The organism is Pectobacterium aroidearum (assembly GCF_041228105.1).
Lineage (GTDB): Bacteria > Pseudomonadota > Gammaproteobacteria > Enterobacterales > Enterobacteriaceae > Pectobacterium > Pectobacterium aroidearum.
The window spans coordinates 2,708,384-2,823,726 of sequence record NZ_CP166097.1 but is presented as its reverse complement, the minus strand read 5'-3'; the positions used below and the strand labels follow the sequence as shown (position 1 = coordinate 2,823,726).

The 115,343-nt window shown below is 51.1% G+C and carries 102 protein-coding genes, 1 tRNA gene, 1 other RNA gene, 1 pseudogene, 1 riboswitch and 1 other annotated feature (2 of these 107 running past the window's edge); of the genes and pseudogenes, 49 read left to right on the top strand and 56 right to left on the bottom strand.

Annotated elements, in window-relative coordinates; translation table 11 throughout:
• From AB8809_RS12965 to AB8809_RS12930, 8 genes and pseudogenes are all read left to right on the top strand, one after another.
• On the top strand, positions 1–10,741 hold the 3' portion of the coding sequence (locus AB8809_RS12965) for a hemagglutinin repeat-containing protein (RefSeq protein ID WP_369986518.1). Its footprint begins 4,388 nt before the window's first position; only the last 10,741 of its 15,129 coding nucleotides appear in the window; the start codon falls outside the window, past its left edge; its stop codon occupies positions 10,739–10,741.
• A 2-nt stretch (positions 10,742–10,743) separates the two neighbouring features.
• A complete protein-coding gene (locus AB8809_RS12960) occupies positions 10,744–11,034 on the top strand; it encodes a barstar family protein (protein WP_349856733.1) in 291 nt (96 codons plus the stop codon).
• 142 nt (positions 11,035–11,176) lie between these two features.
• Positions 11,177–12,721 (top strand): annotated as a pseudogene (locus AB8809_RS12955) (VENN motif pre-toxin domain-containing protein); the annotation flags it as partial.
• 89 nt (positions 12,722–12,810) lie between these two features.
• Positions 12,811–13,332, top strand: coding sequence for a DUF2247 family protein (locus AB8809_RS12950; protein ID WP_349856731.1), 522 nt, complete (start codon positions 12,811–12,813; stop codon positions 13,330–13,332).
• Between the two features lie 251 nt (positions 13,333–13,583).
• Positions 13,584–14,072: a hypothetical protein gene (locus AB8809_RS12945; protein WP_349856730.1), complete on the top strand. Its 489-nt coding sequence runs from the start codon at positions 13,584–13,586 to the stop codon at positions 14,070–14,072.
• On the top strand, positions 14,024–14,233 hold the full coding sequence (locus AB8809_RS12940; protein WP_349856736.1) for a hypothetical protein: 210 nt from the start codon (positions 14,024–14,026) through the stop codon (positions 14,231–14,233). The genes AB8809_RS12945 and AB8809_RS12940 overlap by 49 nt, the downstream gene beginning before the upstream one ends.
• Positions 14,234–14,242: 9 nt before the next feature.
• On the top strand, positions 14,243–14,605 hold the full coding sequence (locus AB8809_RS12935; protein ID WP_349856729.1) for a hypothetical protein: 363 nt from the start codon (positions 14,243–14,245) through the stop codon (positions 14,603–14,605).
• A 189-nt stretch (positions 14,606–14,794) separates the two neighbouring features.
• The gene (locus AB8809_RS12930; protein ID WP_039511310.1) at positions 14,795–15,085 is read left to right on the top strand and encodes a hypothetical protein; all 291 of its coding nucleotides are present in this window, start codon (positions 14,795–14,797) and stop codon (positions 15,083–15,085) included.
• Positions 15,086–15,137: 52 nt separating this feature from the next.
• Here AB8809_RS12930 and AB8809_RS12925 read toward each other — a convergent pair whose 3' ends face one another.
• Positions 15,138–15,362, bottom strand: a complete 225-nt coding sequence (locus tag AB8809_RS12925; RefSeq protein ID WP_349856728.1) for a SymE family type I addiction module toxin — start codon at positions 15,360–15,362, stop codon at positions 15,138–15,140.
• A 240-nt stretch (positions 15,363–15,602) separates the two neighbouring features.
• On the opposite strand from AB8809_RS12925, the gene AB8809_RS12920 reads away from it, so the two are divergent.
• Both AB8809_RS12920 and AB8809_RS12915 read left to right on the top strand, forming a co-directional pair.
• Positions 15,603–15,860 carry a hypothetical protein gene (locus tag AB8809_RS12920; RefSeq protein ID WP_349856727.1) on the top strand — a complete coding sequence of 86 codons (258 nt, stop codon included), beginning with the start codon at positions 15,603–15,605 and terminating at the stop codon, positions 15,858–15,860.
• A 190-nt stretch (positions 15,861–16,050) separates the two neighbouring features.
• Complete coding sequence (locus AB8809_RS12915) at positions 16,051–16,326, top strand: hypothetical protein (protein WP_349856726.1); 276 nt, start codon at positions 16,051–16,053, stop codon at positions 16,324–16,326.
• A gap of 84 nt (positions 16,327–16,410) precedes the next feature.
• Here AB8809_RS12915 and sdaA read toward each other — a convergent pair whose 3' ends face one another.
• The 3 genes from sdaA to pabB all read right to left on the bottom strand — a co-directional run bounded on the left by sdaA (position 16,411) and on the right by pabB (position 20,203).
• Entirely contained in the window at positions 16,411–17,775 is a 1,365-nt protein-coding gene (sdaA, locus tag AB8809_RS12910) for an L-serine ammonia-lyase (RefSeq protein ID WP_180776868.1), read from the bottom strand.
• A 395-nt stretch (positions 17,776–18,170) separates the two neighbouring features.
• Positions 18,171–18,764 carry a CoA pyrophosphatase gene (locus tag AB8809_RS12905; RefSeq protein WP_349856725.1) on the bottom strand — a complete coding sequence of 198 codons (594 nt, stop codon included), beginning with the start codon at positions 18,762–18,764 and terminating at the stop codon, positions 18,171–18,173.
• Positions 18,761–20,203 (bottom strand): aminodeoxychorismate synthase component 1, encoded by a 1,443-nt coding sequence (pabB, locus tag AB8809_RS12900; protein WP_349856724.1) that lies wholly within the window; start codon positions 20,201–20,203, stop codon positions 18,761–18,763. The genes AB8809_RS12905 and pabB overlap by 4 nt, the downstream gene beginning before the upstream one ends.
• 130 nt (positions 20,204–20,333) lie before the next feature.
• Between pabB and AB8809_RS12895 the strand changes: the two genes are divergently transcribed.
• Entirely contained in the window at positions 20,334–20,573 is a 240-nt protein-coding gene (locus AB8809_RS12895) for a YoaH family protein (RefSeq protein WP_015840167.1), read from the top strand.
• A gap of 41 nt (positions 20,574–20,614) precedes the next feature.
• On the opposite strand, the gene AB8809_RS12890 is transcribed toward AB8809_RS12895, so the two are convergent.
• A complete protein-coding gene (locus AB8809_RS12890; RefSeq protein WP_015840168.1) occupies positions 20,615–20,959 on the bottom strand; it encodes a RidA family protein in 345 nt (114 codons plus the stop codon).
• Between the two features lie 192 nt (positions 20,960–21,151).
• Between AB8809_RS12890 and AB8809_RS12885 the strand changes: the two genes are divergently transcribed.
• The 5 genes from AB8809_RS12885 to rnd all read left to right on the top strand — a co-directional run bounded on the left by AB8809_RS12885 (position 21,152) and on the right by rnd (position 28,066).
• Complete coding sequence (locus tag AB8809_RS12885; RefSeq protein ID WP_349856723.1) at positions 21,152–23,089, top strand: ATP-dependent DNA helicase; 1,938 nt, start codon at positions 21,152–21,154, stop codon at positions 23,087–23,089.
• Between the two features lie 115 nt (positions 23,090–23,204).
• Positions 23,205–23,906 (top strand): tRNA (adenosine(37)-N6)-threonylcarbamoyltransferase complex dimerization subunit type 1 TsaB, encoded by a 702-nt coding sequence (tsaB, locus tag AB8809_RS12880; protein ID WP_349856722.1) that lies wholly within the window; start codon positions 23,205–23,207, stop codon positions 23,904–23,906.
• 98 nt (positions 23,907–24,004) lie between these two features.
• Positions 24,005–24,649, top strand: a complete 645-nt coding sequence (locus tag AB8809_RS12875) for a Slp family lipoprotein (RefSeq protein ID WP_225181018.1) — start codon at positions 24,005–24,007, stop codon at positions 24,647–24,649.
• Positions 24,650–25,045: 396 nt separating this feature from the next.
• Positions 25,046–26,731 carry a long-chain-fatty-acid--CoA ligase FadD gene (fadD, locus tag AB8809_RS12870; RefSeq protein WP_155116470.1) on the top strand — a complete coding sequence of 562 codons (1,686 nt, stop codon included), beginning with the start codon at positions 25,046–25,048 and terminating at the stop codon, positions 26,729–26,731.
• Between the two features lie 210 nt (positions 26,732–26,941).
• Entirely contained in the window at positions 26,942–28,066 is a 1,125-nt protein-coding gene (gene rnd, locus AB8809_RS12865; RefSeq protein ID WP_180776862.1) for a ribonuclease D, read from the top strand.
• A 220-nt stretch (positions 28,067–28,286) separates the two neighbouring features.
• Here the strand turns inward: rnd and minE are convergent, their stop codons facing one another.
• From minE to minC, 3 genes are read right to left on the bottom strand one after another with little or no spacing between them, the layout of a single operon-like run.
• A complete protein-coding gene (minE, locus tag AB8809_RS12860) occupies positions 28,287–28,556 on the bottom strand; it encodes a cell division topological specificity factor MinE (RefSeq protein WP_015840174.1) in 270 nt (89 codons plus the stop codon).
• A 3-nt stretch (positions 28,557–28,559) separates the two neighbouring features.
• The gene (gene minD, locus AB8809_RS12855; RefSeq protein ID WP_015840175.1) at positions 28,560–29,372 is read right to left on the bottom strand and encodes a septum site-determining protein MinD; all 813 of its coding nucleotides are present in this window, start codon (positions 29,370–29,372) and stop codon (positions 28,560–28,562) included.
• Between the two features lie 20 nt (positions 29,373–29,392).
• On the bottom strand, positions 29,393–30,079 hold the full coding sequence (minC, locus tag AB8809_RS12850) for a septum site-determining protein MinC (RefSeq protein WP_010275486.1): 687 nt from the start codon (positions 30,077–30,079) through the stop codon (positions 29,393–29,395).
• A gap of 136 nt (positions 30,080–30,215) precedes the next feature.
• Between minC and AB8809_RS12845 the strand changes: the two genes are divergently transcribed.
• The 3 genes from AB8809_RS12845 (at position 30,216) to AB8809_RS12835 (ending at position 32,286) form a co-directional block, all read left to right on the top strand.
• A complete protein-coding gene (locus tag AB8809_RS12845; protein WP_015840176.1) occupies positions 30,216–30,473 on the top strand; it encodes a YcgL domain-containing protein in 258 nt (85 codons plus the stop codon).
• 593 nt (positions 30,474–31,066) lie between these two features.
• Positions 31,067–31,723, top strand: a complete 657-nt coding sequence (locus tag AB8809_RS12840; protein ID WP_180741087.1) for a fumarylacetoacetate hydrolase family protein — start codon at positions 31,067–31,069, stop codon at positions 31,721–31,723.
• A gap of 116 nt (positions 31,724–31,839) precedes the next feature.
• Positions 31,840–32,286, top strand: a complete 447-nt coding sequence (locus AB8809_RS12835; RefSeq protein WP_015840178.1) for a YcgN family cysteine cluster protein — start codon at positions 31,840–31,842, stop codon at positions 32,284–32,286.
• A gap of 85 nt (positions 32,287–32,371) precedes the next feature.
• Here AB8809_RS12835 and AB8809_RS12830 read toward each other — a convergent pair whose 3' ends face one another.
• Complete coding sequence (locus AB8809_RS12830; RefSeq protein ID WP_320702267.1) at positions 32,372–32,782, bottom strand: hypothetical protein; 411 nt, start codon at positions 32,780–32,782, stop codon at positions 32,372–32,374.
• 230 nt (positions 32,783–33,012) lie between these two features.
• On the opposite strand from AB8809_RS12830, the gene AB8809_RS12825 reads away from it, so the two are divergent.
• On the top strand, positions 33,013–33,210 hold the full coding sequence (locus AB8809_RS12825) for a DNA polymerase III subunit theta (protein ID WP_010275471.1): 198 nt from the start codon (positions 33,013–33,015) through the stop codon (positions 33,208–33,210).
• A 91-nt stretch (positions 33,211–33,301) separates the two neighbouring features.
• Here AB8809_RS12825 and dsbB read toward each other — a convergent pair whose 3' ends face one another.
• Positions 33,302–33,832: a disulfide bond formation protein DsbB gene (gene dsbB, locus AB8809_RS12820; protein WP_015840180.1), complete on the bottom strand. Its 531-nt coding sequence runs from the start codon at positions 33,830–33,832 to the stop codon at positions 33,302–33,304.
• 195 nt (positions 33,833–34,027) lie between these two features.
• Positions 34,028–35,608: a sodium/proton antiporter NhaB gene (gene nhaB, locus AB8809_RS12815; RefSeq protein ID WP_349856721.1), complete on the bottom strand. Its 1,581-nt coding sequence runs from the start codon at positions 35,606–35,608 to the stop codon at positions 34,028–34,030.
• Between the two features lie 230 nt (positions 35,609–35,838).
• Here nhaB and fadR point away from each other — a divergent pair, with 230 nt between their 5' ends.
• A complete protein-coding gene (gene fadR / locus AB8809_RS12810; RefSeq protein ID WP_015840182.1) occupies positions 35,839–36,558 on the top strand; it encodes a fatty acid metabolism transcriptional regulator FadR in 720 nt (239 codons plus the stop codon).
• Between the two features lie 101 nt (positions 36,559–36,659).
• Here the strand turns inward: fadR and AB8809_RS12805 are convergent, their stop codons facing one another.
• The 8 genes from AB8809_RS12805 to AB8809_RS12770 form a co-directional block, all read right to left on the bottom strand.
• Positions 36,660–38,201, bottom strand: coding sequence for a SpoVR family protein (locus tag AB8809_RS12805; RefSeq protein ID WP_181828480.1), 1,542 nt, complete (start codon positions 38,199–38,201; stop codon positions 36,660–36,662).
• Positions 38,202–38,441: 240 nt separating this feature from the next.
• Positions 38,442–39,341 carry a tagatose-bisphosphate aldolase gene (locus AB8809_RS12800; RefSeq protein WP_194431788.1) on the bottom strand — a complete coding sequence of 300 codons (900 nt, stop codon included), beginning with the start codon at positions 39,339–39,341 and terminating at the stop codon, positions 38,442–38,444.
• 36 nt (positions 39,342–39,377) lie between these two features.
• Positions 39,378–39,911, bottom strand: coding sequence for an AAA family ATPase (locus tag AB8809_RS12795; RefSeq protein WP_349856720.1), 534 nt, complete (start codon positions 39,909–39,911; stop codon positions 39,378–39,380).
• Positions 39,908–40,345, bottom strand: a complete 438-nt coding sequence (locus tag AB8809_RS12790) for a PTS sugar transporter subunit IIA (protein ID WP_349856719.1) — start codon at positions 40,343–40,345, stop codon at positions 39,908–39,910. Before AB8809_RS12790 ends, AB8809_RS12795 begins: the two co-directional genes overlap by 4 nt.
• Positions 40,346–40,351: 6 nt before the next feature.
• Complete coding sequence (locus AB8809_RS12785; protein WP_349856718.1) at positions 40,352–40,630, bottom strand: hypothetical protein; 279 nt, start codon at positions 40,628–40,630, stop codon at positions 40,352–40,354.
• Between the two features lie 60 nt (positions 40,631–40,690).
• The gene (locus tag AB8809_RS12780; protein ID WP_180776855.1) at positions 40,691–42,028 is read right to left on the bottom strand and encodes a PTS sugar transporter subunit IIC; all 1,338 of its coding nucleotides are present in this window, start codon (positions 42,026–42,028) and stop codon (positions 40,691–40,693) included.
• A gap of 13 nt (positions 42,029–42,041) precedes the next feature.
• Positions 42,042–42,335 carry a PTS sugar transporter subunit IIB gene (locus AB8809_RS12775; protein ID WP_015840189.1) on the bottom strand — a complete coding sequence of 98 codons (294 nt, stop codon included), beginning with the start codon at positions 42,333–42,335 and terminating at the stop codon, positions 42,042–42,044.
• A gap of 10 nt (positions 42,336–42,345) precedes the next feature.
• Entirely contained in the window at positions 42,346–43,326 is a 981-nt protein-coding gene (locus tag AB8809_RS12770; protein ID WP_349856717.1) for a 6-phosphofructokinase, read from the bottom strand.
• Between the two features lie 485 nt (positions 43,327–43,811).
• Here AB8809_RS12770 and AB8809_RS12765 point away from each other — a divergent pair, with 485 nt between their 5' ends.
• The gene (locus AB8809_RS12765; RefSeq protein ID WP_349856716.1) at positions 43,812–45,065 is read left to right on the top strand and encodes a D-amino acid dehydrogenase; all 1,254 of its coding nucleotides are present in this window, start codon (positions 43,812–43,814) and stop codon (positions 45,063–45,065) included.
• Between the two features lie 69 nt (positions 45,066–45,134).
• On the opposite strand, the gene AB8809_RS12760 is transcribed toward AB8809_RS12765, so the two are convergent.
• The 4 genes from AB8809_RS12760 to yeaG form a co-directional block, all read right to left on the bottom strand.
• On the bottom strand, positions 45,135–46,337 hold the full coding sequence (locus AB8809_RS12760; protein ID WP_349856715.1) for a multidrug effflux MFS transporter: 1,203 nt from the start codon (positions 46,335–46,337) through the stop codon (positions 45,135–45,137).
• A 200-nt stretch (positions 46,338–46,537) separates the two neighbouring features.
• A complete protein-coding gene (locus tag AB8809_RS12755) occupies positions 46,538–46,948 on the bottom strand; it encodes a hemerythrin domain-containing protein (RefSeq protein WP_225181012.1) in 411 nt (136 codons plus the stop codon).
• A gap of 158 nt (positions 46,949–47,106) precedes the next feature.
• Positions 47,107–48,381: a YeaH/YhbH family protein gene (locus tag AB8809_RS12750; RefSeq protein ID WP_015840194.1), complete on the bottom strand. Its 1,275-nt coding sequence runs from the start codon at positions 48,379–48,381 to the stop codon at positions 47,107–47,109.
• A 36-nt stretch (positions 48,382–48,417) separates the two neighbouring features.
• Positions 48,418–50,352, bottom strand: a complete 1,935-nt coding sequence (yeaG, locus tag AB8809_RS12745) for a protein kinase YeaG (protein WP_015840195.1) — start codon at positions 50,350–50,352, stop codon at positions 48,418–48,420.
• 455 nt (positions 50,353–50,807) lie between these two features.
• On the opposite strand from yeaG, the gene AB8809_RS12740 reads away from it, so the two are divergent.
• Positions 50,808–51,557, top strand: coding sequence for a MipA/OmpV family protein (locus AB8809_RS12740; RefSeq protein WP_015840196.1), 750 nt, complete (start codon positions 50,808–50,810; stop codon positions 51,555–51,557).
• A 135-nt stretch (positions 51,558–51,692) separates the two neighbouring features.
• Positions 51,693–52,544, top strand: coding sequence for an aldo/keto reductase (locus AB8809_RS12735; RefSeq protein WP_349856714.1), 852 nt, complete (start codon positions 51,693–51,695; stop codon positions 52,542–52,544).
• A gap of 50 nt (positions 52,545–52,594) precedes the next feature.
• Here AB8809_RS12735 and AB8809_RS12730 read toward each other — a convergent pair whose 3' ends face one another.
• Positions 52,595–53,464, bottom strand: a complete 870-nt coding sequence (locus AB8809_RS12730) for a D-hexose-6-phosphate mutarotase (RefSeq protein WP_349856713.1) — start codon at positions 53,462–53,464, stop codon at positions 52,595–52,597.
• 107 nt (positions 53,465–53,571) lie between these two features.
• Positions 53,572–54,567, bottom strand: a complete 996-nt coding sequence (gene gapA, locus AB8809_RS12725) for a glyceraldehyde-3-phosphate dehydrogenase (protein ID WP_015840199.1) — start codon at positions 54,565–54,567, stop codon at positions 53,572–53,574.
• A gap of 343 nt (positions 54,568–54,910) precedes the next feature.
• On the opposite strand from gapA, the gene msrB reads away from it, so the two are divergent.
• Both msrB and AB8809_RS12715 read left to right on the top strand, forming a co-directional pair.
• Positions 54,911–55,330: a peptide-methionine (R)-S-oxide reductase MsrB gene (gene msrB, locus AB8809_RS12720; RefSeq protein ID WP_015840200.1), complete on the top strand. Its 420-nt coding sequence runs from the start codon at positions 54,911–54,913 to the stop codon at positions 55,328–55,330.
• 146 nt (positions 55,331–55,476) lie between these two features.
• A complete protein-coding gene (locus tag AB8809_RS12715) occupies positions 55,477–55,755 on the top strand; it encodes a YeaC family protein (RefSeq protein WP_015840201.1) in 279 nt (92 codons plus the stop codon).
• A gap of 62 nt (positions 55,756–55,817) precedes the next feature.
• On the opposite strand, the gene pncA is transcribed toward AB8809_RS12715, so the two are convergent.
• The 3 genes from pncA to sppA form a co-directional block, all read right to left on the bottom strand.
• Positions 55,818–56,465 carry a bifunctional nicotinamidase/pyrazinamidase gene (gene pncA / locus AB8809_RS12710; RefSeq protein WP_349856712.1) on the bottom strand — a complete coding sequence of 216 codons (648 nt, stop codon included), beginning with the start codon at positions 56,463–56,465 and terminating at the stop codon, positions 55,818–55,820.
• A 19-nt stretch (positions 56,466–56,484) separates the two neighbouring features.
• On the bottom strand, positions 56,485–57,504 hold the full coding sequence (gene ansA, locus AB8809_RS12705) for an asparaginase (protein ID WP_015840203.1): 1,020 nt from the start codon (positions 57,502–57,504) through the stop codon (positions 56,485–56,487).
• 305 nt (positions 57,505–57,809) lie between these two features.
• On the bottom strand, positions 57,810–59,660 hold the full coding sequence (sppA, locus tag AB8809_RS12700; protein ID WP_205948073.1) for a signal peptide peptidase SppA: 1,851 nt from the start codon (positions 59,658–59,660) through the stop codon (positions 57,810–57,812).
• A 303-nt stretch (positions 59,661–59,963) separates the two neighbouring features.
• Between sppA and AB8809_RS12695 the strand changes: the two genes are divergently transcribed.
• The 3 genes from AB8809_RS12695 (at position 59,964) to AB8809_RS12685 (ending at position 62,828) form a co-directional block, all read left to right on the top strand.
• Entirely contained in the window at positions 59,964–60,515 is a 552-nt protein-coding gene (locus tag AB8809_RS12695; protein ID WP_015840205.1) for an NAD(P)H nitroreductase, read from the top strand.
• A 100-nt stretch (positions 60,516–60,615) separates the two neighbouring features.
• Positions 60,616–62,541 (top strand): DNA topoisomerase III, encoded by a 1,926-nt coding sequence (locus AB8809_RS12690; RefSeq protein ID WP_349856711.1) that lies wholly within the window; start codon positions 60,616–60,618, stop codon positions 62,539–62,541.
• Positions 62,538–62,828, top strand: a complete 291-nt coding sequence (locus AB8809_RS12685; protein ID WP_181828493.1) for a DUF1496 domain-containing protein — start codon at positions 62,538–62,540, stop codon at positions 62,826–62,828. Before AB8809_RS12690 ends, AB8809_RS12685 begins: the two co-directional genes overlap by 4 nt.
• Before the next feature lie 151 nt (positions 62,829–62,979).
• Here AB8809_RS12685 and xthA read toward each other — a convergent pair whose 3' ends face one another.
• Complete coding sequence (xthA, locus tag AB8809_RS12680; protein WP_349856710.1) at positions 62,980–63,786, bottom strand: exodeoxyribonuclease III; 807 nt, start codon at positions 63,784–63,786, stop codon at positions 62,980–62,982.
• 301 nt (positions 63,787–64,087) lie between these two features.
• Positions 64,088–64,183: riboswitch (glycine riboswitch) on the top strand.
• A 21-nt stretch (positions 64,184–64,204) separates the two neighbouring features.
• Between xthA and AB8809_RS12675 the strand changes: the two genes are divergently transcribed.
• Positions 64,205–64,831 carry a trimeric intracellular cation channel family protein gene (locus tag AB8809_RS12675; protein WP_180776844.1) on the top strand — a complete coding sequence of 209 codons (627 nt, stop codon included), beginning with the start codon at positions 64,205–64,207 and terminating at the stop codon, positions 64,829–64,831.
• Between the two features lie 184 nt (positions 64,832–65,015).
• On the opposite strand, the gene AB8809_RS12670 is transcribed toward AB8809_RS12675, so the two are convergent.
• The 4 genes from AB8809_RS12670 to AB8809_RS12655 all read right to left on the bottom strand — a co-directional run bounded on the left by AB8809_RS12670 (position 65,016) and on the right by AB8809_RS12655 (position 66,827).
• Positions 65,016–65,145, bottom strand: a non-coding RNA gene (locus tag AB8809_RS12670) — RtT sRNA.
• Between the two features lie 43 nt (positions 65,146–65,188).
• Positions 65,189–65,273, bottom strand: a tRNA-Tyr gene (locus AB8809_RS12665).
• A 154-nt stretch (positions 65,274–65,427) separates the two neighbouring features.
• The gene (purU, locus tag AB8809_RS12660) at positions 65,428–66,276 is read right to left on the bottom strand and encodes a formyltetrahydrofolate deformylase (RefSeq protein ID WP_015840210.1); all 849 of its coding nucleotides are present in this window, start codon (positions 66,274–66,276) and stop codon (positions 65,428–65,430) included.
• Between the two features lie 83 nt (positions 66,277–66,359).
• Positions 66,360–66,827 carry a YchJ family protein gene (locus AB8809_RS12655; protein ID WP_349856709.1) on the bottom strand — a complete coding sequence of 156 codons (468 nt, stop codon included), beginning with the start codon at positions 66,825–66,827 and terminating at the stop codon, positions 66,360–66,362.
• A 132-nt stretch (positions 66,828–66,959) separates the two neighbouring features.
• Here AB8809_RS12655 and rssA point away from each other — a divergent pair, with 132 nt between their 5' ends.
• The 3 genes from rssA (at position 66,960) to galU (ending at position 70,133) form a co-directional block, all read left to right on the top strand.
• A complete protein-coding gene (rssA, locus tag AB8809_RS12650; RefSeq protein WP_349856708.1) occupies positions 66,960–67,865 on the top strand; it encodes a patatin-like phospholipase RssA in 906 nt (301 codons plus the stop codon).
• 134 nt (positions 67,866–67,999) lie between these two features.
• The gene (rssB, locus tag AB8809_RS12645) at positions 68,000–69,016 is read left to right on the top strand and encodes a two-component system response regulator RssB (RefSeq protein ID WP_015840213.1); all 1,017 of its coding nucleotides are present in this window, start codon (positions 68,000–68,002) and stop codon (positions 69,014–69,016) included.
• 205 nt (positions 69,017–69,221) lie between these two features.
• On the top strand, positions 69,222–70,133 hold the full coding sequence (gene galU / locus AB8809_RS12640) for a UTP--glucose-1-phosphate uridylyltransferase GalU (RefSeq protein ID WP_015840214.1): 912 nt from the start codon (positions 69,222–69,224) through the stop codon (positions 70,131–70,133).
• Positions 70,134–70,280: 147 nt separating this feature from the next.
• Here galU and hns read toward each other — a convergent pair whose 3' ends face one another.
• Positions 70,281–70,688, bottom strand: coding sequence for a histone-like nucleoid-structuring protein H-NS (hns, locus tag AB8809_RS12635; RefSeq protein ID WP_015840215.1), 408 nt, complete (start codon positions 70,686–70,688; stop codon positions 70,281–70,283).
• Between the two features lie 590 nt (positions 70,689–71,278).
• Between hns and AB8809_RS12630 the strand changes: the two genes are divergently transcribed.
• Positions 71,279–71,875 (top strand): thymidine kinase, encoded by a 597-nt coding sequence (locus AB8809_RS12630; RefSeq protein ID WP_039489539.1) that lies wholly within the window; start codon positions 71,279–71,281, stop codon positions 71,873–71,875.
• A gap of 142 nt (positions 71,876–72,017) precedes the next feature.
• On the opposite strand, the gene adhE is transcribed toward AB8809_RS12630, so the two are convergent.
• The gene (gene adhE, locus AB8809_RS12625; RefSeq protein WP_349856707.1) at positions 72,018–74,693 is read right to left on the bottom strand and encodes a bifunctional acetaldehyde-CoA/alcohol dehydrogenase; all 2,676 of its coding nucleotides are present in this window, start codon (positions 74,691–74,693) and stop codon (positions 72,018–72,020) included.
• A gap of 1,083 nt (positions 74,694–75,776) precedes the next feature.
• On the opposite strand from adhE, the gene oppA (AB8809_RS12620) reads away from it, so the two are divergent.
• The 6 genes from oppA (AB8809_RS12620) to oppF all read left to right on the top strand — a co-directional run bounded on the left by oppA (AB8809_RS12620) (position 75,777) and on the right by oppF (position 83,136).
• Positions 75,777–77,375 (top strand): oligopeptide ABC transporter substrate-binding protein OppA, encoded by a 1,599-nt coding sequence (oppA, locus tag AB8809_RS12620; protein ID WP_230856964.1) that lies wholly within the window; start codon positions 75,777–75,779, stop codon positions 77,373–77,375.
• A gap of 190 nt (positions 77,376–77,565) precedes the next feature.
• Positions 77,566–79,203, top strand: a complete 1,638-nt coding sequence (oppA, locus tag AB8809_RS12615; protein ID WP_180776838.1) for an oligopeptide ABC transporter substrate-binding protein OppA — start codon at positions 77,566–77,568, stop codon at positions 79,201–79,203.
• Between the two features lie 54 nt (positions 79,204–79,257).
• A complete protein-coding gene (gene oppB / locus AB8809_RS12610; protein WP_349856706.1) occupies positions 79,258–80,178 on the top strand; it encodes an oligopeptide ABC transporter permease OppB in 921 nt (306 codons plus the stop codon).
• Positions 80,179–80,189: 11 nt separating this feature from the next.
• Positions 80,190–81,098, top strand: coding sequence for an oligopeptide ABC transporter permease OppC (gene oppC / locus AB8809_RS12605; protein ID WP_015840221.1), 909 nt, complete (start codon positions 80,190–80,192; stop codon positions 81,096–81,098).
• Positions 81,099–81,109: 11 nt separating this feature from the next.
• The gene (locus AB8809_RS12600) at positions 81,110–82,105 is read left to right on the top strand and encodes an ABC transporter ATP-binding protein (protein WP_015840222.1); all 996 of its coding nucleotides are present in this window, start codon (positions 81,110–81,112) and stop codon (positions 82,103–82,105) included.
• Positions 82,102–83,136: a murein tripeptide/oligopeptide ABC transporter ATP binding protein OppF gene (oppF, locus tag AB8809_RS12595; protein WP_349856705.1), complete on the top strand. Its 1,035-nt coding sequence runs from the start codon at positions 82,102–82,104 to the stop codon at positions 83,134–83,136. Before AB8809_RS12600 ends, oppF begins: the two co-directional genes overlap by 4 nt.
• Positions 83,137–83,225: 89 nt before the next feature.
• Here the strand turns inward: oppF and AB8809_RS12590 are convergent, their stop codons facing one another.
• On the bottom strand, positions 83,226–83,549 hold the full coding sequence (locus tag AB8809_RS12590; protein WP_015840224.1) for an HI1450 family dsDNA-mimic protein: 324 nt from the start codon (positions 83,547–83,549) through the stop codon (positions 83,226–83,228).
• A gap of 56 nt (positions 83,550–83,605) precedes the next feature.
• Positions 83,606–85,066 carry a cardiolipin synthase gene (cls, locus tag AB8809_RS12585; RefSeq protein WP_256599930.1) on the bottom strand — a complete coding sequence of 487 codons (1,461 nt, stop codon included), beginning with the start codon at positions 85,064–85,066 and terminating at the stop codon, positions 83,606–83,608.
• 194 nt (positions 85,067–85,260) lie between these two features.
• Here cls and AB8809_RS12580 point away from each other — a divergent pair, with 194 nt between their 5' ends.
• Positions 85,261–85,437, top strand: coding sequence for a YciY family protein (locus AB8809_RS12580; RefSeq protein WP_015840226.1), 177 nt, complete (start codon positions 85,261–85,263; stop codon positions 85,435–85,437).
• 86 nt (positions 85,438–85,523) lie between these two features.
• Here AB8809_RS12580 and AB8809_RS12575 read toward each other — a convergent pair whose 3' ends face one another.
• Together AB8809_RS12575 and AB8809_RS12570 are read right to left on the bottom strand one after the other, a co-directional pair.
• Entirely contained in the window at positions 85,524–87,197 is a 1,674-nt protein-coding gene (locus AB8809_RS12575) for a Tar ligand binding domain-containing protein (protein ID WP_349856704.1), read from the bottom strand.
• 397 nt (positions 87,198–87,594) lie between these two features.
• A complete protein-coding gene (locus AB8809_RS12570) occupies positions 87,595–87,891 on the bottom strand; it encodes a YciI family protein (protein ID WP_015840228.1) in 297 nt (98 codons plus the stop codon).
• 249 nt (positions 87,892–88,140) lie between these two features.
• Here AB8809_RS12570 and tonB point away from each other — a divergent pair, with 249 nt between their 5' ends.
• Entirely contained in the window at positions 88,141–88,899 is a 759-nt protein-coding gene (gene tonB / locus AB8809_RS12565; RefSeq protein WP_349856703.1) for a TonB system transport protein TonB, read from the top strand.
• A gap of 129 nt (positions 88,900–89,028) precedes the next feature.
• On the opposite strand, the gene yciA is transcribed toward tonB, so the two are convergent.
• From yciA to AB8809_RS12545, 4 genes are all read right to left on the bottom strand, one after another.
• Positions 89,029–89,451 (bottom strand): acyl-CoA thioester hydrolase YciA, encoded by a 423-nt coding sequence (gene yciA, locus AB8809_RS12560; protein ID WP_010275288.1) that lies wholly within the window; start codon positions 89,449–89,451, stop codon positions 89,029–89,031.
• A 104-nt stretch (positions 89,452–89,555) separates the two neighbouring features.
• The gene (locus tag AB8809_RS12555; RefSeq protein ID WP_180776835.1) at positions 89,556–90,122 is read right to left on the bottom strand and encodes a septation protein A; all 567 of its coding nucleotides are present in this window, start codon (positions 90,120–90,122) and stop codon (positions 89,556–89,558) included.
• A 199-nt stretch (positions 90,123–90,321) separates the two neighbouring features.
• On the bottom strand, positions 90,322–91,074 hold the full coding sequence (locus AB8809_RS12550) for a YciC family protein (protein ID WP_349856702.1): 753 nt from the start codon (positions 91,072–91,074) through the stop codon (positions 90,322–90,324).
• Between the two features lie 58 nt (positions 91,075–91,132).
• Positions 91,133–91,537 carry a YkgJ family cysteine cluster protein gene (locus tag AB8809_RS12545; RefSeq protein ID WP_349856701.1) on the bottom strand — a complete coding sequence of 135 codons (405 nt, stop codon included), beginning with the start codon at positions 91,535–91,537 and terminating at the stop codon, positions 91,133–91,135.
• A 283-nt stretch (positions 91,538–91,820) separates the two neighbouring features.
• Between AB8809_RS12545 and ompW the strand changes: the two genes are divergently transcribed.
• Entirely contained in the window at positions 91,821–92,453 is a 633-nt protein-coding gene (ompW, locus tag AB8809_RS12540) for an outer membrane protein OmpW (protein ID WP_015840234.1), read from the top strand.
• Between the two features lie 126 nt (positions 92,454–92,579).
• Here ompW and AB8809_RS12535 read toward each other — a convergent pair whose 3' ends face one another.
• The 7 genes from AB8809_RS12535 to AB8809_RS12505 all read right to left on the bottom strand — a co-directional run bounded on the left by AB8809_RS12535 (position 92,580) and on the right by AB8809_RS12505 (position 100,306).
• Positions 92,580–93,311 carry an oligogalacturonate-specific porin KdgM family protein gene (locus AB8809_RS12535; RefSeq protein WP_256599934.1) on the bottom strand — a complete coding sequence of 244 codons (732 nt, stop codon included), beginning with the start codon at positions 93,309–93,311 and terminating at the stop codon, positions 92,580–92,582.
• Between the two features lie 384 nt (positions 93,312–93,695).
• On the bottom strand, positions 93,696–94,502 hold the full coding sequence (trpA, locus tag AB8809_RS12530; RefSeq protein ID WP_349856700.1) for a tryptophan synthase subunit alpha: 807 nt from the start codon (positions 94,500–94,502) through the stop codon (positions 93,696–93,698).
• On the bottom strand, positions 94,502–95,695 hold the full coding sequence (gene trpB, locus AB8809_RS12525; RefSeq protein ID WP_349856735.1) for a tryptophan synthase subunit beta: 1,194 nt from the start codon (positions 95,693–95,695) through the stop codon (positions 94,502–94,504). Before trpB ends, trpA begins: the two co-directional genes overlap by 1 nt.
• A gap of 13 nt (positions 95,696–95,708) precedes the next feature.
• Positions 95,709–97,076 (bottom strand): bifunctional indole-3-glycerol-phosphate synthase TrpC/phosphoribosylanthranilate isomerase TrpF, encoded by a 1,368-nt coding sequence (trpCF, locus tag AB8809_RS12520; RefSeq protein WP_349856699.1) that lies wholly within the window; start codon positions 97,074–97,076, stop codon positions 95,709–95,711.
• Positions 97,077–97,083: 7 nt separating this feature from the next.
• Positions 97,084–98,082, bottom strand: coding sequence for an anthranilate phosphoribosyltransferase (trpD, locus tag AB8809_RS12515; protein ID WP_043881760.1), 999 nt, complete (start codon positions 98,080–98,082; stop codon positions 97,084–97,086).
• Positions 98,083–98,165: 83 nt separating this feature from the next.
• A complete protein-coding gene (locus AB8809_RS12510; RefSeq protein WP_015730465.1) occupies positions 98,166–98,744 on the bottom strand; it encodes a gamma-glutamyl-gamma-aminobutyrate hydrolase family protein in 579 nt (192 codons plus the stop codon).
• Positions 98,744–100,306 carry an anthranilate synthase component 1 gene (locus tag AB8809_RS12505; protein ID WP_349856698.1) on the bottom strand — a complete coding sequence of 521 codons (1,563 nt, stop codon included), beginning with the start codon at positions 100,304–100,306 and terminating at the stop codon, positions 98,744–98,746. The genes AB8809_RS12510 and AB8809_RS12505 overlap by 1 nt, the downstream gene beginning before the upstream one ends.
• 31 nt (positions 100,307–100,337) lie before the next feature.
• Positions 100,338–100,442 (bottom strand) — a sequence feature (Trp leader region).
• Between the two features lie 202 nt (positions 100,443–100,644).
• Between AB8809_RS12505 and AB8809_RS12500 the strand changes: the two genes are divergently transcribed.
• Entirely contained in the window at positions 100,645–101,529 is an 885-nt protein-coding gene (locus AB8809_RS12500) for a PHP domain-containing protein (protein ID WP_349856697.1), read from the top strand.
• Positions 101,530–101,560: 31 nt separating this feature from the next.
• Here AB8809_RS12500 and AB8809_RS12495 read toward each other — a convergent pair whose 3' ends face one another.
• A complete protein-coding gene (locus AB8809_RS12495; protein ID WP_349856696.1) occupies positions 101,561–102,319 on the bottom strand; it encodes a hypothetical protein in 759 nt (252 codons plus the stop codon).
• Positions 102,320–102,598: 279 nt separating this feature from the next.
• On the opposite strand from AB8809_RS12495, the gene AB8809_RS12490 reads away from it, so the two are divergent.
• Complete coding sequence (locus AB8809_RS12490) at positions 102,599–103,219, top strand: L-threonylcarbamoyladenylate synthase (protein ID WP_180776829.1); 621 nt, start codon at positions 102,599–102,601, stop codon at positions 103,217–103,219.
• Between the two features lie 164 nt (positions 103,220–103,383).
• A complete protein-coding gene (gene rluB, locus AB8809_RS12485; protein ID WP_015840244.1) occupies positions 103,384–104,268 on the top strand; it encodes a 23S rRNA pseudouridine(2605) synthase RluB in 885 nt (294 codons plus the stop codon).
• Between the two features lie 81 nt (positions 104,269–104,349).
• Here the strand turns inward: rluB and cobO are convergent, their stop codons facing one another.
• Positions 104,350–104,940, bottom strand: coding sequence for a cob(I)yrinic acid a,c-diamide adenosyltransferase (cobO, locus tag AB8809_RS12480; RefSeq protein WP_349856695.1), 591 nt, complete (start codon positions 104,938–104,940; stop codon positions 104,350–104,352).
• Positions 104,941–104,958: 18 nt separating this feature from the next.
• Complete coding sequence (locus AB8809_RS12475) at positions 104,959–105,720, bottom strand: YciK family oxidoreductase (RefSeq protein ID WP_181846740.1); 762 nt, start codon at positions 105,718–105,720, stop codon at positions 104,959–104,961.
• A 357-nt stretch (positions 105,721–106,077) separates the two neighbouring features.
• Here AB8809_RS12475 and sohB point away from each other — a divergent pair, with 357 nt between their 5' ends.
• Entirely contained in the window at positions 106,078–107,124 is a 1,047-nt protein-coding gene (gene sohB / locus AB8809_RS12470; RefSeq protein WP_180776825.1) for a protease SohB, read from the top strand.
• A gap of 55 nt (positions 107,125–107,179) precedes the next feature.
• On the opposite strand, the gene AB8809_RS12465 is transcribed toward sohB, so the two are convergent.
• The gene (locus AB8809_RS12465) at positions 107,180–107,449 is read right to left on the bottom strand and encodes a YciN family protein (protein WP_180776824.1); all 270 of its coding nucleotides are present in this window, start codon (positions 107,447–107,449) and stop codon (positions 107,180–107,182) included.
• A 405-nt stretch (positions 107,450–107,854) separates the two neighbouring features.
• On the opposite strand from AB8809_RS12465, the gene topA reads away from it, so the two are divergent.
• Together topA and cysB are read left to right on the top strand one after the other, a co-directional pair.
• On the top strand, positions 107,855–110,455 hold the full coding sequence (topA, locus tag AB8809_RS12460) for a type I DNA topoisomerase (RefSeq protein ID WP_349856694.1): 2,601 nt from the start codon (positions 107,855–107,857) through the stop codon (positions 110,453–110,455).
• A 380-nt stretch (positions 110,456–110,835) separates the two neighbouring features.
• Positions 110,836–111,810 carry an HTH-type transcriptional regulator CysB gene (cysB, locus tag AB8809_RS12455; protein WP_349856693.1) on the top strand — a complete coding sequence of 325 codons (975 nt, stop codon included), beginning with the start codon at positions 110,836–110,838 and terminating at the stop codon, positions 111,808–111,810.
• Between the two features lie 138 nt (positions 111,811–111,948).
• Here the strand turns inward: cysB and dtpA are convergent, their stop codons facing one another.
• The gene (dtpA, locus tag AB8809_RS12450) at positions 111,949–113,469 is read right to left on the bottom strand and encodes a dipeptide/tripeptide permease DtpA (protein WP_180776822.1); all 1,521 of its coding nucleotides are present in this window, start codon (positions 113,467–113,469) and stop codon (positions 111,949–111,951) included.
• A gap of 619 nt (positions 113,470–114,088) precedes the next feature.
• Positions 114,089–115,343: the 3' portion of an aminotransferase class V-fold PLP-dependent enzyme gene (locus AB8809_RS12445; protein WP_369986517.1), read on the bottom strand. 1,208 nt of this gene lie beyond the right edge of the window; the window shows 1,255 of its 2,463 coding nt (coding positions 1,209–2,463); the start codon falls outside the window, past its right edge — the gene reads right to left on this strand; its stop codon occupies positions 114,089–114,091.

Sequence of the window (115,343 nt, the reverse complement as noted above, 5' to 3'; positions counted from 1 at the left end):
CACGCTGGAGAATCAGGGCACGCTGCTGGGACAGCGGACGGACATCACGGCCGATACCCTGTTTAACGGCGGCGAAATCGCCGGGGTTAATGCACTGCAGCTAACCCTTGCTGAGCGCCTGACCAATCAGGGTGAACTCTACGGGGCGACGCTGGGGCTGTCGGCGACTGACCTGTTCAATCAGGGGGAACTCTCCGGTGACGACCTGCATCTGACGCTGCAGGAGACGGTGCACAACAGCGGTCTGATTAGCGGCAGCCAGCGGGTACAGCTGGAGGCGGATCAGGTCGAGCAGTCAGGCTCACTGGAAAGCCGCCAACTGCAGGTGCAGGCGAACGCTCTGGATAATCAGGGCACGATGCTGGGCGTGGACGAATTGACGCTGGCGATTAACACCACGGCGCGCAACAGCGGAAAGTGGCTGAGTCAGGGCGACAGCACGCTGACCGCCAGACAGCTGGAGAACACAGGCCAGTGGCAGGCGAAGACGCTGACGCTGACAGCGGATGACGTCCAGAATGCCGGGCAACTGCTGGGGCTGTCGTCGCTGACGATGACGGCGAAAAACCGTCTGACCAATACGAAAACCGGCACGCTGCTCACGCAGGGACAGGCAGTGCTGAACGCGGCTGAGGCGAGCAATGACGGCGAATGGCAGGCGGACAGCCTGACGCTGGAGGCGCAAACCCTGAACAACCGCGGGCATATTCAGAGTGATACATCGCTGACGGTGACGCTGGAAAACGGTGATGTAGACAATCAGGGCACACTGTGGAGCAAGCGTGCCGATATTGCCGCCCGCACGCTGACCAATGCGGGTGAGATCACCGGCGTGAACGGACTTCAACTGACGCTGGATGACGCCTTAACCAATCAGGGGGCGCTGAGCAGCTATCAACTGATTGCGCAGGCCGACAGGCTGGACAACCGCGGGAAAATCAACGGCCTTGACCAACTGGGGATCACGGTAAACCAGAACCTCAACAATACCGGCACGCTGTACGGGGCGGCAGTGACGCTGAATGCGAACGACCTGACCAACGACGGCACGCTCACCGGTATCGACAGCCTGTCCCTGGGGCTGAACGGGACGCTGAATAATACCCGTGACATCAGCAGCACGGCGCTGACGCTCAACGCTAATGATGTCGTCAACCACGGCACGATGACGGGCGTGAACGGGTTAACGTTCCTGCTCGGCAATCACCTCGACAATCAGGGAACGCTGAACAGTCAGGCGCTCGCCATTGCTGCCCGCGACGTGACCAACGGCGGACGGCTTAACGGCACGCGTAGCCTGCAACTGACGCTGGACGGCACCCTGACCAACACCGGTGACCTCATCAGCCCGCACATCGGTATCACCGCGCAGAACGTGCTGAACCACGGACAGATGCTGGGCGCGGACGATCTGCAACTGGATCTGTGTAATGCGTTGGAGAATCAAGGGCTTATCAGCGTCAGCAATACATTAGGTGTGATCGCGAAAAACCTCGTTCAGCAGGGCACGCTGGAAGCGCGGGCGCTGACTGTGGACGCGCAGACGCTGGATAACCACGGCAAGATGCTGGGCGTGGATGCACTGACGCTGGCGATTGTGGGGACGGCCCGTAATCAGGGTAAATGGCTGAGTCAGGGCAGCAGCACGCTGACGGCGGGTCAGGTTGACAATCAGGGGCAGTGGCAGGCGGGCGACATCACGCTGCAGGCCACTGACCTGACCAACCGTGGACAGATTTTTGGTCTCAACGCTCTGTCGCTGACGACCACAAATGACCTTGGCAACCAGCAGGGCGGCACACTGCTGTCGCAGGGACTGGCAGTATTAGGCGCCGCGAACGTGACAAACGACGGCGACTGGCAGGCAGACCACCTGAAACTGGACGCGCAGCAGCTGACCAACCGCGGGCGCATTCAGGGGGATAGCGGGTTAACGGTCACGCTGGATAGCAATAATCCGGCCAGCCTGCTCACGAATCAGGGCACGCTGATCTCCGGCGGCGACACACAGCTGAGCGCCAGCCTGCTCGACAATCAGGGCACCGTGTCTGGTGTGGGCAAAATAGACGTGCAGAGTGCGACTATCCGCAATGCGGGCAACGTGATTGCCGACGGGGCGCTGTCGCTCAATGGCGACTATCAGGGCGCAGGCCTGTTGCATACTGCCGACACGCTGACGCTGCGTGGCAATCAGTTGCACAATAGCGGACGCTGGGAAAGCCGGGCGCTGGCGCTAAACGGGGGGACGTTCAGCAACACTGGCACGGTCATCGGTGAGCGCGGTATCACGCTGGAGCTGCGTGATGGCCTGACGGTCGGCAGTGCGGGTCAACTGCTGACCAACGGTACCCTGCAGGTGCAGGCGGGCAATGTCAGTAACGACGGGTTATGGCAGGGCAACACACTGGAACTGTCCGCAAACGGCCTGACAAACGGCGGGTCGCTGCTTGGTCAGGACGGGCTGCGGCTTGATTTACTGGACACCTATCAGGGGAACGCGCAGTCACGTCTGCTGAGCGACGGCGAGGCCGTTATCACGGCTGACCGCCTGAACCAGAGCGGAGAGATAGCCGCAGGCACGCTGAGCCTGACCACCGGTACGCTGGATAACAGCGGGCGCGTGTTGGGCAGCAATGGCCTGACAGTCACCAACCGTGATGAACTGCTTAACCGTGCCGGAGGCGAGCTGCTGACCAACGGCGCAGGCCGCCTCGACAGCGGCACGCTGAGTAATGCCGGTACGCTGCAGGCGAATGACCTGCAACTGCGGGCTGATGAAATCGATAATCAGGGCCGCATTCAGGGCACTGACGCGCTGCGTCTGCTCGATGTACTGCGCTATGTCGGCGATAAAAGCAGCCAGTTGCTCAGCAACGGCGTCGCTACACTGCATGCCACACGGGTGGACAACGCCGGTTTATGGCAGGCGGGTACGCTGACGCTGAACGGCGACATGTTCAGCAATAGCGGCACGGTGGCGGGGCTGAACGGTCTGTCGCTCAACGGTGACACACTCAACAATCAGGGAGAGTTGTTCTCGCAGGGCGCAGTAACAGTAACCGGCAAAACGCTGGAAAACGGCGGCACGCTGACGGGCGTCGGCGGCTTTACGCTGAATCTCACCGGCCGTGTCGATAACCTGGCGACGGGACGACTGCTCAGCGGCGGTACCGGCGAAGTGACCACTGGCGTGCTGCGTAATCAGGGGCTGTGGCAGTCGGACGCGTTACAACTGACCGCCCGTGACCTTGAACAGCAGGGCAATCTGCTGGGCGTACAGCGCGGGACGCTGCAGTTGAGCGGCGCTTATCAGGGCGCACAGGGCAGCCAGCTGGTCAGCGGCGGTGACCTGAGCCTGACGGCGCATGACATCACCAACCGCGGGCAGATACAGGGCAGCACCCTGACGCTGGGTGCCGATGCACTCACTAACCACGGTACGTTGCGTGGCAATAGCGCGCTTGACGCGACGGTCTCCCGTCAGTTTACCAATGCCTCGCAGTCACGTCTGAGCAGCGACGGCACGCTGAACGTGCAGGCGGCGACGCTGGCCAATCAGGGTGACATCAAAGCCGCGACTACCACACTGACGGGGAATACCGTGACCAACGGCGGCACGGTGCAGGGCACCACGGCATTGCAACTGGACGCGACAGACCGCATCGTCAACCAGCAGGGCGGGCAATTGTTGTCCGATGGCACTACCACGCTGAACGCGGCGGCGGTGGACAACCTCGGCTGGCTGCAGGGGCGCGGGCTGGCGGTGAACACCGCGCAGCTAACCCAGCAGGGCAGCCTGATGGCACAGGATAAACTGACGTTATCCATTCCGCGGTGGGTGAATAACGGGCTGGTGCAGGCCGGTGAACTGGAGATTATCGCCGACGAACTCGACAACCATGGCACGCTGCTGGGCCTGACACAGCTGGCGCTGCAGACGCAGCGGCTGATTAACCGTCAGGGGGCGAAGCTCTACAGCGCGCAGGACCTGCGCCTGAAAACCCAAGAGCTGCAACAGGACGGGCAACTGGTGGCGCTGGGCAATCTGAGTGCCGACATTACCGGGCCGCTGACCTTCACCCAAAGCATGGCGGCCGGGAAACAGCTGACGCTGAACGTGGCGGGCGACCTCGACCAGCGCGGCACCCTGCAGGGGCAATCTGTCCAGCTGACCAGCACTGGCACGCTGACCAATCAGGGCAATATTCTGGCAGGCGGCGGCGAATCGCGCCTCAGTGCCAAAGATATCGTACAGCTGGAGGCGGGCAGCGTGCAGGCAGGCGGTAATCTGACGCTGGTGAGTGAGAACACGCTGAATAACAAAGGCCTGATTGGCACTACGGGCGACCTGCTGGTGCAGGCCGGCGGCGTGTTGCACAACAGCAGCATGCTTTACGCAGGTGGCAATATGCGTCTGCTGTCGGATTCGCTGACCAACGTGTTCGGCACCATTCTGGCGGGCAATAATCTGTGGGTGCAGCGCGATGCGCAGGGCAATGCCAGCACCTCGCTGCTCAACAGTTCCGGTACCATTGAAACCCAGTCCGGCGATATCACGATTAATACCGGTACGCTGACCAATCAGCGTGAGGGGTTGGTGGTGACGGAAAGTGAATTGACGGATGAGTCGGTGCCTGATTGGGCGGGTAAAACGACGGCAAATATTCCGATCGAATGGCTTAAACCAGAGGATTACGGTGTCTTAGGGGGTAAGGAATGTTCTTCTCATGGAGATAAAGGATATGAAACTTGTAGTACATATGGAGTATATGCTCCGTATAAGAATGCTTATATCCAAAAAATCGGATTAAGCAACAAAAAAATAGAAGTTATTACTAATGGTGGCATTTCGACAATTTCATCAGGAAGAAATATCTTAATGAATTTGGATAATGTCAGTAATGATGCCTCTAATATTTTAGCAAGAAATAACCTTTCATTAAGTGGTTATGAAATAAACAACAAATCCTATAGAGAGGGTACGGTTACTGAGTACCTAACATACCAATATATAAATGCTATTAATGATTATCCAAACAACTTGCCATCTAAAAATGTATCATCAAATATTCTTGATAAAGCAAACAGATTTAGATACATACAATATAAACTGATAGGTATCCCTACCTACGAAAAAACCGTTGGCGAAAGCTATAACGCCTTAATTCAGGCGGGCGGCACCATTACCGCCGATTTCAAACAGGATATCAGCAATACCACGCTGCAGCCGGGCAGCGGCGGGTTTATGCCTGCGTCCACCAAGCCGGTGCTGGATGCCATCACCATGCTGTCACCGTTGCAGCAGCAGACCACGCGCCAACTGGTCAGTCAGGATTCGTCGTTTAATGCCGGGGCGGTCGACGTTACCAAAGCCGGCGGCGGACAGGCGACGCTGGCGGGCAATGCCGCAGGCGTGACCGCGACGGGCAAAGCGGTTGCGCTGACGCCGCAGTCTGGCACCGCACTGCAAGCAGGCGTACAGGCGGACAACATCACGGCGACAATTACGACACCGACTACTACCGGGCCGCTGACGCTGAACACCGGCGATACCGTGGTGTTAACCCCTTCAACCTCCGGCCACGTCAGCAACCCCGATGCGGTCACGCTGTCGTCGACAGGCCCGCGGCCCGATACAGGCAGCAGCCTGACGCCGGTTAGCGTGGACAACACCGCAACGGGCATCACGGTAGCGGGCACGGTGGGCACCCCTGCCACGCTGGCGACACCGGGCCCGGTGGCGGTGGAAACGCTGAAACCAACGGTCAGTGCAGACAGCCTGCCGGGCGGGGCTACGCCTGCTGTGAAGCCACCGCTTTCTGCCGCAGACTTGCTGAGCGCCATCGGCAACGGCCTGCAAAATCTGAGCACCAACCCGCTTGCGGAGTACCCATTGCCGACCGGCAATAACGGGCTGCTGGTTGTCGACCCGAATGCCGACAGCCGCTACCTGATACACACCAACCCGAAACTGGAACAGCTGGGGCAGGTCGACAATGCGCTGTTCAGCGATTTGCAGACGCTGCTGGGGCAGCAGCCGTCAACGGTGGTGCCGGTTGAGACACGCTCGCAGTGGACGCAGACCGACCGGGTGCTGGGCTCGTCCTACCTGCTGGACAAGCTGAATCTGGATGCAGACCACGATTACCGCTTCCTCGGGGATGCGGAGTTTGATACCCGCTACATCAGCCAGGCGGTATTGAAACAGAGCGGCCAGCGTCACCTGAACGGCACGGGCTCCGATTTGGCACAGATGCAAATGCTGCTGGATAACGCGGCGGCGGCGCAGAAAGGCATGAACCTGCAACTGGGTGTCAGCCTGACGCCGGAGCAGGTCGCCAACCTCAGCCAGAGTCTGGTCTGGTGGGAAAATATCGAGGTCAACGGGCAGACCGTACTGGCACCGAAACTGTATCTGGCGCAGGCGGATAAAAATAACCTGCAGGGCAGCGCGATTGTCGCGAACAGGGTCGAGCTGAACGCCGGCGGCAGCGTCACCAACAGCGGGACGCTCAGGGCGGTTGAGGTGCTGGCGATTGCCAGCGGCGACAGGATTGATAACCACGAAGGCGGGCTGATTAAGTCAGACGGCGGCCTGAATCTGGTGGCGCTCAACAACATCACCAACAGCGGCAGCCGGATGGAAGGCAACACGCTGCAGCTTGCCAGCATCAACGGCGATATCATCAACCGCACCGAAAGCCGCACCTTCCAGACCGCGCAGCCGACGGCTTCCCACAGCGGCACCGGCTCGCTGGTCTTCACCGAACTGGGCAAAACCGCTGAAATTGTGGCGGGCAACAGCCTGACGCTCAGCGCGGGCAAGGATATCCGCAACGTGGCGGCCACGCTCAACGCCGGACAGGACATGGCGCTGAACGCCAAAGGCAATGTGGCGATGGAGGCGCTGACGCTGACCAATAACCGTGTCGATATCGGCTGGGGCAGCAGCAACACCGCGCTGAACACGGCGGTACAGGGCAGCACCGTCACGGCGGGCGGTGCACTGAAGGCGGTGGCGGGTCAGGATATTCAGATTGCTGCCAGTGCGCTTTCCGGCGGCACGGCGCTGTCGCTGGCGGCGGGCAACGATATCCGCCTGACGGCACAGGATACGCTGAAAGAGACGCTGTATCAGGGCGGTAGCACGGCGCAGCATCGTACGCAGGAGGTGGCTAATGCTCAGTTGCTGAGCGGTGGCGAGTTGAGTCTGGTAGCCGGACGGGATGTGCTGTCCGAGGCGGCCAGCCTGAACGCCAAAGGCACGGCGACACTGGCGGCCGGGCGTGACCTGAATCTGCTGTCTGAAACCGAAGAAACCTACCGCGGGAACTGGTGGAATCGCCACGCCGACTGGCAGCAAAATATCACCCAGCAGAGCACCGAACTCACGACGGGCCAGGGCCTGAACCTGCAGGCAGGCAGAGACATCAACCTGCAGGCGGCGCAGGGCGTGGCGAGCGGCGCGGTGACGGCGCAGGCGGGCAACAACATCAATCTGCTGTCGGCGACCGAAACGCAGCACACCTTCTTTGAAGAAACTCAGGTCAAGAAGAAGCGGTTTTCGAAGACGGTAACGCATACCCTGCAGGAAACGTTGCAGACGAATGAGAAAGGCAGCCTGCTGTCGGGTGACAGTGTCACACTGGCGGCTAATCAGGATATCAACCTGCAGGGCTCCTCGGTGGTCGGTGACAAACAGGTGACGCTGCTGGCGAACAACGACGTCAACACCGCTGCCAGCGTGGAGAACTACCAGAATTATGAAGAGCACAGCAAGAAAAAGAGCGGGCTGTTCAGCGGCGGCGGTATTGGCTTTACCATCGGCTCAACGTCAACCAGCCAGAAACTGCGCGACCAGGCGGCGACCCAAAGCCAGAGCATCAGCACCCTCGGCAGCACGACCGACTCGGTGACGGTGAAGGCCGGGAACGATGTCAGCATCAGCGGCACCGACATGGTGGCCGGGAAGGATATTCTCCTGCAGGGCAACAATGTCACCCTCGACCCGGGCTACGACACGCGCAAACAGCAGCAGGAGTTTGAGCAGAAAAGCGCAGGGCTGACCGTGGCGCTGTCCGGCGTGGTGGGCTCGGCGCTCAACAGCGCGGTGCAGAGCATTCAGGCGGCGAAAAGTGAAAGCGATGGCCGGCTGGCGCTGCTGCAGGGCATGAAGGCCGGGCTGGCGGGGTATCAGGCCTATCAGGGCAGCCAGTCCGAGCTGAACAACAAGGGGGAGGCGTCTTTTGTCGGCGTCAGCATTTCGCTCGGGGCGCAGAACTCACGCTCCAGCCAGACCAGCGAGCAGAAACAGAGCTTTGGCTCGACGCTGAATGCGGCCGGGGATATTGGTATCGAATCGCGCACCGGGGATATCACGGTCGCGGGCAGCCAGCTTAAGGCGGGTGGCGATGTCCTGATGAACGCAGCGCAGGATATCCACCTGCTTTCCGCCCGCAACAGCGAGGACATCCGCGGCAAGAACAGCAGCAGCGGTGGCAATATCGGCGTCAGCCTGGGGTTGAGCAACGGCAGCGCGGGGCTCAGCATTTTCGCCAACGTCAATGCGGCGAAAGGGCGGGAAACCGGCACGGGCAACACCTGGTCAGAAACCACGGTGGATGCGGGCAACCACGTCACGCTGAAAAGCGAGCGCGACACGCGGCTGACCGGCGCGCAGGTGAGCGGCGGGCGCATCGATGTTGACGCCGGGCGTAACCTGCTGCTGCAAAGTCAGCAGGACAGTGACCGCTATGATTCCAGCCAGGTGAGCGGGTCGGCGGGCGGCAGCTTTACCTGGGGCGGCGGGGGCGGCAGCGGCTATATCAGCCTCAGCAAGGACAGGATGCACAGCAATTATGACAGTGTGCAGCAGCAGACGGGGCTCTTTGCCGGTAAAGACGGATTTGGTATAAAGACCGGAGAACATACCCAGCTTGACGCTGCGGTCATTGCCTCCACCGCCAGCGCCGAGAAAAACCGGCTGGAAACGGGGACGCTGGGCTGGAGCGGGCTCAACAATAAAGCCGAATTCAAGGTGGAGCACAGCGGCGCCGGGTTCAGCGCCAGCCCGTCCCTGAACGGCAGTATGCTGTCGACGCTGGCGATGAACGTGCCGTCGGCGCTGATGGCGCTGGGGAGCAGCGGCAATGCGTCCAGCACCACCTATGCGGCGGTGAGTGACGGCACGCTGCTGCTGCGGGATACGGCGAAGCAGGTGCAGGATATCGCCACGCTGAGCCGTGACGTTGAGCACGCGAACAACGCGCTCAGCCCGATCTTTAACAAAGAGAAAGAGCAGAAACGCCTGAAACAGGCGCAGCTGATAGGTGAAATCGGCGCGCAGGTGATGGATATCGTGCGCACGGAAGGCGAGCTGAAGGCGCAGAAAGCGGCGGAGGCCAAGGGCGATGCTACCGTCGAGCGTCCGAAAGACGGTGATCCGGTCGCGATGTGGGAGGACTATAAAAAGGCGCTGACGGAATCGCCGACCTACAAGGCCGAGATGCAGAAATACGGCACGGGGAGCGACTTCCAGCGTGCGGCACAGGCGGCGACGGCGGCGATCCAGGCCCTGGCGGGCGGGGATATCCAGAAAGCGATAGCCAGCGGTGCGTCGCCGTACCTGGCGCAACTGGTGAAAGACGTCACGCTACCGAAGGATGAGAGCAAAATCACGGCGTCGGATATCGCTACCAATGCGATGGCGCACGCGGTGGTGGGGGCGGTAGTCGCGCAGCTGTCGGGACAGGATGCGGCAGCGGGGGCGATTGGTGCCTCCAGCGGTGAACTGGCCGCCCGTGCGATTATGGCCGCACAATATCCCGGCAAGACGGCGAACGACCTGACGGAAGCGGAAAAGCAGTCGGTCAGCGCGCTCTCGACGCTGGCCGCCGGGCTGGTATCGGGTCTGGCGAGCAACAGCACGGCTTCTGCCGCCAGTGGTGCACAGTCCGGGCGCAATGCGGTTGAGAATAATGCTTTGGGGGCAGATGCCGGGACGGCGTTAGGGTTCTGGTTAGGCAAAAGCGACGAATGTGGTGTTATCTGTAAGGCGGAGATTGCGAAAGGCATTGCTGAGGGTAATCTCGTGGTATCAGCCGGTGTGGCAGGCGTTGCCGGTGGCGCAATGATCGTGGGGGCCACGCCGGAAATCGTGGTGGCGGCAAAAGCGGCATTGGAAGGGTGTAAGGCTGCGCCGACGATTTGTCTGAACAATGCCGGATTGCAGGTAGCGGAAGCTGTCACACCGGGAGGTGTGGGTGCTGCTGGGGCTATCGGGGTTGGCAGGACGGTTGCGGAAGCAACGGTGGCTAAGGCTGAAGCTGTGGCGACTAATGCAGCAAGAAATGCTAACAATGCTGCTAGTTATGCTGGCTTGAAAATGGACTTAAAAACAACTGAAGCAGCCAATGAGATTGTGGACAGTTTACGCAGGACAGGGCAATTGCCTCCGAATTACGTAAATAAGGCGCAGGCTAGGGCTAATGGATGGAAGCCAGGGAAAGCCTTGAATAATACGAATCCTGACAGTCAGTTAGGGGGAGATATCTTTGAAAACTCAAATAACTTATTACCTTCGGCACCGGGTAGGATGTGGCAAGAGGCAGATATAGGATTAAAAAACACTATGTCAAGAAGTAACCAGCCGGGGACAAGATTATTATATTCAAATGATGGTTTGCTTTATATCACAACAGATCACTATGAGACTGCGACCTCAATAGGCAAATGGAAATAAGTATGAGTGAAATAATTTTGGATGGGGTAAGTATAAAAACCGAGCTTGACTTCCATAATGCTATGTCTGACTTATTAGATTTTGGTCCTTATTATGGGCGAAATTTAGATGCTCTCAGGGATCGGTTAAGTAATGATGTAGAAAGGCCCGTAAAAATAGTCTGGGTGAATTCTGATTATTCAAAGAGTTGTCTTGGTGAGTGTTTTAATAAAATTGTTCAAATCTTCGAACAGACGAAACAACAAGATATCCAATTTAATTGGGATGAGAAATTTGACTATATCTTAAAGTAAAAGAATCCCAGCCCTCAGAGGCTGGGATTCTTTTTTCTGTCATTCAGCCGCTGGCCATATCACCAGTTGTCCCTGTTCGGCGGGGATAACGACCAAGTATCCGTCCCAGATCCCCCGACTTTCAGCCGATTCTTGGATAAGTGGCACGCTGCTGCTGCGGGATACGGCGAAGCAGGTGCAGGATATCGCCACGCTGAGCCGTGACGTTGAGCACGCGAACAACGCGCTCAGCCCGATCTTTAACAAAGAGAAAGAGCAGAAACGCCTGAAACAGGCGCAACTGATAGGTGAAACCGGCGCGCAGGTGATGGATATCGTGCGCACGGAAGGCGAGCTGAAGGCACAGAAAGCCGCAGAGGCCAGGGGCGATGCCACCGTCGAGCGTCCGAAAGAGGGCGATCCGACGCAGAAATGGGAGGAGTATAAAAAGGCGCTGACGGAATCACCGACCTACAAGGCCGAGATGCAGAAATACGGTACGGGGAGCGACTTCCAGCGCGCGGCACAGGCGGCGACGGCAGCGATTCAAGCCCTGGCGGGCGGGGATATCCAGAAAGCGATAGCCAGCGGTGCGTCGCCGTACCTGGTGCAACAGGTGAAAGACGTCACGCTACTGAAGGATGAGAGCAAAATCACGGCGTCGGATATCGCGGCCAACGCGATGGCGCACGCGGTGGTGGGGGCGGTGGTTGCGCAACTGTCGGGTCAGGATGCGGCAGCGGGGGCGATTGGTGCCTCCAGCGGTGAACTGGCCGCCCGTGCGATTATGGCCGCACAATACCCCGGCAAGACGGCGAACGCCCTGACGGAAGCGGAAAAGCAGTCGGTCAGCGCGCTCTCGATGCTGGCCGCCGGGCTGGTATCGGGTCTGGCTGGCAACAGCACGGCCACCGCCGCCAGCGGCGCACAGTCGGGGCGCAATGCGGTGGAGAATAACTCGCTGTCCGGAGATGAGGCCCGTCAGTTAGTAAAAGAAAGTGCGGAATGGTGGAAGAAACAGATCCGCGACAAGCTGGGTGAAGGCACTACATCGGCTATCGCGAACAGTATTATCAATGCTGTCGCTGATACTGGTGATGCTGCATTAGGTGGAACAGATTATGTTGCGGATGGTGCGATGGCACTGGCGTCATGTGCTGTCGGAGATGGTTATTGTAATAAGGCTTTAAGCGATCTGGCAGGTAAAAACCAAGCAGTAGCCGACTCGGTGAAAGCGCTGATGAAGAGTGAAACCTGGTCAGCAGTAGCCGACACGATCAAACAGGCGTCTGGCGGCAATCAGGCTGCGCTGGAAGCGACAGGTGGTATATTGGCCAGCATTATGTTGCCGGGTAAGAAAGTGCAGGGTGCTGCTGATATAGGGAAAGCGGAATCAGTTAGTGGAAATATTATTAAGAATGATATTTTAGATAATCCAAGAGTGGGGGCCGGTGAAAAAGGCACTGGTAGTGGAAATAAAATAGACCAACTGCCTAATAAGGTTGTTACTGATATCGATGGAAAAGAGATCTCTATTTATCCGGATAGAATCAAACCAACGGCTACTCAGGAGTTTCCTTCAGTTCCTAAGTCTCATGGGTTTAATGACATTGTAGATAATTATGCGGGTTCTGCTGTTAAAACCCCATTGAGTAACGGCGCAACCCTCTATCAGTTAGAGGGCAGTTTGAATGGTGTGTCGGGGTGATTTGAGTGGATACTGGATCCCAAATTAGGTGGAGTTAGCCACAGAATGTTTGTTTCTGGCGGCACAATTAATGGAGTACCATCAAAGCCATGATAGAAAAAGTATTTTTAATGGCAAACCAAATGAAGTTGGTTGACTGGGGGATGATTCTGCTTGGTGCTGAAGGGATCGCATCAGATAAGTTGTCCGCTTCTGATATTAGTAATTTTGCATGCAATGAACTTGCAAAAAACGATGGTGTTCAAGGCGATTTATTAACAGCAATATCTGAGGTGGCTTTTTGTTCTGAAATTACTGAGGAAATGAAGGGTTATTTAATATTTATATGTAATGAAAAAAATATAGATCTCAAGTTATCCCGCAGGAAATGGAGATATATTTCGCTATGCCTAACGATGCAGGAATTGCCTGATGACTGCGTATATGGTCTTCTGAAACTGAATGAATTTTGGCTGTTTTGGGGAGAGGATGCCGGAACACCAAATATAATACAAGGTGTTGGAAATCATATCTCACCTACAGAATATTACACTGATGAACAATATAAAGTAGCCATTAAGCATCATCAAGAATGGCTAGAGAAAGAAAAACAGGAAGTGTTAAAAGGTTAAAAAAATCCCGGCTCCTAAAAAGCCGGGATTTTCTTGTCTGTCATTCAGCCACAATGTATATCAGTAGTTGTCCTTGTTCAACTGTGATGTAGGGTATTCGTTCCAAATCCAGTGTCCCTTGATGCAGGACATCAGCTACGCTGAGCTGTGACGTTGAGCACGCGAACAACGCGCTCAGCCCGATCTTTAACAAAGAGAAAGAGCAGAAACGCCTGAAACAGGCGCAGCTGATAGGTGAAATCGGCGCGCAGGTGATGGATATCTTGCGCACGGAAGGCGAGCTGAAGGCGCAGAAAGCGGCGGAGGCCAAGGGCGACGCCAAAGTCAAACGTTCGCAAGAGGGCGATTCGGCGCAGGAATGGGAAGTCTATAAAAAGGCGCTGACGGAATCACCGACCTACAAGGCCGAGATGCAGAAATACGGCACGGGGAGCGACTTCCAGCGTGCGGCACAGGCAGCGACGGCGGCGATTCAGGCCCTGGCGGGCGGGGATATCCAGAAAGCGATAGCCAGCGGTGCGTCGCCGTACCTGGCGCAACTGTCGGGTCAGGATGCGGCAGCGGGGGCGATTGGTGCCTCCAGCGGTGAACTGGCCGCCCGTGCGATTATGGCCGCACAATATCCCGGCAAGACGGCGAACGACCTGACGGAAGCGGAAAAGCAGTCGGTCAGCGCGCTCTTTTTGATAATATTGCTCCTAAGACAAATTCAGTTCGTAATATTTACGATCGTGCTTTAGAGAAAGTGAATAGTGGTCAAACTAATAATGTCGTTATCAATTTGGCAGATACGAAAGCAAATGTTAGCGATTTGCAAAAACAATTTCATGATTGGCCTATAAAAGGGCTAGATAAAGGTATTGTTATTGACCAGTCTGGAAAACCAATAAAAATTAAGTAAGGTGCGTAAATGTCAATTGACATAACATGTTACACATCAATAGATATTGGTGAGTTGAAGGAAAGGCTAGATATGACGAGGAAACACACTGGTCATCTCTTTGATGGCCCATATCTTATGTTTGAGCCGCATGTAATTTTAAGCCGCCAACAACTTGAACTGATTGATGACCGTATAGAAAAGTACAATCAGGAAACTAAGTTATTAATTGCTGAGGAGTTTGGCCTAAAAGAACCAAAGTCCTATTTCTTAGTTGCGGTCAATAACAAATCCTTTCCCGATTTGAATACTTCTGAAATAGCAGATGTACTCAGGCGAGAATTAGGGGAAGGGAAGATTGTTGTGCTTCTAAATGGTGAAGATCTAATTTAAATCGTGAGTTATCCCGGCCTTAGCGCCGGGATTTTTACATCAGCCAGTCAGAAGCGCAGTTCAGTCTCAATCACCAGCCGCCCGCGTGATTATGGCCGCACAATATCCCGGCAAAACGGCGAACGACTTGACAGAAGCGGAAATTTAGAAAAGCGTTTCCTGACCAAGTAACAAAGAAAAGGTGAACAGATGTTAACGGAAAATGATATGCAGGATATATCAAGGCTTATAGCATTGTTAAATAAGGTCATTGAGTATGTTGTTGAAAAAGAAGGTCGTGACTCGCTTTGTAAGGGGATCCTTAAATCTTTAAGAATACTTGAAAGTAAGCAACGTAATGGATTTCCAAATTTATATAATTATATCATGGATGATTTTAGAATGATGGTTGATCGAGGGTATTACGGTGAGCAACGGATAGATGAAATAACAAATGAAGTATGTGAAATAATAGACTCAAATGCTTTGTTTTATAAATAGTCAACAATGAGATCCCGGCCCCTAAAAAAGCCGGGATTTTTTTGTCTGCCAGTCAGAAGCGCAGTTCAGTCTCAATAACCAGTTTACCGCGCTCAACGGTGACGATAACGGGCTGTCCGGTGTTAAAATCTAGGTCTTCCAGCCACTTGCCGCACAGCTTAGGCTGTGGGCTGGGCGGTTTTTTACCGCCGTTGGGGGCGTAACCGACGGTGTAATGCCGCTGGGGTTCTTTTACTTCAGTTGCGCGGGGCTCTGACGTAGAATCGCGTTCAGCCATGATGAACTACCTCACTTAGTTGGTTATAGTGAGCGACACTGACAGTGTTCCCGCACTGGCGGGTCGCGTTAAAATTACTGTGAACTCTGTGATTTACGGGTGAAACGGTTGGCATCGTGCATCAGTTTTGGTTGCCAGGAGGAAAGACATCTGGTGGTATTTCTGAGGCTGTAATGGATCTTTCACACAAGCCAAACGCCCAGTTGATTGATTTTATTAAATATAATGGTGATAAGTGAAATGAATGATATGGATAAATACTACACAATGAAACCATTTTCATATCCTGAGAAGGCACCATTGGCAGATGGCGAATTCTCTACCGAGAATTGGTGGAGGGTAAGGAAAATAAGTGATGATCAGTATATTTTTTTCTGTTTGTCAGGAAATCAGGGCGCTAAAGAACAAAAAATGGAAATTACAGAGAGTGAATATAATCAATTAATTAATAGTGATTTAGCAGCAAGTGATATTTGTTCGAAATACAAAATTGGCTAATGTGTAATCAGTTTGATGATAAGAATTCTGAGTGAGGGGCTTATATTCAAGTAAGCTCTAAATGCGTCCAGTACCACCTATGCGGCGGTGAGTGATAGCATCTTGCTATTGCAGAATACAGCGAAGCAGATACAGAATATCGTGCGTACGGGAGTACGGGCGTTGAAGTCATGTATAACGAGCTTTTAAAATGACAAAATCGATTGAAATAAAAGCCGCACTGAATGAGATGGCATTTTTATTAGCAGATTGCGACATGAATGACTGGTCGGAGATGTTGTTGCGACTGCGTGCTTACATGGATGAGGAGCGACAGGATGCGATTTATAGAATTCTTAATTTGTATGGCGGGATGGGATCGTTGAATGATCTCGTTTTATGTAAAAATGGGCAGATGCTGAAAGCAGAAAATGACACCTTTGCTGAATTGAGAACTCACCTTTATACGTTGGCTGTGTCTCGTTAGCACAAAAAGCTCCGCCAATTTGGCGGGGCTTTTTGTGAACTATGGTAAAAGCCGTGACGAGAACGGATTAATCACACTGCATTTTTAATCACACTGTACTTTGATCGCCAGCCCGCCTCGTGAAGTTTCGCGGTATTTGGCGTTCATGTCTTTACCCGTTTCGTACATGGTTTCAATAACCTTATCCAGCGAGACGCGGGGTTCGCTGGTGCGTCGGGTTGCCATGCGAGCGGCGTTAATCGCCTTAACGGAAGCAATCGCGTTACGTTCGATGCACGGAACCTGTACCTGACCAGCAACCGGATCGCAGGTTAAGCCCAGGTTGTGTTCCATACCGATCTCAGCAGCGACGCAAACTTGTTCCGGGCTGGCGCCCATCAGTTCTGCCAGCCCGGCGGCGGCCATCGAGCAGGCCACGCCGACTTCACCCTGACAGCCCACTTCGGCACCGGAGATGGAGGCGTTCATTTTATACAGAATGCCGACCGCGCCTGCCGCGAGGAAATAGCGGATATAAATAGTCGGGCTAACCGGTTCGATAAAGTGGTCGTAATAGGCGAGAACAGCGGGGACGATGCCGCACGCGCCATTTGTTGGCGCGGTAACCACGCGGCCGCCTGCGGCGTTTTCTTCATTCACCGCGAGTGCGAACATATTAACCCAGTCCACCACGTTCATTGGGTCGTTGGACAGCTTGTCGGAAGACACCAGCATACGACGCAGCGCAGAGGCACGACGCGGTACGCGCAGCGGGCCCGGCAGCACGCCTTCGGTGTTCATGCCGCGATCGATACAAGCACGCATCGTCTGCCAGATATCGGCAAAGTACGCGTCAATCTCCTGACGGCTGTGTAGCGCCAGTTCGTTACGCATCACCATTCCAGAAAGCGAAAGGCCGCTCTGTTTACAATGCTCCAGCATCTCTTTGGCAGAATGGAATGTGTAAGGAACGGAGACGTCAGTGGCGGTGTCTTTGCCAAAATGCTCTTCATCGACGATAAAACCACCGCCGATGGAGTAATAGGTTTTGCTATAAACTTCTTTATTGCTGGCAAAGGCGGTGATGGTCATGCCGTTTTCGTGCAATGGCAGATTTTCACTGCGGAAAACCATGCCGCCTTCGCGTGGGAAATCGACTTCATGTTGTCCATTAGCCAGTAGCAGGCGTTCGCGTTGCTCAACATCGCGGATAAAGCCGGGGATGGCGTCAATATCAACCGTATCTGGCATGTTGCCCGCCAGACCCATGATGATGGCGATATCTGTGTGGTGACCTTTACCCGTTAGCGACAGCGAGCCATACACATCGACGGCAATACGCGTTGTCGCGGTCAGTAAATCCTGGTTGATCAATTCATCGACAAATTGCTTACCGGCTTTCATCGGTCCAACCGTATGAGAGCTAGAGGGGCCAATACCGATCTTAAACATGTCGAAAACGCTTATCACGCGAAACTCCTCAAAGACTTAGGGTTGTCTCCACCCTTTATTTTCCGATCGTCTACGTCCGGTTCCTTCACCACAATCAGCTGTTTATGCTGCTAATTATCTGGTTTTTTCGGTTCTGGCGAGACATGACCTGAATTTTAGTGGATATCTACCCAAAGATTAGAATAAAACTCGTCAAATCGCGCTATTGTAGTGTGGAATATGTTGTGTGGCTTTCTTTTTCGCATGAAATAAACTTATGGTACGACACAATTTAACTTATCTCAAATGTGCGCTAAGTCATTGTAAACTATCTCAGTGAATGCTTTTTGAGCAGGAAGTCCGCTTTTAAAATAGGGATATTTAGTGAGGGAAAAGAAGTGGTGAGCCAAAAGCCGCGCTATGCGGCTGTAAGTTTAGGGCCTGTCGGAAATCTGTAAGGCGAGCTGGTGGATGATGGCAGCCGTCAGCCCCCAGACAAACTGTTGCTGATACCAGGAGAGGTAAACCCGGTGGCGCTGCTGTTTGCGCTCGATATCCAGCGGATAATAGCGTGTTAGCGCGAAAGCCTCGTCCAACGGCATTTCAAACAGCTCGGCGACTTCGTCTTCATTGGGATAGAAGCGGGTCTGTGCGGCGATGAGGCCGACAACCGGCGTGACCTGAAAACCGCTGACGCTGTCCAGCGGCGGTAATACACCCAACACCTGAACGTTTTCTGGTGGGATAGCCACTTCTTCCTGTGCTTCACGCAGCGCCGTTTCGATGAGCGAACGATCGGTTTTGTCTGCCGCCCCGCCGGGGAACGCCACTTGGCCTGCATGTTTACGTAAGTCTGCAGAACGTCGGGTCAATAACAGCGTGGGCGTAGGATGGCAAATAATTGGCACCAGAACTGCGGCCTGACGCTGCTGGTGCACAGGCCGCAGCGATGGCGGAAGCTGTAGCTGAAAGCGCGTAATAAAGTCGTTCAGCGCAAAAGCCGTTGGCGGCAAGACGATCTCACTCATTGATTCGGTACCTGAATTGTCTGGGAGCCATCCAATAGGGGAAGAATACGACCCACTTTATCAAACGTTTCCTGATATTCAGCCTGTTCTTTACTGTCAGCAACGATGCCACCGCCCGCCCAGCAGTAAATTCTGCCGCGTTCGGTTAATAACGTCCTGATGGTGATATTGGTGTCCATCGTGCCGCACAGACTGATATAGCCGATGCTACCGCAGTAAGCATTGCGGCGTTGAGGCTCCAGCTCTTCAATGATCTGCATGGCGCGGATTTTGGGCGCACCGGTAATAGAACCCCCGGGAAAACAGGCGCGTAGCAGCGTGGTTGCAGGGCAATCATCCGGTAGCTGTGCCTCGATCGTACTGACCAGATGGTGCACGGCGGGAAAAGGTTCGACAACAAACAGTTCCGGCACGCGGACACTGCCCGGAACCGCAACGCGCCCGATGTCGTTACGCAGAAGATCGACAATCATCAGGTTTTCTGAACGGTCTTTCTCTGAAGCAGCCAGCTGGGCTGCCTGCTGTTTATCCGCTTCCGGGTCTACGAGGCGCGGCAGCGTGCCTTTAATTGGGCGCGTTTGAATGCGCTGATCTTCCAGCCAGAGAAAACGTTCTGGCGATACGCTGATGACGGTATTTTCCGGTAGACGCAGGAAGGCCGAAAAGGGCGCTTTATTGCCTGCGGACAGGCGTAAAAACGCCTGCCATTCATCGCCATGGTAAGCCGCAGAAAAACGCTGCGCCAGATTGACCTGATAACAGTCTCCCGCCAGAAGGTAGTCCTGTATTTTGCGGAATTTTTCGCCGTACGCATCGCGTGACATATTCGGCTGCCAAGTGCCGGTAAGGCTGAAATCGTCTTGCAGATCTCTAACGGGTGGATTGGCTAGCCAGTCGAGCCGCGCCTGAAGGGAATGATGCACGATCAGCGTTAACGTCTGTCGGTGGTGGTCGGCAACCAGCGCCCAATCGTATAAACCGACTGCCATATCCGGCAGGTCGATGTCCCGTTCAGCCTGAGTAGGCAGCGCTTCAATCTGACGACCCAAATCATAGCCGAACAAACCCAGTGCGCCTCCCTGAAAAGGGAAATCAGGATGTGCGTCAGCGGGCAATGCCAGCGTATCAAGCTGCTGTTGTAGCAGAACAAATGGATCGCCCTCTACGGCATTAGTTACGCTGTCACGTGTGATTTCAGTCCTGTTTCCCCGCGTGCACAGCGTGACTCGCGGATCCGCGACCATAATATCGAAGCGATTGTGCGGATGATCGGCAAACCCAGAATGCAGCAACATCGCCCACGGCTGTTGGGAAAAGGGCGCAAAGCGATCGAGCAGCACAGTTGGGTAGTAAGGCAGCGTGTGATAGAGAGCGGTGGAGCCCATCGCGGTGGCCGAATCGCTGATGTTGGTTACGTGGGTCGTATTGGCGGCAGTCATGTTCTTCGTGTTGTGTCTATTATTAGGGTGTCGATTTCACTGAGCACAGCGTACCACAAAGCAGAAATGCTGGTGTATGCCGAAGCGGGCATGCGATGATACGCGCGAATTTATCAACCAGGAAACCACCATGATTGCAGGTATGCCCGCGCTGACGCACAAACAACAGCAAGATGCCGTAGAGCGTATTCAGGAACTGATGTCTGAGGGCATGAGCAGCGGCCAGGCGATAGCACAGGTTGCGGCCGAGATCCGTCAGGAACATCAGGGTGACAACGTTGCGGTGATGTTTGACGAAGATGACGACACCGTTAATGACAGCGACGAAGAACACTATTTTGATGATGGTGAAGAGGAAGACGAGCAGTAACGTCCATCCTCTTCGTTAGGAGATGAAAAAGGGATATACGGTTATATTGCCGCAATCGCTTTTATTTCGACTTTAAATTTCGGATGCATCAATTTAGCCTGTACGGTGCAGCGTACGGGCGCGCTGCCAGCCACGACCCAGGCATCCCACGCGGCGTTCATCGCGGCAAAATCATCTGCATCGGCGAGAAAAATCGTCACGTCCAACAGCTTGCTCTTATCCGTTCCCGCCTGTTGTAGGATGGCATCCAGCGCGCCCAGCGCGTTCTCCGTTTGCGCCTGTGCACCGTCATCCAGATTCTCCGGCACGCTGGTGTAATACAGCGTGTTGTTGTGGATGACGGCGTCTGACCAGCGAGCTTCAGGATTAATACGTGTGATCGCCATGAGATGAATTTTCTCCATTGTGGGGATAAGTAAAATAGAAACATCAAGCAAAACCAGTCGCCAAGCCTAACACAGCGGGGAGCGACACGCTTTCCTGATTTAGGGTGGTAGCGCCGGGTGACTCTTGGCATAATCAGCGCGATATTTTTGCCGTGACCTGAAACGGTTAGTGGCGACAGACAATGTTTTCCTATGAGAAAGAGAGCAGGCGTGACGAACGATCGGGTAATCGATGATTTTGCGAATGACGGCGCGCTGGCGAAAGCGATCACGGGTTTCAAACCGCGTGAACCACAGCGGCAGATGGCGCAGGCGGTAATGCGGGCCATCGACGATAAAGCGGCGCTGGTGGTGGAAGCGGGAACCGGAACCGGTAAAACCTATGCCTACCTTGCGCCCGCCTTGCGCGCCGATAAAAAAGTCATCATCTCGACAGGTTCAAAAGCGCTACAGGATCAGCTCTACAGTCGCGATTTACCGACGATTGCGCAGGCGCTGAAGTACAAAGGTAAACTCGCGCTGCTGAAAGGCCGCTCGAACTATCTCTGTCTGGAACGGCTCGAACAGCAGTCGCTGGGGGGCGGTGATTTACCCGCTGAAACGCTGAGCGAATTGGTCAGGCTGCGCGGCTGGTCATCGGAAACGACGGAAGGCGATGTTACGACCTGCTCAGGCGTCGCGGAAGACAGCGCGATCTGGCCGTTAGTGACCAGCACCAACGATAACTGTCTGGGCAGCGATTGTCCGCACTACAAAGAGTGCTTCGTGGTGAAAGCGCGACGCAAGGCGATGGATGCCGATATCGTGGTGGTTAACCACCATCTTTATCTGGCGGATATGGTGGTAAAGGAGACCGGCTTTGCGGAGCTGATCCCGGAAAGTGACGTCGTGATTTTCGATGAAGCCCACCAGATTCCTGATATTGCCAGCCAATATTTCGGTCAGCAGCTTTCGAGCCGCCAACTGCTGGATCTGGCAAAAGACATCATTATTGCTTACCGCACCGAAGTGCGCGATGCCTCCCAACTGCAAAAAAGTGCCGATCGCCTGACGCAAAGTACGCAGGATTTTCGGCTGGCGCTGGGCGATCCGGGGTTTCGCGGTAATCTGCGAGATGTGCTCGAACAGCCGTCGCTTCAGCGTGCGTTGCTGCTACTGGATGATGCGCTGGAGTTGTGTTACGACGTCGCGAAACTGTCGCTGGGTCGATCTGCGCTGCTGGATGCCGCTTTTGAGCGCGCCACGCTCTATCGCAACCGACTGAAGCGACTGAAAGAAGTACAACAGCCGGGCTATAGCTACTGGTACGAATGCAATTCACGCCATTTCGTGTTGGCACTGACGCCGCTGTCTGTCGCCGATCGTTTTCGCGAACTGATGAAGGACAAGCCTGCCGCCTGGATATTTACCTCCGCGACCTTGTCTGTTAACGATCAACTCTTCCACTTCACCGATAGGCTGGGGTTGGATAACGCGAACACACTCCTGTTGCCCAGTCCGTTTGATTATGCCAATCAGGCGCTGCTCTGCGTTCCCCGTCATTTGCCGGAAACCAACCGCCCCGGTGCGGCGAAAAGGCTGGCGGCGATGCTGCAACCGTTGATTGAAGCAAATCAGGGTCGCTGCTTTATGCTGTGTACCTCGCATCAGATGATGCGGGATTTGGCCGCCGAGTTCCGTGCCATGCTAACGCTGCCGGTGCTGCTACAGGGAGAGACCGGCAAGGCGCAGCTGCTGTCACAGTTTGTATCGGCGGGTAATGCCTTACTGGTGGCGACCAGCAGCTTCTGGGAAGGTGTGGATGTGCGTGGTGATACGCTCTCCTGCGTCATTATCGATAAACTGCCGTTTACCTCGCCGGACGATCCGCTGCTGAAGGCGCGTATCGAAGACTGTCGGCTGCGCGGCGGCGAGCCTTTTGACGATGTGCAGGTTCCCGATGCGGTGATTACGTTGAAACAAGGCGTGGGTCGTCTCATCCGTGACGTTGAGGATCGCGGTGTGATTGTGATTTGCGATAATCGACTGGTGATGCGTCCGTATGGCGCCGTGTTTCTCAACAGCCTGCCGCCAACGCCGCGGACCCGCGACATTCGGCAGGCAATTAATTTCCTGACGCGTAACACATAATTCCTCGCTGGCGATAGTCGTATGCCCTGGCCAATAGGGGGAAGGGCTGCGGCACGGCAGGGGCTTATGCTATGATACGGGTTGTTAAGATTTATTTATCCTGCCTGAGGTTGGCATGTCTACGCGAATTCTAGCGCTTGATACCGCAACGGAAGCCTGTTCCGTCGCACTCTGGAATGAAGGCGAAATTCATTCTCTGTTCGAAATTTGTCCCCGTGAGCACACACAACGCATTCTGCCAATGGTTCAGCAGGTGCTGGCCGATAGCGGCCTGACGCTCAACGATCTTGATGCACTGGCCTTTGGTCAGGGACCGGGAAGTTTTACCGGCGTGCGGATTGGTATCGGTATTGCACAAGGGCTGGCGCTGGGCGCGGATTTACCGATGCTCGGTGTATCGTCACTGGCGACGATGGCGCAGGGCGCTTTCCGCCTGACGCAGGCGACACAAGTGCTGGCGGCCATTGATGCGCGAATGGGCGAAGTGTACTGGGGCCGCTATCAGCGCGATGCCGACGGTATCTGGTTGGGCGAATCCGAGGAAGCTGTATTGAAACCTGAGCTGGTGCAAGCCTTAACGGCTGCGCTGTCAGGCGAATGGGCCACGGTAGGAACCGGGTGGGAAACCTACCCTGAACTGGTAAGCCATTCCTCGCTGGTGTTAGCGAAAGGCGATGTACTGCTGCCGCAGGCGCAGGATATGCTGCCGCTGGCCTGTCAGCTATGGCAGGCAGGAAAGGCAGTCAGCGTCGAGAATGCACAACCGCGTTATCTGCGCAATGAAGTGACCTGGAAAAAACTTCCCGGCCGCGAATAAACAGACTACCTATTTGGTTCGGCGTATAACTTCTATAAACAGCAACTTATTCGATGCTGAGCAGTCTAACTATCAGATATCCGAAGAGGGGTTGTGCCATGTTTGTACCAATGAAGCATGTACAGATAAAAAGTGTGCGAATTAAAAATCTGCATCTGAATCAGAAAAAAGCACGACTCTGTCTGGTTGCGGCGGCAGCGCTGCTGCTTTCAGGCTGTGTCACGATACCGGATGCGATTAAAGGCACGTCGCCAACACCGCAGGACGATCTGGTACGCGTGATGAATGCGCCGCAGATTTATGTCGGTCAGGAGTCACGCTTTGGCGGGCGGGTGGTTAGCATCCGCAATGAAGCGAATAAAACGCGCCTGGAGATTGCCAGCATGCCGTTGGATAGCGGTGCAAAACCGCTGCTGGATATGCCGTCAGAAGGGCGTTTTATTGCCTATGTGAATCGTTTTCTGGAACCTGTTGATTTTAAAGACCAACTGGTCACCGTTGTCGGGCCGATTGTCGGCACCGAACAGGGCGCTATCGGCGATAAGCCTTATCGTTACGTCGTGATCGACGCGCAAGGCTACAAACGCTGGAATGTTGTGCAGCGTCTGATGATGCCACCCGGCGGCTATGGTTATGGTCCGTGGGGATGGCGTGCGGGTTACGGCTATGGTTGGGGCCCTGGATGGGGATTCGACGGCGGCTGGCCTGGTCCGGCACGGATTGAGAATATAGTTACAGAATAAGAATAGGGCTATTTTACTTGTCATTTTGAACCTGGGCAGTGCTCAAACAAACGCAATTGCGTTTGAACGCCACTTGGGCGACCCGCAGGGTGAGCGTAGCGAATAATCCTCACGTACTATGTGTACGCTCCGGTTTTTCCGCGCTGTCCGTGTCCAAACTGACTGCGCCAATAACGCCCTATGGGGTAGATTCTAAAATTATTTCGTTCGGAGTGAAGAGATCAGGCGACGCAGGTTGCCTGATTTTTTTTGAATAAAGAATAAATTAGTGATCGCTCTCGCAACCTTAACATTGTTTGTTAGCTAACTGGTAGGCTGAGTTAAAATAATGTTAATAACAATAAGCCTCTGAGGGCGACGACGATGCCACTAAAAAAATATCTCGGGAGTGACGTCTTGGAAAAAATTTGGTTATCACGCTATCCGGCGGACGTGCCGGCGGAAATCGATCCGGATCGCTATTCGTCGTTGATTGAAATGTTCGAAACTAGCGTGAAGCGTTATGCCGACCGACCTGCCTTCGTCAACATGGGTGAAGTGATGACGTTTCGTAAGCTGGAAGAGCGGAGTCGGGCGTTTGCGGCCTATCTACAAAACCAGCTTAAATTGCAAAAGGGCGATCGTGTCGCGTTGATGATGCCCAACCTGCTGCAATATCCCGTTGCGCTGTTTGGCGTGTTGCGCGCGGGTCTGGTGGTGGTTAACGTTAACCCACTGTATACGCCGCGTGAGCTGGAACATCAGCTAAAAGACAGCGGGGCCAGCACGATAGTCATCGTGTCTAACTTCGCGCATACGCTGGAAAAAGTCGTTCATAACACGGCGGTGAAACACGTCATCCTCACCCGTATGGGAGATCAGCTCTCCACGGCGAAAGGGACGCTGGTCAATTTCGTGGTGAAATACATTAAGCGGCTGGTGCCTAAGTACCATCTGCCGGATGCGATATCGTTCCGTCGTGTTTTGCAGGAAGGACGGCGTCAGCAGTATATTCGCCCCGATATTATCAATACCGATCTGGCATTTCTGCAATATACCGGTGGCACCACGGGCGTCGCTAAAGGCGCGATGCTGACGCACCGCAATATGCTGGCGAATCTTGAACAGTGTAAAGGGGCATACGGCGCTATTCTGCAGGAAGGGAATGAGCTGGTGATCACGGCGTTGCCGCTCTATCACATTTTCGCGCTCACGGTGAACGGCCTTTTGTTCCTTGAATTGGGCGGGAAGAATCTGTTGATCACTAACCCCCGCGATATCCCGGCGGTTGTGAAGGAACTGAAACAATACCCGTTTACGGCTATCACTGGCGTCAATACGTTATTTAACGCGCTGCTTAACAACAAAGAATTCCACGAGCTGGATTTCTCAACGCTGCGTTTAGCGGTCGGCGGTGGGGCATCGGTGCAGCAAGCGGTGGCAGAACGTTGGGAAAAACTAACGGGTAAACATCTGCTTGAAGGATATGGGTTAACGGAAAGTTCACCTCTGGTGGCCGTAAACCCTTACGATCTCAAACATTACAGCGGCAGTATCGGGCTACCGGTGTCATCAACGGACGTCAAAATCATTGACGATGACGGCAACGACGCTGGGCCGGGTGAGTCTGGCGAGCTGTGGGTGCGCGGGCCACAGGTGATGTTAGGGTATTGGCAACAGCCTGCCGCGACGGATGAAGTGTTAAAAGACGGCTGGCTGGCAACGGGTGACATTGTCACCTCTGATGATGAAGGGTTCCTGCGTGTCATCGACCGCAAGAAAGATATGATTCTGGTTTCCGGCTTTAACGTCTATCCGACGGAAATTGAAGATGTTATCAGCCGTCATCCCAAAGTGTCCGAGTCAGCGGTGATTGGGGTGGCGAATGAGGTATCCGGTGAAGCAGTCAAAGCCTTTGTGGTCAGGCGTGATAACTCGTTAACGAAAGAGGAACTCATTACCCACTGTCGCCGAAATCTTACCGGTTATAAAGTGCCGAAAGAGATCGAATTTTGCGATGATTTGCCGAAATCTAACGTGGGGAAAATCCTACGCCGCGAATTGCGCGACGATAAGAAGGTGAAGAAAGACGCTGCCGCCTGACGATTTTCCATGAAAACGACTGCCAGAGAGAGGCAGGACGCGATATGATGTTTTCACGCCGGTTTATCCGGCGTTCTTTTTTGTGGCGAACTTACACCCGTCACCCCATGGGCCGTCGATTGCGACGTTAAAAATGTCCGCCGTAATTTTTTACGGCGATACGGATTTGACCCAGAACCGTAAAGTAAAAACAACCAAGAGAATGACGTTTTGAATTATCAGTTGATCACTTCCGACATCGGGTTACAACAGGTTTGCGCCCAGGCGCGACGTTTTCCGCAGGTGGCATTGGACACGGAGTTCGTCAGAACCCGCACGTATTACCCGCAATTAGGGTTGATTCAATTGTATGACGGCGAACAGCTTTCACTTATTGACCCGCTAACGATTACCGACTGGGCTCCTTTTCAGGCGTTACTGCGTGATGAGCAGGTCACCAAATTCCTGCATGCGGGCAGCGAAGATCTGGAAGTGTTTCTCAATGCGTTTGGAACACTGCCGGTGCCGTTCATTGACACACAGATTCTGGCCGCATTTTTAGGTAAGCCGCTTTCCTATGGCTTCGCTGCGCTGGTGGCGGACTATATGGGCGTGACGCTGGATAAAAGCGAGTCGAGAACGGACTGGCTTGCTCGCCCGTTGAGCGAAAAACAGTGCGATTACGCGGCCGCCGATGTGTTCTACCTGTTGCCAATGGCCGCGCAGTTAGTGGCGGATACGGAAGCCGCAGGGTGGATGAACGCTGCGTTGGACGAATGTCTCCTGCTTTGTCAGCGTAAACAGGATATTTTGGCACCGGCGCTCGCCTATCGCGAATTTGGCAATGCCTGGCAGTTGCGTGGCCGGCATCTGGCTTGCCTACAGCGTCTGGCTGAGTGGCGCTTGCGTAAAGCGCGTGAGCGAGACAGTGCGGTGAATTTTGTCGTACGTGAAGAGAACCTGCTGCAGGTGGCGCGTTGTTTGCCAACTTCGCTGGGTGAACTGAGCTCACTGGGGCTGAGCGGCCCGGAAATTCGCTACCACGGGAAAACGCTGCTGGATTGTGTTGCACAAACGGACGGTATTAGTGACGCGGATTGCCCGCCACCGGTCATTAATTTGATCGACTATCCCGGCTATAAAAAAGCGTTTAAAGATATCAAAGCGCTGGTACAGCGCGTAAGCGAACAGAGTGGATTATCCGCCGAGTTATTGGCATCACGTCGTCAAATTAACCGTCTGCTGAACTGGCACTGGAAATTAAATGGGCAAGATGCGGGAACGCCGGAAATGTTATCTGGCTGGCGCGGTCAGTTATATGGCGATGAACTACGTGACATTGTGCAAGGCTATTAATCACCGGTAAACACGCCTTATCAATACGCCTTATTTGCTGTGATGATGCCATCATGAAAAAAGCAGCAAATAGGGTGACAAAAAGACGACGAAAAAACAAAATAAGAAATAAAAGACTGGCTAAATATACAGTCTATTATGGAATGAAGTGCACGTAATTTGAAGTATGACGGGAATAGCTATCCCCTGCGTAAAAGCAGGGGATATCACAGCAGAAAAATCATTTAGGCGTTTCTTCCGCTTCCGGTAATGTCACATTCAACTCAAGCACGGAAATATCATCTCCTTTTTGCTCAAGTTGAACTGTCACCATCTCAGGATCAATCTGTACATATTTACAGATAACCTCAAGAATATCCCGCTTTAATTGCGGCAGATAATGGGGTTCACTATCTCCCCGGCGTCGCTCCGCGACAATAATTTGCAGCCGTTCCTTGGCGATATTGGCTGTCGTTTTTTTGCGGGACAGAAAGAAGTCCAGTAAAGCCATAATTTATCCCCCAAAAAGTCGTTTAAGGAAACCCTTCTTCTCTTCTTCAATAAAACGGAAAGGACGCTCTTCGCCAAGCAGACGTTCAACGGTGTCCGCGTAAGCTTTGCCAGCATCAGCTTCAGCATCCAGAATGACAGGTTCGCCCTGGTTAGAGGCGCGGAGTACGGACTGGTCTTCAGGGATCACGCCAACCAGCGGAATCCGCAGAATCTCAAGCACGTCTTCCATACTCAGCATGTCGCCACGGCTCACCCGGCCTGGGTTATAGCGTGTCAACAGCAGGTGCTCTTTGATCGGATCTTCAGAACGTTCAGCACGGCGTGATTTCGAGGACAGAATGCCCAAAATACGGTCGGAGTCGCGAACGGAAGAGACTTCTGGGTTGGTGGTGATAATCGCTTCGTCGGCGAAATAGAGCGCCATCAACGCACCCGTTTCAATCCCGGCAGGGGAATCACACACGATAAAATCGAACTCCATGTCGCCCAGATCGTTGAGCACTTTCTCCACGCCTTCATGCGTTAACGCATCTTTATCACGCGTTTGTGAGGCAGGCAGAATGTAGAGGTTGTCCGTTCTCTTATCTTTGATTAACGCCTGATTCAGCGTGGCATCACCCTGAATAACGTTCACGAAGTCATACACCACGCGACGCTCACATCCCATGATCAGGTCGAGGTTACGCAGACCAATGTCAAAATCGATGACAACCGTCTTTTTTCCTTTCTGGGCTAAACCGGTAGCAATGGCCGCGCTTGATGTGGTCTTGCCAACGCCCCCTTTACCCGATGTAACAACAATGATGCGTGCCATAAATGTTTCCTTGGGAGATTCTAGTCTAGAGGTTTTATCGTTAAAACATTGTCCAGCTGGTTCAGGTTGATCCGCGCTGGCTGCCCAAAATACGGTTCAGGAATCTGGTCGCTCAGCCAGTAACGGCCAGCGATAGAGACCAGTTCTGCGGCCAGATGCGTACAGAATATCTGGCTCTGAACATCGCCAGAAACGCCTGCGAGGGCTCGACCGCGCATCATGCCGTAAATATGAATATTGCCGTCTGCAATCACTTCAGCCCCCGCGCTGACGCTACTTGTGACAATCAAGTCACAGTTCCGGGCGTAAATCTGTTGGCCGGAGCGAACGGGGGTATTGATGACTTTCGTTTTCACCGCGGCAGGAACGGCGGCGACGGGTTCGACTACCCGGCGTTGTGCTTTACCTTCGCTCAGAAGGGGAAGTCCCGCCTGCGCAATGGTTTTCTTTAATGCATCGTCGGTGCATCCACTGACGCCAACGACATGCAGACCGGTTGATGAAATGGCCTGCTGTAATTTTATCCAGTCAGTCTCCGCAGTTAATGCGGCAACGTTAATGACAACGGGGGCATTTTTCAGGAAAGCAGGCGCTTGCTCTATTTTTTCCTGTAGTGCCTGGTAAATTACCTCGGGTTGGGAATCATGCAAATGAACAACCGATAAGGTAAAGCTGCTGCCTTTTAACTCTATTGGCGTTTGTGACATCTATCCTGACTCAGTTTCAGCATCTTTTAATCCCTAGAGTAACATTTAAGGCATGATATTCCAGAGCGCTGTAAGCATGTTATAGTCACAATTATATACAGGCAAGATGGCATTCCCATCAAATAGAGTAAAAAAAATGTTTTGTGTGATCTATCGAAGCGCTAAACGCGATCAGACCTATCTTTATGTTGAAAAAAAAGACGATTTCTCGCGCGTGCCGGAAGAATTAATGAAAAGTTTTGGCACGCCGCAGTTAGCCATGGTCTTACCGTTGGATGAGCGTAAAAAACTGGCGAATGCCGATATAGAAAAAGTGAAACTTGCGCTACAGGAACAGGGCTTTTATCTGCAAGTTCCACCTCCGGTTGAGAACTTATTAAACACGCCGGTGTAAGTGTAAAAAAATAATACCAAGGCGTACTTTCAGATAAAACCGCAAACATAATTTGGCGTGGAATATCTTAGCCATTGACATGATATTCCGCGCGATAAATATTCATTTTTCTGGTTTTACTCCGCCATAATTTAATTGTTTCCCTTCTTGATGGGTTATGACGTCTCTCCAGACCACACGAACGCACGCCTTGTTCTCCTGAAATCTGTTGGGTGAACCCCTGTTGCGATGATATAACGATGGTTTTGCACCATCGTGTTCTTATAACACCCTAAATAATTCGGGTTGCAAGAAGACGGCAAAAGAGGGACAAATTCGTCGGGAACGAATTTGACCAGCCAACGGCTGGCCTTCGGTGAGAGACAGGACGTCTCTCATTTCATCCCGATGAGCTTACACAAGTAAGTGATTCGGGTGACTGACAAATCTGCCAGAGGTAGGTTTGAACGCTGCTTGCAGCGGCCCCAATGGGCCGAGTAGCGTAGCCAAAGCACATGCAGCTTGAAGTATGACAGGTATAGCTGTTTTCTTTTTGGGCAGATCTGCACCACGAAGGCAGCGAGTAATCCAACAGACAGGGCAGGAGAATACCCATGTACCAACACAGAGACTGGCAGGGCGCGTTGCTTGATTTCCCGGTAAATAAAGTCGTTTGCGTCGGAAGCAACTACTCAGAACATATCAAGGAAATGGGCAGTGCGACTCCGGCTGAACCCGTGTTATTCATCAAGCCTGAAACCGCACTGTGTGATTTACGTCAGCCCGTTGCCATTCCTAAAAATCTGGGTTCGGTTCACCATGAAGTCGAGCTGGCAGTGCTGATAGGTACACCGTTAAAGCAGGCGAATGAAGAGCGCGTCGCTCGGGCGATTGCGGGTTATGGTGTGGCGCTGGATCTGACGCTGCGTGATTTGCAGTCCGAATTCAAAAAAGCGGGCCAGCCGTGGGAAAAAGCCAAAGCGTTTGACGGTTCCTGCCCGATCTCCGGTTTTATTCCGGTGGCCGAGTTTGGCGATCCGCAGCAAACCGAATTGGGTGTAAAAGTGAATGATGAAGTGCGCCAGCAGGGCAACACGCGTGATATGATTACGCCGATTCTGCCGCTGATTGCCTACATGAGCCGTTTCTTTACGCTGCGCGCGGGCGATATTATTTTGACGGGTACGCCAAAAGGGGTCGGTCCGATCCTGTCTGGCGATATGCTGACGATTACGGTGAATGACCGGACGTTGAGCACGCGTATTATCTAACGCCCCTGGCTGCCCGTGTTGAATGACGGGCAGCAAAATCTCCCCGCCGTGCCTGCCAGAATCACGCATCTTTGTTTACAATATTCACAACGCAACATAAGTTAACTGGAAGAAACATGACTGAACGCCCTTTTTGGCAGCAAAAAACGTTGTCTGAGATGTCTGACGATGAATGGGAATCGCTGTGCGATGGCTGCGGTCAGTGCTGTTTGCATAAACTGATTGATGAGGATACGGAGGAGATCTACTTTACCAACGTCGCCTGTAATCAACTGAATATTAAAAGCTGTCAGTGCCGTAACTATGAGAAACGCTTCGAGTACGAACCCGATTGCATCAAGCTGACGCGAGAAAACCTGCTGACGTTTAACTGGCTACCGGCGACCTGTGCGTATCGTCTGATTCATGAACGTGAAGATTTACCGCAGTGGCATCCGCTGGTCTGCGGCACCAAGACAGCCATGCACCGCGAGCGTATCTCCGTGCGCCATATCGCTGTACGTGAGACTGAAGTGGTGGACTGGCAGGATCACATACTGAACAAACCTGAATGGGCGCGGTGAGGGCGTAAATTAAAGAGATTGTCACCGTGATGTGAAGTAGACGCCACGGTGACGTGCTGCTGTTGTGCTGTATTGAGTCGTAGGCTTACTGTTGTGCGGCGATTTTATCGTTTATGAGTTTTGCTCTGTCTATCGACTGCTGATTCCTGTCAATCTCCTGTTGAACCAACTGGTTTCTTTGTGACTGTTGATAACGAGCTTCGTCAGCTTCAGCTTCTTTTTGTTTGAAAGCAATATACTGATTTTGCAATTCAATTCTTGCATCCAGATCATCCATTTCCCCTTTGTCCACTTTTTTCCCCAACACTTTTGCGTTTAAGACATAGAGCTTCAGCCAAGGTGTTGAAGAGAGAATGGGTTCTTTTTTTATTGAGTAATCCAGACAGGTCGCCATATCGCTGAGGCGCGCGTACCGGCTTTCGCATTCAGATTGGAGCTCGCTTGTTGTTGTACACGACGTTAACATCAGTGGAATAATGGCAAAGAGATATTTCATTACAGACTGCTTCCTTGTGAAAAACCACAGTAATTTTAAGTGATTATATCGAAATGAATGGAGAATTTCCTCTTCGTATTTTTAGGTGACGTCAGTGAACTCGCATCTGCGTTTTGCCTGCCACTTCACATTTTTCTTTTTCCTTGTGCGAATCATGCTGTCACCTCCGGCATAAATCGTGACGTGTTGTATAATTTTAGAGCAGCATAACCAGCAGAGGGGGAGAGCATGTGATTAACTTTGAGAAAATCATTCTTGAGTACAGCGAGCAGTACACCGACTTTGCTGCCTCCACGATTGCTTTCATGGAAAGTCAGGAAAAAAAGATCGACGCAGATGAAATATCACGAAGAATCCCGCAGGAAAAAAGGCCTTTCTTCAACGAGCGATTAGGCCATTATCGCGATATCTACAGACCACAACAGTGAGCGTCGTAGCAAGCCTGTGAGGCGTAGAAACGGTTACCAGAAGCCCGACAACAGTGTCGGGCTTTTCGGTTTATGCTTAACAGATTATGGATTAACGGCTGAAGAGGTCGCGGCGTTTGGGACGGAAAGGCTGAGCGATCAATACCAGCACGGCAACCACCAGATAGGCGACAAAGATGCCAAGCAGCCATTGCGGCATTTCCAGAGAGAGGAATTCCCACTGACGCACTGAGCAATCCCCTGTCGCATTGAAAATGGCCGGGAGCCATTTGTCTAAAGGTAACCAGGATGGGAAGCTGACAAAGAAATCACAGGTGGTAAATGGCGACGGATTTAACAAAATATCCGTGTGTTTCCATGCCAGTCGAACGCCTTCGTAAGAACTGTATATCCATAACGCGATGGCCGGGTAACGCAACGCCGTTGATGGTGCGATGGCACCAACAATACCCGCGGCGAACACGCCCCACAGCGCGCAACGCTGATAAATACACAGCACGCACGGTTTTAATAACATAACATGCTGAAAATAGAGCGCAGTCAATTCCAATGCTAAAGCAGTAAACGCCAGCAGCAGCCACGCACCACGCCCGCGTGAGCAACGATTAAGAAATCGCAACATAAAAATATTCCATGCTAAACATGATTAAAGCAGCAGTGTAAACCGTTCTGGCTTCACTGCCATCATTTCACTGTGCAAAACGTAACGATATGTTTATTTGATGCTTTTTCTGTCATTTTACGGCGGCGAAAATCGTATTGATAACATCATCAAGACGGAAATTGTCGCCACCGTGATTACTATACACGATCGTGATTATGAGTGACTGCCTGATAGGGTCAAATTTGGCAAAGAAATCCAGTGATTATTCATCAAAAAGTCAGTAAACGGCACTAGCGTGAACTCAACGCAAAGCAACCCGACCAGCGTCATCACAATCGTGTAAGGCAGCGCCATAATCACCATACGTCCGTAAGACAGGCGGATAAGCGGAGCCAGCGAAGATGTCAGCAGAAACAGAAACGCCGCTTGCCCATTCGGCGTGGCGACAGAAGGCAGGTTGGTGCCGGTATTGATCGCCACGGCGAGCAACTCGAACTGAGAGAGCGAGATGTGACCGTTCTCAAAGGCGCTGCGCGCTTCGTTGATATAAACCGAACCAACAAAGACGTTATCCGATATCGACGATAGCAGTCCATTGAACAGATAAAATTGCGTCAGTTGCGAACTCTCAGACGATTGCAGGACGTAATGGATAATCGGAGAAAACAGCTGCTGATCGATAATGACGGCAACGATGGCAAAGAAAACCGTCAGCAGCGCGGTAAACGGCATGGCATCCTGAAACGCTTTACCGATGGCATGTTCTTCGGTCACGCCGCAGAATGCCGTGGCCATAATAATCACGGAAAGACCAATCAGTCCGACCTCAGCCAGATGAAACGCCAGCGCGACAATAAGCCAAATACCAATCACCGCCTGTACGAGTAAGCGCACTTTATCCTGCGGCGTGCGTTTTTCTGTCATGTCCCGATCGTAATCCTCAAGCACGCGTCGCACGTTGTCCGGCAGACTTACGCCATAGCCGAAGACTTTAAAACGCTCAACCAGCACGCAGGTTAGAATCCCGCAAATAAACACGGGAACGGTCACGGGTGACATATGCAGGAAGAAGCTGACGAAATCCCAGCCAGCGCTTTTCGCGATGATCAAATTCTGAGGTTCACCAACCATTGTCATCACGCCGCCCAGTGCAGTACCGACGCCAGCATGCATGAGCAGGCTGCGCAGGAATGCCCGGAACTGTTCCAGCGTATGACGATGTTCCTCGCTGCTTAGCGCACTATCATCGCTGATATCCGCTTCGTTCCCACCCTGTTGGGACGCGAAACGGTGGTAAATACCATAAAATCCGATAGCGACGCTGATAACAACGGCGATCACGGTCAGAGCATCAAGGAATGCGGAAAGGAAGGCAGCGGCACCACAGAAGGCGAGTGATAACAGTGCCTTGGAATGAATGCGCAGCAGCAGTTTAGTAAAGACAAAAAGCAGCAGTTGCTTCATGAAATAGATGCCTGCCACCATAAACACCAGCAGCATGAGGACTTCAATATTCCCCGTGACTTCATGCCACACCTGCTGCGGACTGGTCATACCGATGAGCATGGCTTGTAGCGCCAGCAGGCCACCGGGTTGTAGCGGGTAACATTTCAGCGCCATGCCTAGCGTAAAAATAAACTCCACAACTAATAACCAGCCGGCCCAAAATGGGCTGACAAAATAGAACAGCAGCGGATTAACCAGCAAGAAGCAAAAAATAGTCAGTTTGTACCAGTCTGGCGCGTATCCCAGGAAATTTTTTAACAGCGCGCGGTGGAGGGGCATGCCTGTCATAATAGAAGAAGAATCCTTATTTGTTAGAATAGTTTGATGGCTCTTATCATATAGTAAAAACTTTACAAACGGTCAGAAGTCTACCGTTTTGCGCGGCGAGAGGGCGGTTTGTAGTCACAATTTTTCATTGAAATGGTTCGGCGCCTGAGTGCGGCGCTATATCATGATTCTTTCGTCTGGTATTATGATTCGGCTTTTTTCAGCAATCACCGCTACGGATTATCAAACACATGGTTATAAAGGCGCAAAGTCCGGCTGGATTCGCGGAAGAATACATTATCGAAAGTATATGGAATAACCGTTTTCCTCCAGGCTCTATTTTGCCCGCGGAAAGAGAACTTTCCGAACTGATCGGCGTGACCCGTACTACCCTGCGCGAAGTGCTTCAGCGCTTGGCTCGCGATGGTTGGCTAACGATACAGCACGGAAAGCCAACAAAAATTAACAATTTTTGGGAAACTTCCGGGCTCAATATTCTGGAAACGCTGGCACGGCTCGATCACGATAGCGTGCCGCAGCTGATCGATAACCTGCTGGCCGTGCGAACCAACATCGCCGCCATCTTTATTCGGACGGCGTTACGACATAACCCGGAAAAGGTGCGTGACGTGTTGACTCAGGCAAACGCGGTAGACGATAGCGCAGAAGCCTTTGCGCAACTGGATTACAACGTGTTCCGCGGTCTGGCTTTTGCTTCCGGCAATCCGATTTATGGCCTGATCCTGAACGGTTTGAAGGGGTTATATATTCGCGTAGGGCGCTACTATTTTTCCAACCCGGAAGCCCGCAAGCTGGCGGTGAATTTTTACGGTCGGTTGGAAGCATTGCGCAGCGAAGAGCTGTACGATCAGGTAATGGATGTCGTCAGACATTACGGTAAAGAAAGCGGAGCGATCTGGCACAGTATGCAGAGCGCTATCCCACGGGATATCGCGGAAGTTCGCCGCTAAGGTTTATACCGCGTCGCTGCATTGTTAAACGGAACATGTGAAAAGGGGATTCAGGTGACAACCTGAATCCCCTTTGTCTTTGGCTGTGTAGCCATGTTCCGCTATGTGGATGCTGTTCCGTTACGCGGCGGGCAGCGTTCAAGCAGCTCAACGCTTCCATCTGCGTTAGCCTGTTCCAGATAGACGTCAAAGCCCCACAGGCGGTGGACGTGCTTCAACACTTCCTGGCTGCTTTTATCCAGCGGGGCGCGATTATGCGGAACATAGCGCAGCGTTAGCGCCCGATTGCCGCGCAAATCCACATTCCAGACCTGAATATTCGGCTCCAGATGGCTCAGGTTGTACTGTGCGGAAAGCTCCTGCCGGATCAGGCGGTAGCCTTCTTCGTCGTGAATCGCCGCGATTTCCAGATAGTTGTTTCGATCGTCGTCCAGCACCGTAAATAGCCGGAAATCACGCATCAGCTTAGGCGACAGGAACTGGCTGATGAAACTCTCGTCCTTGAAGTTCTGCATCGCAAAATGCAGCGTATCGAGCCAGTCTTTACCGGCAATATCGGGGAACCAGTAACGGTCCTCGTCCGTCGGCGACTGACAAATGCGCTTGATATCCTGAAACATCGCGAAGCCCAGCGCATAGGGGTTGATTCCGCTGTAATACGGGCTGTTATACGGCGGTTGATAGATCACGTTGGTATGGCTGTGCAGGAATTCCATCATGAAGCGCTCAGTGACCCGGCCTTCATCATAGAGATGGTTCAGAATGGTGTAGTGCCAGAACGTAGCCCAGCCCTCATTCATTACCTGCGTCTGCTTCTGCGGATAAAAATACTGACTGACTTTCCGCACGATACGCAGAACCTCACGCTGCCAAGGCTCCAGCAGCGGTGCGTTCTTCTCCATAAAATAGAGCAGGTTTTCCTGCGGCTCTTGCGGAAAGCGTCTCGCTTGCTCCGGTGCGGCACCTTGTTCTCGCCGTGGTAATGTCTTCCAGAGATCGTTAACCTGGCTTTGCAGGTAGGCTTCACGGCTTTTCTGGCGGGACTTTTCCTCTTCAAGCGAAATTTTTTGTGGGCGCTTGTAGCGGTCAACGCCGTAATTCATGAGTGCATGGCAGGAATCTAACAGGCGTTCCACTTCGTCCACGCCATAACGCTCTTCGCATTGCGCGATATATTGCCGGGCAAACAGCAGATAATCGACGATGGAGCTGGCGTCGGTCCAACTGCGGAACAGGTAGTTGCCTTTGAAGAACGAGTTGTGCCCGTAGCAGGCATGCGCCATGACCAGCGCCTGCATCGGCAGTGTGTTCTCTTCCATCAAATACGCGATACAGGGATCGGAGTTGATGACGATCTCATACGCCAGCCCCTGCTGCCCGTGTTTGTAGCGTTGTTCGGTTTCGATAAATTTCTTCCCGAACGACCAGTGGGCATAGTTGATCGGCATTCCTATACTGGAATAGGCGTCCATCATTTGTTCTGAGGTGATGACTTCGATCTGATGAGGATAGGTCGACAGACGATACAACTTGGCCACCCGATCAATTTCATCAAGGTAAACCTGCAATAACTCAAACGTCCAGTCCGGTCCATCACTCAGGCGAAGTGTTTTTTTTACCTGATTATCCGTGGATATAGCCATCAGCGCGCCCCCTAATATAGCAAACCTGTACGTGAGATTCCGTTTACTGCCTTCCGGTTGGCCCAGCCAAAAAAATCATCGTTGTTCATTTAGTTATAGCTGAGCTTTGGAGGCGCGGCAATTGAGGAATCGAACGTATGTGATGGTAAAAGGTTGTCGATAGGGTAGAAAATTCATGCGTATGTACGGGAGGAGAGGGAAGTGCGCTCTCCTGAGAGAGCGCAAAAAATGCAGGCCGGATTAGGAGCGTTGATAGCGTTTTAGGAGTGCCTGAATATCTCTGAGTCGCGAGACGGCGACGGTAGACAGTTTCTCTTTTGAAATTGCACGTTCGAGGGATATACAGTCTTTCCAGAGTGAACGCCCGGCAATGACGCCAGATGCGCCATTTTTCAACGCGCTTTCTACCTGCGGGAGAAACGTTGCGTGATCGACACCCGCAGAGAGGACTGCCCAGGGGATGTTACCGCAGAGCGCGGTAACGTGCGCGCAGGCTTCATCAGATCCAGGATAAGGAATTTTTAAAACCTTTGCGCCTGCCTCGATACAGGCCTGACAGCCTGCTGGGATGAGTTCGGGCAGGAGACGAGTGTAGGTGTCGCGAGATTCATTTTCCAGAGAGTAGGTCAGAAATTCGACAACGAGCAGTAAATCTTCCTGCGCAAAATCCTGTATCACGGTACGGAGTGTTTCAAGGTTACGGGTATTGGCATCCGGTCTATCCGGACGCAGGTAGATCATAATTTTCCCCCCTGTCGCTCCCCATTCACGTACTTTACGCGCCGTGACGCCCTCAACCAGCGTGGAGATCCGATACCCTTCTGGCGTCGTTTCCCAGCCTGACGCATCAAGCCCGATGAGCAGACCGGTATCACGAGGCAAGATGTTTTCATCGATCAGACCGGGTATGGCGCAAATAGGATCAACCAGCACGCATCCGGCCTCTGCCGCCAGATAACGTGTAATGTCATATTTTGTTTTTCCTAATGTTTCATTAGTAATGGCAGCCTGTGCTTCAGGGGTCGATGCTAATAATGTTCGCATTCCGCCACGTTGATCGCAGGCAATAACCATCATTGAGCCCGTTGCATCACAAATTAATTGATATCCCCGGTATTCAGCCGTAGTCATGGTGTTCATCATAATTATCCTCATAAAATTAATATCAATAATCGATTAATCCAGGTTGTTTTTAATCCATTGAATGAGTTCCTGATAATTAATGTCCTTATCCTGATCAACCGTGTAGCACTTACCAATACTCATCGGGTGAGCCTGATGTGCGAGTGCCATTAATTCCGGAAGGTATTCATCACCGGGATGGCCTTTTATTCTTTTATGCACTCTGGCCTGATAACGTTCTGCTACTCGTTCGGGGGAAATTGCATTCCATATTTCAAGCGTGTGGTGGATGTCACACGCAGTGATATATTCTTGTAATCGTGATTTTTCGCGAAAACCAAACCAGGCATCAAGAATAATGGTGCTGTTTTTCGGTGCCTGCTGAACGATATTAAACATGGCTTGATACGCGGCATACCCTAGCTTTCTGTTTAACGTTCTATCAATGGTGTCGCAAAGTTGCACCATGAAAGGCTCTTTTATTTCATCGAGACTCAACAGAGGGAAATGTAATTCATCTGCAATGACTCGAGCTACCGTACTTTTCCCCGATGCTGGTATACCATTTACTAAAATAAGTTTTTTCATAATACCCCGACAATGTCATCGAATGTTATGGCAGTTCGAATACGAGAGATCATGTCGTCTTTTTCCAGTAGATTGACGATAGAGGCAATGCCTTCCGTAATATGTGCATCACTGCTAACGCCACCGAACATAATTAAAATATCCACGGGTTCACTTCCCTGAATAGAGATCGGTGTTTGTAACGTCAGTAAACTGAAACAATTCTCCCGCACCCCGCATTCAGGGCGAGCATGTGGAATCGCGATGCCTTCATCAAAAACATAATAAGGACCATATTTCTTCGTGTTTTTTATCACCGCGATGGGATACTCATCCGTGATAAATTTTGCGTTAATTAATGGTTGTGCGGCACAATATATCGCGTCTTCCCACGTTTTACATACCACGCCAAGTTGAATACAGTTATGTTGTAACAGGAAGTTTTTTATGCTCATAACGCCTCATATACTTTTACGAATGGTGTTTCTGAGTTCATCAATTTTGATAAAAATATCATCAACGCGATGTCGATAATCAGGATGCCCAGAAAATAACTGGATGGCCTGGTTGTATTTAATCATTAACATTTTCTGCGTTTCACTATGGTTCGGATCTTGTATTAAGCGAGATTCCAGCTCTGCTAATTCTTGTTCCATTTCTTTGGCAATGTTGTCATTCACATGACTACGACGATCGGCAGAGAATCCGGAAGATAAAAAACGCCTGAGAAAAGAAAACATCGTGACCCCTTAACCCGTTTACATAACGTTAATGACGACAGACCATCGAAAGGCCATGCGCTATTGCGATAATTTACGATTCGCAATAAAGGCAATGAATGCAACGAATGCGACAAACGCAGCGACAAATAACCAATCTTGTTGGAATGCGTGTCCTAATATCAGACCTGTACTGATGACATCAGAATCACTAAAGGTCACGCCGGTAAACCCGAAGACTTCCAGTAATGGCACCAAAATGGCGGGCAATAGGGTAATGAAAAGACCATGAACGACGCCTCCGATGACGGCGCCACGACGCCCTCCCAGTGCGTTGCCGAAAATACCCGCTGTCCCGCCAGCAAAGAAGTTGGTCAATAACCCCGGCAGAATCATCGCCAACCCAAACATTGGAAAGATCAGCATTCCCAGAACAGAGCCGACGGTGGTAGCAAGAAAGCCGACAATCACGGCGTTGGGCGCATAAGGGAAGAGCACCGGGCAATCCAGCGCGGGTTTGGCGTTGGGTACCAGACGCATCGCGATGCCGCGGAATGCGGGAACTAATTCATTAAGCAGCAGACGTACACCGCTGTAGAGAACAAACACCCCTGCGACAAACTGCATGGACTGCATGAAGGAATACATCAGATAGTTAACGCCGTTGGCGTATTGCGCGATATAGGCCGGTCCAGCCGCCACGGCAGGGATGAGGTACATCGGTACCATAACCACGGCCATTGACAGGTAGGTATCCTGCAAGAATTTGAAGTTATCGGGTAGCGTTAAGTCCTCGGTAGATTTGGAGTTTTTACCGACTAAACGGGCGACGGCAGCTTGCACCAGATACCCGATGGTACAAAAATGCCCGAGCGCTACATCATCAGAATTCGTGATTTTACGTACAATCGGCTGCGCTAGCGCGGGCATCAGCACGGCCATAATGCCGCCAAATATGCCTCCGGTGAGGATCAGTGTTGCGCCGGTTAAACCCGATTTGTAGCCGATCACGGTACCGATTGTTGCCATCCACAGCAGGGCTTGCCCAGTCAGGAAGATATATTTAAAGGGAGTAATGCGCGCAATAAGGATGTTGACCGCAAAGATCACCATGAGCGTCAAGGCAACTTCTGACCCGAGTTCGCGGTTGGCCAGTCCGGCGATAGCGGCAACATCGGTGATGTAGCCTGTCATGCCAAACCCCTGAGTAAAGATGCTATTCAAATACGTCAGGGTGTCGACGATGATGTTAATCCCCGCCATCATGATGAGGAAACCCAGTAGGGTCTTGAACGTTCCTTCTGCAATTTTTCCGACTGATTTTTTCTGTAGAATCAAACCAATCATGGCGATCAGTGCGATTAATATGGATGCCTGGCCTAATAAATCTTTCACAATGAAATTGATAACGGTGTTCATTTTTCACCTCATGTTATTTATGAGCCTGAATATACGCTAAGATTTTTTCTTCTATTTCGTCTTTGTCGGTCAATTTATTAAGAATGATGATTCTTTTTTTCTCATCCTCATTGGCATCACTAGTCAGAATATCCGCAAATATTTTCTGCGTTAAAATGACGTCATAGCGGAAGGCAGAGGCTTCTGAAATCGTGGTGTGATTTATTTCTGCATCAATGCCCAGTTTTTTTAGTACGGATTTTGCACTCATTTCGATAGCGAAACTGGAGCCTAATCCACAGCCGCATACGCAAAGAACTTTCAACATAATAATGGCCTCATATAAGATGATGAGCTTTCGCGAGCTTATAAAGATGACTTTCTACATCGACTAAGCGGCGTTCGGACTCCTCTAAGTCGATGGGAATAGCTTTGTTGTTGTTATTAATAATAATGATTTTATTTGTCAGCCCAGTGTTGATACACCGAACGACTTCCTCTGCTAAAAGGGTGCCCTGAATAATTTCTTCCCCGGTGGGCGCGCCATTTCGTAAACCATATCCCAAAATAGTCTTTCGGATACGGATTCCAATTTTGTGCTCTAGCTTCTTGATAATGGTGTCGATCGCGCCCTGAAAGCCGGGCGTATATTCCTGGGTATAGCCTTCAGAGCATAAAATAATCACGCTGTTCTGTTCTGCAATCTTTTCCCGAATACATTGTGATAACGTATCCATGTCCCAGGGTGACTCTGGAATAAGCGCAATGTCAGCATTGCTTTTTAATGCGGCCTGTAATGTTAATTCCCCACAATAACCGCCCAGCAGTTCAATCATGAATACTCGGCCTTGTAATCCCCGGCCCGTATTGCGTAACTTTTCTACCTCACTCATTACCTGTTCGCAGGCGGTAGAAAAACCAATCGTGTAGCTGTTTCCTGAAATATCATTGTCAATCGTCATTCCTACGCCGTAGCAATGGACACCATAGTGGCTGAGCTTCTTGAGAAATTGGAATGATCCATCACCCCCAGCCATGATGAGCGCATCGAGTTTTTGTTTTTGTATATTTTTAACGATTTTCTCATAATCAGCTTTTCTGCATTTTCCTGCTCTTCTCCCTGACGTCATCAACGGCATTGATGAGATGGAATAATCAACCAGATCGCGGCGAGTAATCGCTTTGCAGCAATTGTCGATAAGGCCATTAATTCCACCATCAAAAATAACGATGTCAGCATCTGTCATTCTGTTCACCTGAAAGATGAAGTTATTTATTCCGCTAACATCGCCGCCACTAATGACTAATCCAATTTTCATCGTTGACCTCTGAAATATGAATAATTATCGTGTGAACACAATGTTATTAAACTGATAAAGCATTTTTTTGATGAATATCTCAAATTTGTATTTAATTACGGGGTTTCGCAGCTTGACAGGGATGAATAGGGATAGGTTTCTGTGATGGTTATCATGATTTTAAAATGTGCGACTGGGCTAACGCATTCATTCATTTGAGTTTTAACATTTCTGTCTTTTTTATCCTTTCTACCGTTTCTTCCTAAAAAACGAATGCCTATTTTGTGAATGATTTCACAGTTATTTCATTACGAATGTCCTGGAGAAGATTGATTGGGGTGAGAAGGAACAATAGATAAATGTTATCGTTGAGACGGGTGACAATTCCTTCCCAAATGCTAGAGTAGTCTCCAGTTTCACCTGTTACCTAGTGTTTTATTCCATTAAATAAACAGTTTTCTAGCAGATTAGACGGTCTTTAGCGGAGAGAAAGGGAGAGCGGTAGCATGCGGGTTGTGATTCTGGGAAGTGGCGTAGTTGGCGTGAGTACCGCCTGGTATCTTGCGCAGGAAGGGCATGATGTCACCGTTATCGATAGACAACCGGAGCCCGCGTTAGAAACCAGCGCCGGGAATGCCGGGCAGATTTCTCCCGGCTATGCTGCGCCCTGGGCGGCGCCGGGAATACCGCTGAAAGCGATAAAATGGATGTTTCAGCGCCATGCGCCTCTGGCTATCCGGCCCGACTTCACGGCCGCGCAGTTGTGCTGGATGTGGCAAATGTTGTTCAATTGCGATGCGCGCCACTATAAGACCAATAAAGCGAGGATGGTGCGTCTGGCGGAGTACAGCCGTGATTGTTTGCAACAGCTGCGGCGAGATACCGGTATTCAGTACGAAGGTCGGCAGGGCGGAACGCTGCAACTGTTCCGTACCGAACAGCAATATGACAATGCAACTCGGGATATCGCCGTGCTGGAAGAGGCTGGTGTGCCATACCAACTGCTGACGTGTCATGAATTGGCCTCTGTTGAACCTGCGCTGGCAAATGTGGCGGAGAAACTGACCGGCGGGCTGCGCTTACCACATGATGAGACTGGGGACTGTCAGCTGTTCACCCGTCAACTGGCGGCGATGGCTGCCGATGCGGGCGTCACCTTCAAACTGGGGCGTCACGTTCGTCAGTTACGGGTAGAAGGCCAAAACGTAACGGGCGTTCAGTGTGATGATGAGATGATCGTGGCGGACGCCTATGTGATGGCCTGCGGTTCCTATTCCACGGGACTACTGCGGCAGTGGTTCGATATTCCGGTTTATCCGCTGAAAGGCTATTCACTGACGATCCCGCTGGCGGATGATGCCTCCGCGCCGGTTTCTACCGTGCTGGATGAAACCTACAAAGTGGCCATCACGCGTTTTGATCGTCGCATCCGCGTTGGAGGAATGGCAGAGGTCGTGGGCTTCAACACCGATCTGAATCCTAAACGACGTGAAACGCTGGAGATGGTCGTGCGCGATCTGTATCCCCATTGCGGCCCGATTGAACAAGCAACATTCTGGACGGGGCTGCGTCCGATGACGCCAGACGGCACGCCGCTGGTGGGGCGTTCTCCGCTGAAAAATCTGTACCTGAATACCGGACATGGCACGTTAGGTTGGACGATGGCCTGCGGGTCAGGAAAGTTACTGGCGGATATTCTGTCGGACAAATCACCGGAGATTGAGGCCGATGATTTGTCCGTGGAAAGATACGTTCGTTAGTATCGCTGTTCTGTTTTTTGAAGTAATGGATGTTTTGAACTCATTAATGTTTTGAACATCACCGAGATTTTACTCAGTGCGGGGCAGTGATGTAATGCTGCCCTTGTGGTGCCGCGTGAGCAGACGGGCGCGTATTGCCAGCAGTGCGGCACAGAGCATCACCAGTGCCAGTGATATTTTTGACGACAGAGGGAGCGCCATCGCAATCAACCCCAGCGCCGCACCCCCTGCCATTTGCACGAATCCTACCATCGCCGACGCAATCCCCGCCTCATTGGAATAAGGCTCCAGCGCATAGCTGGTGGAGGGACCGATCAAAAATGCCAGACCGGCACAGGCCAAGGCGACGGGCAGCATGTAGGTCGGCCAGGTGTTTTGCAGCGCGTCAGGTAAGAGCACGACACCACCAAGCAGCGAAAGGAAACCCGCGCCCATCAGCAGGCTACCCACAGCCAGACAGCGTGGACGGCCGACTTTGCGGATAATGCGGTTTGCAAAAAAGCTGACCAGCATGATCCAAAAGCCGTTTGCGCCGAAGGCAATCGAAAACTCAAGCGGCGTCAGCTGTGCCTGATTCATCAGCACCACAGGGGAAAAGGTGACGTAGGTTAACGCCATCCCCATTGCGCCTGCGTTGACTGACGCGAACCCTAGAAAGTGGCGATCGGATAACAAGCGGGCATATTGGCGCAGCGGTAAGCCGTGCACGGGCAACGTTGAGTCCGGGCGCGTTTCGGGCAGAAAACGGATGACGATTGCCAGAACCAGAATGCTGTAGCCTGCGAGGAACCAGAAGGGGGCACGCCAGCCGAAGGCTTCGGCCAACAGACCGCCTAATAGCGGCGCCAGCGCCGGCACAATATTCAGCGTGCCGTTGAGAAAACCATAGGTTCTGGCGGCATCGTCGCCGTTTAGCTTGTCACGGACGCTGCTGAAAATGGCAACGGCGGTACAGCAGACGGCCATACCCTGAAAAAGGCGTGAGAGAACGAACAGTGTGGCGCTGGTTGCCAGCGCGGCCATGACAGCTCCGATGATATAGATCATCACGCCTGCCAACGCCATCGGGCGACGACCGTACTTGTCGACCAGCGGCCCAGCCAGAAGCTGGCCTAATCCCATGATCAGAATAAACAGGGCGACGGTGGACTGAATCAGCGATTCAGGGCTGTTTAGCGCCACGGCAATGGCAGGAATAAGCGGCAAATAGATGTCGATACCCAGAGGGCCGAGCAGAACCAGAGTCAGTAAAATCAGAACAAATCGTTGCATAACAAAAACAGAAATCTACATTTTATGGGGTCGACAGGGTAATGCGCACGCGGGCGGAAAGAAAGTGTTATCTTTGTGACAATGTCATGTTGCCGTAACGAAAAATGGCTTTGTAAGGCCATGATTAAAGAGGACGTGGGCGGGCGGAGTTACTGTCGTTAGAGCATCTCCACCCGTGAGTCAGGTTGTGCTTAATCCGCTCAGGCCGTTTCGATGCGGGGATAAAAATCGTGGTTCTCCCGCTGCATACGCTCATAGACCTTCCGCAATACGTGATTAGCATCCGCCCGGAAATCCCGGTCGTGGCCAATCAACTGTGAAGCCGTATTCCAGCGACGGGAAAAGGCATCGTAATCGGCGGCAATGGTTTGCATTTCATCCTGATAATGCTGACTCATTTTCGTTAACTGTTCATCACCGCTGCGCTGAAGCGAAGGGTAAAGCACGCGATCTTCTGCGGACAGGTGCAATTTGATAGTGGAACTCATGGCGACGATAGCGCGGGCGATGTCAGCGGCATTTTCCGTTACGCCAGCACGGGATAGTTGGCGCAGGGTATCAATACTTTCGAGTATCTCGGTGTGCTGGTGTTTGAATTTATCAATGTTCATAAGCGATTCTCTATGCAGGTATAATGTCATTTATAATACATGTATTTTAAATGCATGTTTATGGAAAAATGCGCAGAGAAAGAGAATCAGCCAGCTAACTATTGATCATCAATGACTATCATCATCAACAACTAACAGATAACTGGCTGGAGAGGTGGTTAATGGCCTACGGTTTGTTTACGGAAAAGTTCACGGAAGACAGGGTAGATATCATCCTGATCGCGAATATGCTGCATAGCGAAATTATCGAACGTATCGCGCAGCGTTTCATATTCGCGCCAGAGCGTTTGGTGTGAACGTCGGGTGATTTCAATATAGCTGTAGTAGCGCACCATCGGCAGAAGCTGATTCGCCAGAATCTGGTGGCACAGCGGTGAATCGTCAGCCCAGTTATCGCCATCCGATGCCTGTGCCGCATAGATATTCCACTGTGACGGATCGTAGCGCTCACGTACGACCTCCTCCATTAGCTTTAACGCACTGGAGACAATGGTGCCGCCGGTTTCCTGAGAGTAGAAGAACTCTTGTTCATCGACCTCTTTTGCCTGCGTGTGATGGCGAATATAGACAACGTCCACGTTTTTGTAATTTCTGCTGAGGAACAAATACAGCAGAATATAAAAGCGCTTCGCCATGTCTTTTGTCGCCTGATCCATGGAGCCGGATACGTCCATCAAACAAAACATCACGGCCTGGCTCGATGGCTCGGCCCGACGCTCGTAGTTCTTGTAGCGCAGGTCAAACGTATCGATAAACGGCACGCGTGCAATTTTCTGGCGCAGTTCGGTAATTTCCTGCCGCAGCCGTTCCTCTTCCAGCAATTGTGCAGGTTCAGTATGTGCCAACTGTTCCAGCGACTCTTCCAGCTCATGCAGCGTGCGGCGTTTACCCGCTGTCATCGCCATACGGCGTGCCAGCGAGTTCTGCAGCGACCGTACCACGCTGATATTGGCAGGAACGCCGTTAGCGGTGTATCCGGCACGGTGTGTCTTATACTCGTTCATCTGCCGATGCTGGGTTTTCTTCAGGTTCGGTAGCGCCAGATCTTCAAACAGCAGATCCAGATATTCGTCTTTGGATATCTGAAAGACAAACTCATCCTCGCCTTCGCCATCTTTACTGGCGTCCCCCTGACCGGAACCACCGCCGCCACCTCCTTGTGGCCGCTCGATTTTGTCGTTCTGTACGAAATGATCGTTGCCCGGGTGGACGCGGTGGCGGCGTCCTCCACGGCCCTGATGGAACATCGGTTCGTTGATGTCTGCATTGGGGATCGATACTGACTCCCCGCTTTCGATGTCGGTCACCGAACGCTTATTAATGGCCTCGGAAATCGACTGTTTTATTTGCGACTTATAGCGGCGCAAAAAGCGTTGGCGGTTCACCGTGCTTTTGTTTTTGCCGTTTAGCCGTCGATCAATAAAATAGGCCATGTTTCCCCCAAACGCTGTTGCCAGCATCGTGCGTCATTATGATGATTTCCTCACCCGCAGATACCATTCGCACAGCAAACGTACCTGTTTCCGGGTGTAGCCTTTCTCCATCATACGATCGACGAAGTCATCATGTTTTTTCTGTTCATCCGTTGAGGTTTTGGTATTAAACGAAATCACAGGCAGCAGCTCTTCCGTGTTGGAGAACATTTTCTTCTCAATGACCGTGCGCAGTTTTTCGTAACTGGTCCAGTTTGGATTCCGGCCGCTATTATTGGCACGGGCGCGCAGGACAAAGTTGACGATCTCGTTACGGAAGTCTTTAGGATTGCTGATGCCCGCAGGCTTCTCGATCTTTTCCAGCTCAGCGTTCAATGATTCACGGTCAAACAGCTGGCCCGTATCTGGGTCACGGTACTCCTGATCCTGAATCCAGAAATCCGCATAGGTAACATAACGGTCAAAAATATTCTGGCCATATTCGGAATAGGATTCGAGATAGGCGGTCTGGATCTCTTTGCCGATAAACTCCGCATATTTCGGCGTCAGATAGCCTTTCAGGTGCTCCAGATACTTCTCTGCCTGCTCCTGCGGGAATTGTTCGCGCTCGATCTGTTGTTCCAGTACGTAGAACAGGTGTACCGGGTTGGCGGCCACTTCGCTGTGATCGAAGTTAAAGACGCGTGACAAAATCTTGAACGCGAAGCGGGTCGACAGGCCGTTCATCCCTTCATCCACGCCCGCGTAATCGCGGTACTCTTGATAGGATTTCGCCTTCGGATCGGTATCTTTCAGGCTTTCTCCGTCGTAAACCCGCATCTTGGAGTAGATGCTGGAGTTTTCGGGATCTTTCAGGCGCGACAGAATGGAGAAGCGGGCCAGTGTTTCCAGCGTGCCGGGCGCGCAAGGTGCATGCGTCAGTTCGCTGTGATTCAGCAGCTTGTCGTAAATTTTGACCTCTTCGGACACGCGCAGGCAGTACGGCACCTTCACGATGTACACGCGGTCAAGAAACGCTTCATTGTTCTTGTTGTTACGGAATTGCACCCACTCGGATTCGTTGGAGTGCGCCAGAATAATCCCGTTAAACGGCAGGGCGGCAATGCCTTCCGTCCCGTTGTAGTTGCCTTCCTGTGTCGCGGTCAGGAGCGGGTGGAGCACCTTGATCGGCGCTTTGAACATCTCGACGAATTCCATAATGCCCTGGTTCGCGCGGCACAATGCGCCGGAGTAGCCGTAGGCATCGGGATCGTTCTGAGCATAATGCTCCAGCTTGCGGATATCGACTTTGCCGACCAGCGCTGAAATATCCTGATTGTTCTCATCGCCAGGTTCGGTTTTCGCGATCCCGATTTGTGCCAGAATCGATGGCCATACTTTGACGACTTTAAATTTGGAAATGTCTCCACCAAATTCCTGCAGGCGTTTGGCCGCCCACGGTGACATGATGGTGCCGAGATAGCGCCGTGGAATGGCATACTCTTTTTCGAGTATTGCGGCATCTTCCTGCGGATTGAACAGGCAGAGCGGGTGATCATTCACCGGACTGCGCTCGCCGTTGGCGCTGAGGATGTAAATCGGTACACGTTGCATCAGCGCTTTCAAGCGTTCGGCCAGAGAGGATTTCCCGCCGCCGACCGGCCCCAACAGATACAGGATCTGTTTCTTCTCTTCTAATCCCTGCGCGGCATGTTTCAGGTAAGACACAATCTGTTCGATGGCCTCTTCCATACCGTAAAATTCTTCAAAAGCCGGATAGCGAGCAATCACCCGGTTCGAGAATAGGCGCGACATTCGTGATTCTTGGGCGGTATCCACCATTACAGGCTCACCGATAGCCGTTAACAATCGTTCAGCCGCGTTCGCATAAGCATTGCGATCCTGCTGACAGATGGTAAGGAATTCCTGCAGAGTGAACTCTTCGTCCTTGGCAGCGTCGTAGCGCTGGCGGTAGTGATCAAATATGTTCATAGCGATGCCCGTCCTTCGTCGATTAGCACAGATTAAGAGAGCGCGTGGAATATATGCCTATTAATGTATTGCCCTCCGAAAGAAGAAATCTCCTGAGTCCAGCAACCCTTATGCCAACTTGTTGCGTCAGGGCGTCGTGATTTTATTCATGCCTGCTGGTCAAGGAGACGTCACCTTCTGTATTAAAGCGTAGTTTGCATCCGTAAAATTTCCTCTAGTCCACGGACGTATTTTTAAGATATTTCAAGGACTCACTTTCAGGAAAATCCGTGTAACATTATAGAGAATAGGCGCTCGGCCTTAAGGACACTGCCTATTACCGACGTTAGCGCACGTAAAACCTATCGAATATATAGGTTATTCGTTAATGTTATTTTTATATAACCTGAACGCGAACGTGTGTAATTGGCCTATCATGTTTCATGATATTTATCTGTAATAGGAAATAGAAAACTGTGAAAAAACCTCAACTATGTATGCTGGCCGCGCTGATTTCTGGCGCTGTGCTCCTGCCTTCAGCCTATGCCGCAGATGTCTCTCTGGGCCTTGGCGCTGCGGGTTCAACGTCTGTATACCGTGGTGTTGATAATGACGTTTATCCGCTTCCTGTACTGAATTATGAAAGTGAAAATTTTTATTTCCGCGGGCTGGGTGGTGGATACTACCTGTGGAATGACGGCGCAAATCGTCTCTCTTTAACGGCCTACTACCTGCCTTTAGGATTTAAGCCGGGAGATAGCGACGATCTGCGGATGAAACAGTTAGATAAACGTCGCGGTACGCTGATGGCGGGTGCGGCCTACCGTCATATCGCCGATTGGGGCGAAATCCGTACCGTACTGGCAGGCGACACGCTGGATTACAGCAACGGTTTTGCGTGGGATACCGCTTATCTTTACCGCTTCTCAATGGGTGATTTGAGCATCACTCCGGGTATCGGTGCGACCTGGTTCAGTGAAAACATGAACCAGTATTACTACGGCGTCAGCGCACAGGAATCCGCGCGTTCTGGCTTTAACCAGTATAGCCCTGGCGATGGCTGGGCTCCGTATCTTGAACTGAGCGCCGGTTATCAGATTAACCAAAGCTGGAGCGCCTGGGCCGTGGGTCGTTACACACGTTTGTCTGACGAAATGAAGGACAGCCCGATTGTCGATAGTAACCACAGCATCTTAATGAGCGCAGGTGTCAGCTATCGCTTCTGATGCTTTTCGTGAGCATGGTGCATTTGCCGTACAATAATGGGGTGATATCACCCCATTTGCACGTTTATGGTGCACTGAATGTCATGTTAGGTTGAGGGGAAAGCGTTACGTTAACGGCAAGCAAGGGAGGAACGCGTGACAAAAACGGTTCGTTTTCCAGATGACACCCGTGTACCCGCGATCGGTCAGGGAACGTGGTACATGGGTGAAGATGCCCGAATGAAAGAACAGGAAGTGACGGCGCTGCAAGCGGGTATCGACCTCGGATTAACATTGATTGATACAGCCGAAATGTATGCGGACGGCAGAGCCGAGGATGTCGTCGGCGAAGCAATACGCGGCCGTCGTGACAGCGTCTATCTGGTGTCGAAAGTCTACCCGCACAATGCCGGTGGCGAAAAGGCGATACAGGCGTGTGAACGCAGCCTGAAGCGTCTGCAAACGGAGCGTATCGATCTCTATCTGTTGCACTGGCGTGGTGGCATCCCGTTAATTGATACGATCGCTGCAATGGAACGATTGCAGCAGGCGGGTAAAATCGGTCAGTGGGGCGTCTCCAATCTTGACCTTGAGGACATGCAGGAGCTGTGGTCTCTGAACGGCGGACAACGCTGTATGACCAATCAGGTGCTTTACCATTTGGCATCGCGCGGTATTGAGTTTGATTTGCTGCCGTGGTGTCAGCAACAGCAGCTTCCCGTTATGGCATATTGTCCGCTAGCGCAGGCTGGGCGTCTCCGTGACGGATTATTCTCACATCCGGTGGTGAACCGCATTGCGCGCGAACATAGCATAACGCCCGCTCAGCTGTTATTGGCGTGGGCTATCCGTCAACCGGGCGTGATCGCGATTCCTAAAGCAAGTTCTATGAAGCATGTACAGGAAAATGCGAAAGCGCTGGACGTGCAGTTATCTGCGGAAGATATCGCGCAGTTAGATCTGGCTTTCCCAGCACCGACGCGTAAACAGCATCTGGATGTGGTGTAGTTGAGGCGAAAGAGGTATATGGCGAAATCGCCATATACCTCTGGCGGTGGTTATTTTTTGATGCGGATAACCGTTGCCAGACGTGCTGGCGCGTTGGCGGATGCGACAAACGGTTGATTAATTCGCGCAGTTTCCACGCACACGAACGTTTTATATCCCTCATCGGTCATATCGCTAATCGTACGAGAAAGTTCTGCACCCGGGTTCCATGACACGACATCGCTATGGTGTGAATGGTGTACTTCGATACTGCGTTTCAGGACGGCATCATGTACCACGCTGGTGTCCTGTGGCTGGGTGTAAATGCGGTCTGTACGGTCGGTAAAGACCAGATCGCCTTGCTGTGTCGCCAGCTTGCCCTGATCGACCTTATCAATAAATGACTCACCCAGACCAGTAATGCGAATATCACTGATATCGCCGATGTTGAAATAGGTGTGCAGCGCGCTGGTAATGCTGTAATCACCTTGGGCTTCGAGTTCAATGCCACACTCTTTGCCCAGCTTGAAGCGAGCGATGAGCGTGAACGCATGCGGCCAGCTCTTACGTGTCTCTTCATTGTCCCGCAGCGTGAACGTGAGCTGTACGCCGTGCTCATCTTCGCTGTGGGCGGTAAATTCCCACGGCAGCAGGCGGGCGAAACCATGATTAGGATCGGCGAAAGGGCCAAACCAGGGGAAACAAATCGGTACACCGCCGCGAATCGCCACGTGATGAGTAAAAGGCGTATTGTCGCTCAGCCAGAGCACTGGCTCTTCGTTTGTCGGCTGCCAACTGAGTAGGTGCGCCCCTTGCAATGCTATTGCCGCACGCACTTCAGGATGATCAACGACGATGATGGGGAGTTGGTCCAACTGACGCTGGCTGAGGGTGGCGCTAATTTGTTTCGTGACGGGGAGTGAGAAAATTGTGTTATGCATGATAGAGCCTTTTTTTGATTGTTTTTCGTTGTAAAAAGAAATCTGCAATAAACAATAAAAAAGGGCGACATAACGTCGCCCTTTTTTCACCGAATCATCGCTGACACTTATTTAGAAATGTGGGCGATCAGATCCAGAACTTTGTTTGAGTAACCTGTTTCGTTGTCGTACCAGGAAACCAGTTTCACAAAGTTGTCGCTCAGTGCGATACCTGCTTTAGCATCGAATACAGAAGTCAGTTTTTCACCGTTGAAATCGGTAGAAACCACTTCGTCTTCAGTGTAGCCCAGCACGCCTTTCAGCTCGCCTTCAGAAGCAGATTTGATTGCTGCACAGATTTCTTTGTAAGAAGCTGGTTTTTCCAGACGCGCAGTCAGGTCAACAACAGAAACGTTCGGGGTAGGGACGCGGAACGCCATACCAGTCAGTTTGCCGTTCAGCTCAGGGATAACTTTACCTACAGCTTTAGCAGCACCGGTAGAAGATGGGATGATGTTCTGTGCTGCGCCGCGGCCGCCGCGCCAGTCTTTGTGAGACGGGCCGTCAACGGTTTTCTGGGTTGCAGTGGTGGCGTGAACGGTGGTCATCAGTGCTTCAACGATACCGAAGTTGTCGTTGATGACTTTTGCCAGCGGAGCCAGACAGTTAGTGGTGCAAGATGCGTTAGAAACGATGTCCTGGCCTGCGTAAGCTTTGTGGTTTACGCCCATAACGAACATCGGGGTGTCATCTTTAGATGGACCAGTCAGAACAACTTTCTTCGCGCCAGCAGCGATGTGCTTACGTGCAGTGTCGTCAGTCAGGAACAGGCCAGTTGCTTCAGCAACGACGTCAACGTTAACTTCGTTCCACTTCAGATTTGCAGGATCGCGCTCTGCGGTAACACGAATGGTTTTGCCGTTAACAACCAGGTGGCCATCTTTAACTTCAACGGTGCCGTTGAAACGACCATGAGTTGAGTCGTACTTCAGCATATACGCCATGTACTCAGCGTCTAACAGATCGTTGATTGCAACGATTTCGATGTCAGAACGCTCTTGTGCAGCGCGGAAAACAATACGGCCGATACGGCCAAAACCGTTGATACCTACTTTGATAGTCATATATTCCACCAGCTATTGGTTTGTGAATAAAAGGTTGGTTGTAAAATTACAAAAACCTTGCTGAGCGTCAAGCGGAATCGTGTCAATAGTTGCTGTAAGTCAAACCTATGACCAATCTTTGTGCGAAAACCGCTCGAGCCTGTAACTAAGTAACATCTAAGACTGATATGAGGGCGGAATGCATCATATAAAGCCTGTGTTGTCTCAATATGTGACGTGTATCACAATTAAATATTCATGCTAATAACATTCATAATATTAGGCCAGAACAGCCTGTCAGGTTGTTAATTTTTTGTTATAATCAATGATTAATTGAATTGATAACACCCGCTGTGAGACTTCCATGACTAACGACTCTGCTTCGCGTACCCCGTCCGATAACACAGAACTGACAGAGATGCAGCGCTATGTCACCCAGCAACGCGGTACGGAACCTGCGTTTTCAGGCAAACTGCTGCATAACAAGCGCACCGGCGTTTACCATTGCCTGTGCTGCCAGGCGCCGCTGTTTTACTCCGATAGCAAATATGACTCCGGCTGCGGCTGGCCTAGCTTCGATCAACCCGTCTCCTCAGAGGCTGTACGCTATCTGGAAGATGATTCACACAATATGCGCCGCATAGAGATCCGCTGTGGGCAGTGTGATGCGCATCTTGGGCACGTTTTCCCTGATGGCCCGAAAACCACCGGCGAACGCTACTGTGTGAATTCTGCGTCGCTGAGCTTCATTGATGACGTTGATGGCGAGCGCGTTGACGGGTAATCTGTGTGATGAATAGGGCGCGGCAGGCTGATATTACATAGCTTTAAACGATTCAGCTATCAGGTGTTTCTGTAATTACCTGTGCCGCTGTCAATAACAGAACTCAGTAAGCATAACTCTGACCTTTCTCGGAGCAGAAACCGGATATGGAACTCAATGATCTGATCGACGCTATGACGCCAGAAATTTACCAGCGCTTGGTCACGGCGGTAGAACTGGGCAAATGGCCAGATGGCGTCGCGTTGACGGCTGAACAGAAAGAGAACAGCCTGCAAATGGTGATGATGTGGCAGGCTCGCCATAATGAACAGGCTGAGCACATGACGATTGGCACCAATGGCGAAATTGTGATGAAAAGCAAGCAAGAACTGAAGCGCCAGTTTAGCGGTGCTGACGCCATTATTACGTTGAAACCTGAGCATTGAAACCCGACCGTAACGTGTAAGTTGGTAGCCGCTGCCGCGATGTTGGGCGGCAGTGACGATAACTAACGCGCGGAAGGCAGTGAGGCAAGAAACTCTGTCATGTCCGTAAGCGTCGCTCCACGCTGTGCCATCTCCCGTAATGCGGATTCGCTGTCATCGGGCGAAAGATTCAGGCCGCGACAACCGTCCACCAATACTTCGGTGTGATAACCCAGAGCAATTGCATCCCACACGCTGAACTTGACGCAATAATCTGTCGCCAGCCCCAGAATGGTCAAATGGGTGATGTGGTTGGCGTGTAGCCAGTCATCCAATTCGGTTTTTACCCGATGTCCGTTATCGAAAAAAGCGCTATAGCTATCGATCTCCGGCTGAGTCCCTTTTTGTATGATCCATTGAATAGCAGACTGATTAAGTGCAGGATGGAAATCAGCGCCTGTCGTTCCCTGCACGCAATGAATCGGCCACCAGATCTGCGGCCATCCGTTTAGTTCGCCGATTTCTCCGATCTTGGTATTCGCATTCACGGCAAAGCAACCGTGGTTCTCGGGGTGCCAATCTTGAGTGGCGATCACGGTGACGCCCGCGGCTATGCAGGCTTCAATAGCGCGGTTGGCAACCGCAATGACGTGGTCACCTTCGTCAACGGCTAATGCGCCGCCGGGACAAAAATCATTTTGTAAATCAACTAATAGCAATGCTTTTTTCATTACCTACTCCGTGATTGACTCAATCTTTATCGCTCAATTCTCCATGCAGGTTCTGCTGCATTAAATGGCGAATTTCATCGGCGCTTAAATCCTGCTGGCTCAATAAGTAATGCAGTTTGGTTAATGCGGCTTCAACGGTCATATCAAAGCCACTGATCACTCCCGCATGCGCCAGCGCATTGCCTGTCGCATAGCCGCCCATATTCACACGCCCGGAAATGCACTGCGTCAGGTTGACGACCACAATGCCGCGCGCGGAGGCTTCACGTAATTCGTGCAGCAAGCCGGGACTTTGCGGCGCGTTACCAACGCCGTAGGAGCGCAGGATGAGCGCCTTCACTGGCTGACGGAGGAAATTACTGATGACATCGGCAGAAATGCCGGGATAAATCGTAATCACCCCGATAGGCTGTGGCGTAATGTGATGCACTTTCAGCGGCGGGCAGTTGTTGCATTCTACGGTGGGTGCCAACCGACGAATATGGATACCCGCTTCCAGCAGTGGCGGGTAATTAGGGGAAGCGAAAGCATCAAAACCATCCGCATGGGCTTTGGTGGTGCGATTGCCGCGTAGCAGTTTGTTATTGAAGAAGAGGGCGACTTCATTAATCGGATGATTAGCGGCAACGTATAGCGCGTTCAGCAGGTTGGTCTGGCCGTCCGAGCGCAATTCCGCTAATGGAATTTGTGACCCTGTCACGATAACCGGTTTGGCCAGATTTTCCAGCATAAATGAGAGCGCAGAGGCGGTGAACGCCATCGTGTCAGTACCATGCAGAATCACGAAACCGTCGTAATCATCGTAGTGGTCTTGAATATCGTCCGCGATGGATTGCCAGTCTGCTGGCGTCATGTCGGACGAATCGATCAGCGGTTCATATTCATGAATCGTAAACGATGGCATCTCTTCGCGATGGAATTCGGGCATTTTTGCCAACTGCTGCTGTAAATGACCGGATACCGGTACATAGCCATTCGCAGATCGCTGCATGCCGATGGTGCCGCCCGTGTAGGCGACATAAATGGATTTCTTTCGCATGGTGGTGTGAGTAAGGATTAAACCAAGAATTATAGAGGGAAAAATAGCCCGATAATACTATCATAAGCAATGACTATTACCGGGCTATACCCGTCATACTTCAAGCTGCTTGTGCGTTGACAATACTCGGCTCATTTCTGAGCCTCGCCCTGAAGGGCCGCCGCAAGCGGCGTTCAAATCGGCTAAGCCGATTTGTCCTTACTCACCCCAGTCACTTACTGGTGTAAGCTCCTGGGGATTCGTTCGGTTGCCGCCTTCACGCAACTCGAATTATTTAGGGTATATATGTGCGCTTACTGTAAACGCTACCGAACTTCTCCGCAGTTAAGGCAGAATGCGTACCGGTTCTGCGGGTCGTTCAGGTTATTCATGATAGACGGCTGTGCCCGCACGACCTCCGCCAGCTGTGCGACCGGTGCCGGCAACATAGACTGAACGGCAACGGGCAGCAGGGCATAAACGGAAGCGTTCACCTGATTCAGCATGGTGTCGAGCAGGCCGGGTTGTTCGGCATACCAGTTCAATTGATATTGTCCCAGTTTAGCCAACTCAGCGGCTTTCTTCACGGCGTCATCAAAATCACCGATCTGATCGACCAGACCATTTTCTTTCGCATCGCTACCGACCCAAACGTGACCTTGCGCGATCTGATCGATTTGCTCAGGCGTTTTCTTACGTGCCTGTGCCACGATATCGATAAAGTTCTTATAGCCGCGTTCAATACTCAACTGCATCATCTGCGAGAATTCAGGCGGCAGGGATTTGGTAATCGACAGATCGGCCAGTGGGGAGGTGGCAACGCCATCCGTATGGACGCCAAGGCTTTCCAGCGAATTTTCGAACGTGGTAATCACGCCAAAAATGCCGATAGAACCTGTCAGCGTACTGGCGCTGGAGATGATCGCGTTTGCTGGCGTTGAGATCCAGTAGCCACCCGATGCTGCCATACCGCCCATAGATACCACGATCGGTTTGCCCGCCAGACGGAGCGCCATCAGTTCCGAGCGAATCAGCTCCGACGCAGTGACGCTACCACCGGGGCTATTGACGCGCAGTACCAGCGCTTTGACTTTAGGATCGAGGCGTGCGGCACGAATTTGCGCTGCTGTGGTATCGCCACCGACCATTCCCGGTGTTTCCGGCCCGTCAATGATTGCACCATTAGCAAATACAACCGCGATCTGATTGTTGTTTTGCACTGGCGGTTTGACGACGTAATCGTAGATGCTGACGAAGTTAAAATTGTTTTTCTGACTATTCCAACCGAATGCTTTAACCAGCGACTGTTCGGTCATGGAACGTGATGCCACTTCATCAACCAGTTTGTTGTCTAGCGCATAGCGTGCGGTATCGCCCTGAACGGACTGTAAGCCTGCAATGATACCCGCCGCACCAGGGAAAAGCTGCTGAGGCGTAATCTGGCGGTTAGCGGAAACTGTATTTAAATACTGTTGCCACAGCGCGTTGATCCAACGACCATCGGCATCGCGCGCTGCAGGGGACATATCGTCACGCAGATACGGTTCAACGGCTGACTTATAGGTGCCCACACGGAAGATATTGGTGGTCACTTTCAGTTTGTCGAGCATGGATTTGAAGTAGAGATTATTGGTCGCAAAACCGTGCAGATCGACGCTACCTTGTGGCGTCAATGACACCGTATTGGCAAAACTGGCCAAATAATATTGAGACTGGTTGTAGCTGTCGCCGACTGCATAAATGGGTTTACCGCTGTCGCGGAATTCGCGCAGCGCCTTACCAATATATTGTAAGGACGGTTGATCGGCGCCAGTGAAGTCGCTGAGATCCAGCACCATTCCTGTGATGTTATCGTCGCTTTTTGCCTGACGAATACTGTCGACGATATCAAACAGTGAATTTTCCTGACGACGGTTGTTCGATGCGCCGAAGAATTCGCGCCCTAATTGGCGTAGTTTGTTATTGACGGTAGGTTGATCAACGACCACACCCGTCAGATCGACCAGCAGCGCACCCTTCGTGGCTGCTTCCGGCGTTGTTTTTACCTGTGAGTAGATCCCAACGCCAACCAGAATCAGGGCGATAAGGAAAATATTGAGAATAAATTCTCTGATAAAATTAAGCAGACGCCATGTCCACTTAAAAAATCCACTAAAAATTCGCCACAATGTGCGCATGATATCTCCATGAACGGGTAAACAACGTGTGCTCTACGTCCTTCAACTCGCCCTTTGGCAAGTGATGAAGCACAAGGCGTGATAGTATCCTAATGAGCGGACAGTAAAAAGTCAGCATTAAATCGCCGCGGAGGCGCGCCCTGTCGGGGTTATCTTGTAACAAAACTTCTACTTGTGCTAACGTGGCGCGCAACGTTGCCGTACCCCTGTTTTTACCGTAAACATCGTTTTAGCGTAAATAGTGCTTCTACCGTAGAAATAGGGTGTATCGCAGAAATTATATTGCCATACAGGAGATGTGCGATGGATGCTCTTGAATTGCTATTGAATCGTCGTTCGGCCTCGCGCCTGACCGCGCCAGCACCGACGGGTGACGCATTGAATAACATTATCCACGCGGGTATGCGTGCGCCGGATCATGGTGCCATGCAGCCGTGGCGCTTTTTTATGATCGAAAATGACGGTCTGGATCGTTTTAGTACGCTACTGACTCGTGCGGCGCAGCAGGAAGGATTGGATGACGCCGGTATCGATAAGGCACGTCAGGCCCCTTATCGCGCCCCGCTGATTATTACCGTTGTCGCGCATTGTGAAGAGAACCCGAAAGTCCCGCTTTGGGAGCAAATTGTCTCCGCTGGCTGTGCCGTTCAGGCTATGCAAATGGCTGCATTGGCTCAGGGCTTTAACGGTATCTGGCGTAGCGGTGCCTGGACGCACAATGCGTTGGTACGCGAAGCGTTCAACTGTCGTGAACAGGATGAAATTGTCGGTTTCCTCTATCTCGGGACGCCACAGCTCAAAGCCTCGACTACGGTCACGCCGCTTGATACTGACACGTTTGTTCACTACTTCTGATTGCCATCTTTTGAAGAATATCGATTTCCCACCCGTTTTACAGCGTGCTTTCCCGCGAATTACGCGGGAAATGCCTAGCCTGTGTGCGATAGGGTGAATAATGCGACTTTTTATTGCCGAAAAGCCCAGCCTTGCGCGGGCGATTGCAGACGTGTTACCCAAACCGCATCGACGCGGCGATGGCTTTATTGCCTGCGGTCAGAATGATGTCGTGACGTGGTGCGTAGGACACCTGCTAGAGCAGGCGCAGCCGGATGTTTATGATGCGCGCTACGCCCGGTGGTCTCTTGCCGATTTACCTATCATTCCTCAGAAATGGCTGCTGCAACCGCGTCCCTCGGTCAGTAAGCAGCTGAACACCATTAAAAAGCTCCTGAATGATGCCAACGAAGTGATCCACGCTGGAGACCCCGATCGTGAAGGGCAACTGCTGGTGGATGAAGTGTTGGAATATCTTGCTTTGCCGGAAGAAAAACGCCAGCAGGTGCGTCGTTGCCTGATCAACGATCTCAACCCACAAGCGGTAGAGCGCGCGGTTTCTCGTTTGCGTGAGAACCGAGAGTTCATTCCTTTGTGCGTGTCGGCACTGGCGCGTTCCCGTGCGGATTGGCTCTACGGCATAAACATGACCCGTGCCTATACGCTATTAGGACGCAATGCTGGCTATGATGGCGTGTTGTCGGTTGGCCGCGTGCAAACGCCGGTGCTGGGACTGGTGGTGCGGCGGGATGAAGAAATCGAAAATTTCGTTCCCAAAGATTACTTTGAAGTGAAAGCCCATATCGTGACGCCTGCCGATGAGCGCTTTGTCGCACTCTGGCAGCCCAGCGAATCCTGTGAACCTTATCAGGATGAAGAAGGGCGGTTATTGCATCGTTCTCTGGCAGAACATGTCGTCAAACGTATTGAAGGCCAGCCCGCGTTTGTCACCAGCTATAATGATAAACGGGAATCGGAAACCGCGCCGTTACCTTATTCGCTGTCGACACTACAGATCGAAGCGGCGAAGCGTTTCGGGCTGAGTGCTCAACAAGTGCTGGATGTGTGCCAGAAACTCTATGAAACCCATAAGCTGATCACCTATCCGCGTTCTGATTGCCGCTATCTGCCCGAGGAACATTTTGCCGGGCGTCATGCCGTCTTAAACGCGATATCCGTACACCAGCCCGATCTGCTGCCACAGCCGGTTATGGATGTGGATCGACGCAACCGTTGCTGGGACGATGGTAAGGTCGATGCTCACCACGCAATTATTCCTACCGCTCGTAGCGCAAGCGCCTCGCTGACGGAAAATGAGCGTAAAGTGTATGGTTTAGTTGCACGGCAATACATCATGCAATTTTGCCCAGACGCCGTGTTCCGCAAGTGTGTCATTGAACTGGATATTGCGGGGGGTAAATTTATTGCCAAAGCACGGTTCCTGGCCGAAGCCGGGTGGCGCACGCTGCTGGGCGGTAAAGAACGCGACGAAGAAAACGAAGGCATGCCGTTGCCTGTGGTGGCAAAAGGTGATGAGCTACTGTGTGAACGTGGTGAAGTGGTTGAGCGCCAAACGCAGCCGCCGCGACCGTTTACCGATGCGACGTTGCTGTCGGCGATGACGGGGATTGCGCGTTTTGTGCAGGATAAAGAACTGAAGAAAATCCTGCGGGCGACCGATGGATTAGGCACAGAGGCGACGCGAGCAGGTATCATCGAATTATTATTTAAACGGACGTTTCTGTTTAAGAAAGCGCGCTATATTCACGCGAGTGAAGCGGGACGGGCGTTGATTCACTCACTGCCTGCCAGTGCAGCACACCCAGACATGACGGCGCATTGGGAAGCCACGTTGACGCAAATCAGCGAGAAGAAATGCCGCTATCAGGATTTTATGCAGCCGCTGACCCATTCCTTGCAGGAGCTGATTCAGCAGGCCAAACAAAACGGCGCGGTGAGAGCGTTTAAAGGGCTTTCCGCGCCGCCGTCGGGTGCCGCAAAACGGCGCAAGCCTCAGACTAAAAAAGCGAAGGAGCAGGAGCAATGAAATCGTTAGTGTCTTTGTGTTTCGCCAGTGTGATACTGGTGCTGCCCACGCTGGCGCAGGCTAATCGCGGCGGAACGGATATTGTGGTTCCCGTGCCACCGGAAGTGTGGGGCGCGGGTACGACGGTGCGGGAGCAAAATAACAACTGCCTGCGCTGTTGTGTGTATGAGAACCGTAACTATTCTGAAGGTGCGGTGCTAAAGGTTGAAGGCGTGATTCTGCAATGCGTGCGGGACAAACAAACGCTGGGAACCAACAACCTCATATGGCAGGTGGTTAAGCAATAACGGAGCGATAAGAGAGTATTACGCTTAATCTTCCCACTGCTTTTTATCCCCGCTGCGATTTGATGTGCTGCGGGGATCTTGTTTTTACCGCGTACTGTTTGTTACCACGCACTGCCTTTACAACGTACGCTTTCTACAGAGCAACCTGTTTCTATAGCGCAAATTGTGCCCAAATTGGCGCATGGTCAGACGGTTTTTCCATTCCACGAATATCGTAGTCAATACCGGTAGCAACACAGCGGTCGGCCAGGAAGTTGCTGGCGAGAATCAGGTCGATACGCAGGCCGCGGTTGTCATCGAACCCGGCTGAGCGGTAATCAAACCACGAAAAACGATCGTTGCTCTCTGGGTTGGCGGCACGGAAAGTGTCAATCAGTCCCCAGCCTTGCAAACGCGCCATCCATTCACGTTCTTCCGGTAGGAAAGAACATTTACCCGTGCGTAACCAGCGCTTGCGATTCTCTTCACCAATGCCGATATCCAGGTCGGTGGGGCTGATATTGACATCGCCCATCACGATCAGCGGTTGTGTGGCGCTGTGGTGCTGTTCCAGATAGGTTTGCAAATCCTGATAGAAACGCGTCTTCGCGGGGAATTTCACTGGATGGTCACGGCTTTCTCCCTGAGGAAAATACCCGTTAACGATCGTGAAGGTGCCATGTTCAGTGGCGAAATCCGCCATAATGATCCGGCGCTGCGCATCGTCTTCATCCGTTGGGAAACCACGACGCACCGCAATCGGCTGCGTTTTACACAGCAAGGCGACGCCGTAGTGTCCTTTTTGCCCATGATAATAAACGTGGTAGCCGTACTGGCTGATATCCTCTAACGGAAACATGTCATCGTGGACTTTTGTTTCCTGCAACCCGATCACATCTGGCTGGTGTTGTTCGATAATGGCGGCCAACTGATGAGGGCGCGCCCGCAGGCCATTGATATTAAAAGATACAACTTTCATGTTCGCTGCCATTCGCTAAAAAATGTGACCAGATGGTAGCAGAAAATGAGGTATGCCGTCACGGCGAGTCGAGGCTTTAGGATGTCGTTAATGAACGTATTGCCGTTGCTCCAGAGGCGGTTAGTGCAGATGAGAATCGTTGAAAATAAGATTCACTTATATTCAGTTGAACCTAAGCCTTGTCGGCCGTTATACTCCGCACCTCGCAGGAGAGAGGGCACATAGTATAAGTAATACTATAACGCTCCGCCGAAGGCGCAAACTCCCATAATCGCTCAGGCTACCCTAACTGCGAATTTCATTGAAGCCAACTGGAGAGAGGTTGCAATGCAACCCACCGAAGGGGCAAGCAGCACGGCTGCGTAAACTCTCAGGTAAAGCGGACAGAGGGAGTGGCACATTTCACAGGATAACTTGTGTGCTGACTTACATCTATCTGATCGCGATTACGGCAGAGGGGATGTCCGGGGCGCTGGCCGCTGGACGTCGTAATATGGATATTTTTGGCGTAGGCATGATTGCCTTTATCACCGCGCTTGGCGGTGGCACCGTTCGCGATATTCTCCTCGGTAATTATCCCATCGGCTGGACGCAGCATCCCGGCTATATCTACCTCACCATTGGAGCGGGTCTTTTCACAATTATCATTGCACGCTTTATGCACCATTTGCATCGCCTCTTTCTGGTTCTTGATGCGATGGGGCTCATCGCCTTCACCATTATTGGCTGCAATGTGGCGTTGAAGCTGAATTATTCGATGACAGTGGTGGTCATGGCGGGCATCGTAACCGGGATTTTTGGTGGAATATTGCGTGATATTTTCTGCAACCGCACACCAATGGTATTGAAGAAAGAGCTGTACGCCAGTGTCTCGCTTTTAGTCGCACTTTTATATCTGGGGCTCAAGTCGCTTAACATCAACCACGATATTAACCTGCTGGTGTCATTCACTATTGGTTTGGCGGTGCGTCTGGCCGCAATTCGCTGGTCATGGCAACTCCCAGTGTTCTCTTATGTTCCTGGGCGCTGGAAAGGCAAAGCGTAAGGCTATATTTCCCCATCGTCTATGTCGCGCTGATTAGCTGTGCGTATGGCGGTGGGGTAAATAACGTTAAGGATTGCTCAAAACCGTACCGATTTTGTCGAACCTTAGTCGAAGGTTCTCACCTTCCCCTACGGGAATTTGATATTTTGGTGTTGGGATGTAATTCAGAAGTACAGCTTTGAAATGGTGGTGGGGGAAGGATAATTCGGTGCTTCGCACCTCACCCTTCGGGTCAACGCTGCGCGTTGCTCAAAACCGTGCCGGTTTTGTCGAACCTTGGTCGAAGATTCTCACCTTCCCCTAATGGGAATTTGATATTTTGGCGTTGGGATGTAATTCAGAAGTACAGCTTTGAAATGGTGGTGGGGGAAGGATTCGAACCTTCGAAGTCTGTGACGGCAGATTTACAGTCTGCTCCCTTTGGCCGCTCGGGAACCCCACCACTGGCCTTGCTGCAAGAGGCTTTCGCTTCAAGCGGGGCGCATCATATCAAATGCCACGCCCCTGTAAAGCGGTATATATCAAAAATAAATGCGCCTGCCGTTTTTTTATTCCGTTCGGCGCATCCTTATACAAAAAGATGCCCGATCAACCAATTACAGAATAATAGTACGATTGCCGTAGACAAAAACACGCTGCGCCAGCACGCGATACAACGCACGGCTCAGAACATTTTTCTCAACGTCACGGCCTGCGCGCATCATGTCATCTGCTGAGTATGTATGGTCGACGTGAATAACGTCCTGCATAATAATCGGGCCTTCATCCAGATTATCGTTAACGTAGTGTGCCGTCGCGCCAATGATTTTTACACCGCGTTCGTATGCCTGATGGTACGGTCGGGCACCGATAAAGGCGGGTAAGAAAGAATGGTGGATGTTGATCACTTGATTCGGATAGTGCTGAACGAACGCCGGTGTCAGCACTCGCATGTATTTCGCCAGCACGACGTAATCGGGTTTGTATTGATCGATCTGCGCGATCATCTGTTGATCGTGCTCTTCGCGAGTTAACCCTTCATGGCTGACCAGGTGGAAAGGGATATCAAACCGCTCGACCAGCGTCTGCAAGGTATCGTGGTTGCCGATGACGGCCGCGATTTCGACATCCAGGCCGCCATAAGCGCTTTTCATCAACAGATCGCCCAGACAATGGGCTTCTTTTGTCACCAGTACGACGATACGACGACGACCTGCGGCGGTTAATTCGCGAGAAGAGCCTTCAGGAAGTGCGCTATCCAGATCGGCTAACAATGTGGTGTCGTTGAAAATCCCTTCCAACTCGGTCCGCATGAAAAAGCGGCCAGTGCGATGATCGACAAACTCATTGTTTTGCACGATGTTCAGTTCGTGCTTGTAACAAATATTCGTAATTTTTGCGATGAGCCCTTTTGCGTCGGGGCAAATGGTTCGTAATACTTTTCTTTGTATATTTTGGGATTGCATGAGTGCGTGGATCCTGTCCAAAAACTAAAATAACGATTTTGTGGTACCGCAGCGATAAAGCCGCGTGGGCGACTGCCTGTGTTCTATTGTCCGCAGCACTTTTTGTATTTTTTGCCGGAATCGCACGGGCAAGGTTCATTTCTGCCTGTCTGCACATGAACGCCGTCTATATAGTACCAGCGATTATGCTGGCGAAGGAAGCGTGAGCGTTCTCGCATGACTTCTGTTCGCTGGCTGTTCGTTTCTGAGATATAACGTGCGGCGAATTCCACATATCCCTCATCGGGCGTTTTTCCGGGAGACGGTGCCAGTATAGTGAGCCCGAGCCACTGCGAGTTCTGGCAGCTTTCAGCGAGAGACGCGCGCCATTTCTCGGGCTGGAGATCGGGATGCCAGGTGGCGATAAGGTAATCGACATCGTGTTTGACATAGGCGGTATAGCGCGATCGCATCAATACGGCGGGTTCAGCCGCTGTTGCGGCATGCGTGAGGTAGGGTTGACAGCATGCGTTATACTGCAATCCACTGCAACAGGGGCAAGATTCTGACACGATGTCTCCTGAAGAAAATTTAAGATAAAAACTGATAGATAATAAACAGATCCCTATGCAGGATGCCGATATGTTACCTAAGAAACTCTACGTGTAGCAATGTGCGCTAAAATGAAGACGGGTGGTTCGATCATGCAGCGGAAAAAAATTGGAGTCGCCTTGGGATCCGGGGCAGCGAAGGGATGGGCGCATATTGGTGTGTTTAATGCGTTAACAGAAATGGGGATTGCGGTTGATGTTGTAGCCGGTTGTTCTATCGGCGCGCTGGTTGGGGCGGCGTATGCCACCAACAATTTAGCCTCAATGGATCGCTGGGTGAGGGCGTTTGGCTATTGGGACGTGATTCGACTGATGGATCTCTCCTGGCAGCGCGGAAGCTTATTGCGCGGCGATCGTGTCTTCAATAGTGTGAAGCATTTGCTCCCGACAACACAGATTGAAGACTGTGATATCAAATATGGCGTGGTGACGACAAATCTGAGTACAGGGCGTGAGCTCTGGCTGACAGAAGGCGATTTACATCAGGCTATGCGCGCATCTTGCAGCATGCCTGGCCTGCTATCCCCCGTTCGGTTTAACGATTACTGGCTGGTGGATGGCGCGGTAGTTAACCCTGTTCCTGTTTCTCTGGCACGGGCTATGGGCGCTGACATAGTGATTGCGGTTGATCTCCAGCACGATGCCAGTCTGAATCACCAGAATTTGCTGTCGATAAAACCGACAGAGTCGGACATTGATGCGGAAAATGTCCCGCAAGATTGGCGTAGCAGAATTCGTGAACGTTTACTGCGAGGCCGCCGCCAGCCAACAGAAAGTTCGCCAACGGCGATGGAGATCATGAGCACATCGATCCAGATTCTGGAAAATCGGTTGAAGATGACCCGGATGGCAGGTGATCCGCCTGATGTACTGCTGCAACCGTATTGTCCTCAGATCGCGACCTTGGATTTTCATCGCGCACAGGAAGCGATTGAAGCGGGCTATAAGGCAGTAGAAAAGATGCGTGATGAATTGTTGCCGTTCGCAAAAGAAGCGTAACGAAGAACGTCATGGTGTAAAGAGCGCATGTTGTTGAGAGCACATGTCGTTAAAAATGCGTAAGTATGCCGTCTATCTGGCATGTTAGCGCTAAAGCAGGTGTGATTATTCGGGGTTTGAAGTAAGGGGTACTGATGGAACAACCACTAGCGGGTAAGCATATTTTAGTCATTGATGACGAGGCCGTTTTTCGATCTGTGCTCGCTGGTTATCTGACTTCTCTTGGGGCTTCAGTTCAGGAAGCGATTAATGGATTAGATGCGCTAAGTATTCTCGAACACTATCAACCCGATTTAATGATTTGCGACCTGAAGATGCCGACGATGGGAGGCATTGAGTTTCTTGAACGCCTGCGTTTGAAAGATAACGATACGCCGATACTGATTATTTCTGCAACCAGCCAGATGGCGGACATTGCCAAAGTCTTGCGTCTTGGTGTTCAGGATGTGTTGCTGAAACCGATTCGTGATTATGCCCGCTTGCGTGAAGCCGTAATGTCCTGCTTGTATCCTGATATGTTCACTTCACAGCTGAATGAGATGGATCAACTGATGCAGGACATGGATTCCCTCAATCAATCACCTGAAGCAGTCACCAAACTGCTTGCCCAGCTACAGCCTCCCGTGCAACAAACACTCGCTCATTGCCGTGTTAACTACCGCCAATTGACGGCAGCGGAACATCCTGGACTGGTGTTGGATATTGCCGCACTTTCGGAGACGGAGTTGGCGTTCTATTGCCTGGATGTCACTCAGGGTGTCAATAACAATGGTACGCTTGCAGCCTTACTGCTGCGAACGTTGTTCAATGGGCTGCTTCAGGAGCATTTAGCCGATCAGCAACACCGTTTGCCGTATCTGCCGACGCTATTAAAGCAGGTCAATCAGTTGCTGCGTCAGGCGAGTCTGGATGGACGTTTTCCTTTGCTGGTGGGGTATTACCATCGACAGTTAAAACAACTGATACTGATTTCTGCTGGGCTAAACGCGACGCTGAATGTTAACGAACAGCAGATAGCCCTAAATAGCGGTATCCCTTTAGGCACGCTTGAAGGCGCTTATCTCAATCAACTGAATTATCAGTGTGAAGCGTGGCAATGTCAGATATGGGGTGGCGGTGGTCGATTACGGCTTATGTTGACGGCAGAATAGTCCGATAGCGCAGGGCGGTACGGATTTAGGGCCATACCCATCTTTCGGTATTATTTTTTATTCCCTACTATGTAGGGAGTTATCTTATTTTTATTGAGTAGTAATGTTGGGACAAGCGTACTCTTGTTAAAGTCGTTATACTCTTTCGGTTATCTTGATTAGATAAATAAAGTTCATTATTTGAGCGGTATATAAGAGGCTGTTTATGTCTATTGTGAATAAAAAAGTAAAAAAAGCGGTCATACCGGTTGCTGGATTAGGGACGCGTATGCTGCCTGCCACCAAAGCCATTCCTAAAGAAATGTTGCCGTTGGTAGATAAACCGCTGATCCAATATGTTGTTAATGAGTGTATCGCTGCAGGGATTAATGAAATTATTCTGGTTACACACTCTTCTAAGAATTCTATCGAAAACCATTTCGATACCAGTTTTGAGCTGGAAGCCATACTAGAAAAACGCGTTAAACGTCAGCTGTTGGAAGAAGTTCAATCTATCTGTCCTAAACACGTCACCATTATGCAAGTGCGTCAGGGATTAGCTAAAGGGCTGGGCCATGCCGTATTGTGCGCGCACCCATTAGTGGGAGATGAACCCGTCGCAGTTATTCTGCCTGATGTGATTATTGATGAATATGCGTCCGATCTGAAGAAAGATAACCTGAGCGAAATGTTGCAACGTTTTTCTACTACAGGTCACAGCCAGATTATGGTCGAGCCGGTTGAAAATGTAAGCAGCTATGGCGTGGTTGATTGCAAAGGAGTGGAATTAAAAGCAGGGGATAGTGCACCTATGGTGGGCGTGGTTGAAAAACCGAAAGCCTCCGAGGCGCCGTCTAATTTAGCCGTCGTTGGCCGTTATGTACTCTCTGCGGATATTTGGTCCCTGCTGGAGAAAACACCACCGGGCGCTGGCAATGAAATTCAGTTAACCGATGCCATCGCAATGTTGATGGAAAAAGAGACGGTAGAAGCCTATCACCTGAAAGGCGTGAGCCATGACTGTGGTAATAAATTAGGCTATATGCAGGCATTCGTGGAATATGGTTTGCGCCATGACGGTTTAGGTCAGGAATTTGCGCAATGGCTGCAGGAAACGATTGAAGCAGAAGAAAAATAACAGAATGTAATGATTGCTCTCTGTTTACAAAAACAGAGAGCAGCTAAAAACGGCGACATATCTGTTTTCTCTTTGCAAAACGTGTTACCAAAGAAAAACCCCCGATAGTCATCGGGGGTTTTTTTAGTATTCAGTACTTATAAACAATTACAGCAGGAAATCGTCTAAAGATTTACCTTGCTCTTCGATTGCTTTCTTGATTACTGCCGGTGTACGACCCTGGCCAGTCCAGGTTTTAACTTCGCCGTTTTCGTCAGTGTATTGATATTTTGCCGGACGGGCAGCGCGTTTGCTTTTACCTGCAACTTTCACTGAACCTAAAGACTGTAATAATTCGTTAGGGTCAATACCGTCGGCAATCAGCATATCGCGATATTGCTGCAATTTACGCGCACGTTCTTCAACTTCAGCCTGAACCTGGCTATCTTCTTCGCGGCGTTCATTAACCACGACTTCCAGTTTTTCCAGCATTTCTTCCAAAGTATCCAGGGTACATTCTCTTGCCTGGGCACGCAGAGTACGGATGTTGTTAAGAATCTTTAGTGCTTCGCTCATTGTGATAATCTCAAATTAATATTATTGGTGGCGTGTAGTGTGATAATAGAGTGCTATTTTCCTTTCTGCAATAGTCAAATTTGTAAGTTTGTTAAAAAACCTCATTTTTAAAACAGAACTCACATCGTATGTTACATAAATATAAATACTTTCCTGTTATCAAAAAAATACATTTGGTATACCGTTTTTCTCTCTCAAACGACAGAGAATGGCTTATTGATGCCGCGTCGTTGTTATAAGGAATGTTTATATCTTTTATCGTAACAGGCCGCCGCTGGTGGGCATATGGACAAAATATGGTCTGGGAATAGCCCATTGCACAGCGTGAAGACGAGTTGTTACAATAAGTTTTTACGACACGAAGATCATATACTCCAAATAATTCGAGTTTCAGGAAGGTGGCAAGGGAAGGACAAATTCGTCGGGAACGAATTTAACCAGCCAACGGCTGGCGTCCGGTGAGAGACAGGATGCCTCTCATTTAATCCCGATCTGCTTACACAGGTAAGTGATTCGGGTGAGTGAATGTAGCCAACGCACATGCAACTTGAAGTATGACGAGTATATAGCCTGCCTTTTGGAGTAGCTGAGTGGCCCAACTTTATTTTTATTATTCTGCAATGAATGCAGGGAAATCGACGGCGCTATTGCAGTCATCATATAACTACCAGGAGCGCGGGATGCGTACGCTGGTGTTCACTGCTGAAATAGATAATCGGCACGGTGTGGGGGTTGTAAGTTCACGAATCGGCCTTTCTTCTCCGGCATTATTGTTTAATCCGCAGACATCCTTATTTGGATTGCTGGAGAAAGAGCACCGAGCTCAGCCCGTAGATTGTGTATTAATTGATGAATGTCAATTTTTAACCCGCGAGCAGGTGAGTGAGCTTTCCGATGTTGTGGACCAATTAGACATCCCGGTATTGTGCTACGGGTTGCGTACTGATTTTCGCGGTGATTTGTTTTCCGGGAGTCACTATTTATTAGCATGGGCAGATAAGCTGATTGAGTTAAAAACGGTCTGCCATTGTGGCCGTAAAGCTAACTGCGTATTGCGATTAGATGCGCAAGGTAATGCCGTCCACGAAGGGGAGCAGGTTGTTATTGGCGGCAATGAGAGCTATGTTTCCGTGTGTCGTAAACATTATAAAATTGCGCTGGGATTAACCCGTAAGGAAAGTGAGTAAGACGGTTAAATATCCGACTGGCGGACGAGTAATACACGGCGTATTGATGTGCGTGAGTAATAAAAATGCCCAACCGTTTAGGGTTGGGCAGTACAGTGAGATAACGCGCCTTATAGAGAACTAGGCGGTTGCGGTCTGAACCTTAATGTGCAGCTTTCTTACCGGTTTTAGCGGCTTTTGCTACAGGCTCAACCACTTCTGCTTTCGCCTCTTCAGAGAACTTACGACCATAGTAAGTATCCAGCAGAATCTGTTTCAGTTCGGAAATCAGCGGATAGCGTGGGTTAGCCCCGGTACACTGATCGTCGAATGCATCTTCTGACAGCTTATCTACCTTAGCCAGGAAATCGGCTTCCTGTACGCCAGCTTCACGAATCGAGGTGGGGATCCCCAGCTCAGTCTTCATTTCTTCCAGCCAGTTCAGCAATTTCTCGATTTTCTGCGCGGTACGATCGCTTGGTGCGGTCAAGCGCAGGTGGTCGGCTATTTCCGCGTAGCGACGGCGAGCCTGCGGACGGTCATACTGGCTGAACGTCGTTTGCTTGGTCGGGTTATCGTTCGCGTTATAACGAATCACGTTTGAGATCAGCAGGGCGTTAGCCAGGCCGTGCGGGATATGGAATTCAGAGCCCAGCTTATGCGCCATGGAGTGGCAGACACCGAGGAAGGCGTTGGCAAACGCGATACCGGCAATCGTCGCGGCGTTATGCACGCGCTCACGGGCAACCGGGTTTTTCGCCCCGTCGCGGTAACTGTCTGGCAGGTTCTCCTTCAGCAGTTTCAGCGCTTGCAACGCCTGTCCGTCTGAATATTCGTTTGCCAGTACGGAAACATAGGCTTCCAGTGAGTGTGTTACCGCATCGAGTCCACCAAACGCACACAGTGATTTCGGCATGTTCATCACCAGATTGGCATCAACAATCGCCATATCTGGCGTCAGCGCATAGTCCGCTAACGGATATTTCTGTCCGGTTGCATCGTCGGTCACCACGGCAAACGGCGTCACTTCTGAACCCGTACCGGAGGTGGTGGTAATGGCCACCATTTTGGCTTTGACGCCCATTTTCGGGAACTTGTAGATACGTTTACGAATATCCATGAAACGTAGCGCCAGCTCTTCGAAGTGTGTCGTAGGGTGTTCATACATCACCCACATGATTTTCGCCGCATCCATTGGTGAACCACCACCCAGCGCAATGATCACATCCGGTTTGAAGGAGTGCATTTGCTCGGCGCCTTTACGCACGATGCTCAGCGTTGGGTCAGCTTCAACTTCAAAGAACACTTCGGTTTCCAGTCCGTGCTGTTTCAATACAGATGTCACTTGATCGACATAGCCATTATTGAACAGGAAGCGGTCAGTTACGATAAAGGCGCGTTTTGCACCATCGGAGGCCACTTCTTCAAGCGCGATGGGCAGTGAGCCGCGACGGAAATAGATGGATTTAGGAAGTTTATGCCACAACATATTCTCTGCTCGCTTGGCTACCGTTTTCTTGTTGATCAAATGCTTCGGACCGACGTTTTCGGAGATGGAGTTTCCGCCCCATGAGCCACAGCCCAGCGTCAGAGACGGGGCGAGTTTGAAGTTGTAGAGATCGCCGATACCCCCCTGAGACGCAGGTGTGTTAATCAGGATACGCGCGGTTTTCATCATATTGCCGAAGTGATTTACGCGCTCAGGCTGATTGTCCTGATCGGTATACAGGCAGGATGTGTGACCGATACCACCCATTGCGACCAGTTTTTCCGCTTTAATAACGGCGTCGTTGAAGTCTTTCGCACGGTACATCGCCAGCGTCGGAGACAGTTTTTCATGAGCAAATGGTTCGGACTCATCGACCGCGGTGACTTCACCGATCAGCACTTTGGTGTTGGCAGGGACGGTGATGCTCGCCATTTCTGCGATCTTCGGTGCGGGTTGACCCACGATGTCAGCATTCAGTGAACCGTTCTTCAGCAAAATACCCTGTACGGCATGCAGTTCTTTGCCTTTCAGCATGTAGCCGCCGTGGGTAGCAAAACGTTCACGCACGGCGTCATAGACGCTGTCTACGACGATGACTGATTGCTCTGACGCACAAATTACGCCGTTATCGAAAGTTTTCGACATCAGAATAGAAGCAACGGCACGTTTGATATCTGCGGTTTCGTCAACGACAACCGGCGTGTTACCTGCACCTACGCCGATTGCGGGTTTACCGGAACTGTACGCGGCCTTCACCATACCTGGGCCACCGGTAGCCAGAATCAGGTTGATATCAGGATGGTGCATAAGCTGGTTGGACAATTCAACGGAAGGCTGATCGATCCAGCCGATGATATCTTTCGGCGCACCTGCTGCAATCGCAGCTTGCAGAACAATGTCTGCGGCTTTATTGGTCGCATTTTTTGCACGCGGATGCGGAGAGAAGATAATCCCGTTACGGGTCTTCAGGCTGATCAGCGCTTTAAAAATCGCGGTAGAAGTGGGGTTGGTGGTGGGAACAATACCGCAAATCAGGCCAATAGGCTCTGCAATGGTAATCGTACCAAAAGTGTCATCAGTTGAGAGGACGCCGCAGGTTTTTTCATCCTGATAGGCGTTATAAATGTATTCAGAGGCGAAGTGGTTTTTGATGACTTTATCTTCCACGATCCCCATACCGGATTCGGCAACCGCCATTTTTGCTAGCGGAATACGCGCATCCGATGCAGCGAGTGCAGCAGCGCGGAAGATCTTGTCCACTTGTTCCTGAGTGTAAGTGGCAAATTCCTGCTGTGCCTTTCTCACTCTTTCGACCAGTGCGTTAAGTTCAGCAACGTTGGTTACGGCCATAATGCTCTCCTGATAAATGTTAAACTCTTTCAGTCAATTGTTCGCCGAATAGAACAGTATAGATAAACGAGCGGGGGACGTTTCCGTTACCTGGCTATTCTTTTCTGCCTATTTCGCATTAATTGACTCAAAGAGCTTGTCAGTCACCGTTGTGGCGCGATTTCTGCTTTTTAAAATACTGTAACCGCCGATATCGTAAATTTTTGAAATATTGTTTTGAAAACACATCAAAATTAAGAGGATTTACGTGCTTGTTACGGTATGGAATGAGCATACCTATTTGTGGGTGCCTTTTTTGTGATCAATATCTATTTTTATTGATGCTGACACCATTCAGCAGGCTGTAGGTGATAACGAATATCATTAACTAGATAAAATCAACGGTTTCTCTACCTAAAATGGATCGGTAAGGAATAAACGGCCGGCGCTGAGGTGAAGTATTGTCGTGAGAAATGCCAGGGACGATTTGTTTGTGTACTGGGGATGACCTGTTCGTATAAAACGTGTTCGTATAAACAGTGCTTATATCTTAATCGGGTTAGTTATTTTGCATGGAGCCTATAAGCCTAGAGATAGGAGACCATTGTTGGGCAAGATGAGTAATGTAATTGTTAAAATAATAACATTTCTGTCAGGCAATGACGCGGACAGGTAAGCATGCATCATCATTTTTGTTCTGTGAAAATGATGAAACCCACTACGATGTTTTTTTGCGCAAAATCTATAAATTGCTGAATTTTTAAAAAATACGTGCAAATTAAAATAAAAAACATTGTTTATCATAAGGTTAATGATTTCGTTGTTCTGTTGCATTAAAGCCTTTATCCGACCGTCGTAAAGAAAATTAAGCAACATCAATGTAAAAATATTGGCGAATGTGTCCGCTTTTGATAGCTTCGAGTTTCTGCCTGTTATTCGTTATTTACCCATAAATTAATTTTATGATTTATTTGGATAATGGGCATTCTTTTCTGCTCTATGTAACAGCGATTTTTGCGCATAGAGTCCGGTATGGCGTGGTATCAAGACAGGGGCGTTTATAAAGTGAAAATTCGCAAAACAAAACGATGCTTTGTTACCAGTATGATTGCTGCCGCAGTGATGGCGTCATGCGTGAATGTTCAGGCTGCTAATGTACCTGCCGGTGTTGAGCTGGCGAAAGAGCAGGTTCTGGTGAGAAACAATGGCGCCGAGGTGTCATCACTGGATCCGCATAAAATAGAAGGTGTACCGGAATCCAACGTCGCACGCGATTTATATGAAGGGCTGGTGATTTCCGATCCTGACGGACACCCGATTCCTGGCGTGGCTGAGCGATGGGAAAGCAGCGATTTTAAAGTCTGGACATTCCATTTACGTAAAGACGCCAAGTGGTCAAATGGCGAACCGGTTACCGCGCAAGATTTCGTTTATAGCTGGCAGCGTCTGGCCGATCCGAAAACCGTTTCTCCTTATGCCAGCTATTTGCAATATGGTCATCTGCTGAATATTGATGACATTATCGCCAGCAAGAAATCTCCTGATACGTTAGGCGTAAAAGCGCTCGACGACCATACGCTGGAAGTGACATTAAGCGAGCCAATCCCGTACTTTTATAAATTGCTGAATCACTCATCGATGTCTCCGGTCAATAAAGCGACGGTGGAGAAATTTGGTGATAAATGGACTCAGCCTGAAAACTGGGTAGGAAATGGTGCTTACCGTCTTAAATCCTGGGTCGTGAATGAACGGCTTGTGTTGGAGCGTAATAGCCAATATTGGGATAACGCCAAGACGGTGATTAATCAGGTCACCTATTTGCCGATTGCTTCTGAAGTCACGGATGTTAACCGCTATCGCGCGGGTGAAATTGATGTCACCAACAACAAACTACCCATTGAGCTATTTCAGAAGCTAAAAAAAGAAATCCCACAAGAAGTTAACATCAATCCCTACCTCTGCACTTATTATTACGAAATCAATAATCAGAAACCGCCATTTAACGATGTACGGGTGCGTACCGCTCTGCGCATGGGGCTGGATCAAGACATATTGACCAATAAAGTTAAAAATCAGGGTGATATTCCTGCCTATGGCTATATTCCTCCCTTTACGGACGGCCTGAAAGCGCATACGCCAGAGTGGTTTACCTGGCCGCAGGCGAAACGTAATGAAGAAGCGAAAAAACTGCTGGCGGAAGCGGGTTATACCGCAGAGAAGCCGCTAACGTTTAATTTGCTTTATAACTCGTCTGATTTGCATAAAAAGATGGCGATCGCGGCGGCCTCGATCTGGAAACAAAATCTGGGCGTTGACGCGAAGTTGGAAAATCAGGAGTGGAAAACCTATCTCAGCACGCGTCATCAAGGCAATTATGACGTTGCGCGTGCCGGATGGTGTGCGGACTATAACGAACCGACATCGTTCCTGAATAGTATGCTGTCAGACAGCAGTAACAACACCGCACATTATAAGAGCGCGGCGTTCGACAAGCTGATGGAGCAGGCTGTTCAGGCGAAAACGGACGATGAACGTGCACAAGTTTATCAGCAGGCCGAATCGCAGTTGGATAAAGATGCGGCGATCGTGCCGGTTTATTACTACGCGAACGCCAGGCTGATAAAACCTTATGTCGGCGGCATTACCGGCAAGGATCCTTTGGATAATATACGGGTGAAGGATCTCTATATCATTAAGCATTAATCCGCGCTGTTTACGGTTTGATGCAAATGAAGTGAGCGAGCAACGATTAATTTGGTGTTTAATCTCTGGTTACCCATTCCTGCTATGTGGGAATGGGTCGTGAGTCGAATCGATTAATCGTTTTTTCATAAGGCTCTAATTCAGGAATCGTGCTGGGATAACTAACACGGCAACATTACAGGAGAAAATAATGACACACATCACAACTAAAAAAAGAGTAGCGGCCGCTATTATCGCGGCATTGAGTAGCACGATGGCTGTTTCTGCTTTTGCCGCGACCGTTCCCGCTGGCGTGCAGTTAGCAGAAAAACAAGAGCTGGTTCGTAATAACGGCGCTGAAGTTTCCTCCCTTGACCCGCATAAAATCGAAGGCGTGCCGGAATCCAACGTGTCGCGCGATCTGCTGGAAGGACTGGTCATTTCCGACGTTAACGGCAAAACCAGCCCAGGCGTAGCGGAAAGCTGGGATAACAAAGATTTTAAAGTGTGGACATTCCACCTGCGTAAAGATGCTAAATGGTCCAATGGTGAGCCAGTTACCGCACAAGATTTCGTCTACAGCTGGCAGCGTCTGGCCGATCCAAAAACAGCATCGCCTTACGCCAGCTATCTGCAATACGGTCATCTGCTGAATATCGATGACATCATCGCCGGCAAAAAATCTCCGGATACGCTGGGCGTGAAAGCGATTGACGATCATACGTTTGAAGTCACGCTTTCTGAAGCCGTACCTTACTTCTATAAACTGCCTGTTTATGTTGCGATGTCCCCAATCAATAAAGCCGTGGTTGAAAAATTCGGTGAAAAATGGACGCAGCCGCAAAACTGGGTTGGTAATGGTGCCTACAAGCTGAAAAGCTGGGTCGTAAACGAAAAAATGGTGCTGGAGCGTAACCCGCAATATTGGGACAACGCCCATACTGTGATTAATCAGGTGACGTATTTGCCGATTGCGTCTGAAGTGACGGACGTTAACCGCTACCGCAGCGGTGAAATCGACATGACGTACAACAACCTGCCAATCGAACTCTTCCAAAAGCTGAAGAAAGAAATCCCGGATGAAGTGAAGGTTAACCCGTATCTGTGTACTTACTACTACGAAGTTAACAACCAGAAGCCGCCGTTTAACGATGTACGCGTACGTACCGCACTGCGTCTGGGTCTGAGCCAGGATATTCTGACCAACAAGGTGAAAAATCAGGGCGATATTCCTGCCTATGGTTTTGTACCACCGTATATTGATGGCCTGAAAGCGTCAGTGCCAGAGTGGTTCACCTGGCCACAGGCGAAACGTAACGAAGAAGCGAAAAAACTGTTGGCAGAAGCGGGTTATACCGCGGAAAAACCGCTGACGCTGAGCCTGCTGTACAACACATCCGATCTGCATAAGAAGATGGCGATCGCGGCTGCCTCTATCTGGAAACAGAATATCGGTGTGGATGTTAAGCTGGAAAATCAGGAATGGAAAACCTTCCTCAGCACCCGTCATCAGGGGACCTATGATGTCGCACGCGCCGGATGGTGTGCGGACTATAACGAACCTTCAACCTTCCTGAATAGCATGCTGTCTGACAGCAGCAGTAACACCTCGCACTATAAGAGCAAAGAGTTTGATGCACTGGTGGCGAAATCCCTGCAGGTGAAAACCGACGAGGAGCGCGCCGCGATTTATCAGCAGGCTGAATCACAGCTGGATAAAGACGCTGTCACCATCCCAGTTTATTACTATGCGAATACCCGACTGGTGAAACCTTATGTTGGTGGATTAACGGGCAACGATCCTCAGGATAATGTTTACGTGAAAGATCTTTATATCATCAAGCACTAATAATAATGGCTGGCCGCACGCGGTTGTGCTGCCAGCCTTTTATAGGTACGAGCAATGTTAAAATTTATTCTTCGCCGCTGTTTAGAGGCGATTCCAACACTATTTATCCTGATCACCATCTCGTTCTTTATGATGCGATTGGCACCCGGCAGCCCTTTTACCGGTGAGCGTAATTTACCGCCGGAAGTGATGGCGAATATTGAAGCCAAGTATCATCTGAACGACCCAATACTGACGCAGTACGGTAACTATTTACTGCAACTGGTGCAGGGTGATTTCGGTCCTTCTTTTAAATACAAAGACTATTCTGTGAACGATTTGGTCGCGACGTCTTTCCCCGTTTCTGCAAAATTGGGGTTCGCGGCATTCGTTCTGGCGATTGTTTTTGGTGTGAGTGCTGGCGTGATCGCCGCACTGAATCAGAATACGAAATGGGATTATACCGTGATGGGCTTTGCCATGACGGGGGTGGTGATTCCCAGCTTTGTCGTCGCACCGTTATTGGTGCTGATTTTTGCCATTACGCTGCGTTGGTTGCCCGGCGGTGGCTGGAACGGCGGGGCGCCCAAATACATGATTTTACCGATGGTGGCGCTGTCTTTATCTTATATCGCCAGCATCGCGCGTATTACCCGAGGATCTATGATCGAGGTTTTGCACTCTAACTTTATCCGTACCGCGCGCGCCAAAGGACTGCCGATGCGTCGCATCGTTCTGCGCCACGCGTTAAAGCCTGCGTTGCTGCCGGTGCTCTCCTACATGGGGCCGGCGTTTGTCGGGATTATTACCGGCTCAATGGTGATTGAAACCATTTTTGGTTTACCGGGTATTGGGCAACTTTTCGTGAACGGTGCGCTGAACCGTGACTACTCACTGGTACTGAGTCTGACGATTCTGGTCGGCGGCTTAACCATTCTCTTTAATGCGATCATTGACGTGCTCTACGCTGTTATCGATCCGAAAATTCGCTATTAATTGGGGGCGCTATGTTTTGGAATCGAAAAAACGTTGAAGCGTTAGAGAACTTCACCGAGCAGACAGAAATTGAAGGGCGTAGCCTGTGGCAGGATGCGCGCCTGCGCTTTATCCATAACCGTGCCGCGCTGGCCAGCTTGTTTGTTTTGGCTGTCATTACCGTGTTTGTGATTTTCGCCCCGATGCTGTCCGCATTTGACTATGCCGATACGGACTGGGGAATGATGTCAGCCGCGCCGGATATGACGTCCGGGCACTATTTTGGTACGGACTCATCTGGCCGTGACCTGCTGGTTCGTGTTGCCATCGGTGGCCGCGTCTCGCTGATGGTCGGCGTGGCGGCGGCGCTGGTCGCGGTGATTGTCGGAACGCTGTATGGCGCGATGTCCGGCTATCTGGGTGGGAAAGTGGATTCAGTGATGATGCGTTTGCTGGAGATCCTCAACTCATTCCCGTTCATGTTCTTCGTGATTCTGCTGGTAACGTTCTTCGGGCAGAACATGCTGTTGATCTTCGTGGCTATCGGTATGGTGTCCTGGCTGGATATGGCGCGTATCGTGCGCGGTCAAACGCTGAGTCTGAAACGTAAAGAGTTCATTGAAGCGGCGATGGTGTCCGGTGTTTCCACTCGCGGTATCGTATTGCGCCACGTTGTGCCTAACGTGCTGGGTGTGGTGGTGGTTTACGCCTCATTACTGGTGCCAAGCATGATTCTGTTTGAATCCTTCCTGAGCTTCCTGGGGCTGGGTACGCAGGAGCCGTTAAGCAGCTGGGGCGCCTTACTGAATGATGGTGCAAACTCAATGGAAGTGTCGCCGTGGTTACTGTTCTATCCGGCGGCGTTTCTGGTTGTCACGCTGTTTTGTTTTAACTTTATCGGCGATGGCCTGCGTGATGCCCTCGACCCGAAAGATCGCTGAGGAGTATTAACATGAGCAAGATTGAGTTAACTGGCGCGCACGACGCGCTGCTACATGTTCAGGATCTCCGGGTAACGTTCAAAACGCAGGATGGCGATGTAACGGCGGTTAACGACCTGAATTTCACGCTCAACGCCGGTGAGACGCTGGGAATTGTCGGAGAATCTGGTTCCGGTAAATCACAAACCGCGTTTGCGCTGATGGGGTTGTTGGCACGCAATGGCCGCATTGGCGGCTCCGCCCGTTTTCGTGGTAAAGAAATTCTCAACCTGCCTGAAAGCCAACTGAATAAGCTACGTGCTGAAGAAATCAGTATGATTTTCCAGGATCCGATGACCTCGCTGAACCCTTACATGCGCGTCGGTGAACAGCTGATGGAAGTACTGATGCTGCACAAGCATCTGAGTAAAAGCGAAGCGTTTGAAGAGTCGGTCAAAATGCTGGATGCGGTCAAAATGCCGGAAGCGCGTAAGCGTATGAAGATGTATCCGCATGAATTTTCCGGTGGGATGCGTCAGCGCGTGATGATCGCGATGGCGCTGCTGTGTCGTCCAAAGCTGCTGATTGCCGATGAACCGACAACAGCACTGGATGTGACGGTTCAGGCGCAAATTATGACGCTGTTGAACGAGCTGAAGCGCGAGTTTAATACTGCCATTATCATGATCACCCATGACCTGGGCGTCGTTGCTGGTATTTGTGACAAAGTACTGGTGATGTACGCTGGACGTACCATGGAATACGGCGCTGCCCGCGATGTCTTTTATCATCCGAGTCATCCGTATTCTGTCGGCCTGCTTAATGCCGTGCCGCGTCTGGATGCAGAGGATGAAGTATTAGCGACCATTCCGGGTAATCCACCGAACTTATTACGTCTGCCGAAAGGGTGCCCATTCCAACCGCGCTGTCCGTATTCAATGGATGTCTGCCATAGCGCACCTGCGCTGGAATCTTTTGGTGATGGCCGCTTGCGCGCCTGCTTTAGAGCGATTGAGGAGGTGGTATGAACAACGCGGACGAGAAAAAGGTGTTGTTAGAAGTGGACGATCTGAAAGTCCACTTTGATGTCAGAGATGATAAACAGTGGTTCTGGCAGCCGCCGAAAAAACTGAAAGCGGTCGATGGCGTGACGCTGCGCTTATATGAAGGCGAAACGCTGGGCGTGGTAGGGGAATCCGGCTGCGGTAAGTCTACGCTGGCGCGTGCCATTATCGGTCTGGTAAAAGCGACCGACGGGCGAGTGACCTGGCTGGGGAAAGACCTGCTGGGTATGAGCGACGATCAATGGCGTGCGGCGCGTAGCGATATTCAGATGATATTCCAGGATCCGCTGGCGTCGCTGAATCCGCGTATGACCATCGGTGAGATTATTGCGGAGCCGTTAAAGGTTTATCATCCTGAACTGGATCGGCAGACGGTAAAAGATCGCGTGAAAGCGATGATGCTGAAGGTTGGGCTGTTGCCGAACCTGATCAACCGTTATCCGCATGAATTCTCCGGCGGGCAGTGTCAGCGTATCGGGATCGCGCGTGCGCTGATTCTGGAACCGAAGCTGATTATCTGCGACGAGCCGGTTTCCGCGCTGGACGTGTCGATTCAGGCACAGGTCGTTAACCTGTTGCGTCAGTTGCAGCGTGAAATGCGCCTGTCGCTGATTTTTATCGCGCATGATTTATCGGTGGTGAAGCACATTTCCGATCGCGTGTTGGTGATGTATCTGGGCCATGCGGTGGAGCTGGGAACGTACGACCAGGTTTATCAAAATCCACAGCATCCCTACACCCGTGCGCTGATGTCTGCGGTGCCGATTCCCGATCCCGATCAGGAACGCAATAAGCAGATACAGCTGCTGGAAGGGGATTTGCCTTCACCGATCAATCCGCCATCGGGCTGCGTGTTCTGCACCCGCTGTCCGGTTGTTGGCCCAGAGTGCTCGAAAACCCGTCCCTTGCTGGAAGGGAGCTTTACACACGCGGTGTCGTGCCTGAAAGTTGATCCTCAGGCATTGTTACCGGTGGAAGAAGTCGAAGCTCCGTAACCCGTTTTACCGGTTACGGATGTAAAAAAGGCGTCTCCTGCGGGGGACGCCTTACGTTTAAGCGAGATAACTTATTCTTTCCTCTGGGCTTATTCTTTCCACAGAATATGACAAAGCTTGTGGTCTTTTTCCCGGCAAATCAGCACGCGGGCGAAAATATCGGTAATTTCGTCACCTTCATTCTCAGCCAGCCCAATCACCACTTCAGCGAAGAAGTCAGGGTTCAGATCGAAATCAACGTGTTCGGCCCAGTCTTCTGCGGGGTCGAATAACTCCGCGCCGCCGCGCTCTTCAAATTGCAGGTTGAACAGCAGAATATCTGCCGGATCGAGATTGTCCGCCGCGAGTTCCAAAAAGATGTCGTAGGCCTGTTCCAATGCTTCGTCTTCGGTCAGGCGATTATTCAAATCCATAACGTAATTCCTGTTAATTCCCCAATGGCCTTATTAGAACACGGGAAAACGCGCATTTATAGCAGGGGGCTGAAAAAGTAGAACAGCCGCTCGACGATACGTTGCCAGTAAGGACGGTTTTGCCACTGTGTCGCGTTTAACAGGCGTGAGCGGGCGATGTAATCTTCCTGCACACAGGCTAAATCGCTGCCGAATCCGGCATCGTCAATCACCAGCGTGATTTCAAAATTCAGCCACAGGCTTCGCATATCCAGATTGACCGTGCCGACCAGGCTAAGCTGTCCGTCGACCAATACGCTTTTGGTGTGCAGCAGGCCGTCCTTGAACTGATAAATTTTTACGCCAGCGGCCAGCAATTCCGTGAAGAAGGCGCGGCTGGCCCAGCCGACCAGCACGGAGTCATTCTTGTGCGGCACAATAATGCTGACATCAACCCCGCGCTGGGCAGCGGTGCAGATGGCGTGCAGCAGGTCGTCGCTGGGCACGAAGTAGGGGGTGGTCATGATCAACTGCTTACGTGCTGAATAGACAGATGTCAGCAGCGCCTGATGAATCATCTCTTCCGGGTAACCGGGGCCGGAAGCAATCACCTGAATGGTGTGGCCGCTCTCCTGTTCGAACGGCATGACGTTAACATCCGGCGGCGGAGGAAGCAGGCGCTTGCCCGTCTCCATTTCCCAGTCACAGCAGTAAATAATCCCCAGTGTGGTCGCGACCGGCCCTTCAATTCGCGCCATCAGGTCAATCCATTGCCCGACGCCAGCATCTTGTTTGAAGAAACGAGGATCGACCATATTCATGCTGCCGGTGTAAGCAATACGGTTATCGATCAGGATAATTTTACGGTGCTGCCGCAAATCCATGCGGCGCAGGAAGGCACGGAACAGATTCACTTTCAGGGCTTCAACCACTTCTATTCCGGCCGTGCGCATCAATTCGGGGTGATGCTGGCGGAAGAATTGTACGCTGCCGGCAGAGTCGAGCAGAATACGGCAGTGTACTCCGCGTCGTGCAGCCGCGATGAGAGAAGAGGAGACTTGCTCAACCAGGCCGCCGGGTTGCCAGATATAGAACACCATTTCGATGTTGCTGCGGGCCAGTTCAATATCACGTAATAGCGCTTTAATCGTGTCATCAAACGTGGTCATCAGCTGCAACTGATTGCCTTTAACGCCACCAATCCCTTGGCGTCGTTCACACAGCTGGAATAATGCGCTAGCGACTTCGCTGTTTTCCGTCGCGAAAATACGGCGATACTCTTTTAATTCGCGCAGCCATTTTGCGGTTGATGGCCACATTTTGCTGGCGCGTTCAGCCCGGCGTTTGCCCAGATGGAGCTCGCCGAACGAAAGATAAGCAACAATACCGACAAGTGGCAGAATATAAATTACCAGTAGCCAGGCCATCGCAGAAGGTACCGCCCGACGTTTCATCAGAATACGTAAGGTCACACCTGCGATTAGTAACCAGTAGCCAAAAACCAGTAACCAACTTATTACGGTATAAAATGTCGACATAAAAGCAGCACAGTTCCCTTCTGCAAAGAATTAACAAAGTGTACGCATAGATTTATAAAAGGGGAAATGCCTTTCCTCTGAATAAAATAGCGTAACGAGTAAGAAGAAGGTGGCGGAGAGGGCGATTCACTGATTGTCGCCACGTATCAGGGGTATATAATGCCCAGCGCGAGTGTATTAACAAGAGTCGCATCATGAAACGCAGTCGGAATGAAGTGGGGCGCTGGCGGATGTTACGTCAGGTCCAGCGTAGAAGAAGTCGCTGGTTGGAAGCTCAATCACGGACGTATCGCCATATTCGCTCTGCCCGTTATTTGCAGCAAAAGCACAAACGACGAGCATTGCTCTATGCGGTAACCTACGATTGGTAAGCCAGTGAGAAAAATAGCGACCCGAGGTATGGTCGCTATTTTTTTATCACTCTGTTATTACCTGCTGGGGTTATTGCTTCACCAGTTTATCCCATAACGGGAATGCGCTGCGGCATGTCTCGCTGATCGAGCATCTGATGAATGTCATCCTCTGTCGAGGGCAGGATAAACAGCGATACCGAGGTATTTAAGCGTTCCGTTTGCTCCAGCAGTGAGGTGAAGGTGTGTGCGGAGGCTTCAACCTGTCCCGCATTTTCTCTGACGGTGTCATTCAGCGTACTGAGTCGGGCGGTTACTTCATGAATACTTTTGTTCTGCTGGTGCGATATTTCCGAGATCTCGCTCAAAAACGTGCCGGTGCCTTTCGCCGTCTGAATGATGTTGTGCAGGCTGTCATTCAGTTTGTTCACCAGTCGCGTTCCTGCGCTTACGCTGTTGTCTGAATCACGAATCAGCACATTAATATTTTGTGCGGAATGACTGCTTTGTGAAGCCAACGTACCGACTTCCCGTGCGACAACGGCAAAACCTCGTCCCATCGTTCCGGCTCGTGCCGCTTCTATTGCAGCATTCAACGACAAAATATGCGTCTGGAACGCCACGTTTTCAATCATCCCAATCGCTTCCGTCATTTCGCGCGTCCTGCCTGCAATGTCTGACATCGCCGCTTTGACGTCATTCATCATGTTCTCGCCCTGTGCGGCGATCTTGCTGGTGTCTTCCGCATGCAGGTTGGCCTGTTGAGTGTGCAGCGCATTTTGCTCAAGATGCTGGCTGAGCTGAATAATGTGCTCTGTAGTGGCCTTGAGCTCATGGGATTGGCGATTAGCCTGTTCGGAAAGCTGCTGGTTATCCGCTGCAACCCGATCAACCTGCGTCACCATGTGGTCAACGCCCTGGCGAACCTGATTGACTAATGTCACCAGACCTTCCTGCATTTGAACGACGCTGGTATTAAGTTGACCAATCTCGCGTGTACCCCGCATTTCTGCGTTTACCGAGTGAGAAAGATCGCCTGCGGCAATCAGTTTTAAATGGGCAATAATCTGCGTCAGGGGACGAATAATGACCCGACTCACGCCGATCCAAACTGCGATGGCGATCGCCAGTAAGAGCCCGAGTACCGTGATAAAAATCGTTTTAGCTTGATCGAGAGACGCCAGAAATTGTTGGCCGTGCTGCTTTTGCAATGCATCGGTGTCTTGCAGGTAGTGTGAATATTTCTGGGTAAAATCGCTTTGATAGGCCTGAACGGGAACGGCAAAGAAAATATCGATCTGGTTGGTGGATTTTATTCCCTGAGCGAGTTCAATAAGCCCGGAATAGAGTTGGCTGTAGCTCTTCTTCAGGTCTATGAACGCGGCTGTTTCCGCTTCTGACGTCGTGACCGCCCCCAACTGTTGGTAGAACTCCTGTGCCTGTTTGAGAGACACTTCTGCCTCATCCATCAGGCTGTGCCAACTGCCTTCAGACCCTGTTTCTTTGTCCACCAGTAGATAAATGCCCGCGCGGTTGAGTTTATCGCTGGCATTCATCACTTCCATCCGTGCTTTATCCATTAACGCTTGTTGCTGACGAAGGCTTTCGTTAGCGGAAATATCCTGCCGAACCTGGGTCATTGTTTGAGAAATAACCCCGACGGAAACCAATTGCAGTAAAGAAAATAACCCAATGATCAATAACAATCCGGAGAGAATACTGAGGCGATGACGGCGGCGGATAGTAGCAATTCCGTTTCGCAAAATCGCTGGCATTAACATGATTGTTGACCCTCTATATATGAATAGCGGTCAAACTATCATTGTTAAATGACTAAAATATTTCAGCTTTTAGCGGGGAGGTAAAGGGTCATGATTTTTCCCTCCAATCATGACCTGTATCAATAGACTCGTCATACTTCAAGTTACATGTACGTTGGCTACGCTACTCGGCCCACTCGCGTGGACCTCGCCCCGTTGGGGTCGCTGCAAGCAGCGCTCAAATCTGCCTCTGGCAAATTTGTCACTCACCCGAATCACTTACCTGAGTAAGCTCATCGGGATTCCTTCTCTTGCCGCGTTATTCGGCCTTATGGCCTCACCCCTTCAGGGTCAGCGCAAGCGCTGTTCAAAACGCTAACGTTTTGTCCTGAAACTCGAATTATTTAGAGTATGAACCTTAAAACACTTTCTTGTATGGCTTCACGCTGACGTGTTTATAGACGTCTGCCGCGATATAGGGGTCGGCATCAGCCCACGCTGTTGCCTCATCCAGTGACGCGAATTCGGCGATAATGACGGAACCGCTAAAGCCAGCTTGGCCGGGATCGTCGCTGTCGATAGCAGGTAAAGGCCCCGCAGTAATCAGTCGCCCCTGATCGCGCAATGCCTGTAACCGGGCAAGATGATCGGGTCTTACCGATAGGCGTTTTGCTAATGAATCAACATTATCTTCAGCATAAATGACATAGAGCATAGTGACCTCACAGGTAGGAAGGTACCCTTGTTCGTTTGGGATGCCGGGCTAGCGCCCAGTGGCCAAACGCTATCGGGTAAGAGACGCGTGTTTCTACCATCATACGTGATGTTGTTCGAGGACAATAGGTTGATTTGCCAGAGTAATCCCCCCACGATTTCTGTTTTTTTGACAATTCCACGGGTTGTTATTGAATATGATTGCTATTTGCATTTAAACTTGGGCGGCATAAGAGGATAAAGACAGACTATGCCGCAAAAAAAGTTTTTTTTGACCCGCCGTTACTCATGGCCATTCATACTTTCAGTTGGTTTTCACGGTTCACTGATTGCAGGTTTGCTGTACGCATCGTTTAATAATTCGATCGAATTACCGCAGGAATCCAAACCCATTAGTGTTGTGATGGTGAACCCTGCGGCCTATGAAGCGGCTCCTGCTGCCAAATCTGCCCCTGAGCCAGAACCGGTTAAGCAGCCTGAACCTGAGCCGGAACCGATTCCAGAGCCGGAGCCCGTCCCGCAGCCGGTTCCTATGCCATTGCCTGAACCAAAGCCCAAGCCGCCGAAGCCTAAACCGGAACCTAAGCCAGTGAAGAAGGTTGAACAGCCGAAGCTGGTTAAGCGTGAACCAACCGTTGAAAAACAGCCGCCTTCGCCGTTTACCAGCGAAGAACCGACGCGCAACGTGAATAATGCACCGGTGAAGCAGGCGCCTGCGCCAGCAGCAAGCACGCAGTCTAGTGGGCCACGCCCGCTGAGCCGCGCACAGCCTCAGTATCCTGCTCGCGCGTTTTCCCTGCGCGTTGAGGGCCGGGTAAAAATGCAGTTTGATGTGGATGAGTCTGGACGTGTTGATAACGTTCGCGTGCTTTCTGCCGAACCGCGTAATATGTTCGAGCGTGATATCAAACAGGCGATGCGCAAATGGCGTTACGAATCTGGCAAGCCGGGTAAAGATCTGGTTGTGACCATCGTCTTTAAAATTGATGGCGGGGCAGCCGTCGAATAATTCATGCCAGTCCAAAAAAGAAACGGGGTGCCATCGTTAGCTGATGACACCCCGTTTTCGTTAGTTCGATATATCCATTAATTATTCAGGATAGATGACGTCGCACTTACGTCAGAATGATGCCGGACACTACTCGCTTGGCGTGAAATTGCTTTTACCCGCTGGCAGTTCACGTGGATGACCTTCTTCATCTACCGCGACGTAGGTGAATAACGCTTCGGTCGCCCGATAGCGCTGGCCAATCGGCTCAGACGAGACTTTCTTTACCCAGACTTCAACGTTGACGTTGATAGAACTGCGACCAGTCCGTAAACAACGCGCATAACAGCAAACCACATCGCCAACGGCGACAGGTTTTAAGAACGACATTCCATCAACCCGTACGGTAACGACACGCCCTTCGGCAATTTCTTTCGCCAAAATTGCGCCGCCGATGTCCATTTGTGACATCAGCCAGCCGCCAAAAATATCCCCGTTCGCATTGGTATCGGCTGGCATTGCCAGCGTGCGGAGAACCAGTTCGCCCTGTGGTAACACGTTTTGTGTGCTCATTGTGCAATCAGTCAAGTTGGTTAAGTTGAGTATACCCGTCGATCAAAGCGTTCTTGCTGACGGGTATAGTGTCTTTATCAAACACGGTGTATTGCTTTAGCGAATTATGGCTGCTCGCTTTTTTCTTCTTCTGGTTTTTCCTGGTCGCCAGGCAAATGGCGGTAGATGTAAACGCCACACATCAGCGTAAACAGCAGCGTCACACCAGTCAGGCCAAAGACTTTGAAATTGACCCAAACGCTTTGCGGTAACCAGAAAGCAATATAGATGTTAACCAGTCCACACACCAGAAAGAACATGGCCCAGGCGAAATTCAATTTCCCCCAGACGGATTGCGGTAAGGTTAATTCTTTACCCAGCATCTTCTGAATCAGCGTCTGCTTCATGACAAACTGGCTAACCAGCAGAGCAACGGCAAACAATGCGTAGATGATGGTGACTTTCCACTTGATAAACAGATCGTTATGGAACACCAGCGTTAGCGAGCCAAAAACGACGACCATCGCAAAGGTGACCAGCGTCATTTTCTCTATTTTACGATACATCACCCAGGTGACTGCGAGTGACAGCGCCGTTGCCGCAATCAGTGCACCCGATGCGATATAGATGTCATAAAGTTTATAGGCCGCAAAAAACACGACCAACGGTATAAAATCAAGAAGTTGCTTCATTATGTCAATCCATCACTCAAAGTGTCGTAATCATAACCCACAAGAGTTATCCGATAGCTCATGCCATTATCCTCCATTGTGGAACACCATTCCCGAGATATTGTAATAATTTGCAGAAAATTACGATTGGGCAAGTCGTGAACGCGGGAACTGGCGAAGCCTATGCCGCCGGAGTTGCGGCATAGGCGAAGAACGGTAATTATGCGCGCAGCAGCATATAAAGGCGGAAGAGATAAATCAGCAGGATAGCGGAGATCAGGTTGCTTAATCCGTTCAGAACCACGCCGAGCACGGTAGGTGAGGAAATCGGTAACTTCGACACGACCAGCAAAATAGCGATTTTAGCCAACAACCACATTACAATGGCTGGCGCGGTTGCGCGTAAGTTGCCATAGGCCAATTTGGTGCTTGCTTTAATCGCGCTGAAAATCCCGCTTTTTTCAGTGACGACAATCACGGGCGACAAACTCAGTGCGATGGCCAGCAGCACGCCAGGAATGATCAGAAGCATCATGCCAAGCTGGATGAGCAGCGTGCATAGCAGAATCAGAAAAAGTAAGCGCAGTAAAAAAGGCGTGGAAGCGCCAATCGCACGCAGTGCGCTGGTACGGTGCCCGTCAGAGACCAGTTGGATCAGCATCAGAACGCCGCCCGTCAGCAGCACGTTGCCCACTAACGCAGCAAAGGTGCCCGCCGCCGACATTTTTAGCAACACGGTTTGTTGTTCCGGCGTCATCTGCTGAATCAAGTCCATCAGGCCGGATTCGACAGAAGATGACAGATCGCTGCCGGAACTGCTCAGAATCCGTAACTCGTCTACAGAAGGCGATAGCGCATGATTCAGTATGACAGTAATGAAGGCCGTCAACAGTGACATCATTAAGATGCTGATGAACTGGTTGCGGGTAAAGTTCATTGTGTCACGGTACAACGTGTTAGCCGTGATAGGCATGCAGGCTCCTTGAAAAAGATAAATCAACGGATAGAACTTAACTCGTGATTGTAACCTGTTAATCCGTACTGTGGCACCCCGTCAGTGATGCAATGCTGTTTTTCCCTTCAGTAATGAAAGACGGTGATGAAAGGGTTACCAAAGGTGGCAGACCATACTTTTCCCGTGCCCGATTGCAGGCATCATTGGTCTGTCCATTTTCACCGGATTGCATAAATTCACGGCACGATGAAGGGCGATTAACATAAATAGAACAACTAACGGTATCCCCGATTGTGCCTTCCAACGCCTGGCAGTGCGGGGTTTTGCTGTTCGTACCCGCCATGCAGCGTAAAAAAGGGGAAACGGGTTCGGTGAGCGAAGAAGGTACAACACCGCCACCGTCATCCGCTTCAGCCCAATAGAAAGACACCTTGAAATAAGCGCAGCATGCGCCACAGTGCATACAGGTATTATCGCTCATTGGATGACTAACTGCCCCCAGCCAGCGTGAATCACATTAATGAAAATAAAAATCTACCGTTGAATGCGTCCGCGCGGTAACGCAATTTGCTGGCAGCGCACGTTATGTATCTTTCGCCATTTATTGATTTGGATCAATTCTAGTATTTTTAATCAGTTAGCGATAAATGATGTGGTTCAATTTGAGTGTAAAATCTTTAAAAGATGTGATCTGGCTTAAAACAAGGATACCTACTTAGGGTTATATTTCGCTCGAATTTTAAACCCTATAAATGGAGTGGGTAATGAAAAAGACATCTTTATTATTGTTGGCAGCGGCGTTTATGCCTGCGTTGGCACAGGCTCATCAAGCGGGTGATTTTATTGTTCGGGCAGGCTCAGCAACGGTGCGTCCTGCTGAAAGTTCGGACAACGTGCTGGGGTTGGGGGAGTTTCAGGTTAGCAACAATACTCAGTTGGGCCTGACTTTCAGCTACATGGTGACGGACAATATTGGGGTTGAATTGCTCGCGGCCACCCCATTCAAACACAAAGTCGGAACACCCGGTACGGGCACGATTGCAGAAGTGAAGCACCTGCCGCCTTCACTGGTCGCGCAGTACTATTTTGGTGATGCTCAAGATAAGTTACGTCCTTATTTGGGCGTTGGTCTGAATTACACGATGTTCTTCGATGAGAAATTTAATGACAAGGGGACAGGTGCGGGTCTGAGCGATCTAAGCCTGAAAAATTCCTGGGGCGTTGCTGCACAGGCTGGGCTGGATTACAACTTGGACAAGAATTGGCTAGTAAACATGTCCGTATGGTGGATGGATATTGATACCGATGTGAAATTTAAAGCCGGTAACGCTCAGCAAAGTATCCATACTAAGCTTGATCCATGGGCCTTTATGTTTGGTGTAGGTTACCGCTTCTGATGGTTAATTTAATTTGATGTAAAAAACGGCGACGTAAATAACGTCGCCGTTTTTATAGACAGGAAATAACAAACCAATAAAGAGAACGCTATTTTATTGCAGCAATTATCTATAGGGTATTAACCATTAGAAATTGTACTGTACACCAACGCGGTAACGAGTTTGACGTTCGTCAGTTGTTGTGCTGCCAACCACGTTGCCGACTTCAGCGTAAGGCGTCCAGTTTTTGTCGACTTTATAGGCTAATTTAACGTTATGAGTCAGACCATAGTTGTCATTGTCTGCAATATAGCCAACAGAACCCGCTTTAGTTTTCTTGTCGTATTCAAATTCGTATTCAACCACGAAGTTGGCTGGCAGTTTATAACCCAGCGTACTGGTGATGGTGTAACCTTTAATGCTAGTAGGGTTTGTAGCAGAATTCGGGTTACCGATGTTGTTGCTATTACGCAGATAGGATGCACGATAGCGCAGAGCATAATACAGAGAATCGGTGATGTTAACCGAACCTTTGATATATGGACGATAGTTGTTGTTGTTGGAAGTGGAAACCATGTTTAAACCACCTTCCAGCCCAAAAGTTTTATCGAATTTATATAGGTAGCTGGCGGTCACTTCAGTACCGTTGCTGACCGTTTCGTTAAACGGTTTATTTGGCGTTTTATCGCTGCCTGATTGACCCCATTTGCCTTCCATCGACAGGCCAAAACCGTTGTCAAAACGGTGGGACATCAGCAGGCGATCTTTATGATCGTTTTTTGCCGTATCATTCATTTCATGACGATAGTCAATCGTAACAGCCATGGAGCTTAAGCTGATTAAGGAGGTTACCATCATCGTCAATATTTTAGCTTTCATTTTATTATCCCAAGTCAAAGAGAATTATTATTTAAAAACGCGCTGCCACTTTTGTTCAGCGGTTCCATTCTATTTATTATTTCTTACAGTAATGTGAACGAGATCGTTAAAAAGAGAAAATTAAAAACGATCTCAATTCTGTGATTTTCTTCGTATTTTATTGGCGGGATTTATGCAGTTTAAAAAGGAATGGTTAATTAATTTTTTCTTTAATGTGGAATTAAATAATTATTTCAATTTGAAAACATTTATTACAATTATAATGAATTGGACATTAAATAATAATTGCAGATATTTCAGGTTAATTAAATAAGAAATGAATTGAAACATTATTCGACGCGCGATACGGCTTGCGTTAAGCACAAATCGCGCGCCTGAAAAGTGTTATGAGCGCGTAGCGGCTTTCATTTCACTCACAAAGGTGTGCAACTCTGACAGCATAACGTCAGGCTGGTTCAGATTTTTTTCGATAATCCGCACGATCGCCGAGCCAGAAATGGCACCCGCAGCGCCTGATGCTAACGTTTCCCGCACCTGAGTAGGATCGGAAATGCCAAATCCTTGCAGCGGAGGGGCAGCATGGTACTCGTTCAGTTTGGTTACCAAATGATTCAGCGGTAGTTGGGCGCGTTTTTCTGCCCCGGTTACGCCCGCACGCGACACTAAATAGGTATAACCGCGGCCATAGGAAGCGATCTCGCGCAGCAGTTCATCGTCGGCATTGGGCGGGCAGATAAAAATAGGGGCAATGCCATGCCGCAGCGCAGCCGTACGGAAAGGCGCTGACTCCGCCACTGGAACATCTGCCACTAACACCGAATCAACGCCAACCTGCGCGCAGCGCTGATAGAATTCATCAATGCCGTTGCTGAAGACCAGATTGGCATACATCAGCAGACCAATCGGGATGTCCGGGTATTTCTGACGAATGGTTGCCAGCATTTCGAAGCACTGGCCGGGGTTGACGCTGGCAGCAAAGGCGCGCAGGTTGGCATCCTGAATGGTTGGGCCATCTGCCAGTGGGTCAGAGAAGGGCACGCCTAACTCCAGCGCATCGGCACCGGCGGCAATCAGCGTGTCGATAATTTTCAGAGACTGCTCGGGGGAGGGATCGCCCAGTGTGACAAAGGGAACGAACGCGCCTTCCTTTTTCTCTGACAGGCGATTAAACAGCTGTTGATAACGCTCCATTAGATTTCTCCCCGATCTTTCAAAATATCATGCACGGTAAAGATGTCTTTATCACCACGGCCTGAAAGGTTGACCACCAGCAGTTGCTCTTTCTCCGGTTCCGCTTTAATCATCTTCAGGGCGTGTGCCAGCGCGTGGGAGGATTCCAGCGCGGGGATAATGCCTTCACTGCGGCAGAGCGTTTTGAATGCATCCAGCGCTTCGTCATCGGTAATCGAGACATAGTCAGCGCGACCGATGCTGTTCAGGTAGGCGTGTTGCGGGCCGACGGACGGGAAATCCAGACCGGCGGAAATAGAGTAGGACTCTTCAATTTGTCCGTCGGAGGTTTGCATCATGGGGGACTTCATGCCGAAATAGATACCGAGGCGACCATGTTTTAACGGTGCACCGTGCTGCCCGGATTCAATGCCCAAGCCGCCAGGTTCAATGCCGATCAGACGGACGCTGGTATCGTCGATGAAATCAGCAAACATTCCAATCGCGTTAGAGCCACCGCCGATGCAGGCCAATACCGCATCCGGCAAGCGACCTTCTTTTTCCAGAATCTGGGCTTTCGTCTCTTCACCAATCATGCGTTGAAATTCGCGCACGATAGTCGGGTAAGGATGCGGGCCTGCCGCTGTTCCCAGCAGATAGTGTGCGGTTTCATAGCTGCCAGACCAGTCACGTAGCGCTTCGTTACAGGCATCTTTCAGCGTAGAGGAACCGCTGTGAACCGGAATCACTTCTGCACCCATCAGACGCATACGGAAGACGTTCGGCGACTGGCGCTCAACGTCTTTTGCTCCCATATAAACGCGGCATTTCAGGCCGAGAAGGGCGCAAGCCAGCGCTGTCGCGACACCGTGTTGGCCTGCACCGGTTTCAGCGATGATTTCGCTTTTACCCATGCGCTTGGCCAGCAGGGCCTGCCCGAGCACCTGATTAGTTTTGTGCGCGCCACCGTGCAGCAGGTCTTCGCGTTTCAGATACAGCTTGGTTTTCGTCCCAGCAGTCAGGTTTTGACACAGGGTTAACGCCGTTGGACGACCCGCATAGTTTTTCAGCAGATCGGTAAATTCAGCCTGAAATTCAGGATCTTTTTGTGCATTGACGAAAGCCTCTTCCAGCTGGCGTAACGCCGGCATGAGGATCTGCGGAACAAATTGTCCGCCGAATTCACCGAAGTAAGGGTTGAGTAATGTCATAATTTTCCCGTCTGTTTTAGCGCTGCGGCTGACGTAATGTCGCAAAAACCGCAGCAATTTTATGTGAGTCTTTTTTTCCCGGTTCGCTTTCTACCCCGGAATTGAAATCCAGTCCTGCGCAACCTTGCTGTGCTGCCAGCGCGCAGTTATCGCTATTTAGGCCGCCGGCTAACAGCACGTTATCCAATGATTGATTCGCCAACAGCGACCAGTTGAAGGTTTTCCCGCTGCCGCCCTGACCGTTGTCAAACACGTAGCGATCGACGTGGGTGAGATTACGCGCTGGCAGGGTGTCCGCGATGCTCAACGCTTTCCAAATCTGGCAAGCCGCAGGGAGTTGCTGGCGTAGCTTGTCGATCGTCTGTTGATCTTCATCGCCGTGTAGCTGAACGGCCGCTAGCCCCAACTGCGTCGTGATAGCAACGATGTGTTCGACAGGCGCATTACGGAAAACGCCGACATAGCGCAGTGGAGCGCCTGTCATCACGTCGGCGGCGTGTTTAGCGTCAACATAGCGTGGTGAACTGGCGACGAAGATTAATCCGCCGTAGAGCGCACCGGCTTGATAAGCCGCTTGAGCATCCTCGGCACGCGTCAGGCCGCAGACCTTGTTTTCTCCCAGAATAACGCGGCGTACTGCGCCGTTCAGATCGGGTTCTGACATCAGCGAACTGCCGATCAAGAACCCCTGGGCAAAGGCGCTGAGTTCACGAATCTGGGCATGTCGGTTGATGCCAGACTCGCTGATCACGGTGACGCCAGCGGGCAGACGCGGGGCGAGCGTCCGGGTGCGGTTAAGATCAATGGAGAGATCGCGCAGATCGCGGTTGTTGATTCCGACGACGCGCGCTTCCAACTGAATGGCCCGCTCTAGCTCTTCTTCATTACTGACTTCCGTCAAGACACCTAGCTTCAGACTGTGCGCCACGTCGGCCAGTTGCAGGTATTGCTCGTCGTCCAGCACGGATAGCATCAGCAGAATGGCATCGGCCTGATAGTAGCGAGCCAGATAGATCTGGTAAGGCGAAATAATAAAGTCTTTGCACAATACCGGCTGATGTACTGCTGCGCTCACCTGCGGCAGAAAGGCAAAGTCACCCTGAAAATATTTCTCGTCGGTTAAAACGGAAATCGCGGACGCGTAATCTTTATAAACCTTGGCAATCGCTACCGGGTCGAAATCGTCGCGAATCAATCCTTTCGACGGCGAGGCCTTTTTGCATTCCAGAATAAAAGCGGGCTTATCCTGTTTCAGTGCCTGATAAAAGTCGCGCTGGCTGGGAACAATTTCATGCTGAAAAGAGGCCAGCGGCTGTGCTTTCTCTCTCTCCGCAACCCAAAGCGCCTTATCGCGCACAATTTTATGTAATACGGTTTCCTGCATGATTCCCTTATCCTCTCGCGGACAGTGCGATAACGCGCTGATAAGCCTGTCCACTATGAATGACTTCAAGCGCCTGTTGCGCATTTTGGCGCAAATTTTCTTGTCCGAATAATCTCAGGAGCAGCGCAACATTGGCGGCAACCGCAGCAGCATGCGCGCGTTCACCTTTACCTTGTAGTAGTGACGCGAGAATGTCACGGTTTTCTTCTGGCGTACCGCCTTGTAATGCCGACAGCGAATACGTATCCAGTCCGAAATCGCGGTGCGTCAGTTCGTAGGTTTCGATCTCGCCATTGTTTAATTCAGCCACCTGTGTCGGCGCATGAATGGCGACTTCATCCATCCCGCCGCCATGTACTACGGCGGCACGCTGGTAGCCCAGCACCTTCAATGTTTCGGCGATAGGCCGAACCAATTCAGGGCTATACACGCCAATCAGCGCCAGCGGCGGACGAGCGGGGTTAACCAGTGGCCCCAGCACGTTGAAGACGGTGCGGGTTTTGAGCTGCTGACGCACTGGCATTGCATGGCGGAAACCCAGATGATATTGCGGAGCAAACAGGAAACACACGCCCAAATCGTCCAGCGCCTGACGTGAATCCTGCGCGCTCATGTCCAGCTTAATACCGAAAGCAGAAAGCAAATCGGATGAACCGGAACGGCTGGAGACGCTGCGGTTGCCGTGCTTGGCGATTTTCAGGCCGCAACTGGCAGCCACGAAGGCACTGGCGGTTGAAATGTTGATGCTGTTCGTACCGTCACCGCCGGTGCCGACGATATCGGCAAATAAATAGTCAGGGCGAGGGAACGGCTGCGCATCGGCCAGCAATGCGGTGGCGGCACCGGCAATTTCATCGGGATGCTCGCCGCGCACCTTCATGCTAATCAGCGCCGCTGCCAGTTGGCTGGCTTCCAGTTCGCCGCGAATAATGGCACCAAACAGCGCCTGACTTTCCTGACGGCTGATGCTTTCTGCACGGTATAATTTTTCCAGTATATTTTGCATGGTGACGACATCCTGAGCAGTAGACGGTTCCCGGGTCTTAGAAGATGGTTGCGTAGAAGACAGTTGCATAATCGTATCCCTCGTTAAGCCAGCGCCCAGTCCAGCGTTTGTTCCAGTAGTCGAGCACCGTGCGTGGTCAGGATCGACTCCGGGTGGAATTGGAAACCGCAGACGCGATCGGCGTCGTTACGCACGGCCATCACCATCGTGTTGAAGTGTGCGTTGACGGTCAGCGTAGAAGGAATACTGCTGCCGACCAGCGAGTGGTAGCGGGCGACCGGTAATGGATGCGGCAAACCGCTAAACATGCCGCTGGCATCATGGTCGATGGCAGACGCTTTGCCGTGCAGGATTTCGCCTGCCTGACCGACATGGCCGCCATAGGCTTCTACAATGGCCTGATGGCCGAGGCAAATACCGATAATCGGCAACTGACCGCGCAGACGCTGAAGTAGTTCCGGCATACAGCCCGCTTCGGCTGGCGTACCGGGGCCGGGGGAGAGCATCAGAATCGGTTTTTCCATTTGCTGTAATCGCGCGATGATCACATCGGCAGGCAGATGGTTACGGTAAATCACGACCTGATGACCGCTGGCACGCAGTTGATCCACCAGGTTGTAGGTGAATGAGTCGATATTATCGAGCAGCAGGATGTCGGCCATCAGAAAATCTCCTTTGCATGGTGCGCACTGGCAATCGCTCGCAGTACGGCCCGGGCTTTATTACGCGTTTCGTCGGCTTCAGCCTGAGGGTTGGAATCCAGAACCACGCCCGCACCCGCCTGAACGGTGGCAATACCGTCTTCGACATAGGCGGAGCGAATCACGATGCAGGTATCCAGATCGCCGTGAGCGGTGAAGTAGCCCACCGCGCCGCCGTAGCTACCGCGGCGAGTTTTCTCACTCTCGGCAATCAACTGCATTGCCCGAACTTTCGGCGCACCGCTCAGCGTGCCCATATTCATGCAGGCGCGGTAGGCGTGCAGGACATCCAGATCTTCACGCAGCGTCCCCACCACGCGAGAGACCAAATGCATGACGAAGGAATAGCGGTCAACTTTGGTCAGATCGGCAACGTAACGGCTGCCGGGCTGACAGATGCGCGCCAGATCGTTACGGGCTAAATCCACCAACATCAGATGTTCAGCCAGCTCTTTATGGTCGGTACGCATTTCCAACTCAATACGGCTATCGAGATCGCGATCCAGCGAACCATCGGCGCGGCGACCACGCGGGCGGGTACCTGCAATCGGGTAAATTTCGATTTGGCGGCTGTCGGCATCGTATTTCAGTGAGCTTTCCGGCGAGGCGCCGAACAGCGTGAAGTCCTGATCCTGCATGTAAAACATGTAAGGACTCGGGTTGTTATCTTTCAGCGTTTGGTAAGCGGCCAGCGGTGAAGGACACGGCAGAGAAAAACGGCGTGACGGCACGACCTGGAAAATTTCACCGATGCGGATGGCTTCCTGCATCTGGCTGACAACCTCGCCGAAGGCTTCATCGCTCTGATTGCAGCTTAACGTCATATTCTCGATGGACTGACGCGGCAGTGCGGGAGCGGGCTGGGTAAGCTGAAACTGTAGCTGTTCCAGACGCTGTTGCAGCCGCTGCTTTTCGCTGTGGTTCGGCGTAAACAGGCTGGCTTGCAGCGCGGTCACGCGTTTTTGGTGATCGAGCACCAGCAGTGTTTCTGCCAGATAGAAGCAAAAGTCTGGACAGCGTTGTTGTTGGCTCAGCGTGGGTAAGGCTTCAAACCCAGCGACTAAATCGTAGGCAAACAGGCCACCGAGGAACATGGCCTCACGCCCCTCTGCCGGGCTGGCAACCAGCGTCAGAATCTGGCGTAAGGCATCAAAGACCGACAGCGAACGCAGACGAGCATCTTCATCTTGCATGACGTCTGCCAGTGGAAAAGTGAGTTCACGACCGTTCGGACGTGGTTGATTAATAATTTCTGCTGGCAGTGCGGCATCCAGAAGCGGCAGGAGGCTGGCACCGTTCGCCGTTAATGCCTGAATGGAAACGTGCTGGCCCAGCGCAGTAATGCGTAGCGCGCTATCAACGATTAAAAGGCTTTTCAGGTTTTCCTTACTGTCGATTTCAGCCGACTCTAACAGCAACGTGGCAGGTCTGGCACCGCAGAGCTGATGGAAGATGGCGCTGGGGTCGTTACGGTAAACGGCCTCGGTACGCAGCAGTTCCAGTTTAGGTTGTGTTGTTTGCATTCTTGCTACCCGTTTAATGTTGTGCCCATCAAATAAAAAGCCCGCTTAGTTAAGCGGGCCTGGGAATATCTGCATGTGTGATAACAGCGATGCGTGATTAGTCCACCCGCGATAGGGAAGAGCGCCACCAACCATGCTTCATCATTTTCTGCGTTGCCATTATCATCATCTCGCTGTTTGTGTTCGGATTACTGCGCTGAGCTTGTGTACTAGTTAACTGGTTCGGCGATGAAATGTCAACACCTGCAATATGATTATTTTATTACTCAGGAAAATGGCGGGCATTACCATTTGCTTGCTATTAATGGCATCATGCGGCCTTCGCATGATTCTTGTTAATGGATAGGCTTGTGCCAGAAGATTCCCAACCGATAGCGTCATTCCCACTGTATGATCTGCATAGCCACACCACGGCGTCTGATGGCGTGTTAACGCCGACAGCGCTTGTCAACCGGGCGATAGACATGCGGGTGAGCGTGCTGGCGATTACCGATCACGATACGACCCGTGGGCTTAAAGAAGCCCAGCAGGCGATTGCGCAGCAGGCGCTGCCGTTGAGGCTGATCCCCGGTGTGGAGATCTCCACGCTGTGGGAAAACCATGAGATCCATATTGTCGGGCTTGGGATGGATATAACCCATCCGGCGTTAACGGGATTACTGCAACGGCAGGCAGAATGTCGGCAGAACCGGGCGGAGCAAATTGCGGTTCGACTGGAAAAAGCCCGCATTCCCGATGCGCTAGCCGGTGCACAACGTCTGGCAACGGGAGGACAGATTACGCGGGCGCATTTTGCGCGTTATCTGATTGAGCTGGGCATCGCGGCAAATATGAATCAGGTGTTCAAAAAATATCTGGCGAAAGGTAAAACCGGCTACGTGCCGCCGCAGTGGTGCAGCATCCCGCAAGCAATCGATGCCATTCATCAATCCGGCGGCGTGTCGGTATTGGCACATCCCGGGCGCTACGATCTGACGGCTAAATGGCTAAAACGCCTGCTGGCCACATTTACTGAAAGCGGCGGGATCGCGATGGAAGTGGCGCAATGCCAACAGGCCCCGGATGAACGGACGCAGTTGGGGCGCTATGCGCGAGATTTCAACCTGATGGCATCGCAAGGTTCGGATTTCCATTTGCCGTGCGCCTGGATTGAACTGGGGCGCAAACTGTGGTTGCCTGCCGATGTCGAACCTGTTTGGCATCATCCCGTATTGGTAAATTAACGCTGGCCTGTTCTCTGAATAACCGCGTGCGTTACTCAGTCATATACCTGAAAATAATATTGCTGTTGGACATTCTTTCAACTGCATTGTTGTGCATGTTGATGCCCTGAGGCTGGCTGATAAATGCCCATCCGCCCTGTCTGTTATCAAAATGCATGATGTTAGCCGCGACAGGCATTAATAAAGCATTATTGTGCTGAAAATATTCACTTTCAGTAAAGGCATCGACTTTGCTGCCTGCGATTTCGTCAATAAGGTCCGTCTGTACCTGGCTGGTTGGATGCTGATTATGAAAAATTCGATAATAATTATCGCGAGTGGGATGTTCTCTCACTTCTAACGCGCATCCATTCATGCCGGGCGTAAAGGCAAAAATCGCACTGTCGTCACGTGGCGCATGATGTGGAATTTTCGGAATATCTGTATATCCAGGCGTGACATTACCGCTCTTGAACGGGATCCAGTGTGCGTAAATGACATTTTCTGCCTCTGCCACCGTGGAAACATTGACGGGTTTGAGATGAAATTTACTATTTCCATTTTCGGATGGAATGAAGGCGAAATACCCTTTTTTAAGAACATCATTGAGCATGGAGGTAGTGCTCGTTCGATCATTACTCTTCATTACGCCTGATATATCCAAGATATTTTGCGCCAAAAATCTCTCCGGATTCGACTTGAAGTCCTTCATCGCCTGAAGTGAACCCTTTGATAAATCAGAGGTGCGTACAATATTAGCAATATCTGAAGATGCGCTTGCTTGTGCAGGGTGTGAAGCGCGGATAAACATGGTATGTCCTTTTTAAAACAAGTTAATGGTTTTATGCGTTACCCAATATCTATGAGTAGTAAAACCGGGCGGGTGAGTTCCGACTGAATAAAATAAATTTTTTTACAGTAAACACGTTCTACAATAGTCAGTTAGAAGATGGGACATTCGGACTTTGTCACCGACGTGAACGCATTGTACGATGCGCACGGTTGAGGTTCGGGAGTATTGTTACGATGTTGTATGATGCGCGGTCAGGGTGCACAACGCCGCGAAATGTCAGACGTATGAGGTAGGGTCATGAGCCAGTTTTTCTATATTCACCCGCAGAATCCGCAGCCGCGATTGATCAACCAATCGGTGGAGTTTCTGCATAAAGGTGGGGTGATTGTTTATCCCACGGATTCCGGTTATGCGTTGGGCTGTATGTTGGGCGAAAAGAACGCGCTGGAACGTATCTGCCGGATTCGCGATCTGGGTAGCGATCATAACTTCACGTTGATGTGCCGCGATTTGTCCGAACTCTCTACGTATGCCCATGTTGATAACGCGGCTTTCCGGTTAATTAAAAATAATACGCCGGGCAACTACACCTTCATTCTGAAAGCGACAAAAGAAGTCCCTCGCCGCTTAATGAACGAAAAGCGTAAAACCATCGGCCTGCGCGTGCCGTCCAATCCCATTGCGTTGGAACTGCTGGCCGCGTTGAATGAACCGTTGATGTCGACAACGCTGATGTTGCCGGGAAATGATTTCGCCGAGTCCGATCCCGAAGAAATTCAGGAAAGATTGGGAAAACAGGTGGATTTGATTATTCACGGTGGCTCTCTGGGTCAACAGCCGACAACGGTTATCGACCTGACTGAATCCGCACCGCGCGTTGCCCGCGAAGGCACTGGCGATGTAACGCCGTTCTTATAGAAGACGCTGCGACAGGTTGTAACAATGGGAATACAAATGGCGCGAAGATCGGTATAATCGCGCCAGCATTGAATACTACGAACGATTTTTACGTAACTTGCTGAATTTTATCGGCGGTTATGACTCCCCCCGACGCCTGGGAAGGCGACACTAGAGGTTGCTCAATGAGCGAAAAGTTACAAAAAGTTCTGGCGCGCGCCGGACATGGCTCACGCCGCGAAATTGAAGGTATCATTCAGGCTGGACGCGTCAGCGTTGACGGTAAAGTTGCCACACTGGGCGACCGCGTTGAAGTGACGAAAGCCACCAAAATCCGTATTGATGGCCATGTGGTTACCGTTAAGGAAACCGAAGAAACCGTGTGTCGCGTGCTGGTGTATTACAAACCAGAAGGCGAACTGTGTACCCGCAACGATCCTGATGGCCGCCCGACGGTGTTTGACCGTCTGCCGAAAATTCAGGGCTCTCGCTGGGTGGCGGTAGGGCGTCTCGACGTGAACACGTCCGGTCTGCTGCTGTTCACGACCGACGGTGAGTTAGCCAATCGCCTGATGCATCCTAGCCGTGAGGTTGAGCGTGAATACGCCGTGCGGGTCTTCGGTGAAGTGGATGACGAAAAGATCAAACAACTGAGCAAAGGCGTCCAGTTGGAAGATGGCCCGGCGTCGTTCCGTACGATCCGCTATCAGGGCGGTGAAGGTCTGAACCAGTGGTATAACGTGACGCTGACAGAAGGGCGTAACCGTGAAGTTCGCCGTCTGTGGGAAGCGGTTGGCGTGCAGGTGAGCCGCCTGATTCGCGTGCGCTACGGCGATATTACGCTGCCGAAAGGTCTGCCGCGCGGTGGCTGGGCAGAAATGCCGCTGGAACAGCTGAATTACCTGCGTGAGCTGGTGCAGCTTCCGGCAGAAACGGTATCGAAACTGCCAGTTGAGCGCGAACGTCGTCGGGTGAAAGCGAATCAAATCCGTCGTGCGGTAAAACGTCACAGCCAGATTAGTACCGCTCCGGCTCGCCGTACGTCTCCGAAACCGAAGCGCAACGGCTAATACCATTATTTCTGTGCTTCACGGGCAGCTTGCGCTGCCCGTTTTCATTTCACGATATTTCTTTTCTCACTGATGGCGGTTTTACCAGTCAATGCCTTGCTGTGCCTGAATCCCGTTATCAAACGCATGCTTGACAGGGCGCATTTCGGTCACGGTATCGGCCATTTCCAGCAAATCACGATGGCAGCCACGGCCAGTAATAATGACTGTTTGTCCGGCAGGGCGCTGCTTCAATTCAGTGACAACGTCACTTAAATCCAGATAGTCATAACTAATCATATACGTCAGTTCGTCTAACACGACGAGATCAAGCTGTGTATCGGCCAGCATTCGTTTGCCATGCTGCCAGACATGCTGCGCTGCTTCCGTATCCGTTTGACGGTTCTGCGTCTCCCAGGTAAAGCCGGTCGACATGACCTGAAATTCCACGCCGTGCTGTTGCAACAGGTTCTTCTCACCGTTTGGCCATTCGCCTTTGATAAACTGGATCACGCCTGCTCGTAATCCGTGGCCGATTGCCCGCGTGACGGTGCCAAACGCGGCCGTGGTTTTTCCTTTCCCGTTACCGGTGAAGACAATCAGGATACCGCGCGTTTCATTTGCGGCGGCAATACGGGCGTCGACCTTTTCTTTCAGGCGTTGCTGGCGCTGCTGGTGGCGTTCATCGCTCATCGTACGTGTTCTGCTCTCTTATTCGGCTGGACCGGCTTTTCTGCCCGGCTGTGCGTCAAAACTCATCCCCGTCTTGCGGCGGCTGTCATCACCCATCAGATAGAGATACAGCGGCATAATATCTGCTGGCGTTTTCAGCCTCATCGGATCTTCATTGGGGAACGCCGATGCACGCATTCCCGTACGCGTTCCGCCGGGGTTAATACAATTCACGCGCAGGTTTTGTGAGCGATATTCTTCTGCCAGTACTTGCATCAGGCCTTCTGTCGCGAACTTGGATACGGAGTAAGCTCCCCAGCTAGCTCGACCTTCGCGGCCTACGCTCGAACTGGTGAAAACCAGAGACGCGCAAGATGATTTCAATAACAGCGGCAGCAGCGCCTGTGTCAGCATGAAGGTGGCGTTGACGTTAACCTGCATAACCTGATGCCAGATCTCTGGCGTTTGCTGTGTGATAGGCACGATTTCCCCGAGCAGCCCGGCGTTGTGAAGAACACCGTCCAGATGCGGTACAACCTGTGCCAGTTCGTCAGCCAGTTGAAAGCACTGTGCGGAGGATAAGGCCAGCATATCGCAGACCACAACGTGTGCTGGCGTACCGTGTTCCTGCTCGATTTGCTGTTTAACCGCCTGAAGTTTACTTTCTGTTCGTCCTAACAAAATGACGTGTGCGCCGTAGCGGGCGTAGGTCAACGCGGCTTCCCGGCCAATGCCGTCACCGGCACCAGTGATCAGAATGATGCGGTTTTGCAGTAAATCGATTTTAGGCTGGTAATGCACAATGAATTCCTCTTGCCGTGGCGCAAAACAGCCACGCTTCAGATAATGAACCTGCCATTGAGTGTCGGCACGGCGAGATGTTTCGGGGCGTACCGCTCAGAACGCCAGATGACGGCGCATCCGGGCAGGGTGAATGGGGGTGTTATGCCTCAAATGTCGTACGTTTTCAATGAGACTGTCTCTATTTATCCCTGTGCTGTTGTAAAAAACAGCAATAGGCATAAAAAACGCAGGAATAACATCGCCATATTGCGTGCCATCAGTTAGGTTATAGGAAGGGTATGGCGCACGACGTCAATGCCACGGTTGGTGAGTAAACCAACATTAATTAATACGCAGTCAATGAGGACGGTGTTTGTGGAATTACTTTCTCTGTACGGTTTATTCCTGGCTAAGGTACTCACTATCGTGGTGGCTATTGGTGCGTTAGTCGTTCTGGCATTCGGGATGACGCAGCGTAAGCGCCAGCATAAAGGTGAGTTGCAGGTCACGAATCTGGGCGAGCAATATCAGGAAATGCAGCGCGAAATGCAGACTGCCTGTATGAGCGACACCGAACGTAAGCTGCTATCGAAACAAGAAAAGAAGAAAGACAAAGAAACCGCGAAGCAAGATAAACAGCGCGCCAAACGTGGTGAAGAGAAAAGTGTCAAACCGTGCCTGTACGTTCTCGATTTCAACGGCAGTATGGATGCGGGCGAAGTCAGTTCACTGCGCGAAGAGATTTCCGCCGTACTGGCTGTCGCGAAGCCGCAGGATGAAGTGCTGTTGCGTCTCGAAAGCCCCGGTGGTGTGGTGCACGGCTATGGGCTAGCGGCTTCGCAATTACAACGTTTACGTCAGGGCGGTGTGCGTTTGACCGTCGCCGTGGATAAAGTGGCTGCCAGCGGTGGTTATATGATGGCCTGCGTGGCTGACCGTATTGTAGCGGCTCCTTTTGCGATTGTGGGTTCTATTGGTGTCGTGGCACAAATTCCCAATTTCCACCGTTTGCTGAAAAACAAAGACATTGATGTTGAGCTGCACACCGCCGGTGAATTCAAGCGTACGTTGACGCTGTTTGGTGAGAATACCGAACAAGGCCGTGAGAAATTTCGCGAAGATCTGAATGTCACGCATACGCTGTTTAAGGATTTTGTGCAGCAGATGCGCCCTTCGTTAGATATTGATTCGGTTGCGACAGGAGAGCACTGGTTTGGCACGCAGGCGAAAGATCTGGGATTGATTGACGCCATTGGCACCAGTGACGATCTGCTGATTGCTGAAATGGCCAGCCATGAAGTCTTAAGTGTGCGCTATACGCGCCGTAAACGCCTGTTGGATCGCCTGACGGGCAGCGCTGGGGATACCGCAGAACGACTGATGCTGCGCTGGTGGCAACGTGGTTCAAAGCCCCTGTTGTAATCGCTCCAGTTAAGCGCTACACGATCAAATGCCCGCAGTTCGCGGGCATTTGCTTTTAATCAATCAGATAATATTTTTCGGATAAAACATGTGCAAGATGCTTGAACATGTTAAATACCGCAGTGCTTTTTAAGGTTGGCATTCCATTCTCATCGAGAAAAAACTCACCGCGAAAAACCAGCACGCCGTTTTTTTGTTCTACGCTATCAGCGACCATGCCATGCAAATAGTCATCGTGATGTTTAATGATGTCATTGGCTTCAACTAATAAGCTCTGGCGGTCAATAGGACGCTTTTCTTCGTTAACCTGATGTTCAGGTGACATGATTCTTACTCCTGTACTCACCCTTGAAAAGGGGGTAGTTGCACGCTATCTACAATGCGCAGTCTATCAACGGAATGCGATTTATTAACGACGTTACTTCGAAAACCGATACCGCTATTTCAACAATCAATACGGCTATTTCAAATAGTCGCATCAAGGGAAAGGGTACTGCGATACGGTTTCAGCGTAAAGGGTAGATTATAATGCAAATGGGCTACATTTTAGGGGCTTACCTGCCGATATTCCGTATGGCAGGAAGCGGATAAAACCGGATTTCCATGCTAATTAGGTTGCGTGGCAGTATTTATCAGGTAGAGTGTGGGATTTTGCGCAGTCAGTAGAATCCGCTCTGGATGCCCCGAAAAATATCTGATTTTCAGAAGAATTCAGCAGGTAATAGTACATATGGGTAAAGCTCTCGTTATCGTCGAGTCCCCGGCAAAAGCCAAAACGATCAATAAGTATTTAGGCAATGACTACGTGGTGAAATCCAGCGTCGGTCATGTACGCGATTTGCCGACGAGTGGCTCAGTCAGTAAAAAGAGCGCGGACTCAACGACTAAAGATAAAACGAAAAAGAAAGTCAAAAAGGATGAAAAATCCGCGCTGGTTAATCGTATGGGCGTCGACCCTTACCATGGCTGGCAAGCCAACTACGAAATACTGCCGGGTAAGGAGAAGGTTGTCTCCGAATTAAAAACGCTGGCGGAAAATGCCGACCACATCTATCTCGCAACCGACCTTGACCGCGAAGGGGAAGCCATTGCCTGGCACCTGCGGGAAATCATTGGTGGTGAAGATGAGCGTTTCAGTCGCGTGGTGTTTAACGAAATCACGAAAAATGCCATTAAACAGGCGTTTGAAAAACCAGACACGTTGAATATTGACCGCGTTAATGCACAGCAGGCGCGTCGGTTTATGGATCGCGTGGTGGGTTACATGGTATCCCCACTGCTGTGGAAAAAAATCGCCCGCGGCCTGTCCGCCGGACGCGTGCAGTCGGTTGCGGTTCGCCTGATTGTCGATCGCGAACGCGAGATCAAGGCGTTTGTGCCGGAAGAATATTGGGAACTGCACGCCGATTTACTGGCAGGCAGCGATATTCAACTGCAAATGCAGGTAACGCACCACAGCGGCAAGCCGTTTAAACCGGTTAATAAAGAACAAACGCAGGCTGCGGTTAGCCTGCTTGAAAACGCCCGCTATGTGGTTGCCGATCGTGAAGATAAACCGACCAGCAGCAAACCGGGCGCGCCGTTCATTACCTCAACGCTGCAACAGGCCGCCAGTACACGCCTTGGCTTTGGCGTGAAAAAAACCATGATGATGGCACAGCGTCTGTATGAAGCGGGCTACATCACTTACATGCGTACTGACTCAACGAACCTCAGTCAGGATGCCTTGACGATGGTGCGTGGCTATATTGGCGAAGAATTCGGCAAGCGTTATCTGCCCGAATCCGCGAACCTTTACAGCAGCAAAGAAAACTCTCAGGAAGCGCACGAAGCAATTCGTCCTTCCGATGTTGGCGTGCTGGCCGACAGCCTGAAAGATATGGAAACCGATGCGCAGAAGTTGTATCAGTTGATTTGGCGTCAGTTCGTCGCCTGTCAAATGACGCCTGCGCAATACGATTCCACCACGTTAATCGTGGAAGCGGCCGATTATCAACTGCGTGCGAAAGGCCGTACGCTGCGTTTCGATGGTTGGACGAAAGTCATGCCTGCGCTGCGTAAAAATGATGAAGACCGCACATTGCCAACCGTAGCGGTGGGCGAAGTGCTGTCACTGCAGAAACTGCTGCCAGGACAACACTTCACTAAACCGCCTGCGCGTTACAGCGATGCCTCACTGGTTAAAGAACTGGAAAAACGCGGTATTGGCCGTCCGTCTACCTACGCGTCTATTATTTCAACCATTCAGGATCGCGGCTATGTCCGAGTGGAGAACCGTCGTTTCTACGCCGAGAAGATGGGCGAAATCGTTACCGATCGGCTGGAAGAAAACTTCCGCGAGTTGATGAATTACGATTTCACCGCGCGGATGGAAAGCCGTCTCGATCAGGTCGCCAATAATCAGGCGGAATGGAAAGCGGTGTTGGATGAGTTCTTCAACGAATTCAGCCAGCAGTTGGAAAAAGCAGAGCAGGATCCGGAAGAAGGCGGCATGCGTCCCAATGCGATGGTGTTGACCAGCATTGACTGTCCGACGTGCTCTCGCAAAATGGGGATTCGTACCGCCAGCACCGGGGTGTTTCTGGGCTGTTCCGGTTATGCACTGTCGCCGAAAGAGCGCTGCAAAACCACGATCAACCTGATACCGGAAAACGAAGTGCTGAACGTGTTGGAAGGCGATGATGCTGAAACCAACGCGCTGCGTGCCCGTCGCCGCTGTGAAAAATGTGGTACGGCGATGGACAGCTACCTGATTGATAATCAACGTAAACTGCATGTTTGCGGGAATAACCCAGCCTGTGACGGGTATGAGATCGAAACTGGCGAGTTCCGCATTAAAGGCTATGATGGCCCGATTGTTGAGTGCGAAAAGTGTGGCTCCGAGATGCATCTCAAAATGGGACGCTTCGGTAAGTACATGGCGTGCACCAGCGAGACGTGCACTAACACGCGTAAGATCTTGCGTAATGGCGATGTTGCGCCACCGAAGGAAGATCCGGTTCCGTTGCCTGAGCTGCCTTGCGAGAAGTCCGATGCTTATTTCGTATTGCGTGACGGTGCAGCAGGGGTGTTCCTTGCCGCTAATACGTTCCCGAAATCTCGTGAAACGCGGGCACCGCTGGTAGAAGAATTAGTGCGCTTCAAGGATCGTCTGCCAGAAAAACTGCGCTATTTGGCGGAAGCGCCAGTGGTCGATAAAGATGGCAACAAGACGCAGGTGCGTTTCAGCCGTAAGACCAAACAGCAATATGTCTCGTCAGAAAAAGACGGCAAGGCAACGGGCTGGTCAGCGTTTTATATCGATGGCAAATGGGTTGAAGGCAAGAAGTAACCACCTTCTGCCATCTTACGCATAATCCCGTTATGTGTGAGCAATAGCGACATCAAGCCAGCCGCAAGGCTGGCTTTTTCGATCGCAGAAAATCTCCAGATAAAACAGAGATATGAAGATTGTCCTACGGTAGCATGAGGATTGTTGATCCGTGATAGAGAATCATGCGGTTTACCTCGGTGATAATCGCACGTACTGCGTTCTTTATCGCTATCACCATGTAAAAATGGTTATATAAAAATAATTTTTATGATTAAATGACATTAATTGATGGAAATATACGCCAGATGATTAAGGCGTAGTCAAAATCAATAAAACGGAACGTCGTCAGAACGTCGTGAGATGCCACGTGCACACTTCAATTGGGAATGGGATAAATTATGAAACTACAACAGCTTCGTTATATTGTTGAAGTTGTTAATCACAACCTGAATGTGTCTTCTACCGCAGAAGGGTTGTACACCTCCCAGCCGGGGATCAGTAAGCAGGTCCGCATGCTGGAGGATGAGTTGGGCATTCAGATTTTTGCCCGTAGTGGAAAACACCTGACACAGGTGACACCAGCCGGACAGGAAGTCATCCGCATTGCACGTGAAGTGTTGTCGAAAGTCGATGCCATCAAAGCGGTTGCCGGAGAGCACACTTATCCCGATAAAGGGTCGTTGTACGTGGCGACCACGCATACGCAGGCGCGCTATGCGCTGCCAAGCGTGATTAAAGGCTTTATCGATCGCTATCCCCGCGTGTCGCTGCACATGCATCAGGGGTCACCGACGCAGATTGCGGAGGCTGTTGCGAAAGGGGCTGCGGATTTTGCTATTGCGACCGAAGCGCTCCACCTGTACGACGATCTGATCATGCTGCCGTGCTACCACTGGAACCGCGCGGTGGTGGTAAAACCCGATCACCCGCTGGCCTCCAAAACAGATATCTCCATTGAAGAGCTGGCCGCTTATCCCATCGTCACCTATACCTTTGGTTTTACGGGGCGCTCCGAGCTGGATACCGCGTTTAACCGTGCGGGGTTGACGCCGCGTATCGTCTTTACTGCCACGGATGCCGATGTAATTAAAACCTACGTGCGTTTAGGGCTGGGTGTAGGGGTGATTGCTAATATGGCGGTCGATCCGCAAACGGAAACCGATCTGGTGACCATCAACGCGAACAGTATTTTCAGCTACAGCACAACGAAAATTGGCTTCCGTCGCAGTACGTTCCTGCGTAGTTACATGTATGATTTTATCCAGCGTTTTGCTCCGCATTTAACGCGTGATGTCGTCGATACTGCCGTTGCGCTGCGTTCAAATGATGAAATAGAAGCGATGTTCAAGGATGTCACGTTGCCGGTGAAGTAAGCGTCATTTAGGGCGGATCAACCAACGTAAAAAAGCCAGACATTGTCTGGCTTTTTATCATTTATATCATTTATATCATCAAACGCTTTGCTCATCGCACCTCACACGTTCATTGGCGTGAGGTGCTCAGGCTGGTTATCAGGCGGATGCTGTCGTAGTGGCGGCGTCCGCAGGAACGTCGGTAGCGACATCTTGCGTCATGCGCGTCAGTTTTGGCGCGGTCAGCAGCATTAGAACGGCGATGATGCCCGTAACGATACCAATCTGCATGAAGACATTGCTGTAAACCTCAAGGGATACGTGCGGGTCTACGACGTTCTCAGGCACGGCCATCATGTTAGCGACGTAGCCTGCGATAATGGCGGCACCCGCTGATGTCAGGAACCAGGCGCCCATGATGAAGCCCATCAGGCGCTGTGGCACCAATTGAGCGACCATCGCCAGCCCCAGACCGGAAATCATTAATTCCCCGATACTTTGCAGGCCATAGCAGAGGATCAGCCAGTTAACGGACACGATACCCTGTTCGTTTGCCATGCTGGCGCCCCACGGCAGTACCAGGAACGCGCCGGAGCACAGCACCATACCAATCGCAAACTTGTGCGCCATCGGCAGTTGGTCGCCCATTTTGTTGTAAACCGCAGCCAGAAGCGGGCTGGCAACCATGATCCAGAATGGGTTGAGTGCCTGATACTGCTCCGGCTCAAAGGCAAAACCTAAAATAGAGTGCTCAACGTTGCGAATCGCAAAGAAGTTCAGCGATGTTGGCATCTGGTTGTACAACACAAAGAAGACCACGGCCTCCAGCATGAGCAGAAGCGCAACGATCATTTTCCGGCGTTCAGCACCGCTCACCGCCAGCATTTCTTTGATGAAGATGGCGACAACGGCCAGTGAAATGATGGTCAGAATCCAACGGGCAACGCCCTGATTGTGCAGCAGCCAGGTGGAGAGCGCGACCAGCACAACGATACCCGCGAGGGTAATGACCAGTTTTTTCAGGTTGATTGGTTGGAAATCTGGCTGAGAACCTTGTGTGCTAACCCACTTACGGCAGAACATGAAGTTAACCAGCGTCAGAATCATACCGACTACGCTCAGGGAGAAGGCAACGCTCCAGCCATAGTTCGCTGCAAGCACCGGTGTTGCCAGCATAGAGAAGAAGGAACCAATGTTCACCGCCATGTAGTACATAGTGAAGGCGCCATCCAGACGTGGATCGTCCTTCGCATAGCAGGTAGACAGCAGGGCTGACGGGTTGGCTTTAAACAATCCGTTACCGACGGCAATGGTTGCCATACCGATATAAACCCACGCCACGCTGTGGCCTGAATAGGCAATCATGGTGTAACCGATCGCCAGCACGATAGCACCCAGCACGATCACACGTTTGGTGCCGAGGACCTTATCACCCAGCCAGCCGCCAATAGCGACGAAACCGTATACCAGCGCGCTGAACGAGGAGAAAAGGGTGATGGAGTCGGTTTCGGACATACCCAGCATTTTGACCAGATAAACGGCCATGATGCCTTGCAGGCCGTAGTAACCAAAACGCTCCCACAGCTCAATGCTAAAGATGAGATAAAACGCTTTTGGTTGTTTGAAAGCGTTCATACTGACGCTTTCGGTAGATTCGCTGTTGTTGTTTGCTGTTGACACAAAGACCTCTGATTTCACATATCTCGTTTTTTTTAACGAGAAAATAACAAGAGTGAGGCAGTGAAACTGCGACCTCTTTTCATTGTTATGGGGAGGAAAAACGGCGTTATATTGACGTTATTTTACGGACAGGCAAGCTTTTTGACATGTTTTGTTACAAGTGGATTTTGTTACGGGATAAAACCATAAATCAAATGTTATGCAGAGTTTAATTTCATATCTTGCTTTCACTTCAAATTATTATCTCGGTTTTACGTTTTTGTTTTCCCGTGAAGGGATATAATCTGCCTTTTAGTTAAAACCAAGACAATATCATTAACTATGAATGAATATGCGGTTTAATCTTTTGCATATTACTAAATATGCAGTGAGTATAAAAATCGATCAAATGCACGTAATAAGATGAATATAGGGATAATCACTCTAAGTGACTTTCAATCACTAAATTTTCTATTAAAAATAACTTATTAGCCTTAAATAGTGGTTATGTGTGTTTTTATACAGGCTTTTTGATAGAAGAATATGCTACAACATAGGATTTGGGGAGCAGCGAAACAGTAACCGCAGTTAAGCGGTTACTTTAAATAGCCATTAAATTAAATATTAATGTGCTACGCCATTATTCTAATGATGTTGAAATGAAGGCCGGAAAGGTCGAACTGGACATTGCCATCTCAAAACTCTCTGCTTCAGTGTTCAAAAGCCCCTTCGCAAACAGATAAAAACAATAAACGTCGCGGAAGTTCGAACCCAGACCAAGTGAAACACGTATTGCTCCGCAGTGGCCCTTGCTGAGGATCTTGTCATCAAAGGTTTTGCAGTCGAGGATTTTTTCATACTTATCAAGCTCACAGTGTTCCGCTCCGGCAGTAGTGTATGTCGCCTGCTGAACAGTGCCCAGATTGCAGAAACACCCGTTACGCACAATGATTCCCACGTTCTCCAAAGCTTGCCTGATCAAGGCGTGGGAGAAGATGGCGTTATTGCAGTCGAAAAAATTTAGCATCACTGTGGCCCCTTTATTTTTCACCGACAGTCCATACACCTGACAGAGAGGGGTACCGAGTTTAGTGCTGTGCCGAAGTTCTGACAGTTTCAGCTCAAGCCATCGCGCAAGAGCAGATGAACGTCTCTCAACCTCTTCAAGTCCCAACTCGGAGAGAAACTGAAATCCCAAGGCAATGGCATGGAAGGAGGCATAGTTTGTCGTACCGATCTCAAATCGCCGACCATCATCACGGTACAGCAGTCGCTCCGTTGGAGACCACGGTCCCGAGTAGTAGCACACGGCACCGCCAGCAAAGGAGTGCGGCACCAGTTTATCCAGCGATGACCTCCTGGCAATAAGACAACCAGCACCGGTCGGATAACCAAACATCTTGTAAAAGGAGATAGTCATAAAATCTGGCTGGTGTTGCGAATAATCCAGTCTGGACTGCGGGACAAACGCAGCTGCATCCAGCAAAACCATGGCTCCGTTCTCCTGTGCGGCATTAACCCACTTCAGGTTGTGCCTGATACCGGTGGCGTTTGACTGCGCCGGGTAGGCCAGCAGATGGGTATGCCTGGGGGACAAATTATCCAGTGCCCGCCGCATTGAACTGTCAGGGATCTGGAGAGCCTGGTCCAGGGGAATATATTTTACCTGTGCCCCCTTTGATTTAGCGTATTCCCGAATGCTGTGGACAGAGGTGTGATTATCTTTGGTCAGCAGAACTTCTGTTCCATTTTCGTAGGGGAACGATTCCGCCACAAGGCGGATAGCACTACTGGCGTTAGCGGTGAAGATGATTTCATACTCATCTGGTGAACAGTTGAAAAAGCGATAGATCGCCTGACGGGCCTGCTCATAAATTTCCTCGGAAGTCCTGGAA

What these genes read in the sequence shown, in the direction of transcription:
- AB8809_RS12960 (WP_349856733.1), top strand. Translation starts at nt 10,744, where the DNA reads ATGAGTGAAATAATTTTGGATGGGGTAAGTATAAAAACCGAGCTTGAC.
- AB8809_RS12950 (WP_349856731.1), top strand. Translation starts at nt 12,811, where the DNA reads ATGATAGAAAAAGTATTTTTAATGGCAAACCAAATGAAGTTGGTTGAC.
- AB8809_RS12935 (WP_349856729.1), top strand. Translation starts at nt 14,243, where the DNA reads ATGTCAATTGACATAACATGTTACACATCAATAGATATTGGTGAGTTG.
- AB8809_RS12930 (WP_039511310.1), top strand. Translation starts at nt 14,795, where the DNA reads ATGTTAACGGAAAATGATATGCAGGATATATCAAGGCTTATAGCATTG.
- AB8809_RS12925 (WP_349856728.1), bottom strand. Translation starts at nt 15,362, where the DNA reads ATGGCTGAACGCGATTCTACGTCAGAGCCCCGCGCAACTGAAGTAAAA.
- AB8809_RS12920 (WP_349856727.1), top strand. Translation starts at nt 15,603, where the DNA reads ATGAATGATATGGATAAATACTACACAATGAAACCATTTTCATATCCT.
- AB8809_RS12915 (WP_349856726.1), top strand. Translation starts at nt 16,051, where the DNA reads ATGACAAAATCGATTGAAATAAAAGCCGCACTGAATGAGATGGCATTT.
- AB8809_RS12905 (WP_349856725.1), bottom strand. Translation starts at nt 18,764, where the DNA reads ATGAGTGAGATCGTCTTGCCGCCAACGGCTTTTGCGCTGAACGACTTT.
- pabB (WP_349856724.1), bottom strand. Translation starts at nt 20,203, where the DNA reads ATGACTGCCGCCAATACGACCCACGTAACCAACATCAGCGATTCGGCC.
- AB8809_RS12895 (WP_015840167.1), top strand. Translation starts at nt 20,334, where the DNA reads ATGATTGCAGGTATGCCCGCGCTGACGCACAAACAACAGCAAGATGCC.
- AB8809_RS12890 (WP_015840168.1), bottom strand. Translation starts at nt 20,959, where the DNA reads ATGGCGATCACACGTATTAATCCTGAAGCTCGCTGGTCAGACGCCGTC.
- AB8809_RS12885 (WP_349856723.1), top strand. Translation starts at nt 21,152, where the DNA reads ATGAGAAAGAGAGCAGGCGTGACGAACGATCGGGTAATCGATGATTTT.
- tsaB (WP_349856722.1), top strand. Translation starts at nt 23,205, where the DNA reads ATGTCTACGCGAATTCTAGCGCTTGATACCGCAACGGAAGCCTGTTCC.
- AB8809_RS12875 (WP_225181018.1), top strand. Translation starts at nt 24,005, where the DNA reads ATGTTTGTACCAATGAAGCATGTACAGATAAAAAGTGTGCGAATTAAA.
- minE (WP_015840174.1), bottom strand. Translation starts at nt 28,556, where the DNA reads ATGGCTTTACTGGACTTCTTTCTGTCCCGCAAAAAAACGACAGCCAAT.
- minD (WP_015840175.1), bottom strand. Translation starts at nt 29,372, where the DNA reads ATGGCACGCATCATTGTTGTTACATCGGGTAAAGGGGGCGTTGGCAAG.
- minC (WP_010275486.1), bottom strand. Translation starts at nt 30,079, where the DNA reads ATGTCACAAACGCCAATAGAGTTAAAAGGCAGCAGCTTTACCTTATCG.
- AB8809_RS12845 (WP_015840176.1), top strand. Translation starts at nt 30,216, where the DNA reads ATGTTTTGTGTGATCTATCGAAGCGCTAAACGCGATCAGACCTATCTT.
- AB8809_RS12840 (WP_180741087.1), top strand. Translation starts at nt 31,067, where the DNA reads ATGTACCAACACAGAGACTGGCAGGGCGCGTTGCTTGATTTCCCGGTA.
- AB8809_RS12835 (WP_015840178.1), top strand. Translation starts at nt 31,840, where the DNA reads ATGACTGAACGCCCTTTTTGGCAGCAAAAAACGTTGTCTGAGATGTCT.
- AB8809_RS12830 (WP_320702267.1), bottom strand. Translation starts at nt 32,782, where the DNA reads ATGAAATATCTCTTTGCCATTATTCCACTGATGTTAACGTCGTGTACA.
- dsbB (WP_015840180.1), bottom strand. Translation starts at nt 33,832, where the DNA reads ATGTTGCGATTTCTTAATCGTTGCTCACGCGGGCGTGGTGCGTGGCTG.
- nhaB (WP_349856721.1), bottom strand. Translation starts at nt 35,608, where the DNA reads ATGACAGGCATGCCCCTCCACCGCGCGCTGTTAAAAAATTTCCTGGGA.
- fadR (WP_015840182.1), top strand. Translation starts at nt 35,839, where the DNA reads ATGGTTATAAAGGCGCAAAGTCCGGCTGGATTCGCGGAAGAATACATT.
- AB8809_RS12805 (WP_181828480.1), bottom strand. Translation starts at nt 38,201, where the DNA reads ATGGCTATATCCACGGATAATCAGGTAAAAAAAACACTTCGCCTGAGT.
- AB8809_RS12800 (WP_194431788.1), bottom strand. Translation starts at nt 39,341, where the DNA reads ATGAACACCATGACTACGGCTGAATACCGGGGATATCAATTAATTTGT.
- AB8809_RS12795 (WP_349856720.1), bottom strand. Translation starts at nt 39,911, where the DNA reads ATGAAAAAACTTATTTTAGTAAATGGTATACCAGCATCGGGGAAAAGT.
- AB8809_RS12790 (WP_349856719.1), bottom strand. Translation starts at nt 40,345, where the DNA reads ATGAGCATAAAAAACTTCCTGTTACAACATAACTGTATTCAACTTGGC.
- AB8809_RS12785 (WP_349856718.1), bottom strand. Translation starts at nt 40,630, where the DNA reads ATGTTTTCTTTTCTCAGGCGTTTTTTATCTTCCGGATTCTCTGCCGAT.
- AB8809_RS12780 (WP_180776855.1), bottom strand. Translation starts at nt 42,028, where the DNA reads ATGAACACCGTTATCAATTTCATTGTGAAAGATTTATTAGGCCAGGCA.
- AB8809_RS12775 (WP_015840189.1), bottom strand. Translation starts at nt 42,335, where the DNA reads ATGTTGAAAGTTCTTTGCGTATGCGGCTGTGGATTAGGCTCCAGTTTC.
- AB8809_RS12770 (WP_349856717.1), bottom strand. Translation starts at nt 43,326, where the DNA reads ATGAAAATTGGATTAGTCATTAGTGGCGGCGATGTTAGCGGAATAAAT.
- AB8809_RS12765 (WP_349856716.1), top strand. Translation starts at nt 43,812, where the DNA reads ATGCGGGTTGTGATTCTGGGAAGTGGCGTAGTTGGCGTGAGTACCGCC.
- AB8809_RS12760 (WP_349856715.1), bottom strand. Translation starts at nt 46,337, where the DNA reads ATGCAACGATTTGTTCTGATTTTACTGACTCTGGTTCTGCTCGGCCCT.
- AB8809_RS12755 (WP_225181012.1), bottom strand. Translation starts at nt 46,948, where the DNA reads ATGAACATTGATAAATTCAAACACCAGCACACCGAGATACTCGAAAGT.
- AB8809_RS12750 (WP_015840194.1), bottom strand. Translation starts at nt 48,381, where the DNA reads ATGGCCTATTTTATTGATCGACGGCTAAACGGCAAAAACAAAAGCACG.
- yeaG (WP_015840195.1), bottom strand. Translation starts at nt 50,352, where the DNA reads ATGAACATATTTGATCACTACCGCCAGCGCTACGACGCTGCCAAGGAC.
- AB8809_RS12730 (WP_349856713.1), bottom strand. Translation starts at nt 53,464, where the DNA reads ATGCATAACACAATTTTCTCACTCCCCGTCACGAAACAAATTAGCGCC.
- gapA (WP_015840199.1), bottom strand. Translation starts at nt 54,567, where the DNA reads ATGACTATCAAAGTAGGTATCAACGGTTTTGGCCGTATCGGCCGTATT.
- msrB (WP_015840200.1), top strand. Translation starts at nt 54,911, where the DNA reads ATGACTAACGACTCTGCTTCGCGTACCCCGTCCGATAACACAGAACTG.
- AB8809_RS12715 (WP_015840201.1), top strand. Translation starts at nt 55,477, where the DNA reads ATGGAACTCAATGATCTGATCGACGCTATGACGCCAGAAATTTACCAG.
- pncA (WP_349856712.1), bottom strand. Translation starts at nt 56,465, where the DNA reads ATGAAAAAAGCATTGCTATTAGTTGATTTACAAAATGATTTTTGTCCC.
- ansA (WP_015840203.1), bottom strand. Translation starts at nt 57,504, where the DNA reads ATGCGAAAGAAATCCATTTATGTCGCCTACACGGGCGGCACCATCGGC.
- sppA (WP_205948073.1), bottom strand. Translation starts at nt 59,660, where the DNA reads ATGCGCACATTGTGGCGAATTTTTAGTGGATTTTTTAAGTGGACATGG.
- AB8809_RS12695 (WP_015840205.1), top strand. Translation starts at nt 59,964, where the DNA reads ATGGATGCTCTTGAATTGCTATTGAATCGTCGTTCGGCCTCGCGCCTG.
- AB8809_RS12690 (WP_349856711.1), top strand. Translation starts at nt 60,616, where the DNA reads ATGCGACTTTTTATTGCCGAAAAGCCCAGCCTTGCGCGGGCGATTGCA.
- AB8809_RS12685 (WP_181828493.1), top strand. Translation starts at nt 62,538, where the DNA reads ATGAAATCGTTAGTGTCTTTGTGTTTCGCCAGTGTGATACTGGTGCTG.
- xthA (WP_349856710.1), bottom strand. Translation starts at nt 63,786, where the DNA reads ATGAAAGTTGTATCTTTTAATATCAATGGCCTGCGGGCGCGCCCTCAT.
- purU (WP_015840210.1), bottom strand. Translation starts at nt 66,276, where the DNA reads ATGCAATCCCAAAATATACAAAGAAAAGTATTACGAACCATTTGCCCC.
- rssA (WP_349856708.1), top strand. Translation starts at nt 66,960, where the DNA reads ATGCAGCGGAAAAAAATTGGAGTCGCCTTGGGATCCGGGGCAGCGAAG.
- rssB (WP_015840213.1), top strand. Translation starts at nt 68,000, where the DNA reads ATGGAACAACCACTAGCGGGTAAGCATATTTTAGTCATTGATGACGAG.
- galU (WP_015840214.1), top strand. Translation starts at nt 69,222, where the DNA reads ATGTCTATTGTGAATAAAAAAGTAAAAAAAGCGGTCATACCGGTTGCT.
- hns (WP_015840215.1), bottom strand. Translation starts at nt 70,688, where the DNA reads ATGAGCGAAGCACTAAAGATTCTTAACAACATCCGTACTCTGCGTGCC.
- adhE (WP_349856707.1), bottom strand. Translation starts at nt 74,693, where the DNA reads ATGGCCGTAACCAACGTTGCTGAACTTAACGCACTGGTCGAAAGAGTG.
- oppA (WP_230856964.1), top strand. Translation starts at nt 75,777, where the DNA reads ATGATTGCTGCCGCAGTGATGGCGTCATGCGTGAATGTTCAGGCTGCT.
- oppA (WP_180776838.1), top strand. Translation starts at nt 77,566, where the DNA reads ATGACACACATCACAACTAAAAAAAGAGTAGCGGCCGCTATTATCGCG.
- oppB (WP_349856706.1), top strand. Translation starts at nt 79,258, where the DNA reads ATGTTAAAATTTATTCTTCGCCGCTGTTTAGAGGCGATTCCAACACTA.
- oppC (WP_015840221.1), top strand. Translation starts at nt 80,190, where the DNA reads ATGTTTTGGAATCGAAAAAACGTTGAAGCGTTAGAGAACTTCACCGAG.
- AB8809_RS12600 (WP_015840222.1), top strand. Translation starts at nt 81,110, where the DNA reads ATGAGCAAGATTGAGTTAACTGGCGCGCACGACGCGCTGCTACATGTT.
- oppF (WP_349856705.1), top strand. Translation starts at nt 82,102, where the DNA reads ATGAACAACGCGGACGAGAAAAAGGTGTTGTTAGAAGTGGACGATCTG.
- AB8809_RS12590 (WP_015840224.1), bottom strand. Translation starts at nt 83,549, where the DNA reads ATGGATTTGAATAATCGCCTGACCGAAGACGAAGCATTGGAACAGGCC.
- cls (WP_256599930.1), bottom strand. Translation starts at nt 85,066, where the DNA reads ATGTCGACATTTTATACCGTAATAAGTTGGTTACTGGTTTTTGGCTAC.
- AB8809_RS12580 (WP_015840226.1), top strand. Translation starts at nt 85,261, where the DNA reads ATGAAACGCAGTCGGAATGAAGTGGGGCGCTGGCGGATGTTACGTCAG.
- AB8809_RS12575 (WP_349856704.1), bottom strand. Translation starts at nt 87,197, where the DNA reads ATGTTAATGCCAGCGATTTTGCGAAACGGAATTGCTACTATCCGCCGC.
- AB8809_RS12570 (WP_015840228.1), bottom strand. Translation starts at nt 87,891, where the DNA reads ATGCTCTATGTCATTTATGCTGAAGATAATGTTGATTCATTAGCAAAA.
- tonB (WP_349856703.1), top strand. Translation starts at nt 88,141, where the DNA reads ATGCCGCAAAAAAAGTTTTTTTTGACCCGCCGTTACTCATGGCCATTC.
- yciA (WP_010275288.1), bottom strand. Translation starts at nt 89,451, where the DNA reads ATGAGCACACAAAACGTGTTACCACAGGGCGAACTGGTTCTCCGCACG.
- AB8809_RS12555 (WP_180776835.1), bottom strand. Translation starts at nt 90,122, where the DNA reads ATGAAGCAACTTCTTGATTTTATACCGTTGGTCGTGTTTTTTGCGGCC.
- AB8809_RS12550 (WP_349856702.1), bottom strand. Translation starts at nt 91,074, where the DNA reads ATGCCTATCACGGCTAACACGTTGTACCGTGACACAATGAACTTTACC.
- AB8809_RS12545 (WP_349856701.1), bottom strand. Translation starts at nt 91,537, where the DNA reads ATGAGCGATAATACCTGTATGCACTGTGGCGCATGCTGCGCTTATTTC.
- ompW (WP_015840234.1), top strand. Translation starts at nt 91,821, where the DNA reads ATGAAAAAGACATCTTTATTATTGTTGGCAGCGGCGTTTATGCCTGCG.
- AB8809_RS12535 (WP_256599934.1), bottom strand. Translation starts at nt 93,311, where the DNA reads ATGAAAGCTAAAATATTGACGATGATGGTAACCTCCTTAATCAGCTTA.
- trpA (WP_349856700.1), bottom strand. Translation starts at nt 94,502, where the DNA reads ATGGAGCGTTATCAACAGCTGTTTAATCGCCTGTCAGAGAAAAAGGAA.
- trpCF (WP_349856699.1), bottom strand. Translation starts at nt 97,076, where the DNA reads ATGCAGGAAACCGTATTACATAAAATTGTGCGCGATAAGGCGCTTTGG.
- trpD (WP_043881760.1), bottom strand. Translation starts at nt 98,082, where the DNA reads ATGCAAAATATACTGGAAAAATTATACCGTGCAGAAAGCATCAGCCGT.
- AB8809_RS12510 (WP_015730465.1), bottom strand. Translation starts at nt 98,744, where the DNA reads ATGGCCGACATCCTGCTGCTCGATAATATCGACTCATTCACCTACAAC.
- AB8809_RS12505 (WP_349856698.1), bottom strand. Translation starts at nt 100,306, where the DNA reads ATGCAAACAACACAACCTAAACTGGAACTGCTGCGTACCGAGGCCGTT.
- AB8809_RS12500 (WP_349856697.1), top strand. Translation starts at nt 100,645, where the DNA reads ATGGATAGGCTTGTGCCAGAAGATTCCCAACCGATAGCGTCATTCCCA.
- AB8809_RS12495 (WP_349856696.1), bottom strand. Translation starts at nt 102,319, where the DNA reads ATGTTTATCCGCGCTTCACACCCTGCACAAGCAAGCGCATCTTCAGAT.
- AB8809_RS12490 (WP_180776829.1), top strand. Translation starts at nt 102,599, where the DNA reads ATGAGCCAGTTTTTCTATATTCACCCGCAGAATCCGCAGCCGCGATTG.
- rluB (WP_015840244.1), top strand. Translation starts at nt 103,384, where the DNA reads ATGAGCGAAAAGTTACAAAAAGTTCTGGCGCGCGCCGGACATGGCTCA.
- cobO (WP_349856695.1), bottom strand. Translation starts at nt 104,940, where the DNA reads ATGAGCGATGAACGCCACCAGCAGCGCCAGCAACGCCTGAAAGAAAAG.
- AB8809_RS12465 (WP_180776824.1), bottom strand. Translation starts at nt 107,449, where the DNA reads ATGTCACCTGAACATCAGGTTAACGAAGAAAAGCGTCCTATTGACCGC.
- topA (WP_349856694.1), top strand. Translation starts at nt 107,855, where the DNA reads ATGGGTAAAGCTCTCGTTATCGTCGAGTCCCCGGCAAAAGCCAAAACG.
- cysB (WP_349856693.1), top strand. Translation starts at nt 110,836, where the DNA reads ATGAAACTACAACAGCTTCGTTATATTGTTGAAGTTGTTAATCACAAC.